General features: G+C 41.6%; 117 protein-coding genes and 2 riboswitches (2 of these 119 cut by a window edge). Of the genes, 37 read left to right on the forward strand and 80 right to left on the reverse strand.

What is annotated here, in order from left to right:
- The 4 genes in view from fliF to flgB are tightly spaced (at most 22 nt apart) and all read right to left on the reverse strand, a layout consistent with a single transcriptional unit that may run on beyond the window.
- A protein-coding gene (gene fliF / locus AC0VYV_RS21430; RefSeq protein ID WP_475374270.1) for a flagellar basal-body MS-ring/collar protein FliF crosses the window boundary here: on the reverse strand, positions 1-721 show its beginning. It extends 920 nt beyond the left edge of the window; only the first 721 of its 1,641 coding nucleotides appear in the window; the start codon lies at positions 719-721; its stop codon lies off the left edge, out of view.
- Positions 722-742: 21 nt separating this feature from the next.
- The gene (gene fliE, locus AC0VYV_RS21435) at positions 743-1,033 is read right to left on the reverse strand and encodes a flagellar hook-basal body complex protein FliE (RefSeq protein ID WP_303532558.1); all 291 of its coding nucleotides are present in this window, start codon (positions 1,031-1,033) and stop codon (positions 743-745) included.
- Between the two features lie 22 nt (positions 1,034-1,055).
- Entirely contained in the window at positions 1,056-1,499 is a 444-nt protein-coding gene (flgC, locus tag AC0VYV_RS21440; RefSeq protein ID WP_226615807.1) for a flagellar basal body rod protein FlgC, read from the reverse strand.
- Positions 1,500-1,504: 5 nt separating this feature from the next.
- Positions 1,505-1,894 carry a flagellar basal body rod protein FlgB gene (gene flgB, locus AC0VYV_RS21445; protein WP_430245157.1) on the reverse strand — a complete coding sequence of 130 codons (390 nt, stop codon included), beginning with the start codon at positions 1,892-1,894 and terminating at the stop codon, positions 1,505-1,507.
- Positions 1,895-2,137: 243 nt separating this feature from the next.
- Here flgB and AC0VYV_RS21450 point away from each other — a divergent pair, with 243 nt between their 5' ends.
- Together AC0VYV_RS21450 and AC0VYV_RS21455 are read left to right on the forward strand one after the other, a co-directional pair.
- Positions 2,138-2,959 carry a flagellar hook-basal body protein gene (locus AC0VYV_RS21450; protein ID WP_303532564.1) on the forward strand — a complete coding sequence of 274 codons (822 nt, stop codon included), beginning with the start codon at positions 2,138-2,140 and terminating at the stop codon, positions 2,957-2,959.
- A gap of 11 nt (positions 2,960-2,970) precedes the next feature.
- Complete coding sequence (locus tag AC0VYV_RS21455) at positions 2,971-3,768, forward strand: flagellar hook-basal body protein (RefSeq protein ID WP_475374271.1); 798 nt, start codon at positions 2,971-2,973, stop codon at positions 3,766-3,768.
- 49 nt (positions 3,769-3,817) lie between these two features.
- On the opposite strand, the gene flgL is transcribed toward AC0VYV_RS21455, so the two are convergent.
- The 15 genes from flgL to fliW all read right to left on the reverse strand — a co-directional run bounded on the left by flgL (position 3,818) and on the right by fliW (position 14,194).
- On the reverse strand, positions 3,818-4,696 hold the full coding sequence (gene flgL, locus AC0VYV_RS21460) for a flagellar hook-associated protein FlgL (RefSeq protein ID WP_475374272.1): 879 nt from the start codon (positions 4,694-4,696) through the stop codon (positions 3,818-3,820).
- A gap of 19 nt (positions 4,697-4,715) precedes the next feature.
- A complete protein-coding gene (flgK, locus tag AC0VYV_RS21465; RefSeq protein WP_475374273.1) occupies positions 4,716-6,095 on the reverse strand; it encodes a flagellar hook-associated protein FlgK in 1,380 nt (459 codons plus the stop codon).
- Positions 6,096-6,125: 30 nt separating this feature from the next.
- The gene (locus AC0VYV_RS21470; protein WP_226615813.1) at positions 6,126-6,599 is read right to left on the reverse strand and encodes a flagellar protein FlgN; all 474 of its coding nucleotides are present in this window, start codon (positions 6,597-6,599) and stop codon (positions 6,126-6,128) included.
- Positions 6,600-6,613: 14 nt separating this feature from the next.
- Complete coding sequence (gene flgM, locus AC0VYV_RS21475; protein WP_194218296.1) at positions 6,614-6,874, reverse strand: flagellar biosynthesis anti-sigma factor FlgM; 261 nt, start codon at positions 6,872-6,874, stop codon at positions 6,614-6,616.
- Positions 6,875-6,985: 111 nt separating this feature from the next.
- Positions 6,986-7,417, reverse strand: coding sequence for a flagellar basal body-associated FliL family protein (locus AC0VYV_RS21480; RefSeq protein WP_226615815.1), 432 nt, complete (start codon positions 7,415-7,417; stop codon positions 6,986-6,988).
- Positions 7,418-7,435: 18 nt separating this feature from the next.
- Positions 7,436-8,221: a flagellar motor protein MotB gene (motB, locus tag AC0VYV_RS21485; protein ID WP_475374910.1), complete on the reverse strand. Its 786-nt coding sequence runs from the start codon at positions 8,219-8,221 to the stop codon at positions 7,436-7,438.
- Positions 8,211-9,029, reverse strand: coding sequence for a flagellar motor stator protein MotA (gene motA, locus AC0VYV_RS21490; protein WP_475374274.1), 819 nt, complete (start codon positions 9,027-9,029; stop codon positions 8,211-8,213). The genes motB and motA overlap by 11 nt, the downstream gene beginning before the upstream one ends.
- 24 nt (positions 9,030-9,053) lie before the next feature.
- Entirely contained in the window at positions 9,054-9,425 is a 372-nt protein-coding gene (fliS, locus tag AC0VYV_RS21495; RefSeq protein ID WP_303532581.1) for a flagellar export chaperone FliS, read from the reverse strand.
- An 11-nt stretch (positions 9,426-9,436) separates the two neighbouring features.
- Positions 9,437-9,817, reverse strand: a complete 381-nt coding sequence (locus AC0VYV_RS21500) for a hypothetical protein (RefSeq protein ID WP_303532584.1) — start codon at positions 9,815-9,817, stop codon at positions 9,437-9,439.
- Positions 9,818-9,820: 3 nt separating this feature from the next.
- Positions 9,821-11,290, reverse strand: a complete 1,470-nt coding sequence (fliD, locus tag AC0VYV_RS21505; protein ID WP_475374275.1) for a flagellar filament capping protein FliD — start codon at positions 11,288-11,290, stop codon at positions 9,821-9,823.
- Positions 11,291-11,402: 112 nt separating this feature from the next.
- Positions 11,403-11,732, reverse strand: coding sequence for a flagellar protein FlaG (gene flaG / locus AC0VYV_RS21510; protein WP_475374276.1), 330 nt, complete (start codon positions 11,730-11,732; stop codon positions 11,403-11,405).
- A 32-nt stretch (positions 11,733-11,764) separates the two neighbouring features.
- A complete protein-coding gene (locus tag AC0VYV_RS21515) occupies positions 11,765-11,941 on the reverse strand; it encodes a YjfB family protein (protein WP_475374277.1) in 177 nt (58 codons plus the stop codon).
- 70 nt (positions 11,942-12,011) lie between these two features.
- The gene (locus tag AC0VYV_RS21520) at positions 12,012-13,268 is read right to left on the reverse strand and encodes a flagellin N-terminal helical domain-containing protein (protein ID WP_475374911.1); all 1,257 of its coding nucleotides are present in this window, start codon (positions 13,266-13,268) and stop codon (positions 12,012-12,014) included.
- Between the two features lie 227 nt (positions 13,269-13,495).
- Positions 13,496-13,744, reverse strand: a complete 249-nt coding sequence (csrA, locus tag AC0VYV_RS21525) for a carbon storage regulator CsrA (protein ID WP_194218289.1) — start codon at positions 13,742-13,744, stop codon at positions 13,496-13,498.
- Positions 13,745-14,194, reverse strand: coding sequence for a flagellar assembly protein FliW (fliW, locus tag AC0VYV_RS21530; RefSeq protein ID WP_226615821.1), 450 nt, complete (start codon positions 14,192-14,194; stop codon positions 13,745-13,747). It abuts the gene before it with no gap.
- Positions 14,195-14,391: 197 nt separating this feature from the next.
- Here fliW and pxpB point away from each other — a divergent pair, with 197 nt between their 5' ends.
- From pxpB to AC0VYV_RS21545, 3 genes are read left to right on the forward strand one after another with little or no spacing between them, the layout of a single operon-like run.
- Complete coding sequence (pxpB, locus tag AC0VYV_RS21535) at positions 14,392-15,117, forward strand: 5-oxoprolinase subunit PxpB (protein WP_475374278.1); 726 nt, start codon at positions 14,392-14,394, stop codon at positions 15,115-15,117.
- Positions 15,114-15,881 (forward strand): LamB/YcsF family protein, encoded by a 768-nt coding sequence (locus tag AC0VYV_RS21540; RefSeq protein WP_475374279.1) that lies wholly within the window; start codon positions 15,114-15,116, stop codon positions 15,879-15,881. Before pxpB ends, AC0VYV_RS21540 begins: the two co-directional genes overlap by 4 nt.
- A complete protein-coding gene (locus AC0VYV_RS21545; RefSeq protein WP_475374280.1) occupies positions 15,878-16,801 on the forward strand; it encodes a 5-oxoprolinase subunit C family protein in 924 nt (307 codons plus the stop codon). Before AC0VYV_RS21540 ends, AC0VYV_RS21545 begins: the two co-directional genes overlap by 4 nt.
- Here the strand turns inward: AC0VYV_RS21545 and AC0VYV_RS21550 are convergent.
- Positions 16,798-17,076: a hypothetical protein gene (locus AC0VYV_RS21550; RefSeq protein WP_475374281.1), complete on the reverse strand. Its 279-nt coding sequence runs from the start codon at positions 17,074-17,076 to the stop codon at positions 16,798-16,800. The genes AC0VYV_RS21545 and AC0VYV_RS21550 overlap by 4 nt on opposite strands.
- A 146-nt stretch (positions 17,077-17,222) precedes the next feature.
- Between AC0VYV_RS21550 and AC0VYV_RS21555 the strand changes: the two genes are divergently transcribed.
- On the forward strand, positions 17,223-18,680 hold the full coding sequence (locus AC0VYV_RS21555) for an aldehyde dehydrogenase family protein (RefSeq protein WP_475374282.1): 1,458 nt from the start codon (positions 17,223-17,225) through the stop codon (positions 18,678-18,680).
- A 167-nt stretch (positions 18,681-18,847) separates the two neighbouring features.
- Complete coding sequence (locus AC0VYV_RS21560) at positions 18,848-19,360, forward strand: GNAT family N-acetyltransferase (protein WP_371017875.1); 513 nt, start codon at positions 18,848-18,850, stop codon at positions 19,358-19,360.
- Between the two features lie 38 nt (positions 19,361-19,398).
- On the opposite strand, the gene AC0VYV_RS21565 is transcribed toward AC0VYV_RS21560, so the two are convergent.
- Complete coding sequence (locus AC0VYV_RS21565) at positions 19,399-19,695, reverse strand: DUF5327 family protein (protein WP_430245579.1); 297 nt, start codon at positions 19,693-19,695, stop codon at positions 19,399-19,401.
- 93 nt (positions 19,696-19,788) lie between these two features.
- Between AC0VYV_RS21565 and AC0VYV_RS21570 the strand changes: the two genes are divergently transcribed.
- Positions 19,789-20,337, forward strand: a complete 549-nt coding sequence (locus tag AC0VYV_RS21570; RefSeq protein WP_194218277.1) for a beta-class carbonic anhydrase — start codon at positions 19,789-19,791, stop codon at positions 20,335-20,337.
- A 44-nt stretch (positions 20,338-20,381) separates the two neighbouring features.
- On the opposite strand, the gene AC0VYV_RS21575 is transcribed toward AC0VYV_RS21570, so the two are convergent.
- Positions 20,382-20,903 (reverse strand): type 1 glutamine amidotransferase domain-containing protein, encoded by a 522-nt coding sequence (locus tag AC0VYV_RS21575; protein ID WP_194218276.1) that lies wholly within the window; start codon positions 20,901-20,903, stop codon positions 20,382-20,384.
- A 179-nt stretch (positions 20,904-21,082) separates the two neighbouring features.
- On the opposite strand from AC0VYV_RS21575, the gene AC0VYV_RS21580 reads away from it, so the two are divergent.
- Positions 21,083-21,907, forward strand: a complete 825-nt coding sequence (locus tag AC0VYV_RS21580; RefSeq protein WP_475374283.1) for a TerC family protein — start codon at positions 21,083-21,085, stop codon at positions 21,905-21,907.
- A gap of 37 nt (positions 21,908-21,944) precedes the next feature.
- Here AC0VYV_RS21580 and AC0VYV_RS21585 read toward each other — a convergent pair whose 3' ends face one another.
- Positions 21,945-22,325, reverse strand: coding sequence for a DUF1499 domain-containing protein (locus AC0VYV_RS21585; RefSeq protein WP_475374284.1), 381 nt, complete (start codon positions 22,323-22,325; stop codon positions 21,945-21,947).
- Between the two features lie 193 nt (positions 22,326-22,518).
- On the opposite strand from AC0VYV_RS21585, the gene AC0VYV_RS21590 reads away from it, so the two are divergent.
- Complete coding sequence (locus AC0VYV_RS21590) at positions 22,519-22,866, forward strand: YflT domain-containing protein (RefSeq protein ID WP_194218273.1); 348 nt, start codon at positions 22,519-22,521, stop codon at positions 22,864-22,866.
- 100 nt (positions 22,867-22,966) lie between these two features.
- On the opposite strand, the gene AC0VYV_RS21595 is transcribed toward AC0VYV_RS21590, so the two are convergent.
- Together AC0VYV_RS21595 and AC0VYV_RS21600 are read right to left on the reverse strand one after the other, a co-directional pair.
- Positions 22,967-23,953, reverse strand: coding sequence for a C45 family autoproteolytic acyltransferase/hydolase (locus tag AC0VYV_RS21595; RefSeq protein ID WP_475374285.1), 987 nt, complete (start codon positions 23,951-23,953; stop codon positions 22,967-22,969).
- Positions 23,946-24,941 (reverse strand): sigma-70 family RNA polymerase sigma factor, encoded by a 996-nt coding sequence (locus tag AC0VYV_RS21600; protein WP_475374286.1) that lies wholly within the window; start codon positions 24,939-24,941, stop codon positions 23,946-23,948. The genes AC0VYV_RS21595 and AC0VYV_RS21600 overlap by 8 nt, the downstream gene beginning before the upstream one ends.
- 220 nt (positions 24,942-25,161) lie before the next feature.
- Between AC0VYV_RS21600 and AC0VYV_RS21605 the strand changes: the two genes are divergently transcribed.
- Complete coding sequence (locus AC0VYV_RS21605) at positions 25,162-25,353, forward strand: hypothetical protein (RefSeq protein ID WP_098445502.1); 192 nt, start codon at positions 25,162-25,164, stop codon at positions 25,351-25,353.
- Between the two features lie 293 nt (positions 25,354-25,646).
- Here AC0VYV_RS21605 and fumC read toward each other — a convergent pair whose 3' ends face one another.
- The 6 genes from fumC to AC0VYV_RS21635 form a co-directional block, all read right to left on the reverse strand.
- Entirely contained in the window at positions 25,647-27,035 is a 1,389-nt protein-coding gene (gene fumC, locus AC0VYV_RS21610; protein WP_475368222.1) for a class II fumarate hydratase, read from the reverse strand.
- Between the two features lie 192 nt (positions 27,036-27,227).
- Positions 27,228-29,180 carry a TRAP transporter permease gene (locus tag AC0VYV_RS21615; RefSeq protein ID WP_475367538.1) on the reverse strand — a complete coding sequence of 651 codons (1,953 nt, stop codon included), beginning with the start codon at positions 29,178-29,180 and terminating at the stop codon, positions 27,228-27,230.
- Positions 29,181-29,220: 40 nt separating this feature from the next.
- Entirely contained in the window at positions 29,221-29,775 is a 555-nt protein-coding gene (locus tag AC0VYV_RS21620) for a DUF1850 domain-containing protein (RefSeq protein ID WP_475366205.1), read from the reverse strand.
- A 38-nt stretch (positions 29,776-29,813) separates the two neighbouring features.
- Complete coding sequence (locus AC0VYV_RS21625) at positions 29,814-30,788, reverse strand: TAXI family TRAP transporter solute-binding subunit (protein WP_226615837.1); 975 nt, start codon at positions 30,786-30,788, stop codon at positions 29,814-29,816.
- Between the two features lie 236 nt (positions 30,789-31,024).
- Positions 31,025-31,384, reverse strand: a complete 360-nt coding sequence (locus tag AC0VYV_RS21630) for an SLAP domain-containing protein (protein ID WP_475366206.1) — start codon at positions 31,382-31,384, stop codon at positions 31,025-31,027.
- Entirely contained in the window at positions 31,368-32,429 is a 1,062-nt protein-coding gene (locus AC0VYV_RS21635) for an FUSC family protein (RefSeq protein ID WP_283153281.1), read from the reverse strand. Before AC0VYV_RS21635 ends, AC0VYV_RS21630 begins: the two co-directional genes overlap by 17 nt.
- A 100-nt stretch (positions 32,430-32,529) precedes the next feature.
- On the opposite strand from AC0VYV_RS21635, the gene AC0VYV_RS21640 reads away from it, so the two are divergent.
- Entirely contained in the window at positions 32,530-33,156 is a 627-nt protein-coding gene (locus AC0VYV_RS21640; protein ID WP_475366207.1) for a DUF429 domain-containing protein, read from the forward strand.
- A gap of 24 nt (positions 33,157-33,180) precedes the next feature.
- On the opposite strand, the gene AC0VYV_RS21645 is transcribed toward AC0VYV_RS21640, so the two are convergent.
- The 3 genes from AC0VYV_RS21645 to AC0VYV_RS21655 form a co-directional block, all read right to left on the reverse strand.
- Entirely contained in the window at positions 33,181-33,375 is a 195-nt protein-coding gene (locus AC0VYV_RS21645) for a hypothetical protein (RefSeq protein WP_194218264.1), read from the reverse strand.
- Between the two features lie 55 nt (positions 33,376-33,430).
- Positions 33,431-33,904 carry a glutathione peroxidase gene (locus tag AC0VYV_RS21650; protein WP_371017887.1) on the reverse strand — a complete coding sequence of 158 codons (474 nt, stop codon included), beginning with the start codon at positions 33,902-33,904 and terminating at the stop codon, positions 33,431-33,433.
- A 63-nt stretch (positions 33,905-33,967) separates the two neighbouring features.
- The gene (locus tag AC0VYV_RS21655; RefSeq protein WP_475366208.1) at positions 33,968-35,014 is read right to left on the reverse strand and encodes a class I SAM-dependent methyltransferase; all 1,047 of its coding nucleotides are present in this window, start codon (positions 35,012-35,014) and stop codon (positions 33,968-33,970) included.
- Between the two features lie 157 nt (positions 35,015-35,171).
- Here AC0VYV_RS21655 and AC0VYV_RS21660 point away from each other — a divergent pair, with 157 nt between their 5' ends.
- From AC0VYV_RS21660 to AC0VYV_RS21670, 3 genes are all read left to right on the forward strand, one after another.
- Positions 35,172-36,917 (forward strand): B12-binding domain-containing radical SAM protein, encoded by a 1,746-nt coding sequence (locus tag AC0VYV_RS21660; protein WP_475374287.1) that lies wholly within the window; start codon positions 35,172-35,174, stop codon positions 36,915-36,917.
- 144 nt (positions 36,918-37,061) lie between these two features.
- The gene (locus AC0VYV_RS21665; RefSeq protein ID WP_475366210.1) at positions 37,062-38,510 is read left to right on the forward strand and encodes an amidase; all 1,449 of its coding nucleotides are present in this window, start codon (positions 37,062-37,064) and stop codon (positions 38,508-38,510) included.
- A gap of 24 nt (positions 38,511-38,534) precedes the next feature.
- Positions 38,535-39,428 carry a DMT family transporter gene (locus AC0VYV_RS21670; protein WP_475374288.1) on the forward strand — a complete coding sequence of 298 codons (894 nt, stop codon included), beginning with the start codon at positions 38,535-38,537 and terminating at the stop codon, positions 39,426-39,428.
- Between the two features lie 78 nt (positions 39,429-39,506).
- On the opposite strand, the gene AC0VYV_RS21675 is transcribed toward AC0VYV_RS21670, so the two are convergent.
- From AC0VYV_RS21675 to AC0VYV_RS21690, 4 genes are read right to left on the reverse strand one after another with little or no spacing between them, the layout of a single operon-like run.
- On the reverse strand, positions 39,507-40,253 hold the full coding sequence (locus AC0VYV_RS21675) for an IucA/IucC family C-terminal-domain containing protein (RefSeq protein WP_475368226.1): 747 nt from the start codon (positions 40,251-40,253) through the stop codon (positions 39,507-39,509).
- Positions 40,243-41,043: an ABC transporter ATP-binding protein gene (locus AC0VYV_RS21680; protein ID WP_475374289.1), complete on the reverse strand. Its 801-nt coding sequence runs from the start codon at positions 41,041-41,043 to the stop codon at positions 40,243-40,245. The genes AC0VYV_RS21675 and AC0VYV_RS21680 overlap by 11 nt, the downstream gene beginning before the upstream one ends.
- 15 nt (positions 41,044-41,058) lie before the next feature.
- Positions 41,059-42,108 carry a FecCD family ABC transporter permease gene (locus AC0VYV_RS21685; protein ID WP_371017893.1) on the reverse strand — a complete coding sequence of 350 codons (1,050 nt, stop codon included), beginning with the start codon at positions 42,106-42,108 and terminating at the stop codon, positions 41,059-41,061.
- Entirely contained in the window at positions 42,105-43,115 is a 1,011-nt protein-coding gene (locus tag AC0VYV_RS21690) for a FecCD family ABC transporter permease (RefSeq protein ID WP_475374290.1), read from the reverse strand. The genes AC0VYV_RS21685 and AC0VYV_RS21690 overlap by 4 nt, the downstream gene beginning before the upstream one ends.
- A 166-nt stretch (positions 43,116-43,281) precedes the next feature.
- On the opposite strand from AC0VYV_RS21690, the gene AC0VYV_RS21695 reads away from it, so the two are divergent.
- Both AC0VYV_RS21695 and AC0VYV_RS21700 read left to right on the forward strand, forming a co-directional pair.
- Complete coding sequence (locus tag AC0VYV_RS21695) at positions 43,282-44,238, forward strand: ABC transporter substrate-binding protein (RefSeq protein ID WP_475374291.1); 957 nt, start codon at positions 43,282-43,284, stop codon at positions 44,236-44,238.
- Between the two features lie 158 nt (positions 44,239-44,396).
- Positions 44,397-45,314, forward strand: coding sequence for a zinc dependent phospholipase C family protein (locus AC0VYV_RS21700; protein WP_475374292.1), 918 nt, complete (start codon positions 44,397-44,399; stop codon positions 45,312-45,314).
- 197 nt (positions 45,315-45,511) lie between these two features.
- Here the strand turns inward: AC0VYV_RS21700 and AC0VYV_RS21705 are convergent, their stop codons facing one another.
- Entirely contained in the window at positions 45,512-46,798 is a 1,287-nt protein-coding gene (locus tag AC0VYV_RS21705) for an MFS transporter (RefSeq protein WP_475374293.1), read from the reverse strand.
- Positions 46,799-46,960: 162 nt separating this feature from the next.
- On the opposite strand from AC0VYV_RS21705, the gene AC0VYV_RS21710 reads away from it, so the two are divergent.
- Positions 46,961-47,269 (forward strand): hypothetical protein, encoded by a 309-nt coding sequence (locus AC0VYV_RS21710; protein WP_475374294.1) that lies wholly within the window; start codon positions 46,961-46,963, stop codon positions 47,267-47,269.
- A 93-nt stretch (positions 47,270-47,362) separates the two neighbouring features.
- Here AC0VYV_RS21710 and AC0VYV_RS21715 read toward each other — a convergent pair whose 3' ends face one another.
- Entirely contained in the window at positions 47,363-48,238 is an 876-nt protein-coding gene (locus tag AC0VYV_RS21715; RefSeq protein ID WP_475374912.1) for an NAD(P)-dependent oxidoreductase, read from the reverse strand.
- Positions 48,239-48,315: 77 nt separating this feature from the next.
- On the opposite strand from AC0VYV_RS21715, the gene AC0VYV_RS21720 reads away from it, so the two are divergent.
- On the forward strand, positions 48,316-49,272 hold the full coding sequence (locus AC0VYV_RS21720; RefSeq protein WP_475374295.1) for a YndJ family protein: 957 nt from the start codon (positions 48,316-48,318) through the stop codon (positions 49,270-49,272).
- A gap of 46 nt (positions 49,273-49,318) precedes the next feature.
- Here AC0VYV_RS21720 and AC0VYV_RS21725 read toward each other — a convergent pair whose 3' ends face one another.
- Together AC0VYV_RS21725 and AC0VYV_RS21730 are read right to left on the reverse strand one after the other, a co-directional pair.
- A complete protein-coding gene (locus tag AC0VYV_RS21725) occupies positions 49,319-49,768 on the reverse strand; it encodes a MarR family winged helix-turn-helix transcriptional regulator (RefSeq protein ID WP_276511785.1) in 450 nt (149 codons plus the stop codon).
- 81 nt (positions 49,769-49,849) lie between these two features.
- Positions 49,850-50,296, reverse strand: a complete 447-nt coding sequence (locus tag AC0VYV_RS21730; RefSeq protein WP_194218251.1) for a MarR family winged helix-turn-helix transcriptional regulator — start codon at positions 50,294-50,296, stop codon at positions 49,850-49,852.
- 162 nt (positions 50,297-50,458) lie between these two features.
- On the opposite strand from AC0VYV_RS21730, the gene AC0VYV_RS21735 reads away from it, so the two are divergent.
- Both AC0VYV_RS21735 and AC0VYV_RS21740 read left to right on the forward strand, forming a co-directional pair.
- Positions 50,459-50,881 carry an organic hydroperoxide resistance protein gene (locus tag AC0VYV_RS21735; RefSeq protein WP_194218250.1) on the forward strand — a complete coding sequence of 141 codons (423 nt, stop codon included), beginning with the start codon at positions 50,459-50,461 and terminating at the stop codon, positions 50,879-50,881.
- A 305-nt stretch (positions 50,882-51,186) separates the two neighbouring features.
- Positions 51,187-51,915: an MBL fold metallo-hydrolase gene (locus AC0VYV_RS21740; protein ID WP_475374296.1), complete on the forward strand. Its 729-nt coding sequence runs from the start codon at positions 51,187-51,189 to the stop codon at positions 51,913-51,915.
- Here AC0VYV_RS21740 and AC0VYV_RS21745 read toward each other — a convergent pair.
- The 3 genes from AC0VYV_RS21745 to msrB all read right to left on the reverse strand — a co-directional run bounded on the left by AC0VYV_RS21745 (position 51,912) and on the right by msrB (position 55,044).
- Positions 51,912-52,961, reverse strand: coding sequence for a GGDEF domain-containing protein (locus AC0VYV_RS21745; RefSeq protein ID WP_475374297.1), 1,050 nt, complete (start codon positions 52,959-52,961; stop codon positions 51,912-51,914). The two genes, AC0VYV_RS21740 and AC0VYV_RS21745, sit on opposite strands and share 4 nt — an antisense overlap.
- Before the next feature lie 137 nt (positions 52,962-53,098).
- Positions 53,099-54,097 (reverse strand): NAD(P)/FAD-dependent oxidoreductase, encoded by a 999-nt coding sequence (locus AC0VYV_RS21750; RefSeq protein ID WP_475374298.1) that lies wholly within the window; start codon positions 54,095-54,097, stop codon positions 53,099-53,101.
- On the reverse strand, positions 54,094-55,044 hold the full coding sequence (gene msrB / locus AC0VYV_RS21755; RefSeq protein ID WP_475367540.1) for a peptide-methionine (R)-S-oxide reductase MsrB: 951 nt from the start codon (positions 55,042-55,044) through the stop codon (positions 54,094-54,096). The genes AC0VYV_RS21750 and msrB overlap by 4 nt, the downstream gene beginning before the upstream one ends.
- 265 nt (positions 55,045-55,309) lie before the next feature.
- On the opposite strand from msrB, the gene AC0VYV_RS21760 reads away from it, so the two are divergent.
- Complete coding sequence (locus tag AC0VYV_RS21760) at positions 55,310-56,542, forward strand: aminopeptidase (protein WP_475366220.1); 1,233 nt, start codon at positions 55,310-55,312, stop codon at positions 56,540-56,542.
- A gap of 139 nt (positions 56,543-56,681) precedes the next feature.
- A complete protein-coding gene (locus AC0VYV_RS21765) occupies positions 56,682-57,626 on the forward strand; it encodes an ATP-grasp domain-containing protein (RefSeq protein ID WP_475374299.1) in 945 nt (314 codons plus the stop codon).
- 31 nt (positions 57,627-57,657) lie between these two features.
- Here AC0VYV_RS21765 and AC0VYV_RS21770 read toward each other — a convergent pair whose 3' ends face one another.
- Positions 57,658-58,779, reverse strand: a complete 1,122-nt coding sequence (locus tag AC0VYV_RS21770; protein WP_475374300.1) for an HD domain-containing phosphohydrolase — start codon at positions 58,777-58,779, stop codon at positions 57,658-57,660.
- Between the two features lie 301 nt (positions 58,780-59,080).
- Here AC0VYV_RS21770 and AC0VYV_RS21775 point away from each other — a divergent pair, with 301 nt between their 5' ends.
- Entirely contained in the window at positions 59,081-60,190 is a 1,110-nt protein-coding gene (locus AC0VYV_RS21775) for a DUF2515 family protein (protein WP_475374301.1), read from the forward strand.
- Between the two features lie 52 nt (positions 60,191-60,242).
- Here AC0VYV_RS21775 and AC0VYV_RS21780 read toward each other — a convergent pair whose 3' ends face one another.
- The 3 genes from AC0VYV_RS21780 to AC0VYV_RS21790 form a co-directional block, all read right to left on the reverse strand.
- Entirely contained in the window at positions 60,243-60,698 is a 456-nt protein-coding gene (locus AC0VYV_RS21780) for a hypothetical protein (RefSeq protein WP_475374302.1), read from the reverse strand.
- Position 60,699: 1 nt separating this feature from the next.
- Positions 60,700-61,512, reverse strand: a complete 813-nt coding sequence (locus AC0VYV_RS21785) for a DUF3100 domain-containing protein (RefSeq protein WP_475374303.1) — start codon at positions 61,510-61,512, stop codon at positions 60,700-60,702.
- Between the two features lie 213 nt (positions 61,513-61,725).
- Positions 61,726-62,958 (reverse strand): dicarboxylate/amino acid:cation symporter, encoded by a 1,233-nt coding sequence (locus AC0VYV_RS21790; RefSeq protein WP_475366225.1) that lies wholly within the window; start codon positions 62,956-62,958, stop codon positions 61,726-61,728.
- 225 nt (positions 62,959-63,183) lie between these two features.
- On the opposite strand from AC0VYV_RS21790, the gene AC0VYV_RS21795 reads away from it, so the two are divergent.
- Positions 63,184-63,471, forward strand: a complete 288-nt coding sequence (locus AC0VYV_RS21795; protein ID WP_475374304.1) for a hypothetical protein — start codon at positions 63,184-63,186, stop codon at positions 63,469-63,471.
- A gap of 62 nt (positions 63,472-63,533) precedes the next feature.
- Here the strand turns inward: AC0VYV_RS21795 and AC0VYV_RS21800 are convergent, their stop codons facing one another.
- From AC0VYV_RS21800 to AC0VYV_RS21810, 3 genes are all read right to left on the reverse strand, one after another.
- On the reverse strand, positions 63,534-64,166 hold the full coding sequence (locus AC0VYV_RS21800) for a class D sortase (RefSeq protein ID WP_226615865.1): 633 nt from the start codon (positions 64,164-64,166) through the stop codon (positions 63,534-63,536).
- Positions 64,167-64,238: 72 nt separating this feature from the next.
- A complete protein-coding gene (locus AC0VYV_RS21805; RefSeq protein WP_475374305.1) occupies positions 64,239-65,147 on the reverse strand; it encodes a DUF6612 family protein in 909 nt (302 codons plus the stop codon).
- Between the two features lie 312 nt (positions 65,148-65,459).
- Entirely contained in the window at positions 65,460-66,497 is a 1,038-nt protein-coding gene (locus tag AC0VYV_RS21810) for an aldose epimerase family protein (RefSeq protein ID WP_475374306.1), read from the reverse strand.
- A 364-nt stretch (positions 66,498-66,861) separates the two neighbouring features.
- Between AC0VYV_RS21810 and AC0VYV_RS21815 the strand changes: the two genes are divergently transcribed.
- The 3 genes from AC0VYV_RS21815 to AC0VYV_RS21825 are packed head-to-tail and all read left to right on the forward strand — an operon-like array spanning position 66,862 to position 70,641.
- On the forward strand, positions 66,862-68,967 hold the full coding sequence (locus AC0VYV_RS21815) for a BglG family transcription antiterminator (RefSeq protein WP_475374307.1): 2,106 nt from the start codon (positions 66,862-66,864) through the stop codon (positions 68,965-68,967).
- A 14-nt stretch (positions 68,968-68,981) separates the two neighbouring features.
- A complete protein-coding gene (locus AC0VYV_RS21820; RefSeq protein WP_160918338.1) occupies positions 68,982-69,257 on the forward strand; it encodes a PTS sugar transporter subunit IIB in 276 nt (91 codons plus the stop codon).
- Positions 69,258-69,261: 4 nt separating this feature from the next.
- Positions 69,262-70,641 carry a PTS ascorbate transporter subunit IIC gene (locus AC0VYV_RS21825; protein WP_475374308.1) on the forward strand — a complete coding sequence of 460 codons (1,380 nt, stop codon included), beginning with the start codon at positions 69,262-69,264 and terminating at the stop codon, positions 70,639-70,641.
- A gap of 42 nt (positions 70,642-70,683) precedes the next feature.
- On the opposite strand, the gene AC0VYV_RS21830 is transcribed toward AC0VYV_RS21825, so the two are convergent.
- The 3 genes from AC0VYV_RS21830 to AC0VYV_RS21840 form a co-directional block, all read right to left on the reverse strand.
- A complete protein-coding gene (locus AC0VYV_RS21830) occupies positions 70,684-70,821 on the reverse strand; it encodes a hypothetical protein (protein ID WP_475374309.1) in 138 nt (45 codons plus the stop codon).
- A 73-nt stretch (positions 70,822-70,894) separates the two neighbouring features.
- Positions 70,895-71,062 (reverse strand): hypothetical protein, encoded by a 168-nt coding sequence (locus AC0VYV_RS21835; RefSeq protein ID WP_194218232.1) that lies wholly within the window; start codon positions 71,060-71,062, stop codon positions 70,895-70,897.
- Between the two features lie 198 nt (positions 71,063-71,260).
- Positions 71,261-72,685 (reverse strand): aldehyde dehydrogenase family protein, encoded by a 1,425-nt coding sequence (locus AC0VYV_RS21840; protein ID WP_283153259.1) that lies wholly within the window; start codon positions 72,683-72,685, stop codon positions 71,261-71,263.
- A 199-nt stretch (positions 72,686-72,884) separates the two neighbouring features.
- On the opposite strand from AC0VYV_RS21840, the gene AC0VYV_RS21845 reads away from it, so the two are divergent.
- Positions 72,885-73,607: a 3-ketoacyl-ACP reductase gene (locus tag AC0VYV_RS21845; RefSeq protein WP_475374310.1), complete on the forward strand. Its 723-nt coding sequence runs from the start codon at positions 72,885-72,887 to the stop codon at positions 73,605-73,607.
- Between the two features lie 71 nt (positions 73,608-73,678).
- Here AC0VYV_RS21845 and mmuM read toward each other — a convergent pair whose 3' ends face one another.
- The 5 genes from mmuM to AC0VYV_RS21870 form a co-directional block, all read right to left on the reverse strand.
- Positions 73,679-74,623 (reverse strand): homocysteine S-methyltransferase, encoded by a 945-nt coding sequence (mmuM, locus tag AC0VYV_RS21850; protein ID WP_475366233.1) that lies wholly within the window; start codon positions 74,621-74,623, stop codon positions 73,679-73,681.
- Entirely contained in the window at positions 74,598-76,001 is a 1,404-nt protein-coding gene (gene mmuP, locus AC0VYV_RS21855; protein ID WP_475374311.1) for an S-methylmethionine permease, read from the reverse strand. The genes mmuM and mmuP overlap by 26 nt, the downstream gene beginning before the upstream one ends.
- Before the next feature lie 82 nt (positions 76,002-76,083).
- Positions 76,084-76,186: riboswitch (SAM riboswitch) on the reverse strand.
- Positions 76,187-76,271: 85 nt separating this feature from the next.
- Positions 76,272-77,504, reverse strand: a complete 1,233-nt coding sequence (locus tag AC0VYV_RS21860; protein WP_475373134.1) for an SGNH/GDSL hydrolase family protein — start codon at positions 77,502-77,504, stop codon at positions 76,272-76,274.
- Positions 77,505-77,918: 414 nt separating this feature from the next.
- Positions 77,919-79,094, reverse strand: a complete 1,176-nt coding sequence (locus tag AC0VYV_RS21865) for a GNAT family N-acetyltransferase (protein ID WP_475374312.1) — start codon at positions 79,092-79,094, stop codon at positions 77,919-77,921.
- A gap of 15 nt (positions 79,095-79,109) precedes the next feature.
- The gene (locus AC0VYV_RS21870) at positions 79,110-79,691 is read right to left on the reverse strand and encodes a hypothetical protein (RefSeq protein WP_475373136.1); all 582 of its coding nucleotides are present in this window, start codon (positions 79,689-79,691) and stop codon (positions 79,110-79,112) included.
- Between the two features lie 180 nt (positions 79,692-79,871).
- On the opposite strand from AC0VYV_RS21870, the gene AC0VYV_RS21875 reads away from it, so the two are divergent.
- Entirely contained in the window at positions 79,872-80,156 is a 285-nt protein-coding gene (locus tag AC0VYV_RS21875) for a spore morphogenesis/germination protein YwcE (protein WP_194218224.1), read from the forward strand.
- A 93-nt stretch (positions 80,157-80,249) separates the two neighbouring features.
- On the opposite strand, the gene qoxD is transcribed toward AC0VYV_RS21875, so the two are convergent.
- The 4 genes from qoxD to qoxA are packed head-to-tail and all read right to left on the reverse strand — an operon-like array spanning position 80,250 to position 84,097.
- Positions 80,250-80,576 carry a cytochrome aa3 quinol oxidase subunit IV gene (gene qoxD / locus AC0VYV_RS21880; RefSeq protein WP_194218223.1) on the reverse strand — a complete coding sequence of 109 codons (327 nt, stop codon included), beginning with the start codon at positions 80,574-80,576 and terminating at the stop codon, positions 80,250-80,252.
- A 1-nt stretch (position 80,577) separates the two neighbouring features.
- Positions 80,578-81,186, reverse strand: coding sequence for a cytochrome aa3 quinol oxidase subunit III (gene qoxC / locus AC0VYV_RS21885; RefSeq protein ID WP_194218222.1), 609 nt, complete (start codon positions 81,184-81,186; stop codon positions 80,578-80,580).
- A 14-nt stretch (positions 81,187-81,200) separates the two neighbouring features.
- Positions 81,201-83,144, reverse strand: coding sequence for a cytochrome aa3 quinol oxidase subunit I (qoxB, locus tag AC0VYV_RS21890; protein ID WP_194218221.1), 1,944 nt, complete (start codon positions 83,142-83,144; stop codon positions 81,201-81,203).
- 17 nt (positions 83,145-83,161) lie between these two features.
- Positions 83,162-84,097 (reverse strand): cytochrome aa3 quinol oxidase subunit II, encoded by a 936-nt coding sequence (gene qoxA, locus AC0VYV_RS21895; RefSeq protein WP_194218220.1) that lies wholly within the window; start codon positions 84,095-84,097, stop codon positions 83,162-83,164.
- A 331-nt stretch (positions 84,098-84,428) separates the two neighbouring features.
- On the opposite strand from qoxA, the gene AC0VYV_RS21900 reads away from it, so the two are divergent.
- The gene (locus tag AC0VYV_RS21900; protein ID WP_475368243.1) at positions 84,429-85,220 is read left to right on the forward strand and encodes an SDR family NAD(P)-dependent oxidoreductase; all 792 of its coding nucleotides are present in this window, start codon (positions 84,429-84,431) and stop codon (positions 85,218-85,220) included.
- A 51-nt stretch (positions 85,221-85,271) separates the two neighbouring features.
- On the opposite strand, the gene AC0VYV_RS21905 is transcribed toward AC0VYV_RS21900, so the two are convergent.
- From AC0VYV_RS21905 to AC0VYV_RS21915, 3 genes are all read right to left on the reverse strand, one after another.
- Positions 85,272-86,717, reverse strand: coding sequence for a glycoside hydrolase family 32 protein (locus AC0VYV_RS21905; protein ID WP_475373137.1), 1,446 nt, complete (start codon positions 86,715-86,717; stop codon positions 85,272-85,274).
- Positions 86,718-86,783: 66 nt separating this feature from the next.
- Positions 86,784-88,178, reverse strand: coding sequence for a sucrose-specific PTS transporter subunit IIBC (locus AC0VYV_RS21910; RefSeq protein ID WP_475366239.1), 1,395 nt, complete (start codon positions 88,176-88,178; stop codon positions 86,784-86,786).
- A gap of 176 nt (positions 88,179-88,354) precedes the next feature.
- Positions 88,355-89,344 (reverse strand): LacI family DNA-binding transcriptional regulator, encoded by a 990-nt coding sequence (locus AC0VYV_RS21915; protein WP_475368245.1) that lies wholly within the window; start codon positions 89,342-89,344, stop codon positions 88,355-88,357.
- A gap of 229 nt (positions 89,345-89,573) precedes the next feature.
- Between AC0VYV_RS21915 and AC0VYV_RS21920 the strand changes: the two genes are divergently transcribed.
- Positions 89,574-90,971 carry an MFS transporter gene (locus AC0VYV_RS21920; protein WP_475368246.1) on the forward strand — a complete coding sequence of 466 codons (1,398 nt, stop codon included), beginning with the start codon at positions 89,574-89,576 and terminating at the stop codon, positions 90,969-90,971.
- A 39-nt stretch (positions 90,972-91,010) separates the two neighbouring features.
- Here AC0VYV_RS21920 and AC0VYV_RS21925 read toward each other — a convergent pair whose 3' ends face one another.
- Both AC0VYV_RS21925 and AC0VYV_RS21930 read right to left on the reverse strand, forming a co-directional pair.
- Complete coding sequence (locus AC0VYV_RS21925; RefSeq protein WP_475374313.1) at positions 91,011-92,342, reverse strand: NAD(P)/FAD-dependent oxidoreductase; 1,332 nt, start codon at positions 92,340-92,342, stop codon at positions 91,011-91,013.
- Positions 92,343-92,430: 88 nt separating this feature from the next.
- On the reverse strand, positions 92,431-92,787 hold the full coding sequence (locus AC0VYV_RS21930) for a hypothetical protein (RefSeq protein ID WP_475374314.1): 357 nt from the start codon (positions 92,785-92,787) through the stop codon (positions 92,431-92,433).
- 232 nt (positions 92,788-93,019) lie between these two features.
- Between AC0VYV_RS21930 and AC0VYV_RS21935 the strand changes: the two genes are divergently transcribed.
- A complete protein-coding gene (locus tag AC0VYV_RS21935; protein ID WP_475374315.1) occupies positions 93,020-94,096 on the forward strand; it encodes a CotH kinase family protein in 1,077 nt (358 codons plus the stop codon).
- Positions 94,097-94,178: 82 nt separating this feature from the next.
- Here the strand turns inward: AC0VYV_RS21935 and AC0VYV_RS21940 are convergent, their stop codons facing one another.
- From AC0VYV_RS21940 to AC0VYV_RS21960, 5 genes are all read right to left on the reverse strand, one after another.
- Entirely contained in the window at positions 94,179-96,071 is a 1,893-nt protein-coding gene (locus tag AC0VYV_RS21940; RefSeq protein ID WP_194218211.1) for a cation:proton antiporter, read from the reverse strand.
- A 350-nt stretch (positions 96,072-96,421) separates the two neighbouring features.
- Positions 96,422-98,584 (reverse strand): DNA topoisomerase III, encoded by a 2,163-nt coding sequence (locus AC0VYV_RS21945; RefSeq protein WP_475374316.1) that lies wholly within the window; start codon positions 98,582-98,584, stop codon positions 96,422-96,424.
- A gap of 164 nt (positions 98,585-98,748) precedes the next feature.
- Positions 98,749-99,657 (reverse strand): HD domain-containing phosphohydrolase, encoded by a 909-nt coding sequence (locus AC0VYV_RS21950; RefSeq protein ID WP_303532725.1) that lies wholly within the window; start codon positions 99,655-99,657, stop codon positions 98,749-98,751.
- A 105-nt stretch (positions 99,658-99,762) separates the two neighbouring features.
- On the reverse strand, positions 99,763-100,245 hold the full coding sequence (locus AC0VYV_RS21955) for a hypothetical protein (RefSeq protein WP_475374317.1): 483 nt from the start codon (positions 100,243-100,245) through the stop codon (positions 99,763-99,765).
- Positions 100,246-100,461: 216 nt separating this feature from the next.
- Complete coding sequence (locus AC0VYV_RS21960; protein ID WP_475373145.1) at positions 100,462-102,123, reverse strand: glycoside hydrolase family 13 protein; 1,662 nt, start codon at positions 102,121-102,123, stop codon at positions 100,462-100,464.
- 208 nt (positions 102,124-102,331) lie between these two features.
- A riboswitch (purine riboswitch) is annotated at positions 102,332-102,433 on the forward strand.
- 40 nt (positions 102,434-102,473) lie between these two features.
- Between AC0VYV_RS21960 and ade the strand changes: the two genes are divergently transcribed.
- On the forward strand, positions 102,474-104,189 hold the full coding sequence (gene ade, locus AC0VYV_RS21965; protein ID WP_194218206.1) for an adenine deaminase: 1,716 nt from the start codon (positions 102,474-102,476) through the stop codon (positions 104,187-104,189).
- A gap of 47 nt (positions 104,190-104,236) precedes the next feature.
- Here the strand turns inward: ade and AC0VYV_RS21970 are convergent, their stop codons facing one another.
- Together AC0VYV_RS21970 and AC0VYV_RS21975 are read right to left on the reverse strand one after the other, a co-directional pair.
- Positions 104,237-105,400: an iron-containing alcohol dehydrogenase gene (locus tag AC0VYV_RS21970; RefSeq protein WP_194218205.1), complete on the reverse strand. Its 1,164-nt coding sequence runs from the start codon at positions 105,398-105,400 to the stop codon at positions 104,237-104,239.
- Positions 105,401-105,466: 66 nt separating this feature from the next.
- Positions 105,467-106,438, reverse strand: coding sequence for a Gfo/Idh/MocA family protein (locus tag AC0VYV_RS21975; protein ID WP_475373146.1), 972 nt, complete (start codon positions 106,436-106,438; stop codon positions 105,467-105,469).
- A gap of 173 nt (positions 106,439-106,611) precedes the next feature.
- Between AC0VYV_RS21975 and AC0VYV_RS21980 the strand changes: the two genes are divergently transcribed.
- The gene (locus AC0VYV_RS21980; protein WP_194218204.1) at positions 106,612-107,097 is read left to right on the forward strand and encodes a CarD family transcriptional regulator; all 486 of its coding nucleotides are present in this window, start codon (positions 106,612-106,614) and stop codon (positions 107,095-107,097) included.
- Positions 107,098-107,441: 344 nt separating this feature from the next.
- Here the strand turns inward: AC0VYV_RS21980 and gntK are convergent, their stop codons facing one another.
- Together gntK and gnd are read right to left on the reverse strand one after the other, a co-directional pair.
- Complete coding sequence (gene gntK / locus AC0VYV_RS21985) at positions 107,442-108,974, reverse strand: gluconokinase (RefSeq protein ID WP_475373815.1); 1,533 nt, start codon at positions 108,972-108,974, stop codon at positions 107,442-107,444.
- 208 nt (positions 108,975-109,182) lie between these two features.
- The gene (gene gnd / locus AC0VYV_RS21990) at positions 109,183-110,082 is read right to left on the reverse strand and encodes a phosphogluconate dehydrogenase (NAD(+)-dependent, decarboxylating) (protein ID WP_194218203.1); all 900 of its coding nucleotides are present in this window, start codon (positions 110,080-110,082) and stop codon (positions 109,183-109,185) included.
- 153 nt (positions 110,083-110,235) lie between these two features.
- Between gnd and AC0VYV_RS21995 the strand changes: the two genes are divergently transcribed.
- Together AC0VYV_RS21995 and AC0VYV_RS22000 are read left to right on the forward strand one after the other, a co-directional pair.
- Positions 110,236-111,093, forward strand: a complete 858-nt coding sequence (locus AC0VYV_RS21995; RefSeq protein ID WP_194218202.1) for a MurR/RpiR family transcriptional regulator — start codon at positions 110,236-110,238, stop codon at positions 111,091-111,093.
- Positions 111,094-111,246: 153 nt separating this feature from the next.
- A complete protein-coding gene (locus tag AC0VYV_RS22000; protein ID WP_475373816.1) occupies positions 111,247-112,359 on the forward strand; it encodes an NADH-dependent flavin oxidoreductase in 1,113 nt (370 codons plus the stop codon).
- 42 nt (positions 112,360-112,401) lie between these two features.
- On the opposite strand, the gene AC0VYV_RS22005 is transcribed toward AC0VYV_RS22000, so the two are convergent.
- Positions 112,402-112,719 (reverse strand): DUF1330 domain-containing protein, encoded by a 318-nt coding sequence (locus AC0VYV_RS22005; protein ID WP_475373147.1) that lies wholly within the window; start codon positions 112,717-112,719, stop codon positions 112,402-112,404.
- On the reverse strand, positions 112,691-114,371 hold the 3' portion of the coding sequence (locus tag AC0VYV_RS22010) for a molybdopterin-dependent oxidoreductase (RefSeq protein WP_475373148.1). 590 nt of this gene lie beyond the right edge of the window; only the last 1,681 of its 2,271 coding nucleotides appear in the window; its start codon lies off the right edge, out of view; it ends in the stop codon at positions 112,691-112,693. Before AC0VYV_RS22010 ends, AC0VYV_RS22005 begins: the two co-directional genes overlap by 29 nt.

Below are 114,371 nucleotides of genomic sequence, written 5' to 3' on the forward strand. Positions count from 1 at the left end.
CCTCTTGCTGCTGGTAAGCGGATAAAGTTGTATCAACGCCGCCACTTTCGCCGTAATCAAAAGCAGTTCCGTTCTGGTCCATGATGACAATGTTTTCAACAGGGAGATTCGGAACACTTTTACTTATAAGATGATAAAGGCCTGTGATTTGGCCCTGGTCAAGCTGAGCACCAGGATCCCTCGTAAGGACGATCGAGGCAGAAGCTGTCTCACCTGTTTCATCAAGCCAAACACTTTCAGCCGGTAGGGTAATCATCACTTTTGATTCCTGAATACCGCCAATTTGTTCAATTAAATAACTCAGTTCATTTTGCATCGCATCTCGCTCTACAACATCGAATTGGCGATCTGTCATCCCCATGCCCATGTTTTCACTAAAGATGCTGTAGTTAACGTTACCACTTTTTGGAATACCCTCAGCCGCTAGACTTACTTTTAAATCAGACGCCTGATCCTTTGGCACGCTGATCGTTGTTCCATCCGCTGAAACTTCTACCGGAATTCCCTTCTGCTCAATGGCCCCTTTGATCTCACCAGCTTCTGTCGGCGTTAAATTAGAATAAATCGGCGTTAAATTAGGTTTAGACATCCAAAAAACAAGGAATAGAAGCAGAAGAAGAGTGACCAGAAAAGTCCCTCCGATGAGCCATTTGGTTTTCGTTGAATAGCTACCCCATGTTTCTTTCCAGCGACTTGTAAAATTTAGTAGTTGTTGGTTCATCTCTTATCCATCCCTGACATACTACATTTGCATACGCATGATTTCTTGGTATGACTCAATAACCTTATTTCTCACTTCTACCGTTAAATTTAGAGATAGTGAGGCTTTTTGTGCTGCAAGCATAACCTCGTGAACATCCTGAACTTCTCCAGTCACAAGCTTATTCGTCATCTGTTCAGATGCCACTTGATTGTTGTTCACCTGTTTGATCGCATCCTGAAGCATCTGACCAAAATCAGCCGTTGCTTCACCCGAAGTAACCTGAGACTTCGCTTGTGTTGGAAGCTGCTGAAGTGCACTAATTGTGTTCATAAGATCCTCCTATGCCCGACCGTTATTTACCAAGTTCGAGCGCTTTCATATACATACTTTTGGTTGCGTTTAACGCTGTTACGTTCGCTTCATAGGAACGAGATGCTGACATCATATCAACCATTTCTTTCACCATATCCACGTTTGGCATTTCCACATAACCTTCTTCATTCGCATCGGGATGAGCGGGATTATAAACTAGTTTATTAGGAGCATTATCTTCTTTAATGTTCGACACTTTCACTCCTGTTGGCGCTTCGCCATTTCCCATTGCGGCTTGAAGCTTACTCTCGAACGAATTTTCCTTAAGCTCTACCACTTTTCGCTTGTATGGCTGCCATTCCCCATCGACGAGCTCAGAGCGAGTCGTTTCAGCGTTTGCGATATTGGATGAAACAACATCCATTCTAAGACGGTTTGCAGTTAAAGCTGAAGCACTCGTATTGAACCCATTAAATAAATTCATATGATTTAGCTCCCTCTAATTGCTTTCTGTAAATCACGGAACTGGCTGTTGGTCTTTTCAATCATCGCATTGTACCAGAGTTGATTTTTGGCAAGTTCGGCCATTTCAACATCCGTGTCGACGTTATTGCCATTTGATTGATTAAGTGTATTTTGATCCGTTTTGACAACGGTCTTTGATGCATTATTTTCGTTACTAAAAGGGACGTGTTTGGGGTTGGATTTGTAGCTCTGCAGATTCTTTGTTGCATCCTGCAGGGTGTCTTGAAATGAAACGGTTTGACGTTTGTAATTAGGGGTGTCAACATTTGATATATTTGATGTGATAGTACGCTGCTGCACCATCGACGCATTCAATGCTTGTTCAAGCGGTCTAATCGATTGAAAAACGTTCACGAAGCTTTTCACACTCCTTGTATAAAACTGTTTTTAAAGTTAAAAAATGGATACAAAACCATAGTTATACTCATTCGACAATTTTTTCGTTAGTGATAGCATAGCATTGTCAAAAATAATAGTAAATGAGTGTTTTAACCTAAAAAACGACTTTTTTCACTTAATTTTCCCATATTTAAACGGTATAATAGAGTTACAAAATTCAATGTACGCGTTCGATAGTACTACGATGGGAGCGAAATAATGTTTAAAGGCATGTATACGGCAACATCCGGTATGATGGCAAGCGAGCGAAAGCAACAATTCTTAACGAATAATTTATCAAATGCCGAAACACCGGGCTTCAAACAGGATGAAGCAACCTTCCGTTCCTTCCCTGAATATCTACTAAAAGAAAGAAATACGAACACACCTACCCCTAACTCTTCCATTGGCACTCTTCAACAAGGCGTCTATACACAAGAAGGCATTCCTAATTTCTCAAACGGTTCCCTTAAAGAAACGAGCAAACAAACAGACATGGCTCTCAACGATGAGAACCTTCCAATTGATGCAGAAACCGGTAAAAAAGGCCTGCTTTTATTCGGTGTTCGCCTTGAAGATAATGACATTCGCTATACACGAAATGGAAATTTCTCAGTAAATGAAGATGGATTTCTAACAACGAGCGAAGGATACCAAGTTCTTGGGGAAGATCTTCAGCCAATTCAACTCAATGATGATTCTTTTACAATGACCGACGATGGAACAATTCGTGAAAGAAACGGAAATGAGCAACAAATATGGATTGGCTATACGGGCGATCCATCCAAGCTAGCACAGCAAGGAAATGGTGTCTTCGAATGGGAAGGTAATGAAAATGATGCACCGAGAAATATCCAGACGACAGACATCAACCAGTACGCCGTGAAGCAAGGATTTCTCGAAGGATCGAACGTTGATATGACGACCACGATGACCGATATGCTGAATACTTATCGTTTATATGAAGCAAACCAAAAAGTACTACAAACTTATGATCAAAGCATCGACAAGTCAGTCAATGATGTTGGTCGCGTTTACTAGGAGGGTTACGATTGAATATCCAGATGGCCACAGCCTCTTCTTCACTTAGTCAGACACAAAAGAAAATAGATACAATCGCAAATAATATTGCGAACGTGAATACAGCAGGGTACAAAAGCCGTGAAGCGACGTTTCAAAATCTATTAACTCAAACGTATGCGAACCAAACAGGTGAGGCGACGGAGCCTGGAAGAGAAACACCAGAAAATCTTCGCGTTGGTTTCGGCTCAAAAATCGGCTTAACAACCCTTCGTAATGAACAAGGATCCGCACAAGAAACTGGCAGAGATCTTGACGTCATGCTTGAAGGAGAGAACGTCTATTTCCGAACTCAAAATGGTGATAGTATTCACTACACAAGGGACGGATCATTCGAACTACAAAATCAGAATGGGACTTTGTCACTCGTGAATAGTAGCGGTAACCCGATTCTAGACACGAGCGGAAATGCGATTACATTTAACAGCGATCCGGCTAAACTTGCCATCTCTGATACTGGAGAAATTGTGGCGACGGATGCAACTGGAAATGAACAAACCTATCAACTTAGCATCGCCAAGATTAATCGGCCCGAGGCTCTCACCAATGTGGGAGGAAATGAATTCTCTCTTCAAGATAATGAGCAGCTTGAGCTTGTCGCTCCTGGGGAAGAATTTAAAACGAGACAGGGATTTCTCGAAATGTCGAACGTTGATCTAGCGAACGAAACGACCGAGATGATCTCAACCCAGCGGTTACTTCAATTCCAGAGCCAGGCGATAAAGATGGCCGATGAAATGATGGGACTGGCGAATACGATTAAGAGATAAATGAACTAGATAACCAAAACCCCTCTCACAAATGTGAGAGGGGTTTTGGTTATCTAAGAAAGTCTAATAGAGAAGGCTGAATGATCTTGGCACTTGCCGCAAGGGATGCCTGATAGACGCTTTCTTCCGTTTTAAGTTTCATGATGGATTCCGCAAGATCCACATCTTCATTTTTAGAAAGGAATGATTGAACGGCTAGATTCTCATCCTTCAGACGCTGGTTCATACTTTCCACTCGAGATTGACGAGCGCCCATACCGGTCCAGCTTGTCAGAACCTGTTCTGCGCCTTCTTCTATTTTTCCAAGGACGGTATTCATGCCTTCTTTATCTCCACTTGATAATGCCGTAGAAAATTCATCAAGTACTTTGAATAAATTTACCTGACCATCAAATACTTCCCCCGCATCAACGTTAATCTTCACATCGCTAAATGGAGAAATTCGCTGATTGATGGACTGGTTATCAAAAGATACATTCCCATCCTGGTCAATTCCGACGGGTTGCTCCGTTTTCTGTCCATTAAAGATGTATTTTCCATCAAGCTTCGTATTGGCTAAACCTTTGAGTTCTTCCCTTAACTGCTTAAATTCTTTTGCCATTGTTTCCAGCTCTTGAGCTGAATTTGTGCCATTCGAAGCCTGTACGCCAAGCTCACTAGCTCGCTGCATCAAGTTCGAAATACTACTAAGCGATTGTTCCGTCATCTCCATCCATGACATCGCATAATCGGTATTCCTCTCATACTGTTCATTATCAGCCAGCTGCGACGATAGCTTCAGTGATTTTTCCGTACCCATTGGGTCATCAGATGGCTTGTTGATACGGGTACCAGTCGAAACCTGCTGATTGGCTTTTTCGAGATTGGTAAGGTTTCGATTCATTTGTGTCACCATGTTACTTGATGACATTTGTTGAGTAATTCGCATTCGATAACTCCTTCTCCGGCTAGACGCCCATCCGGTTAATTATCACATCTAGAAGTTCATCAGTCGTACTAACATATCGTGCTGCAGCGTTATAAGCATGTTGGAACTGAACGAGGTTGGCCATTTCTTCATCAAGTGAAACACCGCTTATTGACATTCGGTTGTTATTGATGGACTGAAGAACGGACTCATGATTATTCACCGTACGCTCAGAAGACTGCGCATTTGAGCCAAGACGTGAAACAAGCGTGCTATAAAAATCGTTGACACTCGTTTGTACCTTATCGTTAGATCCAGAGATATCAAACGTAAAGCTCTGATCTTTCAAATTGCTGATCGCCATTGCAATGTCACCATTACTCGGAGCATCGTTTCTTGAAGAGGCGCCAAGCGTAGCAGGATTCGCTTTCACGTCTTTCGTGATGGTCGTTTGTTCAAGAAACGTGTTTCCAGTCCCATTCGTGTCAAAGAGGGGCTTACCTTGTTGCATTGTTCCATCTGCATTTCTAACCAACGAAAACCCTGAATTTAATAATTCATTCATTCCTGCTGTATGAACGGTGTTCCCACTTGCATCGACCGTATCCTGTCCTTTAACTAGCTGCTCAAACATTCCGTTCAGGTCATTTTTAAGCTGATTTGTTGTCGTAAGGGAATCTTGAATTCCCTTCAATTTCCCGCCAGTAGGATTAGTTTGATCAAACGTAACCGACATTTCTCCATTAGGTTGTTTTTGAACGTTAACGTCGATAAGACCGGATAATTCATCAATAAGCTGATCGCGATGATCCATTAAGTCGTTCGCGTTTCCGTTCTTCACGATCTCTTTATTTAAACTATCAATCTGAGAATTAATTGAGCTGATTTGGTCTTTTACAGCAGCTTGTTGTTTACTTAAACTATCTGCTACGTTTGTTAGTCCTGATTGAAATGATTTTGCTTGATCAAGAAGCTCTTCAGCTCGACTCACAACAACGGATCTGGCTGCGTTACTATCTGGATTCGAAGCGAGATCTTCCCACCCTGACCAAAATCGATCCAATGAAGCGCTTAGTCCATTTTCTCCTGGCTCACCCGATAACGCCTCGATCTGCTGCAGCGTATCTAGCTTCATAGATTCAGAACCTAGCATGGCGTTCCGCTCGCGGTATTGACCATCGAGGTACTCGGAACGAATTCTTTCAATCGATTGAACACTTACACCAGTACCAAGCTGAGAGGAAACACTTCCTGTTTGATAGGAATAAGGGAGGGCAGAAGTTGACTGCATATCAACACGCTGTCTTGAATACCCAGGTGTATTTGCATTCGATATGTTATGACCTGCCGTTGTTAAAGCAGCCTGCTGCGTATATAAACTTCTTTTCCCAATTTCTAAACCATGAAATGTTGATGTCATGCTTTCACGTCCCTTTCCTCACCTGATCTGTCAGGCCTTTGTATCAAAGTAACCTCTTGGTGCTGCTGTCTTCTTCTGGTTGGGCCTGCCGTAAGTGATCGATTGTTCTCTCGGAGTCGTTAAATGACCGATCATATAGTGAATAAAAGCCATTGCGTCTTTCAAAAGCTCCTCATTCTGTTCATTTAATCCTTTTAGCTTCTCCGCTTGCTGCTTTAACTCGTTTGCTCTACTTTCGACCATTCGTTTGACAGCTGGGCTAAGCTTACCCAATACTTCTTTGAGCGTTTGCTCCTGATCTCCTGCAAGTTCAGAGGTTAGCTGCTGGCGTTGTTCTTCTAATAAATTCAACTGGAGAAGAAGATCTTTTTCACTCTTCATAATATCTGTTAAGCTCTCCATGTCCCGTTCAATAATCGCTTCATGCTTCCGTTCAGATAGCGGTATTAATATCTCATGCAATTGAATCATTTCGCTCAAAACCGTAATTAACTTTTGCCCCATCGTGCCGCCTCCTGTTAGAACCACTGATCAAACAGCTTCTCTGCTGTTTTCTGACTATCGACACGATACGTACCTTCTTCAATCTGCTTCTTTATTGCGGTTACTTTGGCTTCACGCTCTTGTTCCGTTTTCATGTCGTATAGTTCTCTCGCTTTGTTTGAGATTTGAAGCTCATCTTCTCGAGGAGCCTTTTTGACCTGCTCCACTTTCGTAACAGGATTATGCTTCTGGTAAGGGTTTACAATAGGTGGTGCTGACGGTTTATTTACATTCATATCCGGTCACCTCTTTCCGACAATTTATAATACTACTCCTATTCTATTATTCGTACCCTAATTTGAGGATTATACCGTTATTATCGGAAAATTTCTTAAAAAGTTAACCGCTTACTGAATTTTAAAGTCCGTTACAAGAACACGCTCTACTTTTCCATCTTGTAGAACAGTATTAATCTCTGCTTGAACTGCTAAGGTAAACTGCTTCAGACCCTCTGAACCCTTGAGATCTTCTTTCGATAAACCAGCCAGTATCGAAATAACGATAGCTTTTAATTCAGGGTTACGTACTTCTAACTCCTTGTAACTTTTTTCGTTATCCGCAAGTAAATTTAATTGAACAACCGCATAGTTTTCTGAAGATAAATTTGTTGTTAATGGTTCCATACTGTAACTTCTTTCTGCCAGTTCTTCCGCAGTTGGTTCCTTCTCCTGCTGTGCAATCACTTCTTTTAAATTGATATCAAGAAAAAGCACGGCTGCTATCGCTCCTGCACCAACGATTCCTAGTGCCGCTAGGAGGATAATTACGACTCGTTTCACCCTATCCACCCCATTATGTTAATTCTGAACATTATATGGAAGAATCAAAACCTCAACACGACGGTTCTTCGCTCTTCCTTCTTGTGTTTGATTGGTCGTCACCGGCCGATACTCTCCATAACCTGTAAAACTAAATAGCTTTGGGTTTAACTTATTATTTTCTAATAGCTCTGTCATAAAATTCAGCGCTCGTTCAGAGCTCAAATGCCAGTTTGATTCATATTGAGACGTTTTAATGGGCCGATCATCCGTATGACCTGTAACAGTAATACGACGAGGTGGGTCTGTCACAAGAAGAGAAGAGATTTCCTTCGCAAGCTCCTTCGCATTTCCTGTTAAATCAGCTTTCCCACTTTTAAATAATGCAGCTTCTTTAATCGTAATCAATAGGCCCTCTTCGGTTAATTTCGTTTGAAGGAACGAGTCGAGTTCTTGATCTGCGATATACTCATCAATTCGCCCTTTAAGCGCTTCAAGCTTATTCAGATCTTTCTCTAGCTTTTCTTCCTCCCGCTCTTCTTCCTTCTCGTCATTCTCATCCGGGTCTTCGTCTTCTGTTAACCCGACGAACGATCCATCCTGAGGCTGCATTGTTGAAGGCTCGCTTTCCATAATTCCTGTTCCGCCATTCAACACTTCTTCAAAAGATTGAGTGATCGCTTCATATTTCTTCACATCAACCGTACTTGCCGCAAAAAGAACGATAAAGAGCGCGAGAAGAAGGGTGAGCATATCCGCGTAAGGAATGAGCCAGCTTTCGTCAACGTGTTCTTCATGCTCCTCATGCCGTTTCTTACGCATCAGCGCCTACCCCTTCTCCTACTCCGGCCTCGTTCCCTTTCTTCAGTTCTTCCAGGTTACGATCTTTACTTGGTAAATAGACAAGTAGTTTATCCTCAACCATTGTAGGGGAAGCGCCAGATTGAACAGCTAGCAATCCTTCTAACATAATCATCTTAATGTGCGCTTCTGCGCTTGATTTACGCTTCAGCTTATTCGCAAACGGATGCCAGAGCACATACCCTGTGAAAATCCCAAACAACGTTGCAATAAAAGCTGCCGCAATCGACTTACCAAGAAGCTCCATATCTCCAAGATGACTAAGTGCAGCAACAAGCCCAACAACAGCCCCGAGTACTCCGAGTGTAGGAGCGTATGTACCCGCTTGTGTAAAAATACCCGCTCCCATTTTGTGGCGGTCTTTCATCGCTTCAATGTCTTCTACTAGAATTTCCTCAATCGCTTCATGAGAATGCCCGTCGATCACCATTTGAAAGCCACGATTCAAAAAAGGATCCTCGATTTTCTCAAGACTATTTTCAAGTGAAAGCAATCCTTCACGTCGAGCAACCGTTGCCCATTCACGAAACATTGGAATCAGCTCTTTTTCGGTTACAAGCTTTTGATTTGAGAAAATAATTTTTAATAGCGTTGGAAACTTCTTAATTTCATAGAACGGAAAAGCGATTAATAAGGCCGCTGCTGTCCCAACAAAAATGATGACGAGGGCAGCGGGGTTTAATAGAGCTGCTGGATTCGCTCCTTTTAGAATAAGTCCTCCTATCAGAACGAAAAAGCCAAGCAGTACTCCAAACAGAGATGTTTTTTCCATTGCATTCACCCTCTTTGTTTCTCGTTATTTCATTTGTTCCATTGCTTCTTTCCACGTGTTGCGGAAATCTTCAGCTAATCCCTCTATCTCTTTTAACTTACCTAAATCATTTGCTATATTAGCTGAAACGAGCTCCGAAATCATATACTCATAGAGTGGATCGAGCGACGACGATAGTTCAATTTCCATGTTCAACGAACTCCGAAGCTCCTGAAGAATGTTTTGCGCTTTAATGATGTTCGTATTCTTCGCTTCGATGTTCTTCTTTTCCATCGCCATCGCTGCAAGACGAATAAACTTAATGCATCCGTTGTACAGCATTAATGTTAATTCCTGTGGAGATGACGTTGTCACTGCATTCTGCTGGTACGTTTGATAAGGATTTTTCATTGCCATATCCGTTCCTCCTATTTACGCTGATCGAAAAATGCGCCGTCGCTATAAGCCTGTCCGCTCTTATACTTACTCGTAGCTGATTTGCTCTGCTGAAATCGTCTCATCTGATCTGAAAAAGCAGCATAGAGCTCAGAAAGCTTTGGTTGAATGGTTTCTTCAAGACCACTTAGTTGCTCAAGTAAATGCTTCTCATCCTCTGACCACTGATCTCCTTCATTTTTCATAGCTAGATCAAGCAATTTAATCGTCTCTTCTCGACGGTTAATCATATGATTAATCCCCTCAAGTTGATTTAGTTCATTATCATCCATCGAAGGATTCAATTCTTCAAGCGATTTTGCAATTTGATTTGTCACAACGTGCATCTGATTTAGTGCATCAATTCTTCTCATCTTCTACATCCCACCAAATAAGTTTTGTTGTACCCACATACTTTGTTGATTCATTTTATCCATTGCCGTTTCCATTGCCGTAAACTGTTTCCAGTAACGACTTTCAATTGTCGCAAGCTTATCTTCCCATGTATTCATTTGCTCATCTAAGTTTTTCAATCTCGTTGTTAGAAAACTACTATCAATGAGTGTTCCCGGCGTTCCAGCCTTCTTCCCAAGCTGATCGATGCCTTTGTTGACGCTATCGTAAAGCCGGTCACCAATGCCATCAGTCCCACTCGTAAACAAATTCATTACTTCTTCAGGCTTCTGTTCAAGTGCGCTCTTTAGCTTAGCCTCATCAATAAATAGCTTTCCGCCATCTTGATAAGCGCCGGTGTTAATTCCGATTTGCGAAAGCATATTTAGCTCACCGGAAGGAACACCGCTTACAGGAGACATCCAGGCATTACGCAAATCACTTACAATGCCTCGAACGGTCGAATCGCTTTGAAGTAACCCGCTTTTCGCTTTTTCTTCCCAAAGCTCAATTTCTTTATCCGTTAAATCTTCTCGCTGCGCATCCGTTAGTGGTGGAAAATCTCGATACTTCTTTTCCGTTAATAGCGTCTGCGTTTTATCAACGAACTCGTTGTATTTCTCAACGAACGATTTAATCATATCGAACGGCGCCTGCGTGTCACTTTGAACGGATACAGTTGCTGTTCCTTTCTGAACGAGATCGAGCTTCAGGTTATTAATCGTTGTCGCATTTGTCTTCAGGTTATCGACAGTAATTCCATCAAACGTAACAGAACCGTACTTTCCCTGAGCTGTATTCGCTACACCACCGAGGATACGATTTTCTATATTGGTATCGCTAAACCCGCTTAGCGTAAACGATTCATCTCCACCCATTGCTTTAGAAGAAATGAAAAAGCGCGACGTTGTATTATCGAAGCTCGCTCTCATACCGAGCGATTCACCTGTGCCATCATCTACAGCACCAGCGATTTTTTCAGCAAGGCTTTTGAACGTATCAGAAGCGGTAATGTTGATCGATGCCGTTTGACCTTTGCTGTTCGTTATCTGAAACGATGCTGTCTCAGTTGATTTCAATACTTTATCTGTTCCTTTTGCTGATGTGCCTGCTTCATTCGTAATCGCCTGTCCAGAAGTTAGCTTCGCACTTTGCGCTAGCTCATTCACCGTTACGTCATAGGAACCTGCTAGCGAGGCCGATGTTGCCGTTGCTTTTACAGCTGTACTAGATGAAGTCGATTTATACGCATTGTAGCCAGACTGCAAACGCATCGATGAAGCTGCAGTTCGCATATCAGACATCATTGTATTTAGCTCACGGTACGAATCCTTTTGCCACTCGTACGTTTGTTTTTGTTGAGATAGCTTATCGAGCGGGACCCGTTCCGCCGTCATCAGATCTTTCACCATCTGATCGATATCCATTCCCGTCGCTAAGCCGGAAATCCTCATGAACATCTCCTCCGTTCATTCCTCTTATTCATACTATCGGCAGGGGAACCTAAGAGTTTAAGGTGTAATTAGACCTAAATAAAGAACTCTCAACTTGAGAGTTCCAGAGAAGTTATATTTTTTGATCGACTAGAAAACCGAGTAGTTCAGCAGTGGCTGCATAACGATCAAGAAATTTTTTAGAAGGTATTTCTTTTAACACCTCGTCCGTGTTCGTGTCGATGATTTGGACGTAGTATTCATTTAATTTATCGTGAAGCTGGAATTTGAGGTTTGTTTTTGCAGGTTCAATAAAGTCATTCAGTTCTTTTAATCGAGTAACCAAAGCTTCTTTTGTAAATAAAATTTCTTCACTATCAGTGTTTTGGGGCTCATTTGGAATTTCCGGTTTTTTTACGTTTAGTATCAACCCCGAAGTAGGTGGGATTTTGGATACTTCCATCGTGTTCTCTCCCTATCCTAGGAGGCGAGGTTCTACCCTTTGATGTTCACGTTGCTCCCGAGATGAGGCTGAACCGATTGCTCCAGCATTTTAATAAAATCATTTGATTGATTTTCAGCTTGATTCATAGCGGTTTTTGTCAGGGATGTTTGAACTTGCTGTTGGATTTTGGCTTGGTTTAAGACGATTGAGAGGGCGGCGATATCCATAGAGCGTCACTCCTTTTTATAGAAAAAGACCTTAGAAGAAGATCTAAGGTCTTTCGGTGAATTTAGTTAATTAACGAAGAAGTTGAAGTACTTGTTGTGGAGCTTGGTTGGCTTGTGCAAGCATAGCTTGAGCAGCCTGAGCTTTGATGTTTTCCTTCGTCATTGTCATCATTTCTTTTGCCATATCAACGTCACGGATACGGGATTCCGCAGCTGTAATGTTTTCGGATGAAGTATTTAAATTGTTGATTGTATGTTCTAGACGATTTTGTGAAGCCCCTAGTTTAGATCGCTCTTCTGACACAAGTTTCAGTGCCTTATCAATAGCAGTAATAGACCCCTCTGCCATATCACCATTTGATACATCTATACCATTAACAGAAAACGAATCGCCGTCTGCAGGAGCGATCATACCATAAGTAGCTCCCAAGTCTAATGTTGAAGTACCATCTGTAGCAGTGAATGTAGTACCAGCGACTGTTCCTACTTTAGTATCACCTTTAAAAACATCTAGATTACTACCATTATCCTTAACTTCATAGCTTCCAGCCCCTAATACTGTATTACTTTGACCAGCAACTTCGGCTTTTGATAGGGTAGCAGTATCTCCGTTATCAGAAATTTTGATCGTATCTCCCGAATCAAGTCCACTGGTTTTATCAAATTGAATTGTAGAATCATCTGCAAGTGTCACTGTATCTGTAGCCACAGTTCCTACCTTATTACCAGCTGAATCCTTTAAGTCAGTACCATCAACTGTATACGTTCCGTTTAAAAGATCAGTACCCGCACCAGTAACAGTTTGAAGCTCAACACCTGAGTTCAAACCAAGAGCTGAAGAACTCATTGCTCCGATGGACAAATCAATTTTTTGACCTTCATTTGCACCTATTTGGAAAGATCCTTTAAATGAACCATCTAATAGATTTTGAGTATTAAACTCACTATCTTTAGCAATTCTATCAATTTCTTTTCCTAGTTCATTAATTTCTTTTTGAATTTGATTACGATCATCAGCAGTATTTGTATCGTTGGAACCTTGAACAGATAGTTCACGCATTCTTTGAAGAATGTTTTGAGTTTCCGAAAGTGCACCTTCTGCAGTTTGAATTAATGATACACCATCTTGTGCATTACGACTTGCTTGGTCTAGCCCACGAATTTGACCACGCATTTTTTCAGAAATGGAAAGACCCGCAGCGTCATCTGATGCTTTATTAATACGAAGCCCTGAAGACAATTTTTCCATTGACCCTGTAGCTTCATTCTGGTTTACACCCATTTGTCGATACGTGTTCAAAGCTGAAATATTGTGATTAATAATCATCCCTAAATCTACCTCCATGTAATTGGTTTTATCAAGAAAATCCACATCCGTTTGGACTTCCTAACACCACTATTATCGGCAGGGGTTTTTAGATGTTTAATAGTTTTCTGAAAAATAATTAGAAAAACTTGGATTGGTGTCAAATTCTAGCGATAGCCATCGTTTTGCTAATCATTTAGTCCTAAAATGGAGAATCATTCTTAGGAAATAAAAAAAGAACCGCCGCCTTATGACTTCGGTCCCTTTGAACTGTTACTCTTCTGAAACTCCTTCAAATCCTCTAAGCTAAACTCCTGCATCGCCGCTAACTTATTCTCCGATTGAATCGCTTCATACACTTCTTTTCGGTGGATGGCGATATTCTTTGGCGCTTCCACCCCAAGTTTCACCGTATCTCCTTCAATACTAATAATCTTGAGTTCAATCTCATCGTTAATGACAATCGATTCGCCCTTTTTACGTCCGAGTACGAGCATTTACTCCCCCTCCTCTGTCGTTACTTGCTTTAAAAGAGGTTCTTTGATGCCATACTCCTGCTTCAGTACGAGCTGCTTTCCTGTGTGTTCCGCTGTATTAAAGATGAGCGGAGCTTTTAGATTCATCGTTGCGTCTTTTAATGATCCTTGAACAGTAAGGATCGAGAGTACGAGCGCATGGGATGGATCGGTGAGGTTGAGCTGAGCGAGCGTGCTGTCATCAAGGTTTACTTCATAATTTGGATAAAAGGAAAACGGATCTGCGAGAAAGAAGCAAAGACCGCTTTCTTCAGTTGATTGTAAAAAGTAAAAAGGAGACTCATCTTTGTCGTCGGCGGGTAAAAGACAGTAAGTTCTAAAGTGCTCAAGGCCGGGAATGCCACTTTCAAATGTGATCAGACGATCATCCGTGACGTCCATTTCTCCAAAGCGTGCAGTATGTAATTTCATAGCGATCTCCTTTGCTGATCAGTGTCTACCCTCATTATAAGGCTTATGGCGCTTTTTTCCATGGATAATTTGTTGTCTTTTTGAAATTTCGGTAAACTTAAAGGGACAGAAATCCGATCAACTGGTATAAAAAATGGAATCTCTTCGAAGTTCTATTCTTAACTTATAAAAAGATATTAACGAAAGGAGCACTAGTCATGGAGATCACCTTTCATCCACTCGGTGAAGCGGCTGTGAAATGCTGTTTTCAGGAGGATATATCGCCTGCTCTAACTGATCAAATTCAAGCGTTTTGTCGGAAGCTACGTTCATTAAAAGGTACTGGTCTTATAGAATGGGTTCCTGCTTATGATTCTGTCGCTGTTTACTACGATCCATGGGATACTTCTTATGAGAAGATCACTGCATTGCTTCAAAACATAGCGGTTGGAATGGACACAAAGAGCCATCAAGTAAAAAATGTGATCACCATTCCTACCTTTTATGGTGGCGACTATGGACCTGATCTCGAAAATCTCGCCAACACCAACAACCTAAGTCCTACCGACGTCATTAATCTACATACAGGTGCAAGCTACCTTATTAACATGATTGGTTTTTTACCAGGCTTCCCCTATTTAAGCGGGCTTGATGAACAAATCGCTTTGCCTCGTCTTGAGAGTCCAAGGGAATCTGTTCCAGCCGGATCTGTTGGCATCGCAGGGAGTCAAACGGGCATTTATCCGCTTGACTCCCCTGGAGGATGGAACTTAATTGGCCGCACACCGCTTCGATTGTTCGATCCTGAAGAAGACGAGCCATTTCTTTTTGAACAGGGAGATTATCTACGTTTTAAATCGATTAATGAAGAAGAGTACAAGCGGATTCAGCGGGAGGTTGAAGATGGCACTTACGAACTTGAACGCAGGGAGGGGTTCGAATGACGTTTCGCATTGATTTAAACAGTGATCTTGGAGAAAGCTTTGGCACCTATGTGGTCGGTCAGGATGAACAGGTTCTTGAGCTCGTATCGTCAGCGAATGTGGCTTGTGGCTATCATGCCGGCGACCCGCATATTATGAATAAAACAGTGGAGTGGGCGAAGGAGCACCACGTTGGGATTGGGGCGCATCCTGGATTTCCAGACTTAGTTGGGTTTGGACGCCGAAACATGAACATCACCCCAGAGGATGCTTATTCCCTTGTTCTTTACCAAATCGGGTCACTGCACGGGTTCTGCAGGGCGCATCAAGTGCCGCTTCAGCACGTGAAACCGCACGGGGCGCTTTACAATATGGCTTCGAAGGATCCTGAGCTTGCGAATGCGATCGCGCAAGCCGTAAAGGATTTTGATTCAGAGCTCATTCTATTCGGACTTGCAAATTCAGAATTGATTCGCGCTGCACAGGACGCTGCACTTCCTTATGCTTCTGAAGTTTTTGCGGATCGAACGTATCAGCCTGACGGGTCGCTTACCCCTCGCGTTGAAAAGAATGCGATAATTCGAGACGAGCAAGCAGCGATTGAACAAGTGATTCAAATGGTGAAAGAAGGAACGGTAACGGCTGTGGATGGTTCGATCATTCCGATCGAAGCTGATACTGTTTGTGTTCACGGTGATGAACCGTCGGCACTTGCGTTTATTAAAGCGCTACGGAAACGATTTAGTGAAGAAAACATCGTGATGGAAAGGATCGGAAACCGATGAAGTTATTTTCAGTCGAAAAGCCAGGATTGTATACGACATATCAGGATTTAGGAAGGGTTGGTTATTTGAAGTACGGAGTGCCAGCGTCAGGAGCTCTCGATCGCTTTGCCCTTCAGGTGGGGAATATTCTAGTCGGGAATAAGCGCGATGCGGCAGGACTTGAGGTTACGATGCAAGGACCTGAGCTGATTGCAGAAGAGTCTTTTGTGGTCGCTGTAACGGGAGGGGATTTGTCTCCCATGGTGAACGGAAAACGCATTCCGCTCTGGAAATCTGTGCATATAAAAAAAGGACAGGTGCTAGAATTTGGTCAGCCGCGTCAGGGGGTACGTGCTTATCTGACCGTTTCAGGTGGCTTCCATTCAGAAAAATATATGGGAAGTCGCTCTGTTTATGAGCCAGCTGGTCTCGGACGTCCCCTTCAAAAGGGAGATGAACTCGTTGGTAAACCTGTGAAACAAAAAGCAGGAATCGGGCTATTTTACACCGAGATTCCTGATTATGATCGTGATATTGAAGTCCGCGTCGTGAAAGGACCACACCATGAACAGATTTCAGCTCCCGTCGTGGAACAATTTTTCTCTTCCACTCATGAAGTTTCACCTCAATCCAATCGAATGGGTTATCGACTTCATTCTGATTTGGAAACAAATCATGAAGCGAACGTCATTTCTGATGGAGTTCCGGTTGGCGGCATCCAGCTGCCTGGGAACGGACAGCCGATAATCTTGCTTGCGGATCGGCAAACGACAGGTGGTTACACACGGATAGGAACGGTGATTGGTCCTGATTTGCCACTTATTGCTCAGCTGCCACCTGGTGGGAAAATCCGTTTTAAAGAAATAACGGTAGAAGAAGCACAGGAAGCGGCGAGACAAACTGAGCGAAAGCTTCGTATTTGGGAGCGAATCCATCGCTAGTGCACTCGGAGGTAGCTGTGGAGCTCATCCTTCACAAGCTCCCCCTGATCCTGCTCGTTCATTTGCAGGTGGTAATGATCTCCTTCAACCTCCGCTTGGAAATTATAGAAGCCTTTTTGATTCAAATACTCGCTAAGATCTTCAATTTTCTCACAGTGAGAGAACAAAATTTTATCGCCCACATAATCGTCGTTTACATATACGTTATAAGCATCATGTGCATTTTTTATAGCATCAGCCTCTGCTGGATAAAAAAACGGGATTGGTTCCGGCATTCTGTCTCCCTCCTTTCTTTAGGGATTACTATCAATTTGTCCCTTCACGCCTTTTTTATGTTGGAAAAACATTCTTGTACGCTAGTATGTTTAATCCTTTAAGCATTCGGGAACCTTTTCTAACGTACACTAAAGGAGGATGACTCATGGCTAACACATATACAAAGCAATATATTAACGGTGAATGGGTTAAAGGTTCTAGTGACAAAACTGTAACAAATTATAATCCATTTTCAGGCGAGGAAATTTTTACATTAAATTCAGCATCTGAAGAAGATCTAGATAAAGCTTATAAAACGGCAAAAGAAGCACAAAAATCATGGGCACAGACAACACCAGGCAAGCGCCAACAAATTCTTGATAAAGTAGCGGCGCTTATGACAGAACGAAAAGAAGAAATCGTTGACTGGCTAGTGAAAGAGTCTGGCAGTACAAAAATCAAAGCAAATGTTGAATGGGCAGCGGCCACTCGTGTTGTAAAAGAGTCTGCATCGTTCCCATATCGTATGAAGGGACAAATCGCACCTTCAGATACGCCAGGTAAAGAAAACCGCATATATAAAAGCGCAAAAGGCGTGATCGGTGTCATCGGACCGTGGAACTTCCCGCTTCACCTTTCCATGCGATCTGTTGCACCAGCGATCGCAACAGGTAACACGGTTGTTCTAAAACCAGCATCTGAAACGCCAGTAACCGCTGGGTTCTTAATTGCTGAACTATTTGAAGAAGCAGGACTGCCGAAAGGCGTACTAAACGTCGTAGCGGGACGCGGTTCTGAAATTGGCGATGCGTTCGTCACACACCCGATTCCGAAGTTGATTTCTTTCACAGGTTCAACCGAAGTTGGTCAACATATCGGTGAGCTTGCAGGTAAGAACATTAAAGAAACGGCGCTAGAGCTCGGCGGTAACAACGTGTTTATCGTTCTTGATGATGCCGATATTGATCAGGCCGCTGAATCAGCGGCGTTCGGTAAATTCTTGCATCAGGGTCAAATTTGTATGGCGATCAACCGCATTATCGTGCATGAAAGCATTCACGACAAATTCGTTGAAGCCTTCAAAGAAAAAGTAGCTTCACTTCAAGTAGGCGACCCTTCTGACGCGAAAACAGCTGTTGGCCCACTCATCAACAATGACGCAGTTGAACGCATTCAAGAGTCACTAAACGCTTCTCTTGAACAGGGCGCTGAGAAAATTCTTGGTGGCGAAGTGGAAGGTAACGTGATGCATCCGGTTATTTTAACAAACGTAACAAATGACATGCCGATCGCAAAAGATGAAATTTTCGGTGCTGTTGCGCCAATCCTTAAATTTAGCGCAGTAGACGAAGCGATCGAAATTGCAAATGGCTCTCCATACGGCCTTAGTGGCTCTGTTCACTCTCGCGACTTAAACCGCGGTGTTCAGGTTGCTCAGCAAATCGAAACGGGCATGGTCCACATTAACGACCAGCCGGTGAACGATGAAGCACATATGGCATTCGGTGGTGAAAAAGAGTCAGGCCTTGGCCGCTTCGGTGGTGAATGGGCACTCGATAAATTCACAACTGTTAAATGGATTTCCGTTCAACAAGAACGCCGTCAATATCCATTTTTCCAATAAGCACATGAAAGCCCTCGATTCTTTCGAGGGCTTTTTTTCGCTAGCGTAAATTTGTTTGAATTTGAATTGGTTCCCCGGGAAATAGTGGTAAGAAGATATGTACGGCAATATTGTTGCTTTTTATTTTCATTTTTGAAAAAATAAGATAGAGAAAAGGAGATGGAAACATGATTGAAGTTCGTGAAGAAAAGTTACAAGATCATGAGGACATCTCAACCATTTTACAAAAAGCATTTGGTGGAGAAGATGAGATTAAGCTAGTCAGTAGGATTCGGGAGTCTGCGCACTTTGTTCCTGAGCTTTCGCTTGTCGCGCTACATAATCGACGGAATCCGGTTGGTTACATCCTTTTTAGTGAAATCACCATCTCAACAGAAAAAGGAAATCTCACGTCCCTAGCCCTTGCTCCTGTCGCAGTCGTTCCCGAATTACAGGGGGAAGGAGTTGGGGGCATGTTGATCAAAGATGGCATAATGAGAGCTACTTCGCTTGGATATCGTCACGTAGTCGTGCTTGGTCACCAAGACTATTATCCACGATTCGGCTTTGTCCCTGCTTCTGAACAGAACATTTCTGGTCCCTTTAATGCAGGAGATGCGTTCATGGTAAAAGAACTTAAGAAAGACGCGCTAAAAGATGTTAGCGGAGAAGTTGTTTATCCGAAGGCGTTCGGCGTCTAAAAACGGCAAACAAAAAAGCCGCTCTTTGGCGGCTTCGCTTAAAAATCAAAAATCGAGTCCTCGTTCGCATCATCGTCCTTCATCGGCTTTGATGAAAGCGACTGTTGAACTGGTGCGGCAGCTTGCTGCTGAATCGGTTTAATTCCAGCGGTGGCGGCAGGCTTAGACCTATGACTTCCCGATGCTTGTAGCAGCATGTCACAATAAGTTTTAATGGCAATCAGCTCTTCTCGAATGCCATCGACATCTGCATCATTTTCTTCCACATTGTATGTGAGCTGTTTCATTCGTGCATTCATTTGTTGAACCAGCTGATCAATTGGTATATCTTTCATATCGATAAACTCCTTTAAGTGAAGGATCTTTATCACTAGTGTACCAAACTGCATGCCAAATGAAAAAAATTAAAAGGACAAGGAGATAATATTATGGATACCCTTCATGAAGTATTAAAATTTAATGAGGAATTTGTCGCTAATAAAGAGTATGTCCCTTATGAAACAACAGGTCTTCCCGATAAAAAAATCGTGATCCTCTCTTGCATGGACACGCGTCTTGTAGAGCTTCTTCCACGTGCGATGAATCTAAAAAACGGTGATGTGAAAATCGTTAAAAATGCCGGTGCTGTAGTGAGTCACCCATTTGGTAGTATTATGCGCAGTATTCTTGTAGCCGTATATGAACTTCAAGCGGAAGAAGTTTGGGTTATTGGGCATCATGACTGTGGAATGGGCAAAGTAGATCCTGATGCGTTGCTACACAAAATGGAAGACAGTGTAACAAAAGAAGTTGTTTCTTCTATGAAGCACGTAGGGATTGACCTTCACTCATGGCTACAAGGATTTACAACGGTTCAAGATGGCGTGCGCGGTAGCGTATCAATGATTGAGAATCATCCGCTTCTTCCAAAGGATCTTCCTGTTCACGGGCTTGTGATTGACCCTGCAACTGGAAAACTGGATCGCGTAACAGAATAATATAAAAAACTCACTCCTATTTTATGAGGAGTGAGCTTTTTATATTATTTCGCTAAAATATCAGCAAAGGCTTTTCCGTACTGTGGAAGATCTGGCGGGCGACGCGCAGATACAAGATGTCCGTCAACAACAACGGGCTCATCAATCCAAGTCGCACCGGCATTTTCCATATCATCACGAATGCCTGGCGTACTTGTCACTTTCTTTCCTTCTAGTACTTTTGCGGAAATTAATACCCAACCAGCATGACAAATCTGGCCGATTGGCTTCTTATTTTCTTCCATATGCTGAACCATTTTCAACACTTCAGGGAAACGGCGAATCTTATCAGGCGCCCATCCACCAGGAACAAGGATCGCGTCGTAATCGGCAGGATTAATATCTTCATAAGCATAATCGGCAACCACGGGAACACCATATTTACCAATATACTTCTCTCCTGCTTTCTCACCAACGTAATGTACCGTTGCCCCTTCTTCAATTAAACGATAGTACGGGTAAGTAAGCTCCAAATCTTCAAATTCATGATGAACAAGACTGATTACTTTTTTATTTTCTAAACGCATGTTTCCACCTCCACTCTTTACCTTATACCATTTTGGCATCATTTCAAAACGATAAAAGATTTCAAAGGATTTTCCGAGTGAAATCGTATATAGGATAGATCTACCTTTTAAAGCATGTATTTTCTAGTATGGGACTGTCCAACTGGGAATACTAATGAGAAGGTAAAGGAGAGATAACCATGGATGTTGGTCTTTTACTGGAATACGGGTGGGTGCTCATTGTTCTGATCGGTCTTGAAGGTGTGCTGGCAGCAGATAACGCCCTTGTCATGGCCATAATGGTGAAGCATCTTGACCCACAAAAACGTAAAAAAGCATTGTTTTATGGCCTTGGAGGAGCATTTGTTTTCCGCTTCGGTTCTCTCTTCATCATTTCCTTTCTCGTTGATATTTGGCAAGTTCAAGCCATTGGAGCGATTTATCTTTTGTTTCTCAGTTTAAATCACATCGTGAAAAAATTTTTACTCAGCGATCGAAAAGAGAAGAACAAGGAAAATCAAAAGTCCGAGGAGGGACCTGGTTTTTGGACGACGGTTTTAAAAGTGGAGCTTGCTGATATCGCATTTGCCGTGGACTCCATTCTAGCTGCTGTAGCGTTAGCTCTAACGCTACCTCATACAACGCTACCAAAAATTGGAGGTATGGATGGTGGACAATTTCTCGTTATTCTAACCGGTGGAATTGTCGGGCTAATCATTATGCGTTTCGCTGCTAATTACTTTGTGAAGCTTTTGCACCGTAAGCCAGGTTTAGAAACCGCTGCTTTCGTGATTGTTGGATGGGTAGGGGTAAAGCTTGCGATTTATACGCTCGCTCATCCAAACCTCGGCATTCTTGCTGAGGATTTCCCAAAAGAACCAGCATGGAAAATCACATTCTGGGGCGTTCTTGTTGCGATTGCACTAGGAGGCTGGTTCCTTTCTTCCGAACGAGAAGAAGATGACCGAGAAGATGAGAATGAAGATACACTAGTAGAAGAAAATGAGGAAGCGAATGACTTCTGATAAATCAACAACAGGTGCCGCATAGGCACCTGTTGTTTTATGCTTTCTGAAATTCTTCTTTAATTTCATTCATTCGCTTCTTATTAACTCCCATATCTGAATATCCAGTCCGTGAAGCAGAACGAAAGTGAATGCTCTCATTTGCTGTATCAATGTAAAACTCAATATCATCGACAAATTTAAACAGCTTTGATTTCTCCTCCGCTCTTATGTAGTCTGTCCCCTCTTCTACAATTTCTGTTCGCTTTCGATTGGTTAGGATTGTTTTTAATTTTGCAATTGCTTCCTCTGCCGTCCCATTGTATGGCATCGGCTTCATCCCATGCTTCTCATCCGTGCTTTGGCTTGACACACAATTTGGTTTATCTGGACACGGAGCAAGCTTCCCTTCTTTTACGCCTAATTGTTCTGAACTCATTTCGATCGCCTCCTGATTGGATTGTTCTATTCTTTCTATACCCTATCACAATACCTTTTGAACTTATTATGCCTTACATTGCTACAATCACGCAGCACATTGATGTGCAAATTTCCCGTTTAGAACTTTTTCTGAGCGTGTATAGTACATGTGAGATCAAAAAAGCAGAACAATCTTTGAAGGAGGCAATATTGTGAGTAGACCAGTAGTACGCGAATACCAGAATGATGAGAAATTAAAAAGCGACATTGAAGAGCTAGAAAATATCGGTGTAGCTAACGATGATATTTACGTGCTTTCCCATGACGATGACCGCACAGAGCGCGTGGCAGATAGCGTTGATGCGAACACAATCGGCAAAAAGGAAATGGGTCTCAGCAGCTTGAAAAATGTCTTTAGTAAAAAAGGCGACGAACTGCGCACCAAAATGCAGGAAATCGGCTTTTCCAAAGATGAATCTGAACGCTATGAAGAAGAAATGGACAAAGGTAAGATTTTCTTATTTGTAACAGACACTGATAAAGTGAAAGAGTGGAAGTAAGAAGTAATGATTGATATAGAAAGAGCCGTTGATCTCAGTTGAGATCAACGGCTCTTTTACGCAGTAAAGCAGCGGGTCGCTCGGGTCTGACCCCCGCTGCTTAAAGGTCTGCAATTAGCTCACGTTTGCTTACTGCACTTCCATTAACCCAATCCTTAAAGTGAATCGTCATTACTTCATCACTTCCCGCTATCACCGTTTTGAATAAGCATTCCTTCGGATTCATCATTACGGTGTGAAGCGTACCAAATAGATTTTCATATTCTCTAAAAAATAATGGAGATGCTGGATTTCTAAATTCATCAAACCATTCACTAACCTCTACGTTAGGATGTTTTTCTAAATACGCTAACCGTTGAAGGGAATTTTCAGTGGTCTGTGGTTTGTTAGACACTTGAAAATGATTTGTGCAATAAAGCGTTTCTCCACATCTTACCTCGCTACCAAACGGCCCAATTTCGACAATGGCTGATTTACCAGATGCATCTGTTAGAGAATAATTATACTCGTCCGCATGAGGCAAAACTTTTAATAACGAAATGGCATCTTCAATCGTTCGACAGGTATCCAACACCATTCTTACAACGATCCCCGCCATTAGTCCTTTTTGATGAAAACGAGTAGATACAAAATGGAGCCCAGCCGTAAGCCCATGTTCATTCATCCCATCATGCAGACCAATGCCGAATAAGCTGTGACCACATGTAGCATAGCTCTCTTCTGGCTGTCTTAAAATCAACCTTCCATCATAAAAAGCGGGACCAAAATCATAATTTCTTACATAACCGTGATTCGTCATCACAGCCGTACAGCCCAACCCTTCTAGTATAGGAAGATCATATCCACTAAAAAGAGAGAGCGCCTTATGAGGAGAGATCATTAATGCTTCACTTATCCCCATTATCTCATCTAGCAGCTGCGGAGCGAAGCGTTGATAAACCTGTTGGGTTTCTTCTAAATTTGTCGGTTGAACAAAATTCTCACACCGCTCCTGTACTACTTCCATTTGTTCATGTGATCCAAGCCTATATCCGATCTCAACTGAGGGTCCGCGATATTGCTCAATCGACACACTAAGCTCACTCACTCTTCTTCTCCTCATAAACCTTCAACAGCTCTTCCACCGAAATCCCATCAATTGTCATACCTTCTACCTCAGATTTCTCGATCTTCACATTTTTTAAGTTACAATCTGTTATCGTACTCCCATGCAGATCACAGTTTTCGAAAAGAATTGGCATGTGCTCCTCTCTTCTTCCTGCCGCAAAGTGATCTTCAGGGGGTAATCCGATATTACGAAAAACAGCCCCTCCCATTTGTGCATCTTCGATTTTAAGATCGCTAAGGTCAATATCTCGGAAAGAAATACCGCTCATATTCATATTTGTAAAGGTCGCTTCTACCATATAAGCGTCAGAAAAGATTGATTGTGCTAAGTTCGAATTCATGAAGTTTGCGTTCGTTAATTCAACTTGATCGAAAAGCGCCTTACGGAGACGTATTTCCTTAAACACTTTTCGCTCAAATTCTTCCCCAACGTTTTGCTCGCTCATATTCTTTTCAACCATTTCAAACAGCTCCTTTTTCATTTTTGATCTAGCTCTTCGAATACAACTTTCAATTGCAGAGATGGAGCGTTCTAACATCGAAGCAATTTCCCCCATCGAATAGCCACCCATATAGTAAAGAAGGACAGGGGTGCGAATATCTTCATTTAATTCATTCAGCGCATGCCAAACCAAATCGCTTGTCTCTGTCTCTTTCTTTTCAAGCATATTTGCAAGTGTCTTCTCATGAAATGAATGCTCCAGTAGTTGAACCATTCGTTTTCGTTTCCTCTTCATATCCAGACTCAAATTTCGAGCGATACTTGTTAGCCAGCTCCCCACCTTCTCAGGACTTTCCAACGTGTTTCGCTTCAAATAGGCCTTAATAAACGCTTCCTGCGCAACATCCTGTGCAAGATGATAGTCCCCAAGAACACTATAAGCGACCGCATAAAGTCCATTCGCATAGTTGCTTACCACATCACGAAATCCTTCTTCCGTCTGCCATTCTACAAGCTTTTGCTTCACTACTCTCACCTCGCTGCTTTCACTTATATAGACGTCTCGCACTCTTTCATTCCGTCAACAAAATGAAAAGAATTTTACTCCTTGTCTGTTGGAAGAGAATAAATGTACGTAAAGGGGGACAGAGAGGGGGCAGACCCCAAAATAAAATAGTTCTTCGCTCGTCTCACACTGCATATATTTGTAGGGCACTAAAAATATTTCTTTCAAAGGGAGTGCTGATATGTTGGATCGAACATTGCTTTTCGTAGCCGCTATGATTGCTGGGTTTGCATTACTTCGTTTGTCTGAGGCAGATTCATTCCTCGAGAGTCTTAATCCGGTCTTCGAAGTTGTTGGCTTTCTAGCAGCGCTGCTATTTGCACTTGTCTTGATCTACAAAGGCATCATGGCCATTTTACCTCGGAAAGTGTAAACGCTTTCCACTCCTGAAAGAAAAGCGAAAGTGGCCCGCTTAAAACCGTAGGATGTTGGAGGCTTTTAGAATGAGACGCTTTTTGTCTCAATCTAAAAGGTGAAACAGCCGGAGGTTTTGGGCCACTGTAGCTAGACATGAAAAGCGAAAGCAGCCCGCTTAAAACCGTAGGATGTTGGAAGCCTTTAGAATGAGACGCTTTTTGTCTCAATCTAAAGGGTGAAACAGCCGGAGGTTTTGGGCTGCTTTCGCCGTACAAAAAAGCGGGATCAAAGAGATCCCGCTTTTTCCTATTATTCTTTTGGTGCAATCATATCTTCAGGACGTACGATATCATCGAACTGCTCCGCTGTGAGCAAACCGCTCTCAAGGGCAGATTCACGTAGCGTTGTTCCATTTTCATGGGCTTTCTTCGCAATTTTCGCTGCGTTCTCATAACCGATATGTGGGTTCAAAGCAGTCACAAGCATAAGTGAATTCTTCAAGTAATCTTGGATCACTTCTTCATTTGGCTCAATGCCAACTGCACAGTTATCATTAAACGACTTCATGCCGTCCGCAAGGAGGCGAGAAGACTGTAGGAAGTTATAAATAATGACTGGCTTGAAGACATTCAGCTCAAAGTTCCCCTGACTTGCTGCAAAACCAATTGTCGCGTCATTCCCCATCACTTGGGACGCTACCATTGTGAGCGCCTCACTTTGTGTTGGGTTCACTTTGCCTGGCATGATCGAGCTTCCTGGCTCGTTAGCTGGAATTGTAATTTCTCCAATACCACAGCGCGGTCCACTTGCAAGCCAGCGCACATCGTTTGCGATTTTCATAAGATCAGCCGCTAGAGCTTTCAACGTGCCATGGACATGCACTACTTCATCATGACTTGTAAGCGCATGGAATTTATTCTCAGCAGATGCGAACGTCTTGTCCGTCATTTTGCTAATTTCCTCGGCCACCATATCACCGAACTTCGGATGTGCGTTCAATCCTGTTCCAACCGCCGTACCGCCGATCGCAAGCTCTTTCATATACTTAACGCTCTCAAGCAGCATGTTTTCACATTTTACAAGCATGCGATGCCAGCCGCTAATTTCCTGTCCAAGCGTTAGTGGCGTAGCATCTTGAAGATGAGTACGTCCGATTTTAATAATATGTTCATTATCCTTCATTTTTTGATAAAGCGTTTCTTTTAATTCAATAAGGGTTGGATAAAGATGATCCTCAACAGAAAGAACTGCCGCAACGTGCAGTGCTGTTGGAAATGTATCGTTGGAAGATTGGGACTTATTCACGTCATCATTTGGATGAACACGTGCTTCGCTTCCTTGTTCTTGTAAAAGTTCATTTGCACGGTATGCAAGTACTTCATTCATATTCATGTTGGACTGCGTGCCGCTTCCAGTCTGCCACACAACAAGTGGGAAATGTTCATTATGATCGCCGTTGATCACTTCGTCCGCTGCTTTCACAATGGCTTCAGCTTTCTCATCTTCAAGCTTGCCAAGACGCTGGTTTGCAAGTGCTGCGCTCTTCTTCAAAATCGCAAATGCCTTCACAACCTCAAGCGGCATTTGTTCGTTACCGATCTTAAAGTTCTGCTTGCTTCGTTGAGTTTGAGCACCCCACATTTTATCTGCTGGTACTTTGATTTCTCCAATTGTGTCTCGTTCAATTCGATAATCCATTGTGATCCTCCTTCAGAGTATAAGCTAACAGGTTCCACTTCGATAAAAAGAAGGGAACTCCTTTCTCTTCAAACGAATTTCTATTTATGACGACGCTTTCATCATATCACACTCTTCTTCTACCGGGAATCAGCAGATCTTAGCGTTTTTACATAGAAAAAGTCGCCCTCTTAGTAGGAGCGACTTTTCGATTTATGCATTCGCAACTTCTTTCTTTCCACCGTCCTGCTTAATCAAAAACTGAAGAGCTAACAGAGTGATAAATAGCCCGAGTCCAATGAGATCTGTAGAACCTTCTGGATAAATAAGCATTACGCCTGCCGCTACTGCAGCGATCCGTTCAACTAAAACAGTTCGACGGTACCAATAACCAATCATTCCTGCGCCGATGCTAATCATTCCCGTTAATGACGTGAAAAGTACCCAAAGAAGACTTTGCCACGTTGTATCAATCATCATGAGCTCGGGTGAGAGCACAAAAATGTATGGAATGATAAATGCCGCAATCGCGAGCTTAGCTGATTGAACCCCTGTCCGAAGCGGCTCACCTCCCGATACACCTGCTGCCGCAAATGCAGCGAGCGCAACCGGCGGTGTAATATCTGCGACAATACCGAAATAGAACACAAACATATGCGCCGATAGCTCGGGGACAGATAATACAATCAAAGCCGGAGCTGCAATTGTTGACGTGATAACGTAGTTTGCGGTCGTTGGAGACCCCATCCCAAGAATAAGGGAGGCAATCATCGTAAAGAAAAGGGTGAGCAACAAATTTTCACCAGAAAGCGAAACAAGACTATTCGCAAGCTTTAACCCAAGTCCTGTTAGAGTTACTACACCTACGATCATCCCCGCTGCAGCGGTTGCAGCCGCCACTCCAAGTGCGGTTCTTGCCCCATTCGCAAGGGCATCAATGAAATCACCGATTCCCATACGAGTTTCCTTATTAATTGCTCCAACGATAATCGCTGACAAAATCGCATAAAGAGCTGCACGCGTAACGGACGTGCCTGACATTAAGAAGAAGATAACAGCGACGATTGGAAAAAGAAGATAGATCCGCGCAAGTACAGCTTTTCGGTTTGGCATTTCATCTTCCGTCAAACCTCTTAATCCAATGCGCTTTGCTTCAAAGTGAGTCATGATCCAAATACCCGTAAAATATAGGAGTGCAGGAATCGCAGCCGCTTTGGCAATTTCCCAGTAGGTGATGCCACCACCAATAAATTCGACCATTAGGAACGCCGCTGCGCCCATAATTGGCGGCATAAGCTGACCACCTGTAGATGCTGCTGCCTCTACTCCACCAGCAAATTCCTTCCGATACCCAAGTCGCTTCATCATTGGAATCGTAAATGAACCTGAGGTCACAACATTCGCAACTGAGCTTCCGCTAATGGTTCCTTGAAGCGCACTTGAGAAAATGGCTACCTTTGCCGGTCCTCCAACCCGTTTTCCTGCGATAACGAGAGCAAGATCATTGAAGTACTGACCAACCCCTGTTTTGACGAGAAAAGCTCCGAAGAGGAGGAAAAGGAAAATAAATGTGGAAGAGACCCCAAGCGGCGTTCCAAGAATTCCTTCTGTCGTGTAGTACATCGAGCGAATAATGCGATCAATACTTAATCCACGATGCTGCAAAAACCCCGGCATATAAGGTCCGAAATAAGAGTAAAGCAAGAAAATAGACGTAATCACGGTAATCGGAAGCCCTACCACTCGTCGCGTTGCTTCAAGAACAAGCAGGATAGCTAAAAGCCCTACAATTAAATCAAGCGTTGTAAGGCGTCCAATCCGATACACAAGTTCATCGAAATTTAAAGGCCAATACATCCCAACGTAAACACCAATAATGGCTAGTAAACCATCATACCAGGCAACTTGAAACTTCCCTTTTGTCTTATTACGCAGCTTCTTTTTGGAAGCAGGAAATAATAGAAAAATTAATCCGAGCGCGAACGCTAAATGAATGGATCGCTGAAGCTGTGCTGTAAAAACGCCGAAAATAGCTGTGTATAATTGGAAAACGGAGAAGCCTACGAGACCAACAAGTGAGATCCATCCGATTATACCTGTCAGCCTACGATGACCTGCTTCGGGATCGAATTTCGCCATTAATTCCTGCGTTTGTTCATCTGTCATCTGCTCTTTGTCTTGCTTCGTTTTCGGAGGCTGATCTTTCTCACTCAAGCACGTTCACTCCTTTCATCCACTGCCATAAACTGATTGTATCTGATTCAAGGTGAAGCCATGAACCAGGCTCAATGATCCGACTTAATTCAATCTCTTTATCTTGGACAAGAAGGACGTGATTTGCGACGACCTGACCCGTTCTCATATCAATAAACGGAAATTTCCTGTTCATATCTTTAATCTTGTATCCATCCTTATCCTGGACAAATCGTTCCCCTGCATCCGCATTTGAAGGCATTCCGATGGCAAAATTCTCGTATGAGAGTTCGTATTGCACAATCTCACCAGATTCAGATACATAATAAGACTCCTGAACAGGTGTTTTGTGCACAGAATGCGTATAGCGAATGTCGAAGTTAGCCGCATCATCCTCAAAAGGAACATATGCCAGAACTTTGCCTGACTCTCCTTTTTCGAGCGCCATCACAGGAAAAAATGGGTAAAGAAATACGACTAAAATAAGGGCAACTGCAATTGTCGTTTGGTACATGAATTGTTTCGTTGAATCGGAAGGTTTCATAGTAAGAAGACGCAGGCTTTTCACCTGCGTCCATCACATCCTTTTTTTGTAGATTCGCTACTTTACTCGACACCTTTTTCATCAAAGTATTTCTTAGCACCAGGATGAAGGTCAATGCCAACACCCTCTAGCGCTGTATCAGCTGTAATAAACTCACCTTTAGCGTGAGTAATTTTATCAGAGTTATCAAAGATCGCTTTCGTTACTTGATACACATAATCTTCATCAAGGTCTGAACGAGCTACAAGCATCGCAAGAACTGCGACAGTTTTCACATCACTTTCAAGACCGTACGTTCCACTTTTGACTGTATCTTCTGCATAATACGGGTGCTCTTCAATCAGCTTATCAATTTTATCCTGCTCGATTGGAAGAATGTTCACTGGCTTCACTGCAGACAAACCTTCTACTGCACCAGTCGGTGTACCAGAAGTAATAAAAGCAGCGTCGATTGTGCCATCCTGGATGCCTTCAGTAGACTCATCAAATGCAAGATGCTGAGCATCGATGTCTTCCATCGTAATATCATGAGCAGCTAGCACTTGCTCCGCATTCGCATATGTTCCACTACCTGGTGCTCCAACGGAAACTTTCTTTCCTTTCAATTCATCCACAGAAGCAATTCCGCTCTCCTGAAGGGTTACGATTTGAATCGTTTCAGGATATAGTGTTCCAATCGCCTGGATGTTGTCCACTTTTCCATCTTCAAACATTAACTCACCATTTGTTGCATATGCCGCGATATCTGTTTGAGTAAATGCAATATCCGCATCTCCATCTTGGAGAATTTGCATATTTTCAACAGAAGCACCTGATGACTGAGCATTGGCGCTTTCAATATCAGTTCCATCTTGAATTATATTTGCTAGTTCACCGCCAAGTGGGAAATACGTTCCTCCCGTTCCTCCCGTTAATAAACTAAGCTCTGAAGGAGATCCGTTTGCTTCTCCGTCTGAATCAGAACCTCCACAAGCTCCAAGCACCATCGCTATAGATAGTACAATAACGAATAAACTAAGTCTTCTTTTCTTTCCCATGCAACTTCTCCCCCTTTAATAGTTAGAAAATTTCAAATTTACTATATCATATTGTTCCTTTAATTGGTACAGGTTATTAGAACACCCTCTAAAAAGGAAAACTGTTATAAAACAAAAAAAGCCACATTTCTACTCGTTTCGTTTGCATTCGACTTTACCGATTCAAATCAATAACGTCGAATGAAAACGAAATATAGTAAAATGTGGCCTAAAATTTGTTTTCGTTTGTAAAATAATCAGGAAATACTCCAGTTCTTGAGAGAAGCTTGTCGAATCATCGTCTCTGGCGGAAAAATAAACGTCCATGGTACAGCTGAATGAGATGGAACGGTTAACTTATGGGTAAACCGTTCTGTTGCCACTAAGCGGTTATTTTCAAAATAAGAGAGCAGGCGATCATCTAATTTCCAATCACCCATACCATTTAGAATACAAACAGAAGCCAGCAGTTCATTTCGATGATTAAAAGCCACTCGAATTGGAACAAACTGAAGCTTTCCTTCTTGGATCGGGTTCTCTTCATAAATTTCCTGGATTCGTTTACGATCTTTGTCAGCTATCGTACGGTCCCACTTTTCTTCAAAGATCAGCGTCACGTTTTTCACCTCTGTTCATGTACCTACTCTCTTTTTCTTCTAGAATCGACAAATCATCAATCACATCATTCAAGGAAAGCAACTCAAATATCACAATCATTTTTCCTGTAAAATGATGGCGGGGGTCTGTCGCTTCATCTCTTGAATCATCAAGATCATGAAATAGCTGATCGAGCTTTTCAATGCTATCGATATGCTCCTGTGTCAGCTGCGTAGAAGGGTTATGAAAAGCTTTGGAGATCGAACGACCGGCTTCAATAATGATGCGATGATCTTCGGGATCGATGCCATTTTTCGTATCGGTAAATAGCATATTTCCAAGATGGTAAAGGATCTTCTGCAAGTATTCCAGTTTTTTAAGAACAACAGAAAAGGTGCGAACTTCATGAATGCTATGCCTGCGGTATTTCCACTCTTCCCGCTGATAGGCAATTAATTTGTATGTTCGTTCAAGGTCACGACTTAAGCGCTGATATACGAGTGTTTGTCTTTTGGCATGCGGAAGATCTGCGATAATTTGATCTAGTAAATCACCAGCGTTGCGGTACAGTCGCTTTACACCTTGATTGATCATAGTATGGAATTTCGGTGGCATAACAAAGTAGTTTACTGCTGTTGAAACAACAATCCCAATGAGCGTCGTACTCAACCTTCCTACAAAAGATATCATATACTCTCCTGATGTATCGGGAATCATCGCAACTGCTGTTAGCGTTGCAACAAGCATACCGTCATCAAGTCCAAGCTTATGACAGGCAATAAGTGTGAAGGTTGCGGCTAGCGCATAAGTGAAGGGTGATTGATGGAGCATAGATTCAAATAGCATTGCAAATCCAGCCCCGATTGCAGCGGCTGGAAAACGCACGATACCCTTTTTAATGGAATCCGATGCGGTTGGTTCGACTGTTACAATTGCCGTGATCACAGCAAAGAGAACAGGAAGGCCGAGCGCATCACAAATCCACGCCGTCAGAAATGCAGCTAGTCCCGTCTTAAGAATTCGTCCACCAACAAATTTAAATACTTTGTGCTTGATATCTATCATACGAATCAGTCCGTTTCTATTCCTCCATTATAACGTACACTACTCGTTTACATGAACCCATTTTCCACTTATTGTTTAATTAAGCGAAAGGAGAGATGTTATGAAACGCTTTATCGGAATTGATTTATCAGGACCATCCAATACAAAGGATACCTCTATAGCGATCTTCCATGGAGATGATTCCGCGTTTTCCTTTCATCAGCTCATCGAAGGGGCAACAGATGAGGACATTTATCAGCAAGGAAAGCTTACACATAACACAATCATTGGAATCGACGCCCCGCTTTCTTACCAACCAGGTGGTGGCGATCGACCTGCAGACAGAGCACTCAGAAAAGCGATCGTTAAAATCGGGATGCGAAGCGGATCGATTATGACGCCAACGATGACGCGAATGGTTTATTTAACGCTTAGAGGAATCTCACTCTCGAGGACGCTTTCACCACATGCTACTATTGTGGAAGTGCATCCTGGAGCCGCGATCGGTTTGCGAGCAGCCAATATCGAATCTATTCTCGCTTATAAATCAGAAATGGAACATCGCTATCAGCTAAAGTACTTTCTCGAGCAAGAGGGGGTAACAGGAATTCCAGAAAAAGCACTCGAATCAACGCATTCTTTTGATGCGTGTCTTGCTGCTTATGCTACGTGGAGATGGGAGCATGGTCGATCGGAATTTCTATACGAAGCCAAACCACCTTTCCATCCATTCGACATGAGCTGTTAATAGGTAATTAAAAAACCCTGCGCACTAATTGCGTAGGGTCTCATCAAAGACTTTTGGAACGACGTCGCGAACGACAATATATAAAGTGCTTAAGAAAAATGCTGTAATTGCCATCGCAAATGAAGGAAACACATCCCATTCACGGTCCATGCTCCATCCACTGAGCATCGCTCCTGAAAACGTGCCAATCATATAGCAAAACGGAATCCACCATTTCATTTTGATTTATCACCTCAGAAATGATATACCCCGTTTCGACAAATTCCGAACCTTTTTAGAGCATTTCCTCAATATCTTTCTTAATAGCGGCTGGTTCTGTCTTTGGCTCATAGCGTTTCACGACATGACCATCTTGATTTACGAGGAACTTCGTAAAATTCCAGGGAATGTCGCCGTGTTCAACATCTGGCGCTTCGTGCGTTAAATAGCGATAAAGAGGATGAGCATCGCTACCGTTTACATCGATTTTCGCAAACATTGGGAAACTCACGCCATAATTAATGGAGCAAAATTCCTCAATATCATCCTTCGATCCAGGCTCTTGCTCTCCAAATTGGTTACAAGGAAAGCCTAGAATTTCAAACGGCTTGTCCTCAAGCGACGTATACAGCTCCTGAAGTCCTTCATACTGTGGTGTTAACCCGCATTTACTAGCCGTGTTGACGATTAAAAGAACCTTTCCGCTATATTCTGATAGCGGCATGTCTTTCCCTTGAAGCGTTTCTGCAGTGAATGAATGCACACTCATTTTATCCCTCCTATTCGTTGTCTCACCTCACTTTTATCATAGTTAAGCAAGAATCGCTAGTAATCAGCGCGCTCTTGCAATAATGCCGTTATGCACTTTAATATAGCCGTGCCTTACAATATCCATGCCGTTTTCATACGCATAGAGTCCCATTTGACGGATATCCATTAGCTCACGATACGTATGATTCATCATATCAGCCATCACATGATAATAAAGACGTGATTTCATCTGATTTCGAGGTGTTGTCATAATGACGTATCCATCATCTTTTACAAATTTGCGATGCCATTCTAAAATGGCTGGTTTATGTTCATCCGGCACATGTTCAAGCAAGCCTACACTTAGAACAATATCAAACTCTTTATGAAAATCGAGATCACGAATGTCTTTTACAAGATAGCTAATGTTCATTTGATCTTTGTACCAAACTTTTGGTCCGCCCGTTTGTGGATTTGTTCCAAGAAAGGGATACGTATTCGGAAAATGAGCAAAACGATCTGTTTTACAGAAGGCATCGTAATCTACCATGACAACTTCTCCACCCGGATACATCGCATGAAGCTGCATCGCTTCATACCCTTCGGCAGCACCAAGAAAGAGAATACGAGGATTTTTTACATCAAGTCCTTCAAAAAGCGCTCGCTTTCCACGCGGATCCCAAATCCCATCCTCGATGCGGTGCACATAATTCCAGAGAGATAAGCGTACCATCTCCCCCAGGCCATTCTTGACATCACGAAGATGAAAGCCTTTGAAGCTATCTTTTAGAGAAGACTTCAAGCGCTGCTGTTCGGCAGGTACATCTTGCATAAATAGATTGTGAAATGAGCGATTAAAAAACTCCCACGAGGTTTTCACAGGCATATCCTGCTTATGTTCAGACTCCCAATCTAGACGCTCTTTCGCGAGCTTCTTCACTTCAAACGGCCTTCCTACCTGTTTCCAAGACATTTGCGACCAGTCGCTTACCATATTTGCATTCACAAAGCGATCGAGCTGTTCATTCCTCGGATTCCTTAAATCGACACGATAACTCGGCAGTAATGCTGTGTATTCAAAGTCTTGTTCCGAAAAAGGGTGTTCAGGCGTTAATGAAGCAAGTTCCAATTAGCTCACTCCTTATTTTTTCACTTATTTTCTCACGGAAACGCTTTCATTACAAACATTTTACGAATATGCCGACAAATGATCACGATAACCTATCTAAATTATTTGTGATGAAGGTGATATAATAGAGAAATTAACGATCAGGAGTTGGAAAAGAATGAAGATTGTAGTAAGTACGTTAAATGCGAAGTTCATCCATACGTGTCTCGCATTACGGTATTTGAAAGCCTCTGCTGCCCCAGATTATGATGTACAAATGGCAGAATATACGATTAAAGATCCGATTATGAATATTGTAAGTGAGCTCCACAGTATGAAAGCTGATGTCATTGGATTTAGCTGCTATATCTGGAACATTGAAGAGACGATTCCTGTCATTGAAATGTTAAAGAAAGTAAATCCATCGCTCACGATCGTACTTGGCGGTCCTGAAGTCTCATATGATGTGTATGAGTGGCTCGATCGTATTCCTCAGGCTAATTATATTGTTATGGGAGAAGGAGAAGTGACGTTTAAAGAACTGCTTCAATCAATTGAAACAGGAGAATCAGTTGAAAACGTAAAAGGGATTGTTTACAGAAAAGATGGAAGTAATCATATTAATCCACCAGCACCAAAACTAAGCTTAAGTGAGATTCCATCGCCTTTTCGATTCGAAGAAGACCTTGCTGATCTCGGTCGCCGCGTCACTTACGTTGAAACGAGTCGGGGATGTCCTTATTCCTGTCAATTCTGTTTATCCTCTATTGAAGTTGGCGTAAGGTATTTTCCTGTAGATCGAATGAAGGAAGAGCTGCGTTTCTTAATGGATAATGGGGCAAAAACGATTAAGTTCGTTGATCGAACATTTAACATTAGACGAAACTACGCGATTGATATGTTTCAATTCCTTATTGATGAACACCGCCCTGGCTGTGTGTTTCAGTTCGAGATCACGGCTGATATTATGCGACCTGAAGTACTAGAATTTCTCAATCGCGAAGCTCCGCCCGGACTCTTCCGATTCGAGATCGGTATTCAATCAACCAACGATGCAACAAATGAACTCGTGATGCGAAAGCAAAACTTCGAGAAGTTGGCACGAACGGTGACAATGGTGAAAGACGGCGGCAAAATTGATCAGCACCTTGATTTAATCGCTGGACTTCCTGAAGAAGACTACGCTTCTTTCCGAAAAACGTTTAACGACGTTTTCTCCTTCCGTCCGGAAGAGCTGCAGCTTGGCTTTTTGAAAATGCTACGCGGCACAGGTGTCCGTCTAAGCGCTGAGAAACATGGCTATCTTTACATGGATCATGCACCTTATGAAATTCTTGGAAATAACGTTCTTTCCTTTGATGACGTTATTCGCATTAAGCAGGTAGAAGACGTGCTAGAAAAATACTGGAATGATCATCGTATGGACGCAACAATTGAGTATCTTGTTACGGAAGTTTTCCAATCTCCATTTGATTTCTTCCAAGGTTTCGGCAGCCATTGGGAAGGAAAAGGCTGGTCACGAATTGGTCATCAGCTAGAAGATTTATTCCGACGCCTGGCTGACTTTATTGAGAAGCATGCTCCAGCTCATCATGACCGCGTCACATCACTTATGAAAATCGATTACTTATCAAAGTCCAAAAAGAAGCCTCGTACGGTGTGGTGGCGTGATCGCCTTGAGAAAGAAGAAGAAAACGCCCTATTGAAGCTTGTAAATGAACAACCAGCTTTGCTTGGAGAAGACTATCAAGTGTTAAACCTATCAGAACGAGAACTGTATAAGCATACAGTAATCGATCTGTTACCGAGCTCAGAAGACGGGCAAATACAGAAAACCATTTTACTCGTTTACTATCATCCGAAAACAAATGAGCGTAACGTGTTTTATGGTGTTCTTCCTTCAGAATCTTCCGTTGCGTTGTAAGACTGAAGGGAAAAGGCATTTCGACATAGATGAAATGCCTTTTCTATTGAGTGACGTCTCGATTTAAAGGATTTTGTACGTTCAAGACGAATACAGTAATGTACTGATGCCGGAGGGTAGGCCGGTAAAATATGGAGGGATAGCATGAAACTATTAGAAATGGATGCCTTGTCCCTATCGAAGAAGATTTCCAACAGAGAAATTTCATCGTACCATGCCGTTAGAACGTATATTGAACACCTGAATGCCATTAACCCAGCCTTAAATTGCCTTGTAGAAGATCGCTTTGATCAAGCTATAGAAGAAGCTAGAAAAGCAGATTATACCCTCACTACAGGAGATGCTAAAGGGCGACTGTTTGGCGTTCCAATTAGTGTAAAAGAGTGCTTTCATGTAGCGAACATGACGACAACAGGTGGCCTCGGGTATCGTGCAGGATCTCGCGAGAAGAAAGATGCTGAGGTTGTCAGACGCCTTCGCGAAGAAGGTGCCATCATACTCGGAAAAACGAATACACCTTCCCTTTGTTTTTGTCAGGAAACGGATAATAAGCATTACGGCAGAACGAATAACCCGTGGGACACCTCAAGAACAGCAGGTGGATCCAGCGGTGGGGAAGGTGCTTTGATCGCTGCAGGCGGTGCCGCAGTTGGTCTCGGTGCTGACATCGGCGGCTCGATTCGATTCCCCTCACATTTTAATGGCATTATTGGCTTTAAATCCGGCAATCGTCAGGTATCTCAAGAAGGAAATTTTCCTTTTGTTGACAAGCCAGAGCAAGAACGCATGCTAGGAATTGGTGCGATGAGCAAGTCTGTTCAAGATGCGAGATTAATTAACCAGATTATCGCTCATGAACAACCACCTGAACGTAACCTTGCAGATTTTAAACTCGTCTACCCAGTTCCTCACCATCGCTATCCGATTAATCGTGAAACGTTTCAATTGATCACAACCATAAAGGATGCGTTTGATGGCGAGCTTTCTGAAGAGCAGGCAAATCCCCCATTTTTTGAAGAAGCCGCTCTTATGTGGCAACAAATGATGTCGATCGACGGGGGAGCCGATATGGCTAAGCTTATGTTAGAAAACGATAAAGCAAGTCCAATCGGTGAATACATGAAGGAAAAGCTTTTCCGTAGTTCAGATGTACATCCCTACTTATCGTGGGCGCTTATTGGAACGAAGCTTTTCAAGCCTAACCAAAAACAAATTAAACAAATCCATGCTTCGCTAAAGCGTGGAGATGAGATTTTAGAAGATTATTTGGACGACCGAATCTTAATTATGCCAGTCTATCATTCACCGGCACCGCTTCACGGAGAATTGTATCAAGAACTTTTCTCCATTCGTAAAACCTTCTTGAACTATATGCCTTACATTGCGTATGCGAATGTGTGGGGGCTCCCTTCTCTTACAATTCCAATCGGAACTAGTAAAGAAGGCCTTCCAATCGGTGTACAGCTAGTAAGCCGCGTTGGTCATGAAGAAGCGCTTTTTCAGCTAGGGGAGCAAATTGAACAGCGCATCGGCGGGTATAACCGCTGTGTGCAGCATGATCAAAAAGCCGAGGCTGAAGCAGAACTCGTTTAAGTCGTAATGGAGGATTGAATCCCATTGTTTAAAAACCAACATACGAAGCCATACATCGCCATTATAATCGCGATCCTATTTATCTCCACTTCCGCCGTCATCGTCAAGCTAGCAACTGCTCAAGCTTCGATTATTGCGATGTACCGTCTCGTTTTTGCCATACTTATTATGCTACCGATTATCCTACGAAGCTATCGAAACGCCTTTCGTCATATTAAAGCTTCTGATTGGGGATTCGGAAGTCTTGCAGGCGTTAGTCTCGCCTTTCACTTTATTCTCTGGTTTGAGTCGCTCAACTACACGTCCGTTGCAAGCTCTGTTGTTCTTGTCACATTACAGCCGCTGTTTGCCTTTATCGGTACGTATCTTTTCTTCAAAGAAAAACTCACCCTTCTAGCTATTGCTGGAGGGGTGACCGCTGTGACCGGCTCTATTCTGATCAGCTGGGGGGATTTCAAGATTAGTGGAATGGCTCTGTGGGGAGATCTTTTAGCCCTGACGGCATGTGCCATGGTAACTGGATACCTCTTGTTCGGTCAGAACATTCGAAAGCGTCTGGATCTGATGCCATACACCTTTATCGTGTATGGCATCGCTGCTCTTACGCTTATCATTTATAACGTTGTATTACGCTACCCGTTCTTTTCTTATCCAGCTACAGACTGGGGATATTTCATCTTGCTAGCGATATTCCCAACGCTTCTCGGTCATTCTCTATTAAATTGGGCTGTGAAGTGGGTGAGCGTGAATGTCATTTCAATGAGCATCCTATTTGAACCGATCGGAGCTAGTATTCTCGCCTATTTTATCCTTGGCGAAACATTGCATACGATGCAATGGATTGGTGGCGGAATAATCATTGCCGGTCTTTATCTCTTCATAAGAAGCTACACCTCCAAAAGAAAACTGAAAAAATAGCTTGGCGTCCCCCGAACGGGGGACGCCAAGCTATTTCGACAGTATTCGAGCTAAACCGGGTGGTGCCTGTCACCACTCCTAGCGCGCTTTAGGACACGTCTTACAGCACGCGCCACCTTCCGATACTTGATCGTACAAACAGCAAGTACGGCGGAAGCGGATCTCTCCTTCTTCACGCTTCACTTTCTCTGAATAATACGGCATGAACGGGTTTGCGCCGCAGGTGAAACTTGTGCAGTTAAACTCCGTGAGAAGGAAATGAAAGTCTTCTTTAGCTCGACGCACTTGTTCCTCATTTCCTTCAGATGGCATCAGAGTTTCATAGAGCCAGAACAAGTAAATGGACACATTCTCCCATAGAATCGCCGCTGATAATTTCGTCGCTTTCACCATTGCTTCAACAAACGGAGCAAGGTTCTCGTTAATCAGTTTATTGGCAAGTGCTACTCTTATTTCAACACGATCTTTCTGATTAGTGGTGACGTCTACGTCGTTATCAATCATAAGCTTCATCATCCAGGGCTCCGCATCTGTATTAACTTCATAGCAAAGCTCATCAGTTCCAGCCAGAATCGCTTTATCCCACATCGTAAAAGCATACAGTATCGGCACAACCGTCATAAAACCATATCTTTTCATAAACTGTGATCCCGCCACAATTATAGATGGAAAATGGCCTTCCTCCACGAGCTGTTCAAGAAGACCTTTTAAGTGATGCTCATCGTGTAGCTGCACTAAACTTGCACTGCTTTCACCCACAGTCAGGCGAAACTGTTTCAGCCTTTCTTTCTCGTCTCTCGTAAACACCGGGTGCTCAGCGACCATTTACCTTCCTCCCTTTGCCATGTGGTACACAAAGCGGTGTACCGAATAGCGGATCCTCGATAATGTCACATTGAAGCCCAAACACTTGCTTCACAAGCTCTTCATTCACGATCTCTTCAGGTTTCCCCTGATCATAAATGCCCTTATCCTTCACAGCAATAATATGGTCGGCATAGCGACAAGCGAGGTTTAAGTCGTGAAGAACCATTAGAATGGTCCGGTTATCCTCTTTATTCAATTCAAATAGTAAATCGAGTACCTCCACTTGGTGAGCGAGGTCCAAGTACGTTGTTGGTTCATCAAGTAATATTATATCCGTATCCTGAGCAAGGGTAAGCGCAATCCAGGCACGTTGCCGCTGTCCTCCAGAAAGGGAATCAACATTACGCTCAGCAAACTCTTCCATGTGCGTTGCTTTTAGCGCGTTTTGAACGGCATCTTCGTCCGCTTCAGACCATTGACTAAACCACGTTTGATAAGGATACCGTCCTTGCTTAACGAGCTGCAGAACTGTGAGGCCTTCAGGTGCGACTGGTGACTGTGGAAGGATAGCCATTTTCCGAGCGATTTCCTTTGTTGGCTTATTCGCAATAGCCTCTCCATCAAGAACAATTCCTCCAGAATGCGGCTTTAGAAGTCGAGCTAGACTTCGTAATAGCGTTGATTTGCCACATCCATTTCCACCAATGAGAACGCTCATCTCTCCTTTAGGAATCAATAAGTTCAGCTGATCGATAACGGTTTGTTCTCCATATCCAAGCGTTAAATCTTTCGTTTGCAGTGCGTACACGTCGCCACCTCCTCATCATTTGTTTCTCGATCGAATCAATAAATAGATAAAATACGGTGCTCCAATCGCCGCTGTGAATACACCAGCCGGAACCTCCAAAGGTGAAAAAAGCGTGCGGCCAATTAAGTCAGCAATCATCACAAGTATACTACCAACAAGCGCAGCCACCGGCACAACTACACCGAAAGACGATCCGACGAGCTTTCTCGCAATATGCGGTGCCATTAAACCTACGAATCCGACTCCACCAGCAAATGCAACAGCCCCTCCTGCAAGCGCCGTGCTAATTAACAGTAACGCAATGCGGTCTTTTAAAAGCATCGCTCCTGCACTTCTTGCTACATCATCCCCAAGCTCTTGCAAATTCACCCGTCTTGAGTAAACCATTAAAATAATCATCAGAACGACTACCCACGGCAGCAGCGTCAGAACATCCTGGCCGTTCGTTCCGTGGACACTGCCCGTAATCCAGATGTTTGCATCAGACGCTCTGTAAATAGGACCGATAATCATCAATAATGTCGTTAGCGCCTGCAACAATGCCGTTAACCCTATCCCAATCAGCACTAATCGAATCGGTGAAATACCATTTTTCCATGATAATCCAAACACAAGAAATCCTGCTAAAATAGCGCCGATAAAGGAAGCGAGCGGCAACCATTGAATGCTTACCGTAAGGGCATTCGCTTTATCACTAAAGATCGTAAGAAAACCAATCGTCGCAAGTGCACCGCCCCAAGTGATGCCAAGAATATCAGGTGACGCAAGTGGGTTCCGAATCATTCCTTGAAGAATAGCGCCAGATACAGCAAGGGCCGCTCCAGCCAATATGGACATGGCGATCCTAGGAAAGCGGAACTGCTTCACAACAAGCTCATTCATCTCATTCCCATAACCAAATAGCGCCTTTACCACTTCATCCGGGGTCATAAATATCTCCCCAAGGCCAATACTAAGTAATGCGATGATGATAACAGCGCCAGTCAGTCCCGCTATTACCCAAAGCGAGCGGCGATCTAGTAGAAAAGAAACAGCTTTCATTCGAAAGGAAGTGTATTTCATCATAGCTGTTTAAACTCCCTTCGAGCAATATAAATGAAAAATGGCGTTCCGATGACAGCCGTTAGTACACCAACCGGCGCTTCAAGCGGCATAATTACGTACCGAGCGGCAATATCAGCTGATAACAAAAGAATCGCCCCAATGATTGCGCTGTACGGAATGACCCAACGATAATCCGGTCCTGTAAAAAAACGAGCAACGTGTGGTACGACGATGCCAATAAAACCAATCGGTCCGGCTACGGCTACTGATCCTCCGGCAAGAAAAACGATAAAAAGTGCTGCGAAAGCTTTGACAAGCAGGGTACGTTGTCCAAGTCCTTTTGCGACATCTTCTCCAATCACCAGAGTGTTAATTTTCGGACTGATCAAAAGCGCACCGACTAAGCCAAGTCCAATATAAGGAATAACAGAGTAAAGCATATTTAGACTGCGCCCTTCAATCGAGCCAGCCAGCCAGAAGAGAACATCTTCAAGCGCTTTCTCATTCAACACAAGCATTCCTTGCGTTAATGAGGAAAACATCGCCGCAATGGCCGCACCGGCAAGGGTCAGCTTCATAGGTGTAAGCCCTTCTCTACCAAATGAGCCAAGCACGTACACGATGATGGAAGCGAACGCAGCTCCAAGAAACGCTAACCAGCTAAATGCTGCAAGTGACGTAACAGAGAAAAAGGTGACCGCAATCACTATCACAAAACTCGCCCCCGCATTTACGCCTAATATGGACGGTGAAGCAAGAGGGTTTCGAGTAATCGCCTGCATCAAAGCACCAGCGACAGCAAGACTTGCGCCTACGGCAGCCCCGATCAGTGCTCTCGGAACGCGATTTTCGATAATGATAATATGTTCATTGCTTCCATTAAACTGCGTAAAGGCTTGCCAGGCCGTTGTCCATGTAATACTTGTTAAGCCATAGACGACGCTCGCAAGCATCAGTATTATGACAAGCAACGAGCCAACTGCTAATCCGAACCATTTTTTATTCATCGAGTGTAATTTATGCGTCATAAAGGTTAATCCCTTTCTTTATCATCCTTTTTAAGTTTAAGAAAAGAATGAAAACGTGTCAATGAATATGAGAATCACTCTCATTTACCTGTTGACTAATTTGTGACAATTCAGTATGATTACATCGTAAATGAAAACGATTATCAATGACAAGGAGGATATACATATGTTAAAAAAAGGATGGCTCATCGTTAGTCTAAGTGTACTTATGATCCTTGCTGCATGCGGCACAGGTGGTAATAATGAGAACGCTACTAACTCTGGTGGGGAGGAAGAAGCGTCTACTCGAACGGTTTCACATGCTATGGGGGAAACAGAAGTGCCAGAGAAGCCAGAAAAAGTTGTCATTTTAACTAATGAAGGAACAGAAGCACTACTTGCTATGGGAGTAACACCAATTGGGGCAGTACAATCATGGCTCGGCGACCCGTGGTATGAGCATATTTCGGACGATATGAAAGATGTTGAAGTCGTTGGAACAGAAAGTGAAGTGAATCTTGAAGCTGTCGCTGCACTTAAACCTGATCTCATTATCGGAAATAAACTACGTCAAGAAGACATCTACGATCAGCTTAGCGCGATCGCTCCAACCGTCTACTCAGAAACGTTGAAAGGCGACTGGCAGGAGAATTTCAAGTTCTACGCTAAAGCACTAAATATGGAAGACAAAGGCGAAGAAGTGATGAGTGCTTACACCGACCGCATTGACTCCATGAGTGAAGAACTTGGCGATGAGCTTGATCAAAAAGTGTCGGTTGTTCGTTTTCTAGCTGGCCAAACAAGAATTTATTACAAAGACTCGTTCTCTGGCGTTATCCTTGAGCAGCTAGGCTTTGATCGTCCAAAATCACAGCAGAAAGAAGATTTTGCTGAAGAAGTAACGAAAGAACGTATTCCAGAAATGGATGGCGACGTGCTCTTCTACTTCACGTATGAAGCGGGAGACGGCGAAGCGAATTCCACTGCGGAAGAATGGACAAATGATCCATTATGGAATAACCTTCAAGTTGTCAAAGACGGTAACGTTCATGAGGTGAGTGATGCGATCTGGAATACGTCTGGTGGCGTCATTTCGGCTAACTTGATGCTTGATGATATTGAAGACGTTTTTTTAAGTAAATAAAGTAAGAAGTGTAGCCCGGCCTGCGCCGGGCTTTTAATATGCTTGAATTTATGAATTTAAGGGAAAAAGAAAGAGAAATGTTTTCTGAAGATTATGTCAAGAAGACAGGTTCTCTTCAGGTATACTAATAGAAAGCCATATAAGGAGGGGATAAATCGATGCCAAATGTCTGGACACATATTTTATTCGGAGAAGAAGCTGCGATGGAAGCCGGCATATGGAATACGATCAAAGGTGACCTGCCTTTCTTTCGACTTGGTGCACAGGGACCTGACCCTTTCTTTTATCATAATTTCTGGCCCTGGAAAAAGAATAAGCCTGTTCAAGAAGCGGGATCAGTTCTTCATCAAGATCATTGTGGTTCATTCCTCATGGAGATGATTGAATACGGAAAGCAGGACGATCCGATGCTTCGCGCATATATCCTTGGCTTTGTGACACATCATATTCTTGATCGAAACACGCATCCTTATATCCACTATCGTGCCGGTCTTGAAGGCAACCGACATCAACAGCTTGAAATTATTATAGATACCATTTTGATGAAAGAATACAAAGATGTAGAAACGTGGAAAACACCCGTTTACCAAGAGATTCACATTGGCAAATCACTCTATCCTCCTATTGAACTCATGCTGTATGAATTGATCCAAACCTTTTATCCAGAAACGGCTGAACGTATGCCAGACGACTATATTCCTCAATCTTATCGGGATATGGTCCTTGCGCTAAAAATATTATTCGATCCACACGGATGGAAAAATCAACTTTTAAAGAAACAAGTCTCTTCCTTTTCCTATCGAAAACAAATTGGCAATGAAGATTATTTAAATCGTGAAGGCACCACTTGGATCCATCCAGCTATTAAAGACGAGGAATCCACCGCGACCTTTGAAGAGCTGCTTGAGCAAGCGGAAGAAGAAGCAACAAGTATCCTGCCTCTTATTCATGATTACTGGCACAACGAAGAAAACTGCCTAACTGAATTAAAAACACAAATCGGCAACCGCTCATATGACACAGGAAAAGATTGCACGCTTTCACTTGAGTTAAAGCACTTCGACCCCATTTTGTAAGGGGTTTCATGTCATAGGAAGGCTCTGAGCAGTGTTATACTGCTCAGAGCCTTATTTGTGGTCTGTTACCTAGTGCGAACTGTAGAGAAAACCACTTAATTCCGCGATTTTCTCGATAATTCCGCGATATCTCACTTTTTTCCGCGAAAACCATCATTAATTCCGAGAATATAAGTTTAATTCCGCGATTCTGCTAATTACATATCCACCCCTTCATTCACCATCACAATCTTCGCCTGCTCTTTCCCTTTTTCGATATTCACTTTACTAAGTAAATAGATGCCTGCTAGAAAAAAGACAACTAGCGATACGATCCCAAGTCGACTTGAGCCTGTTACCTGACCAACGAAGGCAAAGAGAAACGGACCGAATATCGCTGAAAATTTAGCTGAAATCCCATAGAAACCGTAAAATTCTGCATGACGATGATCCGGAACCATACTTCCAAAAATCGAACGACTTAATGCTTGGGCACCCCCCTGAACGAAGCCGACCATGATCGCAAGTAGATAGAAATGCGTAGCAGTTGTCATAAAGTATCCTAGTAAAACGATGCCCACATATATCCATAGTGCTAGCATAAGCGCTCGTTTCGGGCGAATTTTCTTCGCTAAGTAGCCAAACAAGAAGGCGAACGGTATGCCTACAAACTGCGTAATGAGGAGCGCTGCAATCAAATCATTCGCTCCTATTCCGATATCTCTTCCATAGATCGTCGCCATTTTAATAATAGTGGAAATGCCATCATTAAATAACCAGAAAGCGACTAGAAAAAGAAGCAGCTGTTTATAGTGGTTCAATTCCCTAAAGGTTGTGCGAAGTCTTTTAAAACCGATTGTCACGTAGGAGCCGCTTAATTTCGGCTGACTATGCTCAACTTCATGCACGTTTTTGAACATTGGGATCGAGAAAACAAACCACCAGACTCCAACACTTGCGAATGAAAGCTGCGTCGCGACAAGCGTATTCGGAAGGAAAAACCACGATGGATTTAGGATCATCATCAAGTTAACGAGAAGCAGAAGCCCGCCGCCAATATAGCCAAAAGCGTAGCCTCTTGCTGAGATGCGGTCCATCTCCTCCCCTTTTGCGATCTCGGGTAAGAATGCATCGTAAAAGACGTTGCTACCTGAGAAACCGATTGTTCCAAAGATTAGTAGAATAGAAGCAAATAAATATCCGCCTTCACCCACGAAAGCCATTAAAACACTCGCAATCATTCCCATATAAGCAAAAAAGCGCAAAAATGTTTTCTTTGAATTAGAATAGTCAGCAATAGCACCAAGGATCGGGGCAAGAAAAGCTACGATTAGAACGGCAATGGATTGCGAATAGCCCCAATATGATGTGGCAAGGCTTTGGTCAATATTCTTGGCAACGACATCGTAATAAAAGACAGGGAGTACTGCTGCCATCATCGTCGTTGCAAAAGCAGAATTAGCGAAATCATACATCATCCAGCTACGAATCTCTTTTTTTCTCATCTTTTTGCCTCCATGATGTTCAATTCCTTTCAGCATAGCAGGTCGTGACACCTCTTTCTTCAGGCTGGAACATTCTTCATGATCATTTTACAAATGACAGACTTGCCACATATTCTAGCTGCGAGTACACTAGCGGTAGAGTATTGAAACGGAGGTCGTCCTATGGACCAAAAAGAAATTCAAGACAGAGTTATTGAAAACTATCAGCGTGATGAAAACATGATGATTCTTGTTTTTGCTCAGTGGTGTGTAAACAATGACTTAAATCCAGAAACGCTTTACGCAAAAGCTTATCCAGATCAGGTGAATAACCCTGCTCTTAAACAAAGCATTGAACTCGTTGTACCAAAAGAAGAATCAGAGCATATCCCAGATCAAACGGTGATTGGCGTCCTATCCCTTTTCGGAAATGATGATCTTGCGTTTGTTGTAACAGAAGAAATCGACAAACCCCAAAAAAAAGATAAATAAGCCTTTACCACAGTTTATTCGATAACAGAGGGAAACTTCCCTTTATAATCAACGAAAGACCCGGAGCATATGCTCTGGGTCTTTCGTTTTCAATTAGGCATCGCGAAATAGTTTTACAAGCGCCTGTGTACCACTATCTTCTTCTCCACGCTCAGCAAGATCTTCGTAGAGCTTTTTCGAAAGCTCAAGACCAGGTGTCAGCATGCCCATTTGCTTGGCAGATTCAAGAGCAATCGTCATGTCTTTAATAAGATGCTTCACGTAAAAGCCAGGCTCAAATCGATTTGAAACCATTCTTGGCGCAAGGTTGCTTAGCGACCAGCTGCCAGCTGCGCCAGATTCTATGCTTTCAAGAACTGTTGTCGGATTCAATCCCGCCTTTTCCGCATAAACAATCGCTTCAGAAACGCCAATCATGTTACTTGCGATGGCAATTTGATTACACATTTTTGTGTGCTGTCCCGCGCCTGCTGGGCCTTGAAGAACAATATTTTGTCCCATCACTTCGAAAATCGGTTGAGCTTTTTCGTACACTTCTAACTCTCCACCAACCATAATGGAGAGTCGCCCTTCCTTCGCCCCAACGTCTCCTCCTGATACAGGAGCATCAAGCGCGTAGAGCTGTTTTGATAGGGCATGCTGATAGATTTCTTCAGCAAGAGCCGGGCTAGAAGTTGTCATATCAATTAGAATCGAATGCGGCTTAGCATGTTCTAGTATCCCTTTCTCACCTATGTAGACCTCTTCTACATCTTTAGGATAGCCGACCATAGTGATGATTACGTCAGCATTCGCTGCCACGTCCTTCACTTCATCTTGCCATTCTGCCCCTTCTTGAATAAGCGCTTCTGCCTTGCTTTTTGTTCGCGTTGAGATAAGCGTGCGATATCCCGCTTTGATTAAGTTCCGAACCATGCTTTCTCCCATTACACCAATCCCAACAAAACCTAGTACTGGCTTTCGATCCATTTCAATCGCCTCTCTTCCCAGAATTTCCTTTTCTATCACTTCTCTTCATCGTACACTAAAAGAGAGGTGAAATCATAATGAAAACAAGCAGTTTTGCCGGTCTATTTCTTTGGGTAGCCTTCGTTGTCACGAAATTACTCACAACTCCAATCGATACACTTCAATATGTCATGATGTTATTAATGTTCGCTTATCTTGTACTTGTGCCGTTAACCTTAAATCTCGTCCCACAGAGAAAGAACTCCTTTTATCGTTATGCCACCTGGATTCAGCTTCCATCAGCTGTTCTTGCTGGTGTTTCCTTCTTTATTGAACAGGGAACGCTCGCTGTACTTCTAGCCGTTCCGTGGTTTCTTACGACGATTTTAATTGCGCTATACGGATTTTCTCGTCTCCTCCAAACATGGAAGAGAAGCACAATTTTTGAAGTTCTCATTCAACTGGGGTTGATGTACATAAGCATTGGGGGACTCTGGCTCATTCTACATCGGTCAGGCATCCAGATTCTCCATTTTAGTGATGTAATCGTACTGCTCACATCTATTCATTTCCACTATGCCGCTTTCATTACACCCATTACGATGGCGTTCATCGGGAAAATGCTTCTAAAAAAAGCACCTTCCATTCAGCCGTGGTTTAAAACGATTGCGATCTTTGTTCTATTCGGACCACCTTTCATTGCGGTTGGTATTACACTATCGGATTCGTTGCCCGTTCTTGAGTTTATTTCAGTCGTTGAATTCGTAACACCGCTCATCGTTTTTTCGATTCTTTGTCTCGTCTATTTAGTGCCAACATTGGATTATTCCGTTCAAATGTTGCTCTCAATTTCATTCGCTTCTCTGCTATTCTCGATGAGTTCCGCTATGATTTATGGATTTGCTCATGTGAATGAAACCGTTATTCTCGGTATTCCTTTAATGGTCTTTTTCCATGGATTCGTGAACACATTTGGCTTCTCTTTATTTGGCCTGCTTGGCGTGACCGCGATGCAGGAAACAAAAGTACTCAAAAAAACCAGCCTCTCTACATAATGTGAGAAGCTGGTTTTTTGGATCATATTAAGAAATAAAGAGGAATTTATAGCTCCTCTGCATAGTGACCGAGTTTTTTCAGTAGTGTAATGGCCGTTTCTTTCTCAGACTCATCCAAACCGGCAAAGATTGACTGGACTTGTTTCTCATGGTTAGGAAAAATTCGATCCATTAACTTTTTACCTTCATCCGTGATAACAGCATGTGTGATCCGTCGATCATTCGGACATGGATTGCGCTTCAAATACCCTTTTCCTTCAAGCTTGTCGACAACGTAGGTGATGCTTCCACTCGCAAGTAGAATTTTCTCACCGATTTGCTGTAGCGGCTGATTTCCTTTGTGATAAAGCAACTCAAGCACGGCAAATTCCGTTGGATTTAATCCATAGCTTTGAATATCCGTTTTAATATGATCTGTAACAGAGCGATTCGATCTAGCCAGGACAATGAATAGCTTTAGTGAAAGCTCACGATCTTTATCATTCATAACGTTCACCCTTAACTCGTAATATCTTGAATTCGAGATAATTATACTTAATTCCAATAACTTATGTCAACTTAATCTGGAAAATTGCTACTATTTTTCATTCACGGAATGAATATGGTCCAACAGCTGTTGAAAGCCAGATAATGCCTTCGTGAATTCCTCTTTTGATAAACCACTGTTTGCCGCCATAGCGTCTGGAATGATCGAAGCTTCCTCTCTCAACCCTTCCCCTTTTGATGTTAAACGAACCATCACTCTGCGCTCATCTTCTTTCGAACGCTCTCTCATCACAAGACCCGCTTCTTCCATTCTTTTTAGCAGGGGAGTTAACGTACCTGAGTCCAAATAAAGCTCCGCGCCAAGCGCCTTAACGGTTGTTTCATGTTTTTCCCAAAGAACAAGGAGAACGAGATATTGAGGATACGTAATATCAAGCTGGTTCAAATAAGGACGATACATCTTCGTAATTTCCCTTGAACAAGCATATACAGAAAAACAGAGCTGATTCTCTAGTTTTAATTGTTCGTTATGGTTCATGATAACCCCTTCTTTACAATAAGTTGTGCACAATCAACTTATCCCGATTTGGCTGTTATGTCAACATGATCGCTTTCTGTTGACAGATAAATAACGATGAGATATATTTAATCTTGTAAAATTAAATTGTGCACAACTTAAATTATTAGGAGGAATTTTATTATGGAATCGTTATATACTGCAAAAGCATCAGCACACGGCGGCAGACAGGGTAAAGTAGAATCATCGGACGGCGTCATCAACATGGACCTTCGTATGCCAAAAGAACTTGGCGGTCAGGGAGGAGAAGCAACAAATCCTGAACAATTGTTTGCAGCAGGTTATGCAGCTTGTTTCGATAGCGCCTTAAATATGGTCGCACGCATGAAGCGAATTAAAATCAAAGATACGGTAGTAGAAGCGCACGTATCAATCGGAAAAGAAGAAGACGGCGCATTCGGACTTAGTGCGAAGCTACACGTTACAATTCCAGGTGTCGATCAAGAAACAGCAAACGAACTTGTTGAAGCGGCACACCAAACTTGCCCTTATTCAAGAGCAACGCGCGGAAATATGGAAGTGGAGCTAGAAGCAATCGCGAAGTAAGCTTCAATCACTGGAAAGAGCTGCCGAGTGTCGGCAGCTCTTTTTACTGTTTGAGCGTTTTGGCCAATAAAAATGGAATTTGGCTAATAAAATCTATATTTGGCCAATAAATTTCGATTTCGGACAATAAAATCAAATTTTAGCCAATATCCACACCACTCCAACTAGGAGAGAAGGTTTTTTTCTCCTCAAAAATCGCTATACTAGAAGTAGATTAGCGGAAGGTGTGATGGATTGTGCTCACCGTTTCAGAATTCGAGGGGGTTAAGGCTGTAAAAGGGACTTTTCAGCTTGGGGGCGTTCGGATGAACGTATATATGTACCTTGTAGATGAGCTCTTGATCGACTGCGGACCTAGCCGCCTTCAAAAAGAAATAATGGATTTTCTCTCTAAGGAGAACTATACCCAAATAATCTTAACGCATCACCATGAGGACCATACAGGCAATGCTTCGATGCTTTCTTCAGGAATACCGATGTATATTCATCCTGAAGGCATTCCTTTGTGTCGTGCGAGACCTCACCTCCCACTCTATAGGCGCGTTTTTTGGGGCTCCCGAAAACCATTCGAAGCTAGGGGAATCGAGCACCGAGTCGTAACAAAGCATCATACATTTGATTTACTTCACACGCCTGGTCACGCGCCAGATCACTTGGCTCTTCTTGAGAAGGAACGAGGCTGGCTGTTTACAGGTGATCTCTACGTCATGAGTCAACCAAAAAGTATTTTCGCGTTTGAATCAATTCCAGACGTCATTCAATCACTCCAAAAAGTACTATCACAAGACTTTAAGACTGTTTTTTGTTCGCATGCTGGTATATTACCAAACGGGCGCAGACGATTAGAGGAAAAGCTTTACTATCTTCTTTCCATTCAAGACCAGGTTCTTGCAAAACATAACGATGGCAAGCCGGCATCCGTCATTCAGAAAGAATTGTTTCCAAGTCGGCATGTGCTGAACTACTTCTCACTTTTCGAAAATTCATCTAAACATATCGTTACCTCGATCATAAATAAAGAAGGATCACGCTAGTAGACGTGATCCTTTTCAGTATATTGATCATACCAATAAATTCGATTTCTCCCCTGTTTTTTTGCGAGATATAACCGCTCATCTGCGAGTTTCATGCATGGAATAATGCCATTTTCTAAAGGATAAAGTGCTGTTCCAAAGCTCATTGTCACACTGAAATATTCGCCCTTTGCAGTGAAGGTCATGTTTCTGATGAGTACCTGAATATGTAGCAAACATTCTCTCGCTTCTTCTACATCCTCAGCATCCAACAAAAGCGCTAATTCCTCTCCGCCATATCGATATGCTCTGCCTTTTGTTCCAATTTGTTTCTTTAATACATCGCCTATTTTACGGAGTACATTATCGCCAACTAGATGCCCAAATTGATCATTCACCGATTTAAAATAGTCTAAATCGGCAAGAACAACAAGAATTGGCTTCTCCTGCTCAGCACAGTAACGTAAATCTTCTTGAAAGGAGCGATGATTGTATAGATCTGTTAAAAAATCTTTCCGCGCAATGTCTTCTAATTGAGTATTCTTGGAGCGCATCTTCCGTTCTCTTGAAACGATAATCCCGCCAAGAATCCCCATAAATATAAGGAACATAAAATCTAGAAGATATGAAATCAGGTCCTCACCCGTAAACGAATAACCGCTAAAAATAAGAACTCCTGTATAACCAACACCTAGAAAAAGCGCTGCAATCATACCTCCGCTAAATTTCCAATACACTGCAACATGGAGGATAATTAAATATCCGATGGGAAAGAGTGGACTCCCTCCGCCTCCAGTCAACACAATAAGCCATAGAAAAGCGATGTAATCAAAAGCGACACTCACTTTCGTCATATAGTGGTATCGTTTTGAATTTAAAGGCGTTCGATGAAGCGCATATTCAGCGACTGCCATATAAACAAAACCAAATATAAGCAAACTCAAAAAAGCGATGCTATTGCCCTGTAATAAAATATAATAATATGCCCCTGCAATGAGAAGAAAAACCCATCGGAAAAGCGATAAGATTTTTTCAATTATATGGTCGTTTTTTGTTATCACATTCATTATTTCACCCTTTTCACCTTGATTTATTTCAAGTATGAAAATTTTTCCACTACATTTATTATAACGCAAAAGTTACGAAACAATAGGCTGTTTTCAAAACTTTCGAACAAGATGAATACAGAAAAAAAAGGAAGACTTCACGTGGAAGTCTTCCTTTTCATCAACTGCTTTATTTCTTCTGCTACTGCTAACCCTGATATAACAGCACTTTCGATTCGCGTTCGTCCGGTTTGATCATTTTCATGTAAGAATGCATCCCCTGCTACAAAGATAGCCTCTTTATCAGAAACGTTTAGAAACGGATGATCATGAACGTACACTGCTTGAGCATATCGCCATCTTTTTAATTGTTGAGACACCAACGACTCAAGGGGAAGCAAGTGCTCTATCTTTTTCAGGATATCAGCTAAAACAGCTTCATCCTCATAATGATAAAAACTCTTTGAGAAATCAGGAGTTGCATAGACCGTTATAATACGTTCATCCGAAATACCTTTTACACGATTATCAACCATACGCTCGATGCCATCAGGCAAATCTGAATCCTTATGCCCTTCAGGAGGTAGCCTGGTTTCGTCTTCTTTTTTAAAAGTCAGAAGGCCAACTACCGCAGGATCGAATGTTATTTGGTTGAGCGACTGAAGCGATTGATCCGATACTTGAACGTCACTCACTTCAAGAAGCTGAAGCGTCTGGGGAGCTGGTGGAGTAAGAAGTACAAGGCTTGCCTGGACTCGCTCACCTTTCTCCGAAATAACGACGTACTCTTCTTCAGCCCGCTCAATTTGCTCAACTTTACTATTTAATTGATGCGGTACTCCACTAGCAAGATTCTTTACTAATTGATTCATACCGTTTGTTGCTTTGTATCTTGCATGTTTGTCTCCAAACCACCTTGATATCCATTGGTTCTGTTCCCATTCATCGACAAATTGCTGGAACTGATCTGTTCGAACGGTGAAAAATTGTGCCCCATGATCAGCTCGACCATCTCCTATTCTTCTCGTTGCGAGCCGGCCACCGACACTTTTGCTTTTATCAAGTACTAAGACATTAATCCCGTCTTCGGTTAATTTCCTTGCTGCAAGAATTCCAGCAACACCGCCGCCTACAATCGCAACATCAACTTTTCTCATTCAAATAGAACTCGGTATTCGCCGTATCCTTCTTCTTCAAGACTTTCTTTTGGAACGAATTTCATTGCTGCTGAATTAATGCAATAGCGAAGACCATTCTCTAAAGGACCATCATTAAATACGTGACCGAGATGAGAATCGGCTTCCTTGCTTCGCACCTCTGTTCGAATCATAAAGTGACTGAAATCCTTCTTTTCTTTCACAAAATGATTGTTGATCGGCTGCGTAAAACTCGGCCAGCCACAGCCAGCATCATATTGATCCGTTGAGCTAAACAGTGGTTCACCAGAAACAACGTCAACATAGATACCTGGTTTGGCATTATCGTAATACTCATTCTGGAACGGACGCTCTGTTCCATTTTTTTGTGTCACTTCGTATTGAATATCTGTTAAACGACTGCGAAGTTCGTCATCGTTTTTCTCATACGCCCAGTTTTTCTCTATGAAATCAGCGCGACCTGATCCTTTTTTGTAGCGATTGTAGTGGGCAGGATTTTTCTTATGGTAATCCTGATGATAATCTTCAGCCGGGTAAAATGGCTTGGCTGGGAGGATTTTTGTCACGATCGGTTTTGAGAAGCGTCCACTTTCTTCTAGCTCTTTTCGAGACTCTTCAGCCAGTTTCTCTTGCTCTTCGTTATGATAATAAATCGCTGTGATGTACGTGTCACCGCGGTCAAAGAACTGCCCGCCTGAATCTGTTGGATCAATTTGACGCCAAAATAGATCAAGTAGTTTAGTGTATGGAAAGACGTTAGGATCAAATGTAATTTGAACGGCCTCAACATGACCGGTAGTTTTCGAAATGACTTCTTCGTATGTTGGATAAGGCTTCTCTCCGCCTGTATAGCCAGATACGATGCTTTGAATGCCTGGCATTTCTTCAAATGGCTCAACCATACACCAGAAACATCCTCCAGCAAATGTTGCAAGCTCATAATTCATACTCATTCTCTACCACTCCAATATAGAAGATTTATTCTACCCTTAAGTGCTACTAAAGGTTCGATTGGTTCGTCTAACCATCAGAAGGAAATGAACCACCTCCTCCTGATGGAAGTATTCACTTTACATATAACATATCCGAAATGGACGGTTTATTGCCAGAAACTTGCTTTATGAGTAGGTAATCAGGGAATAATTTACTAAAAATCAAGAAATCTGCTACAATTTAGAAGTATAACTACGTGAAAAAAGGAGATCTTCGACTATGGCTACGTTTCAAGAGAATCTACAGAAATACGCAGATCTAGCGGTTAAAGTAGGAGTAAATATTCAACAAGGACAAACTCTTGTTGTAAACGCTCCTCTGACATCAGCCGAATTTGTTCGAAACATTGCTGAAAGCGCTTATGAAGCTGGAGCTAAAAATGTCCACGTTGAATGGAACGATGAAACCTTAACTCGTATTAAGTTTGACAAAGCACCTGACGAAGCATTCAAAGAATTTCCGACCTGGAAAGCGAAGGGCTTTGAAGAGATGGCAGAAAACGGAGCGGCTTTTCTCTCAATCACCTCTTCTAATCCAGATCTTTTAAAAGGTGTAGATCCTGAACGCATTTCGAATGCAAGCAAAACAGCAGGCAAGGCGATGGAAGGGTACCGCAACTATATGATGTCTGATCATAATAGCTGGTCAGTTGTTGCCGTTCCTTCTAAAGGATGGGCTCAGAAAGTGTTCCCTGACGCACCAGAGGAAGAACAGGAAGCCAAGTTATGGGAAGCTATTTTCCAGGCCACTCGTGTTTCAACTGGCGATCCGGTTCAGGCATGGAAAGAGCACAGTGCTAACCTTGAACAAAAGGTAGATTACCTAAACAATAAGCATTACAGCAAACTTCACTATCGTGCGCCGGGAACAGACCTCTCTATTGAACTTCCAAAGGCTCACCAGTGGGTTGGCGGAATCAGTGAGAATGTGAAAGGCGATCATTTTGTTGCGAACATGCCAACAGAAGAAGTGTTTACAATTCCGAATAAAACTGGTGTGAACGGTGTTGTGTCCTCAACAAAGCCCCTTAGCTACGGCGGAACAGTCATTGAGGACTTCACGCTTACATTTGAAAAAGGACGCATTGTAAAAGCAGAAGCGAAGAACGGCAATGAAACACTACAGCATCTAATCGAAACGGATGAAGGCGCTCACTATCTCGGTGAAGTAGCGCTCGTTCCTCATGATTCACCGATCTCGAATGCAGAAATCATTTTCTTCAACACGCTTTTCGATGAAAATGCTTCGAATCACCTTGCGATTGGGAATGCTTATTCCTTCTGTCTTGAAGGTGGAAAAAACATGTCTAAAGAAGAGCTTAAAGCGGCAGGAGCTAACGAAAGTGTAACGCATGTCGACTTTATGATCGGTTCAGAAGAAATGGATATTGATGGAATTAAAGAAGACGGGACAAGTGAACCAGTGTTCCGCAAAGGAAACTGGGCAATTTAGTTTTTAAAGCAGAGCAAACGAGCTCTGCTTTTTATTTTGGGACAGGTGATAGAACGTTTTCACTGGGATTATGATGAAAACTCCTTTATACTTGAGTAAAATGATAGGTTTTAACGGTTATAAAAAAGGAGGTTATTACATGAGCGCAAAAATATATATCATTCATGAGAACGAGGAATGGACAAAGCCCCTTAAGCATGAACTTGAACAGCTTAACGTCCCATATGAAGATTGGTTTCTGAGCGAAGGAAATTTCGACTTAAGTGACGTACCACCAGATGGTGTTTTCTATAATCGGATGAGTGCATCCTCCCACACTCGTGATCATCGCTATGCACCCGAATATACTGCAGCAGTACTATCATGGCTTGAGAGTCATGGGCGAAGAGTATTAAACGATAGCCGCGCACTAGCCCTTGAAGTCAGTAAAGTTGCCCAATACGCAGCCCTTAGAAAACATGGGGTCGTTACACCAAAAACGATTGCAGCTGTCGGAAAGGATCATCTTGTGAACGCAGCTGATGCATTTTCTGAGCCATTTATTACGAAGCATAACCGAGCTGGAAAAGGACTCGGCGTTCAGCTATTTAACAATCCAGAGACGTTGAAGGGCTATGTGATGAGTGATGCGTTTGAAGATTCGATTGATGGGATCACATTGCTTCAGCAGTACATTCAGGCTCCTGACGCTTCGATTACTCGCTGTGAGTTTGTAGGCGGAAAATTCCTCTATGCCGTTCGTGTCGATACGTCTGGAGGTTTTGAGTTATGTCCAGCTGATGCTTGTCAGGTTGGTGATTCTTTTTGTCCGACAACAGAAGAACCTGCTCCTAAATTTGAAATCATTGAAAACTTCGATCATCCTGTTTTAGCCAATTATGAAGCTTTCTTAAAAGCCAACGGAATCGCCTTTGCAGGAATTGAATGCATTCAAAATGAGCGTGACGATTTGTTTACTTATGATGTGAACACAAATACGAACTACAATGCCGATGCAGAGAAAAAAGCAGGTATTTCTGGGATGAAAGCCATCGCTGAAACGCTCGCACAGGAACTTTCTAACCTTCATTCTCTACAAAAATAAAGAAGGGCGCCGCCGGCGCTCTTCTTGCTTCTTAATCTTTGTATTGCTCTTTTATCTGGAGAAAACCGTCTATATTTGCTAAAAAAACGTCAATAAGATTGGGATCAAACTGGCCTCCTCGCTCCTTTTTAAAATGAGCGAGAATTTTTTCTGCGTTCCACGCTATTTTGTAAGGACGATCCGTAGCAAGCGCATCAAAAACATCAGCAACAGAAACAATCCGGCCATAGATGTGGATGTCGTCGCCACTTAGTCCCTCTGGATAACCTTTGCCGTCCCAACGCTCATGGTGCTCCTTGGCAATAACGGCCGCTGCCTTTAGTATACTGCGATTAGAATTTTTCAAAAGGTTATAGCCGATATTAGCATGTTCCCTTACCGCATTGAACTCCTCTTCCGATAGTTTACCAGGCTTATTTAAAATCGCATCAGCAATGGCTACCTTCCCGATGTCATGCATCGGTGAAGCTACTTTAATGAGATCTGCTTCTTCTTCACTCAATCCGGATTTCATCGCCAGAAACTTTGCATACTCCGCTACTCGTTTAACATGAGCTCCTGTTTCCTGTGAACGAACTTCCCCAATTTCGCCCATTTTGAAAATGATCTCTCGTTGAGCCTCTTCCATCTCAATGTTCATTAACACAGCTTCGAGCGCTTGAGCTGTATAAGAAGCTGCAAGGCTCAAATACTTTACGTCCTGAGCTGTAAATACTTCATCAGCGGTTAATTTGTTGATGACCTGATAGACTCCAAGTCTTTGATTCTTCTTATTCGTAAGAGGAATGATCATGACTGACTTCGTTCGGTAGCCTGTCTTCACATCCAACTCTGCACAAAACCGCTTGTCCTCATAAGCATCATCGATTACGAGTGACTTTGTTGTTTGATAGACGTAGCCTACAAGTCCGCTCGTAGCAGGAACACGAATTTTTTCCATACCATGAGGAACTCTTGCCAACAATTCATCTGTTTTCTCATCATATAGCCAGAGCGTACATCTGTCAGCAACCGTCAGATCCCTCCCCATATCAGCCATAAGCATCAGAAGTCGGTCCAGATTGTTCTCAATCGTGATACGAGATGCATAATCAAAGATAATTTCGAGAAGCTCTTCAGAATGAAGCTCTCTTTTTAATCGGCCATGAGACATGTAGCAATTAGGCCTCCTTCAACGTGCTCATTTCTACTCGTGTGAATGAGCCAAATAGTAAAATATGAACGTGCAATTGTTATGAATACTTCTATCATACACTTATCCAAAGTTTAGTGGTAGATAAAGGAAGATAGAAAACCCACAATCACAACCAGTTTTTGTGTTGCAAATAGGTACAATTTGATCTCACTCACCCAAGTAGGCATCCCTTGTTAACAAAACCATTCGAAAGACTTTCTTCTTTCCTGATTCTACATTCATACGTATATAGAAAGGCAAACAAGGGAGTGGAAAAGTTGTGAAGTCCTTAATATCATTCTTTCTACCACAAAAGAAAAAGAGTCTATCTGCTCCTCTCATATACGAGTTAAAAAACGCGATCAACACTCATTCAACTCCCACCTCATTTTCGGCGGAGGAGCAGCAGCTCGTTCAAGCCATTCGTGAAAAAACAGAGCGTGCAAATGTAAATAACGTCACTCGAACCAAAGCTTATCTGAATTTCTTTTTCCAACATCCAGAAATTCATTGGGCTTTCCTTGCCCATCTCGTATCTCGGAACGCAGGATGGACAATGACTGATCTACAAGGTGAATATCTCCCCCACCTATTATCAGTAGATCAGCAGATATCCTTCTTCTCTTTTTTGGAACGAGGAAACTGGCTTATTTTTCAGGATGCCTATCCTCAGCTTCTTGTTTATCAAGAAAGTATTAAAAGAAGGAAACCACTTTTTCACCTACTATCTGCTTTTCACGTCTCTTCTTTTATGAGTGTTGTATGGAGAAGGTTCTGGATTGAAAAGGACTGTGATATCCTTTCAACAGCTCTGATTATCAATGAACAACACTACATCGATTCACGCATAATAAAGAATGACGACTTCCATCAGTCAGTATTTAAAACATTGCCTTTTCAGCTACAGAATGTTTTCAATATGAACGTGATATTATTTCCGAGGAATGATAATACCTCTATTCAGCTAATTGGTGAAACTGCCAATCATTTTCTTTATGTTAAGGAACGGATCCATCTTGGAAAGCGTCTCTACCAGATTCTCTTTTCTAAGCAAGAAATCCTCAACGACATTTTAGATTGGGCATCACATCATCCGCATACTGGTTCACGTAAAGACTTTTGGCCACATTTTTTCCATCCGGTAAAGGAAGGAATACCAGGAGAAAAGCGCACCATCGAAAAGTGCAAGGTAACAGAAGGCCCGCGTATTTATAGCCCTCTTTTATCTGTTTGGAAGGAAGTCAGTCACGAGCCCCCCAATCGAGAGGATTGGTTTACAAATGATTCAGCCCTGTCCCTATTTTCGTTACCCGCTCCCGATTTGACAGGAAACGTCGCGAAAACCTACTGTCACTCAATTGAATGCCTCGAAAAACTCTGTCGCATATAAAAGACCCGTTCTTTTCCAATAAAAAAACTTCCGCACGGGAAGTTTTTTCTGATTAGATAATGTTTTGGATTCTCAAAACTACTTCAGCAATGAGGGCAGAACCTAGAAACGTTCCTACCATGACAAACATAGCGACCACTACGCTTCGCCAGCCTAGCTTAACAAAATCTGTCCAGGAGCGTCCGATTGCTATACCAGCATAAGCTAATATAGGAGTCGCAAGGGCAAGGATATTAATATTTTCCGTCCACTTTACGACATATTCAGAACCTGGCATGATTGGCATCGAAAGAAGAATTCCAATAATACCAATGTAAGCAACACTTGGAATATTCACAGGAAGAACGTGCTGAAGAATAAGCCCAGCTAAACAAATGACAATTAAAACGAGCATACCAGGTAATGCTGAAACCGGAAACACACTATACCCAATCCAGTTTCCCACAGCTGCAATCAAGCCGAAAATCACTAATAATAACGTCCACTCTTGTACATTTTTTAATAGCATCTTATGCTCCTTTCCTCATGCTCGCCTGAGGTGACTTTTCTTTTGTTAGCAGCTGATACATTTTTTCTGTTAAAGGAAGACCGATGAAAATGCTCATGTATAAGCCTGTTGAGAGCGACAGCAAATTGCTCGCACCTGCAAATGCAATAATGTCGTCTGAAAATGCAGGAAAAGCAGCAACGAGCGAACCACTTGCAGCGGCCATCATACTTCCACTTCCAATCCCAGAAGCCATTGCGAACGATAATGGATGGAGCGGTGTAATTGTCGCAAGGAACCCAGATATCACTCCCATAAATACAGCTCCAAAGACTGTACCAAATATATAAATGGCCATAACCCCTCGTCCTTCAGGTGAATTAAAGCCATATTTATCAACAATCAGCCCAACGTTTGGCTCCCTTGCTACAGAATGCGCCATGCCAATGCTTTCTCTCTTCAGTCCAAGAAAAACAGCAATTGGCAGAGCAATGAATATCGTACCTAAATTTCCGAATTCCTGCAGAAGCAAAGCGGGACCTGCTTCGATTAATTTCGGTAAGGACGGTCCAATAATCACGCCGATTTTTGCGATAAGTAACGTTACCCCAAGCACAATTAACGGTTCAGCATGAAGCGCCTGCGTTTTTTTAACAACTGGTGTAAAAAACAGACCGAGTCCAATAAGCATGGCGTACAGCATTGGCAATAATAGAATAACGCCTGACCCTACTGTAAATTGAAAAACGCCAATCCATTCTGTTAACGCAACAATTCCAAACACAAGTAAATGCAATCTCCAATCTTTCCAAATCCCCTTAAGTTGATCTGACACCCATATCCCCCATTTCCTTTTCTGCATGAAAGCTCTAAAGTTATTGTTATCTTAATATTTAGATTCTTAAAAGTAAATGGATTATTCTTACACACGGGGTGAGATTTAGCCTGAATTTTTTTAGGAAGCGGATACAAATACATGCACTATCGTCTTTATCCTTTTTAAGATAAAATTTAGCAGAAAAAAAGCCAGGCATCGCCCGACTTTTTATTACTCAGCTGTCTTCCCTTTTGCCAATCTTTCTTTTCGATTAATAATCGAAGCACCAACAAGATCTCCCGTTACATTAAGACCAGTGGCACCCATTCCAACTAAGGCATCCACGGCTGTTAATAAAGCAACGGTTTCCATCGGTAACCCAACCTGAGCAAACACGGTGGCGATCATGACGATTCCTGCACCAGGGACACCTGCTGTACCAATTGAGGCAAGTGTTCCAACGATGACGACCATCAACATGTCTGTAAAGCTTAGCGGTGAGCCAACGACATTTGCAGCGAACACCGCAGATATCGCAATTCGGATTGCCGCTCCATCCATATTAATCGTGGCACCTAGTGGCAAACTAAAACTATATAAACTTTTCGAAACTCCTAGCCCTTTCGCCGCGTTCATCGTAAGTGGCAATGTGCCAGAGCTACTTTGCGTAACAAAAGCGGTGATCATCGGCTTACTTGCATTACTAAAAAATTCTTTCGGACTTACTTTGAAGAATAGCAAGAACAGTACATATATTCCGATCTGTACAATTAAAGCAATATAAAGGACAGCGATCATGTTTCCGAGCGAGAGAATCGTATCCAACCCCTGATTTCCAATTGTTTTCGCAATGATTGCAAAAATTCCGATTGGAACGTACTGCAGAATCACATTCATAATTTTAAAAGTCGCTTCATTCAAGCCTTCAACTACTTTATATAGGTGCTCACCGAGCTGACCGTGTTCTTCTGAGTTTCGCAGCGCAGAAATCGCGATACCAAAAGCAAAAGCAGTAAAAATAATTCCAAGTAGGTTCATCTCGTTAAACGCTGTAACGATGTTTGATGGTACGATATTTAAAAGAACACTTACAATCCCAGGATTATCCGGAACGTCAAATGATTGGTTAGGATCGATTGATAATCCTGCACCTGGATTAAATAATGTCGCTACTGTTAGTCCAACGATGATAGCTAAAGCAGATGTTAAAACATAGTATAGAAACACCTTACCTCCCATACGGCCGAGATTATTCAATTTCGTTTGATTGACACCAACAATCAATGTAAATAGAATTAATGGGATAATAAGAAACGATAGCAATTTAATTAATAAATCTCCAAGCGGAGCGAGAATGGCCGCATCCTTGCCAAAAACAAGACCAACTATAATACCGAGAACTAGCGCAACGGTGATTTTTACTATTAACGAAGCATTCAAATAGCCTCTCATTACATTCTTCATAATTTCCCTCCTAATAAAGGAATGTTAATTATTCATATATAATTACTAGGGAATAAGATACAGCACTATAAGCTATAAGTCAAAATCTTAGCTTTAACCTCCAAATATCTGAGCATAACCCACTCTACAAAACTTTCATTCTTTAAATCTCTTTTTTCATGTATAGAGAAGGATAAACTCGGATAGACTGCTTATTAAAATCTATTAAATAGCTGGAGGATGAACATGAGTAAATTAGAAGTATTCCCCGTCACCCCTTTCGAAACGTATCTTGAGATGACCCAATACGGAACAGAGGTCCATTTTGAATACGATAAGTATGAGCTCTTATCCGGAACAGTTGAAGATGGAAAGGTGTATTTTCTAATTGATTACAACACAGGGCTAACGTATGAAGTAGAAGAAAACATTGCGCATACTTTATTACAATTAAATGAATTAGGAAAAGGCGATCATCTTGTCCAAGAGATCAGACCGCGTTTACGACCATCTACATCCCTTTCCCGCATATAAAAAAGTCCTGCTAGACGGCAGGACTTTTTTATATGCTTCATTCGTTTATCTGGCGGGGTTACCTACATATCCATCACGTTCACTAGTTCAGATTGAATCACATATCGTTCAGGGGCGTGCCCAATGAATTCAAAAGGATAGCACGTCGTTAACGTTAATGTCGCCTCTTCTTTGTCGACAATAACCGTCCTGTCGTCCTCATCAACAACCTTTATTCCGACAACGATGTACTCATATCGTTTTCCATCGAATTCAAAAAAGATTGGATCATCTTTCTGAACATTATTCAAACCAGTGAAAACGGTGTCCCGATGTCCACTTAATACGGTATGGCGGCCCTGATCAGGTGTCGTTGTATACTGACTTACGTACATCCCAACACCTTGACTTAACGTTTCTTCATCTGTTCCCCAATAAGTAGTAAATCCTTTTTCAATTGCAGGGATAATTAGTCGACCAACTTCCTCGCCCTTCTCATTAGCATTTATTTCATTAGTCATTATCACGTCTTGCTCTTTTGATTGGCTACTAGTCGTTTCTATTTCCTGAACTGTGCTTGCTTCTTCGGTATTCCACTGCTCCGTCTCTTCAGCAGCTACTTGCTCAACTGCTTGCGTGGACTGCCACCACTCATAGCCATAGAAGGCTGCTATAAATAGACCTGCACACATCAAAACAACATAAACTTTGTTCATTTCTCCACCTCAATTGCTCGTCCTATAGAAAGGGAAAAAACCGCATCATGCTTTGCGGTTCTTCACAACAGATTATTGAGTACGTGTTTTCCTTCTGAAAACCAATAGGCCGCCTGCTATTACAACTAGAGACGCTCCACCTAAGGCAAGCATAGGATTGGCAGTAGCCGTTTCAGGCATTTGTCCGCCCTCCAATGGCTTCGCCGAATCAATCACATTAGCTGGAACGGTAATTTCATCAACACCGTTATAGTTGTCTACCGACATTTCCATCGATTGAGTCATATTCATGCTTTCTCCCTCGATTTCCATATCCATATCAATGTCCATTGTTAATTGCTTCATGTAATAAGTCTCTTTATCGATCGTCACTTCATAGTTAAAATCATTAATCGTCATCTGCTCCATAAGTCCTTTCATTGACCCGGAGTCTTCACCTGACATACTCTCTTCAAACATCTTCATAGATGCTTCCATTAACGTCTTGCCATCGCCCTCATATGTTAAAACGAATCCTTCGCCAGTTTCTTCAACGCTCATCTCTTCACCAAGTTCTTCGGCTTGCGACATCTGACCTTCCACCATCGTCATGCTTTGAAGCTCTTCTAAACCTTGCGTCAGTTCTTCAGGCATCTTAATCCAGCCCTTTTCAGGATCTTCCTGATAGAAACCTTCCTCTGTCCAATAAGACTCTAGTGAGACTTCACCTTCCTCAGGCGATTGTGTTGTCACAACCTGATGCATTGCGAAAGGCTTCAGCGTTATGTCCGCTTCAGATTCGCTAGAAATGGACATCGTTTCACCTTTAAGAGGAATCGACTGTTCCATATTTGTTTTTGTAGAATAGCTCTCGATTTCAGTCATTGCTTCATTCGACTGCTTTAGAATGTCCGTCGCACTCATTTCCTTTGCAGAGGTGTGAAACGGGGCACCTACAAAAACAACTGCCGCTAACGATAGTGGGGCTAACTTCTTTAACATCCAAACACTCCAATTCATTTTTTTGGCAAGAGAAGGCTAGGGATCTGACGTTGCATTATGTATGGAACTACCTGATGGTCTTTTGAATCACCAGTTTCTTTCACCTATACCTTAATTTCCCAGTTCAAATGAATCGAAACATTTTTTTATGAAAAAAACCAAGGAGCCTCCGAATAAAAGACTTCTTGGTTTTGAGAGACAAACTATAACGAATCAGAAAAGATTCCAATAACATCAAGATAGATCCTATACGAGATACAAATAGTACTTGTAACACCATTGTATATAAAAGGACTTGATGAGGATTTATGGTTACCTCGTTTGAAATTTATAGCGTGTTTTTGATTCATATGGTGTGTTTTCACTTAGCACAACAGACGGAAATTCTGGTTGATTAATAGCGTTGGGATGTTTTTGCGTCTCAAGACATACCCCTAAATATTTTTTTGAAGGAACCTCTCTTATCTTGAAACCTTCCCTTATGCTGTTGCCTGTATATAGCACAACACAAGGCTCGCTCGTTTCAACGGTCAGCTTCCGTCCTGCAGAACTTAATACAATTTCTTGATGATCTTCAAGAATAAAAGGATGGTCATACCCTTCACCTACTAATAAATTCTGCTCATGAGGATTATTCACACCCTCACTCAATTTTTTCCCGTCTCGAAAATCAAAAGACGTTCCCTGCACATTTAATAGCTTTCCAGTCGGTATCATGTCACGGTTTAACTCTAGGTAGTAATTGCTTTTCAACTTTAAAGAATGATTCAACACATCTTCCTTCAAATCCCCACTTAAATTAAAATAAGTATGGTTTGTTAAATTCATGATCGTATCTTTGTCAGAAGTAGCACTGTAATGAATCGTTAATTCATCTTGATTGTTTAATGTATAACGTACAACAACTTCTACATTGCCCGGATAACCTTCTTCTCCATCAGCACTATGATATTTAAATTCAATAGTCCCCTCATCATGATCATTTTCAATCACTTTGGATTTCCAAATTGCGCTATTAAACCCTCTACTGCCTCCATGAAGATGGTTGTTAGCATCGTTTTTATGTAATTGAAATTCTTTTCCACCCAATTCAAAGGAACCGCCTTCAATTCTTCCAGCTACTCTCCCAATAACGGCCCCAAAATAATTGGAACAAGTTAGATACTCTTCCAAAGTGTCATAACCAAGTACTATATTTTCAAGTTGTCCATTCTTATTTGGGCTGAGAATGCGAGTAATAATGCAACCATAATCAATACAAGAAATTTCAAAACCACTTTTCGTTTGCAACTTAAATAATGTTACATCCTGACCATTTAACGTTCCAAAGTTTTCTTGGGATATGTTCATAAGTATTCCATCTCCTTATAAAGCGAAGTTATAAGACTATTATCTAAAAAGGTTCTAGAAAATTGGGGGTGGAAAAACCAAAGAATGAATCGATTCTTTTAATTCTTTGGTTAGTATATCACCTACCTATTTGTTAATCTACTGACTCCATACATATACGGTTCTTTCTAGAATTTGATTCGAATTTCTCTCTTCAAACACATTCCAATTTCACATCTGTTCACTTTTGCAAATTGACAAAATACAAAAACAACACATTGCAAACCCTTTCATATTAACCCTATCGCCTATATACTTAGCAATATCAAATCATGATTTGTTTCATCCGTATCATTTTGCAATTGTAAGGGAGTTGGAGATCTCCATGTCACTTGATGAAAGAAGCACATTTTTACTAACAAAGCTCGTGAATGCAACAGAGTTAGTTACGGTAGATCATGTCATTGACCAATTAGGAATATCAAAACGAACGGTCCATTATGACCTACAAAAAATTAACGATTGGCTAGATGAGAACAAGCTACCCATTATCCAAACTAAACAAGGAATGGGATACTATCTCTCTGAAGAGACCAAACAGACCGTTCCTAAATTGATGAAGGAACTAAAAGAATGGCAGTACCACTATTCTCAACCGGAACGCATCACCTTAATTGGCGTTGAACTCTTAACAAACGATAAACCAGTCTTTATGCAGAACTTTATGGAACGTACTCAAGTAAGTCGCGGCACAGTCGCTAAGGACTTAAAGCTTGTGAAAAAAGTTCTGGCCGAGGAAACATTAACTTTACAATTTGAAAGAACAACCGGCTATGTTGTGGAAGGTAAAGAGGAAAACAAGCGGAGAATATTGAGTCGTTTTCTGTCCGAGGTTCTCACCAACGGACAATTAACCGAAATGACGAATTTTCTTTATCCGCTCTTAAAGAACGGTGATGAACACACCTATTCGCACCTCATACCGATGAAGCAAATCATTATGAATGCTGAGCCGATTCTAAAAGTAGAGCTAACGGACGATACGATCCATGTTCTAGCCATTCAGCTTGTCGTTCTTCTTCAACGTTTGAAAGGCGAGCATCGCATCCAGCTCGATCCAGATGAAAAACACGCTGTTTGTTCAACGAGAGAATTTGAAGCAGCAAAGAGCATTGCAAAAGAATTAAAAGTTCAATTCAAACTCTCACTATCAATGGATGAGATAGGTTTTATCACGATGCACCTTCTTGGCTCAAGGGTCAATTATTCTGAAGTAGGCACTGTTGGTAGCCTTGAAAGTAACAAGCTTAGAAAAGTTGTTAGAGAGATCGTTAATGAATTTCAAGTTTACGCTTGTGTCTTATTCGAACAGCGCAATGAACTAGAGGAAGCTCTTTTTCTTCACCTTAAACCAACGTACTATCGATTGAAATATCATGTTCCAATTACAAACGAACTAACAGAGTCGGTACAACAGGAATATCCAGATGTCTTTTCCATTACGAAACGTGCCGTTTGGCCGATCGAATTGATGATGTCTCAAAAGCTACCAGATGATGAGCTCGCTTATCTAGCGATGCACTTTGGAGCATGGATGCAGAAGGAAGAGCTTCCGGAAGTGACGTTCGGAAAAGCGATTATCGTTTGTGAAAAAGGAATTGGTACATCAAATATTTTAAGAGGACAGCTTGAAAAGCTTCTCACAAATGTGGAAGTCATCGGGACAGTATCAAGAAGACAATTCATACAAAACCACTACGACGTGGATTATGTCTTCTCAACATCATCATTGGAACATGACACGTTACCTGTCTTAACGGTGAATCCCATTTTGACACAGCAGGGAAAAGAGAAAATCCTTCATTGGATGGAGGAAGTACAAACAACTTCTCATGAAGAAACTGACTTGAACCCAGATGTGATCGTTGAAATCATGAAAAAACATGGCACGATTACGAATGAGAAAGAACTAAGAAATGAATTACATCAGTTATTTGCTCCATCACCAACCAGCTTATCAATAGAAAGGTTTGAACGACCTATGTTAAATGACTTACTACATGAAGAAACCATTCAATTTGCTACGCAGACAGCAGATTGGAAAGAAGCGATCAAAACAGCAGCTCTGCCGCTCCTTGCGACAGAGCAAATCACCTCTTCTTATATCGATGCCATGATCAAAAATGTAGAAGATTTGGGGCCTTATGTAGTCATCGCTCCAGGAATCGCTATTCCTCATGCCCGTCCAGAAGAAGGTGTGAATACGGTTGGTATGAGCTTGCTTCGATTAGATCAAGAGGTTCCCTTTTCATCTAAAGAAAAGCATCAGGTAAAGTTGTTAATCGTACTCGCTGCAGTAGATAACGAAACGCACCTAAAAGCTCTTGCTCAACTTTCGGAGCTGCTGTCAGAAGAAGAAAACCTAGAAATGATTTATGGTGCAGAGGAAAAAGAAGAAATTATTAAACTCGTATCAAAATACTCAAACTAAGGGAGAGAATAAAAATGAAAAAAATTCTTGTTGTATGTGGTAATGGACTAGGAAGCAGCTTTATCGTAGAAATGAACGTGAAAAGTATTCTAAACGAGCTTGGAATTGAAGCTGAGGTTGATCATACAGATCTCACAACTAGTAAATCTGAAAACGCCGATTACTTCTTAGGCTCAACAGAGATTGTTGAAAATCTAGAAGACGGCAAGCGAAATGTCATTAAGCTAAATAATTTGATGGATAAAAAGGAACTAAGAACGGCGATTGAAGCAAATTTGAAAGGGGCATAACATCATGGTCGATCTTATAATGAAAGATATTCTAGGAACACCGGCGATTCTTGTAGGGTTATTTGCCCTTATTGGTCTCCTTCTTCAAAAGAAAGACGTCGCAAATGTTATATCAGGAACATTAAAAACGATCATGGGATTTGTCATTCTGGGGGCAGGCGCTGGCGTGCTTGTCGCCTCCCTTGATAACTTTAGTAGTATGTTTGATCACGCTTTTGAAATTCAAGGAATCATTCCGAATAATGAAGCGATTGTTGCATTAGCACAGGATGCGTTCGGCGCAGAAACAGCGATGATTATGCTTTTCGGAATGGTAGCAAACATTCTTCTAGCACGCATTACCCCTTTTAAGTATATCTTCTTAACTGGTCATCACACCATGTTCATGGCATGTCTGATTGCTGTTATTCTTTCAACTGGTGGCTTTAGCGGCGTAACAATGATCGTCACTGGTTCAATTATTCTTGGTTCTCTGATGGTCCTCTTACCTGCCTTACTGCAACCTTACACAAGAAAAATTACAGGTAGCGATGATTTCGCAATCGGCCACTTTGGCTCATTCGGTTATCTAATCGCAGCTGCTGTCGGAAAAGCAGTTGGTAAAAACTCTAAATCTACTGAGGAAATTAAAGTACCTAAGTCTTTTAATTTCTTGCGAGACACATCTGTATCCGTTTCTCTTACGATGGCGATTCTCTTCTTCGTAGTCGCTCTTTTCACAGGGCCTGCGTTCATCGAATCCGAGCTAAGCGGTGGAACAAACTTCTTAGTCTTCTCATTTATGCAAGCGTTAACGTTTGCAGCTGGAGTGTACATCATTTTAGCGGGTGTAAGAATGCTCCTATCTGAGATCGTGCCGGCCTTTAAAGGAATTGCAGATAAAGTCGTACCTAATGCGATTCCAGCACTTGATGCCCCATCTGTGTTCCCATTCGCAAACAATGCGGTCATCATCGGTTTCTTCTTTAGCTTTGTCGCAGGACTTCTCAGCATGTTCCTTCTACCGATCTTAGGTCTAAAAGTGATTGTCCCAGGTCTTGTGCCTCACTTCTTTACCGGTGCCGCAGCTGGCGTATTCGGTAATGCGACTGGCGGGCGTAAAGGAGCAGTATTTGGCTCGATGGCAAATGGTGTAATCATCAGTTTCTTACCAGCACTACTTCTGCCAGTGCTTGGTTCACTTGGTTTTCAAGGAACGACGTTCGGAGATTCAGATTTCGGTGTAGTTGGACTCCTTCTCGGAGGCTTGATTGAACTGCTATCTTCTAACGTTCTATTCCTTGTGATCGTTGCTGCGATACTAATTGCTGTATTTGTAGGGACTAGCTTAATTAAACGTTCTTCAACGAAGAATAATTTAGAAGAAAAACATGAAGCTATGTAGATGATTGAAAGAGACCATCCCTAGTTAAAGGGATGGTCTCTTTTATACTACGCCAAATACTTTTCCGCAGTTACCATATAAACTAGCTGATCCTAGCCATTGGAAATACTTTCTCTCTAACGTTGAAAAATCAGCCACTCCAATTTGCGTGCCAAAGATTAAACTCTTTCTAATGGACATCTCTAACTCTTGGATTAATAAAAACTTAGCACCTTTATAGTCGATTCCATTTAAAAGAACAGTTTACAGACTATCACATCTTTTCCCGATCAAGCTTACGATTAATTTCATGAAGCAAATAAAGCCCTCGAAGCAAGCAACCTACGATAATACCAAATCCAATAATGAGTCCGATCTCATTCAATGGCAACAATATAAGTCCAACTACGCTGCTCGCTACGATAAGAAAAAAGAGAAACATCTCGCACCTCCTAAATTCATACAAAACTAATTTATCATTTCTTACGTCTAACATGGAGTTGTGAGCAAAATTAAAAGGTTTTGTTGTTTCTTTACAGACCTTAATAAGTGATTTCTGCGACTTTTATCTACAACCCAACCAAAAAAAGAGCAGCTGCCATTATGGCAACTGCTCTCTTTCATAATTTATCAAATTCACTTAAGAAGGGAATCCTAGTACGGCTTTCGTTTCAAGGTACTCTTCAATTCCGAAGTCTCCCCACTCGCGTCCGATACCGGATTGCTTGTAACCACCAAATGGTGCTGCAAAGTCCATATCTGCATTGTTCACTTTAATTCGTCCAGCACGGATGCTTGTTGCAACTTTGCGAAGCGTTTCTTTATCTTCACCAAAGACATAACCTGCCAGGCCATATACAACGTCATTTGCAATTTCGATCGCTTCATCAATTGTTTCATATGTGATGATCGACATAACTGGTCCAAAGATCTCTTCTTGCGCAATGACCATGTCATTCTTCACGTCTGTAAAGATAGTTGGTTGTGCGTAATAGCCCTTTTCAAGACCTTCTGGCTTACCAGTTCCACCTGCGATGAGTGTCGCGCCTTCGTCAATTCCTTTTTGAATATAAGACTGCACGGTATTCCACTGCTTTTCAGAAACAAGTGGTCCTACATAGTTGTTTCCATTCGGATCGCCAACTGGGAATTCAGGAAGAACATTTTTTACCGCTTCTTCAAATTCTTCTTTTCTAGAAGCAGGAACAATCATTCTAGTACCAGCGGAACATACTTGACCAGAGTTTGTTGCAATGTGGCTTACAGCAGCTTTAGCAGCTTTTGTAATGTCCGCATCTTCAAGCATGACAAATGGAGATTTACCTCCAAGTTCAAGTGCCACTGTCTTGATTGTTTCTGCCGCGTTTTTCATTACTTTTTCACCAACGCCTGCTGATCCTGTAAACGAAACAAAATCGATATCAGGGTGTGAGCTAATGCCGTCACCGATCGTTTCGCCTGTACCGTTCACAAGGTTAAATACGCCTTTAGGTACGCCAACTTTATCAAAGATCTCTGTTAAAATAATTGCAGCAAATGGTGTGATTTCAGCTGGTTTTAAGACAACTGGACTACCTGCTGCAAATGCACTCGCAATCTTAGTAGACGATTGGTTTGTCGGGAAGTTCCAAGGTGTAATAAGGCCACTTACACCAACTGCTTCTTTAAAGATTGTATGATCGCCACGATCTTCTGAGAAAGAATACTCTTTCAGTGCTTTCGCTGCTTCAGAGAAATGTTGATAGCCCATATTGTAATGAACTTTCTCTGAAATGGATCGAGGAGAACCTAGTTCTTGTGTAATCACGTCAATAATTTCTTCTTTACGGTTCGCGTATTCTGCCGCGATATCTTCAAGCATTTTCACACGTTCTTCTCGACTTGTTTGAGAAAAAGAAGGGAATGCCGCACGAGCTGCTTTAACTGCTTTATCCAAATCTTCTTTCGTTCCCAAACTAATCTTGCCGATGACTTCTTCTGTTGCTGGATTGATTACGTCATGTGTTTCTGAACCTGTAGATTCAACCCATTCGCCGTTAATGTAATGTTTTAATTGGTTACGCATGATGTAAAACTCCTTTTTATGTTTAATCGATTTATATCATTTAGCTTATCTCTGCTTCCACAGTAACTGTAACCGTTAAGGACTATAGTTAAACATACGGATGCTTTTATGAATTTTAGTAAGCGATTGCTTATTTTTGAATTCTGGGTATGCTAGCTTTAGACTATTAGATAGAGACGTGAAGAAAGGATGATCAATTATGGGACAATCCATTAAGGGTAAAATCGCTTATATTACTGGGGCAAGTAGCGGTATCGGACGTGCGACGGCTCTTCAGCTTGCAAGTGAAGGGGTTCATGTTGGCTTGATTGCCAGAACAGAAAGCAAGCTAAAAGAAGTCGCTGCGGAAGCAGAATCTTACGGTATTAAAGCCGTTGTTGCTCCTGCTAACATTGCAGAGATTGATGAAGTTAATAAAGCCGTTGATCACTTAAAAAACGACCTCGGCTCGGCAGATATTCTGATCAATAATGCTGGTATGGGGCGATATGGCTCATTCTTAGAAATGGAGCCCGATGACTGGAAGGAAACTCTCGAAGTGAATGTTTACGGGACGTATCATGTAACGCGGGCTGTTCTTCCACAAATGATCGATAATGATAGCGGTGATATTATCACAATCTCGTCAAGTAGCGGCCTAAAAGGAACAGCTGGCTCAACATCTTATAGTGCTTCTAAGTTTGCCATCCAGGGCATGACCGAAGCCCTCATGCAAGAAGTTCGCCGAAATAATATTCGCGTCTTCACACTAAATCCAAGCCTTGTTGCTACTGAACTCGTCTTCGGCGACAAGCTCGACGAACAGGATAAGGAAAAGTATATGCAACCTGAAGATCTCGCTGAATATATGGTTGGCCAGTTGAAATTGCACCCTCGCATTTTCATCAAGCAGTCATTGCAGTGGGCGACGAATCCGTTTTAAGCTAAATTTATTAAGTAAAAGTCGGTCATTAAGCCACTCTGACCGACTTTTATTTCATTATGAAAAAAAGTTCAACCTCTCCACTTTCCATAAAGTCGTTCGATCTCTTCCGGACTTGTACGACAGCATCCTCCAATTAACCGCGCTCCTGCTTGAAACCATTCTTTTGATCCATCTACGATCTCATCACACGTTTCATTCCCCTGCCACGTTTTTGAATTCGATTCATAGACTTCTCCAGAGTTTGGATAGACAATAATTGGCTTATCCGTTTGACCAGCTATCTCCTTTACCACTCTTGTCACAAACGATGGAGAAGCACAGTTGATACCAATCGCAGCTATTTGTTCGTTCTCCTCAAAATATCTGGAACATTCTTTTAAAGCAGTACCATCGCTAATTTTTTCTTCATTTTGAATGGTGAATGACAGCCAGGCATGAGTATCAGGAAACTCTTGTATCAATGATCCTAAAACTTTCGCTTCTTGAAAAGATGGAATTGTTTCAAAAGCTACTATATCAGCTCCTGCACTGATCAATGCTTCTATTCTTGGTCGATGAAATGCGATAAGCATCTCATCGCTAACGTGATAATCGCCTCGATACTCAGATCCATCAGCCAGGTATGCGCCATATGGGCCTACGGAAGCGGCAATAAAAGGTTTGGGACGATTCAAATGAGCCTCTCGTTCCCAGAAATCGTCGCGTGCTTTACGGGCAAGAAGGACGGTTTTCTTAATTAGTTCTACTGCTTCCTCTTCATTCAGACCTCGAGATTTCAGCCCCTCGATCGTAGCCTGATAACTTGATGTTATCCCACAGTCAGCCCCTGCTCGAAAATAATCTAAATGAACCTGATAGATGAGCTCTGGATTTTCAAGCAAGACGCGAGCAGACCATAGCGGATCATTTAAGTCGCACCCATATTTTTCAAGCTCTGTCGCAAGAGCCCCGTCCAATATCACAATATTAAAATCTTCTAAAATAGCATTAATAGGATTGTGTTTTTGTAGCATCAATTATCCCCCTTTTCTTTACTCGTTTTGTTAAATAATAACTTCCATAGCACAGCGCAATGAACGGTATTCCACAATAAAGCGCTACTCGCTGGGTAGGATCAAAAGCAATGCCTAACAGTGAAGCAAGACATAGTAAGAAAGCTAGAGCTGGAACAACAGGATAAAAAGGTGTGCGATAACCGAGCTCTTTCAATGAATTTCCTTCTTTTAAGTACCTCTTTCTAAAAAGAAACTGTGAGGCGCTAATACTCATCCATACGACAACAACGGCAAGTCCAGAAATAGAGACTAGAACAACATAAACAGTATCTGGTGCAATAATGCTTGAAAATAACGCAAGTGCTCCACCCACCATACTAAAAATCACAGCGTTAAGAGGGACACCATTTTTGTTGAGCTTAGCAAAAACAGGCGATATCGTTTGCTTGTTCGAAAGTGACCAGAGCATTCTTGATGAAGCATATAACCCTGAGTTTGCAGCCGATAGAATGGCCGTTAGGATAACAAAATTCATAATATCAGCTGCAAATGGAACACCAATTCGTTCGAGCACAGCTACAAATGGACTTTCTAACACTCCTGCTTCCGAAGCGGGTAGAAGAGCTGATAAGATAAAAATTGAACCGACAAAGAATAGAATTAACCGAATTAATGTTGTGCGAATAGCCCTTGGGATGGTTTGTTCAGGATCTGATGTTTCTCCCGCTGCAATACCAATAAGTTCTGTACCAGAAAAAGCAAAATTCACTGCCAGCATCGTCATTAAAATGGCGAATGCCCCATTTGGAAAAATTCCTTCATCTGTAAAGTTCGAGAATAATGAAGCGTTTGTTCCAGAGTCCATTGGAATAAACCCTACGATGGACGCTGCACCTATGATAATAAACAGCACGATCGCCAACACTTTTACTAAAGCAAACCAAAATTCCGTTTCTGCAAAAAATTTAACTGTTAAGACGTTAACAACAAAGATCACCCCTGCAAACAACGCGCTCCATACCCATACGCTGATGAACGGAAACCATCGCTGCATTAACATTCCAGCCGCTGTAAACTCAGACCCTAGCGCTACTGTCCAGGTTAGCCAATACAACCACGCAACCGTATAACCGGTTCCTCCTCCAATATATTTAGCGGCATAGCTATGAAAAGCACCTGTTTCAGGCATATGTACCGAAAGCTCTCCCAAACATAGCATTACAAGGTAAACCACCAATGCTCCAACCAAGTAAGAGAGTATCGTTCCAATAGGACCAGCTTGCTGGATCGTATAACCAGAGCTTAGAAACAACCCTGTACCTATGACCCCTCCTAGTGAGAGCATCACCACATGTCTTGACTTCATTTCCCTTTGAAAACCATGCTTGCTTTCCATCTTATTTCTCCTTACTTTTCCATCCAGAAAACAAAAAAACGCACCCAAAATGAGTGCGTTGCTGACAAAATAAAACCGAGGGCTCTCATCTATCAGGTTTATCACCCGCTGGAGTTAGCACAGTATCCGATGGACCTGTTGCTGAGGTTTCAAAGGGCCAGTCCCTCCACCTCTCTGGATAAGAAAATATATTTTAATAAAAATATCAATTATTCAAGTTATTGTCAATGGCGTTAACTATTTATGTTAACTTAGATAAAAAGTCCTAATTCATTCAAGCATCGATAAATCAACCGTATCTGCCATCTTCTCGTACCCTTCATCATTTGGGTGCAAATGATCTCCAGAATCGTACTTCGAGAGATATTTCGCAGGATCGTTAGGATCTCTCAATGCTTTATCAAAATCAATTACATCATCGAAGGCTCCGCTTGTCCGGATCCATTCGTTAACTTCCTGACGTGTTTTCTCCCCTTCTTCTGTATACATATCGGAATCTTTATATGGTGTTAACGTCCCTCCATAAATATCAAGACCCTTTTCATGAGTTGCTTTAATAATTGCTTTCATTCGATCAATGATTTTCTCTGAATCATATTCAGGATAGTGTCTTAAATCATTTATACCTTCGTGCAATAGAACCGCTTTTATCCCTTCCTGGCTTAAAACATCTCGATCTAATCTAGCTAATGCGTTCTCGCCTTTTCCTTCTTCGCTATTAATTAAATGATTCGCAGATACCCCTGCATTCAAGACAGACATGTTCACTTGAGCTTCTTCTTCATTCATTCGATTGGCAAGATAGTCTGGCCATCTGTTATTCGCATTCATAGTTGAATAATTGCCATTCGCTATTGAACTCCCCATTATGACGAGTGCACCATCTACTGAATTATTTGAAACCACCTCTAATCGATCTAGCCAGAACCAGGCTTCTTCTTTTGAAGTGTATGATGTACCTTCCGCATCCCCAGCATGATTCCCTTCCTCCGACATGTACACCGTTTGGTTTGAACGCTGATGCCATGTTGTAGGTCCAGTCTCACCATCTACTGATAAACTGACAGCAAGATTCTGATCCGCACCAACAGGGAATTCAATCGAATCGCTATACTGCTTTTCACCTGGAGGAATTGTAACGGATTTCTCTCCGTTAAACGTGATAACTTGATCTGTCTCGCCGTCTACGCTCGCACCTTCTTTTGAGACAGCAACCCTTACTTCTTTCATAGATAAAGGTAATGAACCAAATTCATTAGACAGTCGAATACGCATTTGATCTCCATCCATATGGGGACGAAGTATTAAGCGGATTGTTTGATCCTTAAAACCTTCATGCGAGTTTCCATCCTGAGCAGGCGCCTGCATGCTTGCTGTCCAAGATCCGATCCATTCACTCTCTTCTGATGCACCATTATTTGATGAAGGCCATCCTTTAGCACTTACCAAACTGATTGATCCAATGAGTGCAATGATGATAAAGCCAATTCCTATTCGCGTCATTGTTTTCTCGCCTCTCATGTTGTTTTCTATTGAACTTGTGACTTCCAAAGCGCTTCCGTTAAAAAAGCCTTCGCATATTTCCAATAATCTCAGTTGGTCGACCACTCTTTGTTTCCTATTCTTAATTAAGAAGCATACCCTTATTCCTATAGAATGAAGCCGCTTGAGCTTTAACGTAAAAAACATGCAAACAAACTGATATATAGATTACGAACAGTTAAAACGGAAAGAAGATGATAAGATTCGCACATTATAAATTTAAAAATCCGGTCCATAGGAAGATCAACAAAAAAATCCCCTCTTTCATTATTTGAAAGAGGGGATTTTTTAATGAAAAACGGTTCAATTAAACAAAAGCGATTATTAATTCATTTACCTCAACAATTGAGAAAGCAGCAGGCCAAGGTGGACTTATTAGAAGAAATCCATAAAATTCGTTTCTCTATTCGGTATTGTTTTTTGCAGAATGGCTACTTCCTTCTCTGGTCCTTGCAGTAAACCTGCTTCATAAAGCAATTCCGGCATCTGATAGCCAGTTAGAAGGGCTGTCAACGTATTAATATTACATCGTAGTCCACGTTTAGGTGGATGCGTACAAGCGGCATTTTCTTTATCTCCCTTGTACACATTAACTCCCTCCGCGCTAATATGATAGCTCCCATTATTCCATTGTGCATGTTCATCTGTAATATGTAGAAAGAATGATTCATTCTTATCTAACTTGAATGGATACTGTTTTAGAAAGTTCTCTACGTCTACGATTCGTGCCATGAAATAGGCTTCAACTATTGTTTTCACTTTAGGATTATTTAGCAAGAAAGGAAGTTGATCGGCTACATTCGTCAGAAGTGTTCCATCATCAATCATGGAATCATGCTGACAGATATAATTCCAAAGCCCTCGTCTCGCCTCACCATCCAAATAAACCAATTCCTCTATCTCAATCGAACGATCTTTTACTTGATAGTACACATATCCTGTTAATCTGCCTTCTTCGTTTCGATATCCCGCAAACTGAAATCCTTCTGAATATACCCGTTCCCGCCACCAGCTTTCCGTTCGAACAAGCATGCCATTAAATCGATTAGCAAATTCTTCATATACTGGATTAAGCGTTTCGTAAACGTGTTCTAGTGCAATTCGTCGAACTTTACCATTTACACGTGGTAACAGTTTGAAATCTTCCTTCTTAAAATTTAACTTTTTCCAGTCATTCAGAACTTCAAAACCAAACTTACGGTAAAAGGAAATTTGGAAAGGATGGAGAAAAGAGATTGTTTGTCCTCTATTCTTCATTTCCAATAGGGCGTTTTGTAGTAAACGTGCTACTCTCCCACCTCTTCTATGCTCAGGGTATGTTGCAACCGACGCAATACCGCCCATAGCGAACTTTTTCCCAGCAATCCATGTTTCAAAATCAATTAAATGAAGCTTAGCGGCAAGCTCGTCGCCTTCAAAATCTCCCCATATTTCATGTTGACTATAGCCCCTAATTTTTTCTTCTAAATCTTTATCAGGAACTTTATATTGAAAAGCATATTCTGAAAGTCGTACGGCATCAATTACTTCGCTTTTTTCTAATCTTCGCATGTTAAGCCTCCTATTTTAATGTTTTCCTTTTATTACAATCATGAGTGGACCAATAATCGGTAGAACACCATGTATTCCTGACACATGGTCGCGTTCACGTAAAGCCAGAATAGAGAGTCCTGTTAAAACTAGAAAATCGATCGTCATCACATGAACAAAATTCGATTCTAGAAAAGCTTTTTGATAAATAGAAGCATCTCCAGCAACTAGTCCGTAAATCATTAAACCAAGAGCTATCATAATAAGGACAAGGGAAAGACCACGAGATTGAAGTAATATCCTCAACTTATCTGGCGTTCGATTCGGGGCATCCTTCTTCTTATTTAAAATAAAATATAGCATTAAGCTAAATGCCCCAGCTACAAATGAACCAAGTACAAATGGCCATGCTGGTATTGAACCACGGTCGCTCCGTAACAGCAATACAGCAAAAACAGCAGGAAATACTCCGAGTAGTGAAAACATGGCAAGTAAACTGGGATCGGGTTGATTCATCGTTAATAATTCAGAAAGATAAGGACCATTTCCTTCTGGCGCTAGAAAAACTGAATACAGTATAAACCCAAGCCATATGATAAGTAAGATGAATCTCTTCATCATGCACCTTCTTTCCTCTTTATCTTTCTAAATCATAAAGTTATCCTGAAAAAATCTCAAATATGTGTAGAATTTTCGAACAATTGTGGTATACTAATTGTAACAAAACATTCACAAATTATTCTTTATTTCGACATAAGCTTAGTTTGTAAGCGGTATCATAAAAAGGAGTTGTTAACTATGGATGTCTATATGGTCTATCTTTTCGTTATCACGGCTACACCGTTGTTTCTGTGGCAGGATTATAAGAAGCTTGCTTTCTTACACACACCGTTTATTGTGGCAATCTGGGCGCTACTTATTTTCTACATTGGTGGCGGTATGACTCCAGTAGCACATACACTCTTTATTACTCTTTTCGCGATTAATGTTCTTTTCGCTCATTTAGCGGCTTATCTCATCTTTGCTCGCCCATTCCTTAAGGAACGTTCACTTGCAAAGAAAATGTCACAAATAGAAGACTAAATTTTCAACAGTACTGTGGAGATTCATAAATCTCTACAAAATTTCAATTCAAAAAAAGCTGTTCACCTCAAGAGGTGAACAGCTTTTTTTGAATCACATATTCATATTGTGCATGCCGAATGACATAACCCAGATTGTACCGGCAACGACTGCAACCGCAATGAAAACTGCGTAAAGAATCGTTCCGACCTGAATTCGGCTACTATCACTCTCAGTAATATGCATAAACATTAAGAGCTGAATCGCTGCCTGAATCAATGCCAGGATGACAACAATAATCATAATCGTTCTAAAACTAAAGTCTGAAGCGAATCCGACCCATAAAGCAAGTAGTGTTAAAACGATCGATAGACCGAAACCAACTAAGTGGCTCCATGGGAAGTGGCTATGACTATTTGTCTGCTCGTTGTTTGAGGCCATCTTACATCACCATCCCATACAAGTAGACTGCTGTGAAGATAAAGATCCACACAACGTCAAGGAAGTGCCAGTATAAACTTGAAATAAAGACCTTCCTTGTTGTGTCAGGTGTTAATCCGCGTTGCTTCAATTGAATCAAAATAAGTGAAATCCATGCAATACCCATTGTTACGTGGGCACCGTGCGTTCCGACTAATACAAAGAAGCCAGACCAATAGGCACTAGTTGTTAGTGCAGCACCTTCATGAATGTAATGAACAAATTCATAAATTTCAAACCCTAGGAATCCTAAACCTAATGCGAGTGTAATACCTAACCAGAGAAACAATCCTTTAAGAGAATGATTTCTCATATAGTGAATAGCAAGTCCACATGTGAAACTACTTGTTAGTAGCAAAAATGTTTCAATTAACACACCACTAATTTCAAAAAGCTCTTCTGGTCCTGGACCGCCAGCTGTACGACCAACTAATACTAGATAAGTGGCAAACAGCGTTGAGAACAAAGCGATTTCGGCACCGAGGAAAATCCAGAAGCCTAGAATATTCAGTCGGCCAGTTTCCGACTGATATTCTAAAGGCGTGTTAGGAGAATATTCGACTGATTCCATGCTTCACGCCTCCTTTATAAAGTAGTTTTTTTCTCATCTTCTTCTATTTCTTCTACGCTAACGTAGAAACCTTTATCATAATCAAATGAACGGATCACCATTGTTGCAAGGACACCAATTAGCCCAAGAATAGACATCCAAGTCCAAGAGAATACCATACCAAATCCTGCAATAAAGAAGAATACACTCATCACAATCGGCACGCCAGAGTAACTAGGCATATGAATTGGTTTATAAGGTTTCTTCTCAGGTGTTTTCCCTTGTTTCTTCTCTTCTTTCATAATCCAGAATGCATCATGTCCTTTCGCTTCAGGAAGATGAGCGAAGTTATAATGCGGTACTGGAGCTGGTGTTGACCATTCAAGTGTTCTAGCATCCCAAGGGTCACCAGTTGTTTCACGTGGAGAGTAACGGAAGCTATAGTAGATGTTATAAACAAGAATCAAGAATCCGATTCCCATTAGCATACCACCGAACGTAGCAAGTACGTTCAAGCTCATCCATCCGTCTCCAATTCCATAAGTGTAAATACGACGAGGCATTCCTGCAAGACCTAGGAAATACATCGGGAAGAAACATAAGTTAAATCCTGCAACGAAAATCCAGAAACTCCATTTACCAAGACGCTCGTTCAAACGGTGATTGAACATTTTTGGATACCAGAAGTATAGACCTGCGAAACAAGCATACACAGTACCCGAGATGAGCACGTAGTGGAAGTGAGCAACTAGGAAGTACGTATTGTGGTACTGATAGTCAGCGGCTGCCATCGCTAGCATAACACCTGTTACCCCACCGATAACGAAGTTCGGGATAAAGGCAAGCGACCAAAGCATCGCTGTCGTAAATCGTATTCGCCCTTTGTACAGAGTGAATAGCCAGTTAAAGATCTTCACACCTGTCGGAACGGCGATTAACATCGTAGTGATGGAGAAGAATGAGTTAACTGCTCCACCTGCTCCCATCGTAAAGAAGTGGTGAACCCATACTAGGAAGCTTAGTCCGGCAATAACGACCATGGAATAAACCATTGCTTTATAACCGAAAAGTGTCTTACGTGCAAATGTACTAATAATTTCTGAGAACATACCAAACGCCGGAAGAATAACAATGTACACTTCAGGGTGGCCCCAAATCCAGAAGAGGTTTGCCCAAAGCATTGGCATACCGCCATCCATCATTGTAAAGAAGTGACTTCCAAACAGACGATCAAACGTCATAAGTGCAAGTGCCACGGTAAGAACCGGGAATGCAAAGATGATGATAACCATCGTAATTAATGAAGACCATGTAAACATAGGCATTTGCATAAGCTTCATAGATGGTACTCTCATTTTCAAAATCGTAACGAGGAAGTTAATACCCGTTAATAATGTACCGATACCTGCAATTTGTAAGCCGAGTAAGTAATAGTTCTGCCCTACTCCTGGGCTTAGTTCAAGACCAGCTAATGGAACATAACTTGTCCAACCAGCAGATGGAGATCCACCAATAACAAATGAAATGTTAAAGAGCATAGCCCCCATGAAGAAAGTCCAGAAACTTACTGCGTTTAAAAACGGATAAGCAACGTCTCGTGCACCAATTTGTAATGGTACAACAACGTTTATTAAACCAATTAAGAACGGCATAGCCATGAAAATAATCATGATTGTTCCGTGCGTTGTAAATATTTCATTATAGTGGTTCGCATCCAAAAAGCTTGAATCTGGAACCGTTAATTGCGCCCTCATGAGCATGGCATCTACACCACCGCGGAAAAGCATAAGAACTGCTGCGATGATATACATGATACCGAGTTTTTTATGGTCAACAGTGGTTAGCCATTCCGTCCATAACCATTTCCACTTTTTGAAATACGTTAAGGCGAAGATTGCGCCAATCAATGTTAGTGCAATTGATACATCCGCCCCATAGATCAGCGGATCCCCGGTGACAAAAAATTCATCCAATTTCATGGTGTCTTCCTCCTCTCTTAATGCGAGTGTTCCTCGGAATCTTTTTCAGAGTCTTCATGGTTCATTTCTGAATGATCCATTTCTGAGGACTCATCTTCATCAGTTGATTCGCCATTACGGACCTTTGTTGCGTATTCAGCGTCCATTCCATGATCAACCCACTGAAGGTGAGTTTCTGAGAATGTCTGCTCTTCTGTATGACCTTTAAGCATCAACTCATTGTATTTCTCTTGAGTAAGTTCAGGTGCGTCTTGCGCCTCTTCTACCCACTCATCGTAATCTTCTTGAGATTCAGCTGTTACAGTAAATACCTGCTCAGTAAATCCTTCACCAGTGAAGTTGGCATTACGTCCGCGATACTCACCAATTTCATCAGCTTGCAAATAAAGTTCTGTCATCATGCCAGACATTGTGTATTCCTGCCCACCAAGTGACGGAATCCAAAATGATCCCATTGAATCTGCCGATGCTAATTTAAATAGAATTGGGTGATCTTCAGGGATATGAAGATAGTTCACCGTTTCAATATTTTCTTCTGGATAGCTAAACACCCATTTCCAATCGACTGATGTCGCATGAATCACGATTGGATCTTTATGAGACGTCGCTTCCGGTGCCTCTTCTAGTGCAAAAATCGTTTGTACAGTCGGCACTGCAAGGACAATAAGAATAATTACCGGAATTACAGTCCAAACAATTTCAAGGAACACATTCCCCTCGATATGTGGAGGTTCGTATTCAGGACCACTCTTACGCTCACGATATTTAACAAGGATGAGTGTAAATAGCACGAACACGACCAAAACAATAAACAGCATAAAGCCAATAGAGAAAAGAATTAAATTCGCTTGTTGTTCTGCTACAGGTCCTTTTGGATCAAGAACGGTTAAGTTACTACAGCCACTCAATACCATCACTGCAAGAAACATACTGAGCGCAAAAAATGATTTCATTCGCTTCACCGCCAGGCCACCTTCCTTTCTTCCTATATATTAGTTAAGTAGATTTTAAACAAAAAATGACAGAAACAACTGTTACCATTGGCTATTGTAGCAGGTTCCTTTCATAAATGTGACAGGTGTCACAAGATGTCAAAAGTTGCTCATGTATTTATCACTTTTTTGTCACATTTCATACATATTTTGTTCAAATTTGTGGAATGATTTAACTTTAATGGATATAACAGCGCTTGCTTCATTTGTCTCTGCTTTTCTTCAAGCACGATCGTTGTCTGTTCAATAGACTAATTGATAAAGTATGACTGTATTTTGAAAGGAGCTTATCATGAACTTACAATTAACTGACAAACTAGCACTTGTTACAGGGTCAACATCCGGAATAGGTAAAGGAATTGCGGAAGTACTATTAAAAGAAGGTGCAGAAGTTATTATCAACGGACGTACGTATGAGCGTGTACAGGATGTGGTGAAGGAACTATCATCACTCGGGAATGTACACGGCGTTGTTGGAGATCTTTCAAAGCAAGGCGAAAGCAAACAACTCATTGAAGAAGTAAACAAGATTGGTCAGCTCGACATCTTAATTAATAATATGGGGGCATTTGAAGTTAAGCCGTTCACAGACGTATCAGATGAAGAGTGGATGAGTTATTTCCAAACAAACGTCATTAGTGCCGTGAGACTGAGTCGCGAATTTCTCCCTGCTATGCTATCAAGGGATACAGGACGAATCCTGAATATCGCGAGTGAAGCAGGCGTTAAACCACTATCCCAAATGCTTCCATACTCGGTAACGAAAAGTTCTTTAATTAGCTTATCACGCGGACTTGCTGAAATAACAAAAGGCTCAAATGTTACTGTTAACTCTGTACTACCGGGTCCAACATGGACAGATGGCGTAGCAAGCTTCATGGAAGGCGCAGCTGCCGAAGAAAAGAAAGATCTTGATAACTTTACACGAGACTACTTTAAAGACAACGAACCAACATCGTTAATTCAACGTTTTGCACGAGTCGAAGAAGTGGCAAACACAGTAGCCTTTCTCGCGTCACCATTATCATCAGCGATAAATGGATCAGCTCAGCGTGTAGAGGGCGGAATTATTCGCTCCGTTTAATAGCACCACCCAATATGAAAACCCCTCTGACTTGGTCAGAGGGGTTTTCTGCTATTTTGCTTCAAGTAGCCACTTTGTCGCTTGCACATCTACATAGCCGTTACTTTTAAAGGTAAGACTTACATCATGTTCTTCAGGGAAAAACCTTGATGTGAACACTTCCTCACCATCATTTACAAACACTTCAATCGAGGATGAATCGACATAGAATCGAAGGTTATAAACTTCATCGATGGAGCAGCTTCGCGACTCATCCTTTCCATCAACAAAACTCTTTCGTTTAAACGTTAATATTCCTTTATCAGCATCATAAATCATTTCGGCATTGTTTCGGAAGTTAACAGCAAACGAGTTTTCCACTTTCTGCACATGAAGAAGTAATTCATATGTGGTTCCGTGAAACTCCTCCCATTCCTTTTCTTCATTAGAAAGCGTGATTTCTTTTTTCACTTCATTCTGTCGCATCGCTTCTAATTCCTTCACAGGACGTTGGATAAGTTTATCCCCTTCGTAATAAAGCTCTCGTGGAATGGTTAGCATGTGTATCCATTTGTGTTCGATTGTTGGATGATGCTCTTCTCCCTGCTCAGGCACACCCATCCAACCAATCATCAGCCTTCTTCCGTTCTCATCAAGTGTCGTTTGTGGTGCATAAAATTCAAAACCTCGATCAAGCTCTGTAAACGATCCGTGATTCATCTTTCCACTCACATAATTCATTTCTCCAGAAAGGTACCCTGTTTGATAGACATTTTGGTACAAGTATCCTGTAGGCTTTAGCCCTTGTGGGGAAAAGAGAAGAATATCCTTCCCATCTAACTCAAATAAGTCAGGGCATTCCCACATGAATCCTAAATCACCAATCGGTTCTTCCCCAGAAGCTGTGACGTCCCCTTTCAACATCCAGTCCTTTAAATTGGTTGATTCAAATAAGGCGACTCGACCTTCTTCATTTAGGTTCTGCGTACCAACCACCATGTACCATTTCTCTAAATGCTGCCACACTTTTGGATCTCGAAAATGAGGGGTATATCCCTCAGGCAAGTTTAATACTACGCCCTTTTTATCAAAGTGAATCCCATCTTCAGATTCAGCCAGACACTGATAGGTTTCACGATTTCCCTGCTCATCTTTTACATTCCCAGTATAGAAAAGCATCAATTTATCTTCAGAGACGACCGCACTTCCCGAATAGCAGCCATTCTTGTCGTACCAGTCCCCAGGGGCTAAGGCAATTGGGGCAAGCTCCCAGTTAATGAGGTCTGTCGACGTATAATGTCCCCAGAATTTAGCGCCATGATCCGTTTTAAAAGGCATCCATTGAAAGAAAACGTGATAAACGCCCTTCCATTGTATAAAACCATTTGGATCATTTAATAACCCTGCAGGTGGCATTAAGTGAAATGCTGAGCGGCGGTAGTCACTTTCAACTGTTTCACGTTGTGCCTCTATTTCTTTCATTGCAAGATCCTTTAGCTGCTCGTTTCGATCCGTCATAAAAATCACCTAGTTCATTAAAATTTTGAAAAAGGGGATCCGCTTTATTGAGGATCCCCTTCGCTATTATTTATCTAGCATACCGTCTTTGTAGCCAAATGCCCATGTAAGACCAAAGGCAATCCCAATCGAAATAATGTTAACAAGTAGATACAATACAATCTGACTATTCAAGAATAGTAATGTACCTGGGATAACAGTAACTGCAAGGCCCGTCGCTTTTAACTTAAAGAGTGATGCGAGGAATCCCCCGACTGCACCACCGATTAATCCCATGATAAATGGCTTCATATACCGGAGATTGACACCAAAGATAGCCGGCTCTGTAATTCCAAGAAAAGCAGATAAAGAAGATGGAAGGGCTAATGCTTTCAATTTCTTAGACTTTGTTTTCAGGCCAACAGCAAGTGCTGCCCCACCCTGAGCTGCGATTGCCGCAGAAATAATTGGGTTAAATGGATTGTAGCCAAGGTTTTCAAACAACTGAATTTCAAGGAAGTTGAAAATGTGATGAACACCTGTAATAACAATAATTTGATGGAAGAATCCAATGATTAAACCACTTAGACCAAATGGAAGATCAAGAATATAAATCGTACCATCCATGATGTACTCTTCTACCGTATGGAAAATAGGTCCGATCGCAAATAGCGACAAAGTAATCATAATTAACAATACTAGGAACGGAGTTAAAATAAGATCTAGTGCTTCTGGTACTATTTTACGAATTCGTTTTTCTAACTTTGCTCCGAGTAAACCTGCAACAAAAGCGGGAATAACCGAACCTTGATAGCCTACTACTGGAATAAACCCTAGAAACTTAAGTGGCTCTGCATTTCCTGCCGCTACTTCCCATGCGTTCGGAAGAGCAGGCGTAACAAGCATCAATCCGAGTACGAGACCGATCGTCGGATTTCCTCCAAACACTCGGAAGGTTGACCATGCTACAAGCGCTGGTAGGAAGATAAATGCTGTATCCGTTAGAACTTGTGTAAATAGAATAAAGTTATCTGAGATATCCCCTGGTGTTAAGCCGAATAGAGCAAGTATCTCTTCTTGAAGCACAAGACCGCGTAGTCCCATAAATAACCCTGTTGCTACAAGCGCTGGAATGATTGGAACGAACACATCACCAAATGAGCGGATCGCACGTTGAAACGCATTTCCTTGCTTCGATGATTCTTCTTTAATTTCGGACTTAGTAGAACCAGTTGCTCCTAGCGCTGTCACCTCATCATAAATTCGGTTAACAGTCCCTGTTCCAAAAATAACCTGATATTGTCCAGAATTATAGAAGGCACCCTTTACTTTCTCTACCCCTTCTACTCTTTCTTGATCAATTTTTTCTTTGTCGTGTACCATAATTCTTAGTCTTGTTGCACAATGGGCAACAGATTGAATATTCTCCTGTCCACCAATAGCATCAATGACTTCCTGAGCAATCTCACGGTTTGTAGCCATATCATTAACTCCCTTCACATTATATCTTGCGCATGGTATCGATTCCATATTTGGCGAAATAAGAGCGTTTTCATTTCCTCGCTCTTTTTAGTCTATCGTTAAGTAATTAAATAATGAGTGATATGTGAACGATTCCACATTGGTTAAAAAGAAATTGACATCGCTTTCACTAGTTACTATACACTATCCCTTTCAATAAGTCTATAGTTAAGTTTAAGTTTTTTCTTTTCCAAAACTTTCCCTGATAGCTGCTCTAAAATAAGCTGAGCCGTTTTCTGTCCAGCATCTTCATTAAAATAGTCCACAGTTGATAATGCCGGCGTCACGTGGCGGGATAAGTCAGAAGCACCGATACCGAATAATGCCATATCTTCTGGAATGCGAATCCCCTGCTCTTTCAACAAGCCAAGCGCTCCAATCGCCATGCGATCCGTTACGGCAAAAATAGCGGTTGGTTTTAATTTAGATTGCTCCACTAATTGTTTGGCAGCTTCATATCCGGACTCAAATGTAAAGTTCCCATATTGAATCCAACCTTTTTCCACTGTTAAACCGTGCTTTTTCATTGCATCAAGGTAACCCTGTTTCCTCACGATCCCAACAGCATGGTCTGTTTCTGGTACACCTATAAAACCAATGTGGCGGTGACCTTTTTCTATAAGTGACTCTGTCACACTATATGAAGAATGATAGTCATCGTATACGACAGACATGACGCCATTTAATTCCTGTCCAATTGCAACAAAAGGAATAGAAGCATCTGAAATGGTATCAAGTAATTCTTGGTTCCGATTTGTGGCAAGCAAAATAATACCGTCCACCTGACGACTTTTTAATAGCTTTATATTTTGTATTTCTTTCTCAGGCTGTAATTGGGTATTGGTTAGAAGAATCTGATAACCGTTGGCCGCAAGCTCATTCTCGATCCCATTAACAACACGACTGGCTGTTTCAGTACTGATTCTTGGCAGAATAACGCCTATAACGCCCGAACGCTTCGTACGCATTGTTTTCGCATGTGCACTCGGAATATATCCCATCTCTTCCACTGCTTCAACGACGCGCTGCCTTGCTTCATGACTAACATAACCATTGTCATTCAGCACTCGCGAGACTGTTGTTCTTGAAACACCTGCTCGTTTTGCTACATCCTTAATTGTTGGCATAACCGTTCCTCCATCATGACAGTCTTTCCTTAATTCATCATAATCGATCTCACTGCTGTTGTCTATAACTGGAAATATGTGTAGGGAGGACCGATTTTGTAAGTCTCCTCAGTTTACTTCTAATGTAATGCCCTCTATGATGTAGAAGAGTGTGTGTTATTTCGTGATACTAAATAAATAGCGTTAATAGATACTCCAAAAAAATAACTTTATTTAAAGGAGGGCTGCTATGACAGACCACTATGAACATGAAAATTTAGATGCATCAGCGCGGAAAAAGCTAATTATTCTTGTCTGTACGATTCTAGCTTTTGCCGTTATGAATGGAACGATGTTCAACGTTGCCATTCCTGATATTGCTGCATCTTTTAATCTCAGTCCATCAGAAGTAAGCTGGGTGTTAACTGGATATATTCTTGTATTTGCCATTGGCTCTCTTATGTACGGTAAGCTAGCGGATATCTATCCAATCAAAACTCTTTTTACTATAGGGATTAGTATTTTTGCTACAGGGGCCTTTATTGGTTTTCTTTCTCCCAACTATACTACTCTTCTAGCAGCACGAATACTTCAAGCAATTGGTGGCGCAACAATTCCAGCGCTTGCCTTTATTGTTCCAATTCGGTTTCTCCCTAAAGAAAAAGGAAGAGTGTTTGGATTGATCTCTTCCACCGTTGCCTTTGCTTCAGGTGTCGGTCCTATAATCGGTGGTGTTGTAGGAGGTACGCTGAATTGGCGCTTCCTTTTCCTTTTCTCTGTTGCGACTGTATTTGCCATTCCGCTCTTTAGAAAATGGCTACCAAATGAAGAAAAGCGTTCAGGATCCATTGATTTACCAGGTGCTGCGCTTATGGCCGTATCGGTAGCATCATTGTTGTTCTATATTACAACGTTCCTTTGGTATTTACTCGTCCTCTTTACCGTCTTTTTCATTCTATTCTTATGGCGAACGTTTACGATTACACACCCATTTATCGATCCCGTTATATTGAAAAATACCAAATACACGATCACCGTGTTAACTAGTTTCCTTGGAACTTCCGCGCTCTTTGGATTGATCTTCGTCATCCCGATTATGTTGCGAGAGCTTAACGGGCTATCAACCTTAAATATCGGTCTTGTCTTATTTCCCGGGGCAATGGCTGCTGGGTTAATCGGCCAAATCGGTGGTAGAATCATCGAACAGCGTGGCGCAATACTTGTTGTAAAAATAGCGCTTCTTCTGATCGCAAGTGGAACATTTTTCATCTCAACGTTTTCAGGTTACAACGCATGGGTTATTGCACCGTGTCTATTAATAGCTTACCTTGGGTTTCCACTCATCCAGAGTTCAACAGCTGATCTCCTGTCTTCCATTCTACCTGATAACCAAAATGGTGTAGGTATGGGGGTTTTCAATTTATTGAACTTCCTTGCTGGCGCTTTTAGTTCAGCTATTTTCGGAAGGCTTCTTGAAATGAAAAACGTTACTTTTTCGATGAATCCACTTTCACGATCAGGAAGTAATCTCATTTTTAGTAACTTGTACCTTGGGTTAACCTGTATTGCTCTGCTCGCATTTGCCATCTTCACGTTGAAATTTCTATCAAAACGTGAAAAAGCACTATCCGAATCATCTGCGTCTTAATAAGCAATCAAAAGATCGGCCATAGAGCCGATCTTTTTCTTACATCAAATTTGCAACATATAAACCGCTTGCTGCTGCCTGTGATAGAGAATGCGTTTCACCAGAGCAATCTCCGATCAAAAAGAGACCTTCTACTTCTGTTTCAAAATGATCATTTGTCTGGATCTTTGCTTCGTAAAACTTTCCATCCATACCATATAGTAACGTCTCTCCATCAATTGGCTCACCGATCAGCTTTTCGAGGCAATAAAGAAACTCCTGAAGCGCACGAAGATAGATGTTCGGCACTTCGTCTATCAAGTTCCCAGCTTCTCCATCAAGGGAAGGAACAATTGAATTCGAACTTAGAATTGTCGAAGTTGTAGCCTCTTGTTTTTTTAATTCCCGCAGACGCTGGACCACAATTCGCTCCCCACCTCTATTAATCCCTCCAATAATTTGCTGTGCAGTGTTATCCGCTTCCTCTTTCGAAGAATAAAAAGAAGGAACAAATAAGGTGAAGTTCAAATTGTTTCCTGGCGCATTCTTTTCTCTTTTATTCTGTCCATCCGGCATAACAAGCCCGTGTTGATATTTCCTTATAATTCGCCCATTTGGGTTCATACAGTACGTCGTTCCTTCAAATGCCTCTCGTTGAATATGAAGCTTCGTTTCGAACGTATCCTTCAAGATGGATGTGAGCTGATCACCTCGCATTTCTACTCGAATACCCAAATCAAGGCGAGCAGGACCAGGCACTAGACCTAACTGTTCACATTGGGCATACATCCACTCACTTCCGCTATTACCTGTCGAGATAACAACATTTTTTGTTTTCACGTTTCCTGTTGAGGTAGTTACCTCAAAGCATTCCGCTTTTTCAATCGAGTAAACATCCGTTTCAAATCTTAAATCAATTCTTTCTAACAAATACTCATACAAATTTTGAAACACTTCAAAAGAAAGGTTTGTCCCAAGGTGTCTAACTGAAGTCGTGAACACATCTAACCCTACGTTTTTGGCTTTCTCCTCTAACTCCGAACTGTATGTATGATAGAGCTCAGCCTTGTCCCCGCCAAAAGAACAAAGAATGCGGTCGACTTCCCACATCAATTTTTCCGACTGAGCAGTACCTATTTTTCTACCGAGACTACCACCAAAATCATTCGTATAATTAAATTTACCTTCTGATTTACCTAGCCCAGCAAACCCTATGTATTGGTCACAAACGTCACAAGAACATTCTTGTTGTGAACCAAGCCTACAATTTCGGTCGGAAAGCTTCTTTCCTTTATCGATTAACATGATTTTATATTCTGGATGTAGCTCCGTTAACTGATATGCCATAAAAATACCACTAACTCCAGCTCCAATGATCGTGACATCGTACATGGCACTACCTCCAATCGTTTTATTTAAAAGCATATCACATCAAAAGGACTGATCTCTAAAAAATCAGTCCTTTAAATGAAAGCGAATATTATCTAACGACGTCCTCTTGAACGTCTGCCACTTGAACGTCTTCCTGAGCTACGTCTGCCGCTTGAACGCCTACCTGAGCGTCGGCTGCGACGGTTACTACGTCTCCCTGTCGAGAAAAGTCCAGAGCGCACGCCGCACGAGCGTTTGCCTGAGCTACGTCTGCCGCTTGAGCGCCTACCTGAACGTCTTCCTGAGCTACGACGTCCTGAACGTGAACGCTTCCCTGAGCTACGTTTTCCACTTGAGCGACGACTACGACAACCGCTCGAACCTTTACCTGAACGACGACCAGATTTCTTCCCTGACTTACGCTTGCCACCTCTAGCTTCGATCGGGTTTTGAATAAGAAACTCATCAAGTCCTGCTTCCTGAGCTTGTTGTAATAGCACCTCTACATTCATTGAAACATTCTTCAACACTGTTTGCTCCCTTCCCTTATCTTCTGCTTTAGCATTACTATATGATATGAAGAAATGAAGAGCTTGTTCAGTTCCTACGGAAAATTCCACTCTCTCCCATTTAAGTGGCATGATCTCATATGACCTCATATCTTGTTATGAGTAGGAAAAGGATAAAGGAAGTGACGTATGAGCATTCCACACTATCATTTATCGATCGATAAAAAAGGTATGAAAAAGCTAAAGAAAGATAAATGGAGCGATCAACTTGTACCAGCTGTTTTACAAGTAGACCAAACGAATTATGAGGTGAAAACAACTTATCGTGGCGCACACACGCGAAAATTCAAAAAAAAATCGTATATGGTTGAGTTTAATGACACGAACTTATTTCATCATCAAAAAACACTGCACTTAAATGCCGAATTCAATGATTATTCATTATTAAGAAGTAAGCTTTCTTTCAATTTATTTCATAAATTGAATGTACTAACTCCTAAAGCTGAGCACATTATGCTCACACACAATAACCTCTTCTCAAGCATCTATTTAAAACTGGATTCGATAGATGAATTTTATCTTAACAATCATAACCTACCAGATGGGCCCATTTACTATGCTCAAAATGATGACGCCAATTTTTCACTCCTTCGACCTGATGATTACAAACCGAAGAAATCATTGCTTGATGGATATATGAGAAAATACGGATTGGAATCAGACGATCATTCAGTTGAAATTCTTCTATATAAAATCAACACATTATCACAAGAAAAGTTTAAAACTGAAATAAACAATTTAATAGACGTTGAAAAATATTTGAGCTGGCTATGTGGCGTCGTTTGCACACAAAACTTTGACGCCTTTATTCAAAACTACGCCCTTTATCAAAACAGGGAAACCAATCGGTTTGAAGTTATTCCATGGGATTATGACGCTACGTGGGGGCGAGATATTAACGGAAGAATGATGGAACATGACTATATCCCCATCAGTGGCTACAATACGCTTACAGCGAGACTACTAGCCTGTCCTACTTTTAGGACTCGATATCGATTAAAGCTTGAGCAAACAATAGAAACATTCTTTACCACCAAAGAACTTGAAAAAGAGATCAATGAACTTCACCAAATTTTGAGACCTTATGCCCTTAACGATACTTTTCTAAAAAATAAACTAAGCTACTTTGATTCAGAACCTGACTTTATACTTCAATACATCCGAGACCGCGTGAATTTTATAAAGAAAGAATTGACCGATTTTTAAAAGAATTTTTGGCCGGTGCCTGTCACTCTAATGAGCCTAAACACTAAATGAAAATAACCAAAAAGCCCCCAAACGGGGGCTTTTACTCATTTTCTTCCTTCTGTTTCTTCTGTTCTTTATCTTTTTCTAGTTTCTCATCGGATCGCTGCTTCTCAAGCTTTTCTCTAATCCGATTAAATTCTTTACTAGGTGGCATCAAACTAACAATAACATCACCTGCTTCAGCTCTAGTTTGAGAGTCATGGGCGAAGAACTCCAAACTTCCAGAGGGCTTTTTCACAAAGAGCATGATCGTTTCATCGTCTCTTTCTTCCAGGTATTGATCATAAGCATATTGCTGAGTGATGTTTGTTTTACGGAAAACATAACCACTTTCTACCTTACGATTCAGGCTTTCCCATGTAGCTCCTTCTTTAAAGGCTACACGTCCACCGATCGTGTGAACAAGCTCCTCAAGATCATCTCCTCGATCGTTACGTAAGCTTAACTGGAAGAGGTTATTACGACCAATCTCCGGAACGAAAGTCGTACAAACGAGCGCATTATAAGAATCAAGCTCCGTAGCTGCAAGCATATACTCGTAAGGGGTGAGATCAAGGCGATACTCTGTTTGCTCAGAGAGTATTTCTCCTCTATAAAAAGGTACTCCTGCTTTTCTCGTTGTAAGCAGCCTTTGCCATGATGAGTCTGTTATTAATACAGGGATTTTAAGTTCTTTCAGCGTTTTGGATAACGCCGTAGAGAACGTACTACCCCCAACAATCAGAACACCGGGCTGGCCATCACTCGCTAGTCCAAGCTTCTCAGCAGTCCAACGAATAGAAAAGCCGTGAACTACAACAGTAGCGAATACTAATGCAAACGTAAGTGACATTAATATTTTTGCATCCTCAAATCCTGCATCAAGTAAAACACTAGCAAAATAGCTCGCTACAGTTAATGCCACAATACCTCGTGGCGCGATCCAGCCAACAAGCGTTTTTTCTTGCCATGATAAATCCGTTCCAATGGTTGATAACCAAATGGATAGTGGTCTTACTACAAATAACATCAGAATTACGAAGACCAGAATTTGCCAATGGAAAATTTCAAGCAAAGTGTCAACTGATAAAGAAGCTGTTAGCATGATGAAAATCGTAGAGATCAATAGCACTGATATATTTTCTTTAAAATGCCTCATATCATCAATCGAAGAGATATGCATATTGGCAAGAGTAATACCCATTGCCGTAACAGCAAGCAGTCCAGTTTCATGCGTGATTTCATCAGCCACTGCGAAACAAAGAATCACCACTGCGAACACGACTGGAGATTTCAAGAATTCAGGTACATAACCTTTCTCGAACATCCAACCTACTCCGCGACCACATAAGAAGCCAAATAATGTGGCAAAAAGGGATCCTAAGAAAAAGACAAGTAGGACAGTTGCCGTTGCTTCTTCTACTTTTAAGAATTTAATAATTTCAAATGCAAATACAGCGAGAAGAGCTCCAAGTGGATCAACGATAATCCCTTCCCACTTTAATATTTTCGCGGGTCTTGGTTTTAGTTTGGCTTGCCTCAATAACGGCAAAATGACCGTAGGGCCAGTGACAATAAATAATCCACCAATAACAAATGCTACGCCCCATGATAGACCTGCAACGTAATGGGCTGATAACGAACCAAGGAGCCACGCTAGAAAAGCTCCTATCGTTACAATTCTTCCGACCGGTCTCCCAAGCCCTTTAATCTCACGAAAATCAAGATTTAGACTTCCTTCAAATAAAATAATGGCAACTGCGATAGATACAAACGGGTCAAATAAGTCACCAAATACATCTTCTGGATGAAGTAATCCAAAAAGCGGACCGACAAGCAATCCAATGATGGACATAACGACAATGGCAGGGAAGTGAAAACGCCAGGCAATCCACTGTGAAAAGATGCCAAGGGCACCTACAAGCATAATATTAAATAAAATCGAATCGACCATGGATAGCCTCCTTATGTTTAACAACTGCTAGTTCTTCATTTCTATTCTGTCCTTTGTACATAACTTCACTATAATCGAAGTGAACAGAAATGTTTGAAAATATGCTCAAATTTGTAGATATTAGTAAAAAAGAAGGAAACATCTATTACCTGCCGTCATTTTATACGTAATCACTGCTTCAGGCAACTATCTACTCTTTTCTATCTAATCAATCCCGAATGACAAGGTATGTGTTGTGAATGAAGTATTACCCTTCAATCTACAAAACGAACCCATTTCCATACTTTATTATTTTCTCATTACAAGAATAACATCGGTATGAAAAAAGAAGCAGGTCCCCCTGCTTCCTGTTATCTATCTTGATCAAGTTTTAATTTCGCTAAAGCATCAGCAAGAGCAGTATTAACCGGTTCATCCTGGCCTTGATTTTTCATATATTTTGATACGTCTTTCTTTGTTGCTTTGGTATTCTTTTCCTTTTTTCGTCGTTCATTAAACGTCGATAGCTTTTCACGATGACCGCACTTACATATAAATGTCTGTGCGTCTCCCTGGCCATGAAGCTCGAGCTTTTTCTTACACTTAGGGCATCTAGCATTCGTTACTTTACTTTTACCTTTACGGTACCCACATTCTCGGTCCTGACAAACGAGCATTTTCCCCTTCTTACTTTTCACTTCGAGCATTAAATTCCCACAGTCGGGGCATTTGGTTCCCGTCACGTTATCGTGCTTATATTTCTTCGTACTTGATTTGATCTTCTGAACAGTTTCATTTGCGTAAGCCTTCATCTCTTCAATAAATGCCCGCTTCGATAGTTCGCCTTTTCCAATCGCTTCAAGCTTTTGTTCCCATTCTGCCGTTAGAGCCGGGGATTGTAATTCGTCTGGAACGATGTCTAACAATTGCTTTCCTTTAGACGTGATTGTTAAGTCTTTGCCATTCTTTTCAATCAAAAAGCTATTAAATAATTTCTCAATTATATCTGCACGCGTTGCAACGGTTCCTAGCCCGCCTGTCTCACCAAGTGTTTGGGCTAGCTTCTTATCCTGATTACCAAGAAATTGAGCCGGCTTCTCCATTGCAGTTAAAAGAGTTCCTTCGTTAAAACGAGACGGCGGGTTTGTTTTCCCTTCTGTTCTTGTAAGAGATAGAACGCGAAGTTCCTGTTTTTCTTTTAGCTCTGGAAGAATGACATCCTCTTCTTCAGTATCGTAAACTTCTTTCCAACCGGCTGAAAGAACACGTTTGCCTTTCGCATCAAAATGCTCTTGGCCAATCTTCGCAACAACCGTGACTTGTTCGTATTCAAATGGAGAGTATAGTGCTGCAACAAATCGCTTTACTATGAGATCATAAACCTTACGATCCTTATCGCTAAGCTCGCGAATAATGGGTGTTTGCTCCGTAGGAATAATGGCATGATGATCAGAAACTTTTCGATCGTCAACAATGTGCTTTCCAGTTTGAATTGGGTTCCCAAGTACTTTTCGAGCCGTTTTCTCATAAGGTGCCACTGCTTCTAGTCGTTCTTTTAACGTATCCTTCATATCAGAAGACAAAAAGCGAGAATCTGTTCGAGGATATGTGACGAGCTTATGCTGCTCGTACAGTCGTTGTGTAGCTGAAAGAGTTTCCTTTGCAGAAAACCCATAGCGTTTATGAGCGTCTCTCTGTAATTCCGTTAAATCATATAAACCTGGAGCGAACGTCTTTTTCTTTGCTTTTTTCACTTCTTCAATCTGAACTGGTTTGCCCGATAAATTCTTTAGGTAAGTATCTATTCTGTCTCGATCAAATACGCGCGAATCATTCGATTTCGCATCGCGATAAGTTAATGTAAAACCATCTACAACAGCAGAAATCCCATAATAGCGTTCAGGTACAAAGGCTTTTATTTCTTCCTCTCGTTTTGCAATAATCGAAAGCGTTGGTGTTTGTACTCTGCCACTAGAAAGCTGTGCGTTGTATTTTGTCGTAAGCGCTCGAGTTGCATTAAGGCCTACATACCAATCCGCTTCAGACCTAGCTGCAGCTGCCTGGTATAGGTTCTTGTACTGATTTGCCTCTTTCAAATTCTTAAAACCATCACGAATCGCTTTATCCGTTACAGAAGAAATCCAAAGTCTTTTTAATGGTTTTTGGACACGTGCTTTTTCAATAATCCATCGTGCCACAAGCTCCCCTTCTCGTCCCGCATCAGTGGCAATGACAATTTCGCTAACATCTTTCCGATTCATTTGCGTTTTTACAACGCTAAATTGCTTCCCACTTCTTTTAATAACAACTAGCTTCAGTGGGGCAGGAAGCATCGGTAAGTCCTCTAGCTTCCACGTCTTGTATGCTTCATCATAAACTTCTGGATCAGCTAGTGTCACAAGATGACCAAGCGCCCATGTGACGATATAACGGTCTCCTTCAAGAAAACCATTTCCACCTTTTGTACAATTCAATACCCTCGCAATATCACGTCCAACAGAGGGTTTTTCTGCAAGAATAAGCTGTTTACCCACAATACCAATCTCCTCAAATATCGATTCTTTTCTATTTACTATCATACCAGCTTCGATGTTACACGTGAAACAATGGAAATAAGATACTGTTTCTTTCGCTATAAAGTTTGTAGAAGATATATGAACATACAAAAAAAGAAGATGTTATCCCATCTCCTCTTTTGTTAAACCTTATTAAGTATGCCATCTTCAATTAAAACCTCTTCAAGAGCATCAACGACTTCAGCGTCATATAAGACACCCGAAAGACGCTTTAATTCATTCATGGCATATTCTGGCGTATACGCTTTTCGATAAGAACGATCGTCTGTCATCGCGTCATAAGAATCGCTGACACCAATGATCTTCGCGCCAATCGTAATTTCTTCATCCTTTAAACCATCTGGATAACCAGAACCATTAAGTCTCTCATGATGTTGGTGAATAATGTTGCTGACATCAGCATAATACGTGTCCTTTATCATCTCTGCTCCATCGGCTGGATGCTTTTTGATAATGTCATATTCTTCATCGGTTAGCCCACCGGGTTTGTTGAGAATTTCTTCAGGAACATTAATTTTGCCTACGTCGTGGAGGATCGACGCAACAATTAAATTATCAACATTTTCTGGGGATAGATTCATCTTTTTACTAATTTTCATACTCATACTTTGTACACGTTCACTGTGTTCTTTTGTATATTTATCTTTTTCCCCTACGCTCTTTACATTTTGTATCAATTTAATTATGTCTTCACTAATTAATCTAAATGTAGGTTCATTAATAACCCAAAGAAGGTGCGCTTCAGCTATAACCTCAAAGAATATTAATTCTGTTATAGCTTTAACTGAAAAATAATCTCCTTCATTTAAAACGAGATCCTGATCCTCACACTTTATTTGCCCTTTAAGAATATAGAAAAACTCATATGCATCAGGGTTCTTACCAGGATAAATATAAAAAGCCGTGTTTTCATTTATTGTATGGATCATAAATTCAAGGCCTGCTCCCTTAGCTAGTAAACTTAGGGAGGCTGATTCTTGTTCTACACTTTCAAGATATGAATTCTTTCTTCCAACAACAAGACCATTCACCATTTACCCTCCTCGAGTGCGGAACAATAGATTTGTATGTATTCATTATATAGTGCTTTTAAGATACAAAAAAGGTACATCATGAAATTGATGCACCTTTTTTGGTCATGGCCCGATAACTTTAATCGGATCAACCCATACCCAGCGGTCTCCAATTTGTACGTATACCCATGAACATTCAGCCTGAATGCCCTCTTTAGCAGCTTCTGCAATCATGTCTGCAGTCATTTTGTTTGTTTTATCAATTAAATTGTCAATTAGTTTATCAAGTTCTTGATTGTATTTAGAAGTAAGTTCAGCTTTCTTAGTCTTTACTTCTTTTTCAATCTTAGCAATTTCAGCGTCTGATTTCCCATCCTGACGAGCGGAGGCGAGTGTTGCATCAAGCTTAGTTGTTTCAAGAGAAAGCGTTGACAATAGTTTGTTACCTTTAGCCTGTGCTGTTTGAATCTCTTCTTCAATCTTAACATTTGTTTCTTCAATTTTCTGTAAAATATCACTATGATCATTTTCTGCTGCAAAAGTTCCAGTGCCCATGAACATAAATAGTGCAACTACTGAGAATAAAGCTACGATTAACTTTTTCATTTTAATCCTCCCCTAGTAAACTCGTATTCTGTGAAAAGATAGAATTGGGTCATACTTCCCACTAATCAACACTATACGGTAAATTTTTCAAGAAATCTATTCTTTTTTACCCTCTTTATTCGACGTTTTTGGAAATTATTAGATTACATTTATCGTTTATAAATGTAAATAATTTCTACAAAATAAATAAACAGCCGATTGAATCGGCTGTCTGTATTAGCGATTTATTCGATAAACTCTCGCTTCATAAGGCTTTAAATTGATCGAATCATTTACTTCTTGCACAACAGGATAGTTATTCAGAAGCAATTGATCTTGCTTTAGAACCAGTCTTGTTTCAAATACAGCTGGCTCTATTGATAGGTTCGTCACAACAAGAACTTGATCTTCTTCTGTTGTTCTCGTATAGGCATAAAGCTGCGGATGCTTTTCAAGAAGCAAATCATAGGTCCCGTAAGTGAAAACTAGGTTTTCTTTCTTCAGCTGAATCATTTTTTTGTAGAAAGTTAGAATAGAGTTGGCATCATTCTCTTGCTTTTGTACATTAATATCTACAAAATTCGGATTGACTTTTAGCCAAGGGGTCCCTGAAGAAAACCCAGCATTATAGTCGCTGTTCCACTGCATTGGTGTGCGACTATTATCACGAGAAGAAGCCCAAATTACTTTCATGATCGATTCGTGTGATACACCAGCTTCACGTTGGATGCGATAGCGATTTTTATCTGCAACATCGTCATAATCTTCAATAGAAGGGTATTGAACATTTGTCATGCCGATTTCCTGTCCCTGATAAATGAAAGGCGTTCCTTGCATGAGGAAGTACATCGCTCCCATTGAAGTCGCACTTTCTCGCCAGTATTCCTTGTCGTTCCCCCATGTTGATACTACACGTGGCTTATCATGGTTCTCAACAAACAATGCATTCCATCCTTTGTTTTCAAGCCCTTTCTGCCAGCGTGTCAGCACTGACTTGAGAGATACGATATCAAGTTCAGGTTTATCTACTGCATCCCATAATCCAAGATGCTCAAATTGAAAAATCATATTCATTTTCCCATTTTTTTCGTCGACCCATTGATCAGCTTCATCAATGCTTACGCCGTTGGCTTCTCCAACCGTCATCACGTCATAATTAGAATACGTTTCATCCTTAAATTCTTGAAGAAATTCTTGAATACCCTTCTGATTCATATGCATATCAAAGGAAGAGACGTATTTTTCATTTGCAGGATTGGGCATATCCGGGAATCCTGGGCGTTTTTTAATGTGACTAATGGCATCAATACGGAAACCATCAATCCCCTTATCAAGCCACCAATTCACCGCATCATAAAGCGCTCCACGAACAGCGGGATTTTCCCAATTTACATCCGGCTGCTTTGTTGAGAAAACATGGAGATAGTACTGATCTGTTTTCCTATCGTATTCCCATGCTGAGCCGCCAAAGATACTTTCCCAGTTATTCGGTTCTTTGCCATTCTTACCGTCACGCCAAATATACCAATCACGCTTCGGATCTTCCTTCGAGGACCGTGACTCGATAAACCATTGATGCTCATCACTTGTGTGATTCAATACGAGATCAATAATCAGCTTCATATCTCGCTTATGCACTTCCTCTAGAAGCGCATCAAAATCTTTCATTGTACCGAAATCTTCCATTATATCCTGATAATCAGAAATGTCGTATCCATTGTCATCGTTTGGAGATTTGTACATGGGACAAATCCAAATCACATCAATGCCAAGATTTTTTATATAATCGAGTCTTTGAATAACCCCTTGTAAATCACCTATACCATCACCATTTGAATCCTGGAAGCTACGAGGATAAATTTGATAGCCTACTGCTTCTTTCCACCAGATTCTATTCATGTCTCTACACCCTCATCTTTTAGTTAAAGTTAGTAAAGTGCAAACGTTTGCCTAATTTTCGATAAAAAAACGCTTTCTTTTGTCTATTTAGATGTTCTTACTTGTAGTTTACTTGTATTCCACCCATTTATCAATATGAATATGAAAGTATTTTTTCGAGATGATGACAGATGCTATTGACGAGAGTTCAAGAGATCTATAGAATACGCTAATAATGCGTACCAGGTTTCGTATAAATTTGGAGATAAGGTCCAAAGGTTTCTACCAAACTACCGTAAATGGTTTGACTACGATGACAATTCTGGCAATGTGAATATGTCATCCTCTGTCTAAATGAGAGGAGAATAATAATGGAGAAGTTAACCAGAAGAGTTCAAGCAGCTGCGGGGAAACGCCCTGCAGATCTTGTGATTAAAAATGGAATTGTATTAGATAGTTACAACCTAGAGCTGATTAAGACAGATGTAGCTATTGTTGATGGTGTGATTGCTGGACTTGGAGATTTCGAAGGTCATCATATTATTGATGCGGATGGGAAATACATCGTACCATCACTAATCGATGCTCATGTTCATATCGAATCCGCAATGGTCACCCCTTCCGAATTCGCCAATGCTGTTCTTCCTTGTGGAGTGACGACAATTGTCACTGACCCCCATGAGATAGCGAATGTCTGCGGATCCGAAGGTATCTCTTATATGCTTCAGGATTCTGAAAACGTTCCGATGGATATATTCTTTATGCTTCCCTCAAGTGTGCCTTCTACCTCCTTTGAGAATTCAGGCGCCACCCTTTCTGCCGAAGATCTCAAACCTTTCTATGAGCACAGCCGCGTCCTTGGCCTAGCTGAAGTGATGGATTATCCTTCAGTCGCTCATACTTCACCTTCTATGATGCAAAAGTTATTCGATGCACAAAACAAGAAAATAGACGGACATGCCGCTGGGCTCCATTCCAATGCTCTAAACATTTATAAATCGGCAGGAATTACGACGGATCATGAATGCATCACGGCTGAAGAAGCGCTCGAGCGGATAAAACGTGGGATGTATGTATTCATTCGCGAAGGGTCCGTAGCCAAAAACTTAAAACAACTCATTCCCGCTGTAACTGAACGAAATGCTAGAAGATTCATGTTTTGTACAGACGATAAACATATCGATGACCTGATCAATGAAGGAAGCGTCGATCATAATATTCGACTTGCTATTCAAGAAGGGGTAGATCCACTTCTAGCCATTCAAATGGCATCATTAAATGTGGCTGAATGTTTTGGGTTATCAACGAAAGGGGCTATTGCGCCTGGCCTTGATGCTGATTTTCTTATGCTCGATGACATTGAGTCCTTTTCTATCTCTCATGTTTATCGTGCTGGAGAACTTGTTGCAGAGTCTGGAAAGACAAAAATGGGAGCAAAGGTTACTCCTTCGAATCGGATTACAAGCTCTGTTCATCTCCCCACACTAAGAAAAGATCACCTGAAACTAGCCGTTTCGAAGGAAGAAGCGAATGTTATTGAACTCATTCCTAATCAAATAGTTACAAAGGCCAGAAAATTAACGGTTGATCATGATGAAAATGGTGGGTTTGTTTCTTGTTCTAGAAAAGACCTTATGAAGCTGGCTGTGATTGAGCGCCATCATCATACAGGCAACATTGGCCTTGGGGTTGTGAAAGGTTTTCAATTTCATGATGGGGCAATAGCAACAACCGTCGGTCATGATTCGCACAACTTAATTATGGCAGGAACGAACGATGAAGACATGATTAAGGCTGCAGAAGTCATTCAGGAAATGCAAGGTGGGTTGGCTGTTATTCGAGGAAAGAAAGTGATTGGTAAGCTACCGCTGCCAATAGCTGGACTACTTTCGGATAAAGACTATCCTACTGTCATAGAGGAACTTGAAGAAATCGAAAAAGCATTAAAGGAAATTGGTGCTCCAGATCACTTCAATCCTTTTCTTACCCTTTCGTTTTTAAGCCTCCCTGTTATTCCGGAGCTAAAATTAACGGACCTCGGACTTTTTCATGTAGGAGAGTTTCGCCATATTAATATAGATGAATAGACGATATGAAGAAAGCAGCATGGCAAAATCGCCATGCTGCTTTTGAATTATAGAGAACGTTGTAAAATATCTCGAACGCTCTCACGATCCAGTTCTTTATAAGTGCCAACGCCTGGCTTAATAAATGTTTTCTCAACCATACCATCAAATTCAGCATCGTCAATTTCGTAATCAGCAAGACGTGATGGAGCGCCAAGTGAATTCCAGAACTCACGAAGCGCTTTCGCCCCTTCAACTGCTACTTCTTGATCACTTTTCCCTTCTGATGAAACGCCAAGAACGTTTACCGCTAGCTGTTTCACGCGGGAAGGATCTTCTTTAAGAACATGTTCTAACCAGTTCGGGAATAGAATCGCCAATCCGCCTCCGTGAGGAATATCGTAAACAGCAGATACCGCATGCTCGATTCGATGTGTTGCCCAGTCCCCACCATCTGTACCATTACTTAATGTTCCGTTAAAGGCTGTTGTACTAATGTACATCATCGTTTCACGATGTTCATATGATTCAAGATCATTTAGTAGCTTAGGACCAGTTTGAATTGCCGTGCGAAGAAGTGATTCAATAAATCCATCGATCATTGGTGTATTGTTTGTACGATGGAAGTAATGCTCTAGCGCATGTGACATACTGTCAACAATGCCATACACCGTTTGATTCTCCGGAACCGAGAATGTATAAGTAGGGTCTAGTACCGAAAACGTCGGAAATACATGAGGAGAACCCCAACCGAGCTTCTCTTTTGTTTCCCAATTTGTAATAACTGAAACTGAATTCATCTCAGATCCAGTTGCAGCAAGGGTTAATACCGTACCAAATGGGAGAGCTGATTCAATCGGCTCCTTCTGCGTGATTAAATCCCATGCAGAACCTTCGTAATGGGCACCTGCCGCGATCGCTTTCGTACAGTCAATTACACTGCCACCACCAACGGCTAGAAGGAAGTCGATTCCTTCTTTCTTACAAATGGCAGAACCTTTCTCAACTGTTGTTAAACGTGGGTTTGGTTCAACACCAGAAAGCTCATGCACCTCTGCATTTACTTTTTTAAGTTCTGACATGACAGCATCATATACGCCGTTTCGTTTAATACTTCCTCCACCATATACAACAAGAACTTTCGCACCATATTTAAGTTCACCTTGCAATTGAGTGATCTGATCTTTCCCGAAATAAAGACGAGTTGGATTGTATTGTAAAAATGTATTCATAAGACACCTCATTATCGTTAGTCGAAGTTAGTGTAACACATTCACTTCCTAAAAACGTACGTTAAACTATCGGTTAGTGACGACGACTTCACGTCTTTGCTCCTCCGCACGATAAGCAGCCTCCATCAGCACTGTTAATTCAAGGGCAAGTCCTAGGTTTTCATCAGTTTTGATATCCTTTTGAATGTGGTCGATCCACTGAAAGAATGGGGATGGGCGGTCATCTGGAACCGCTACCTCTTCCCACTGATCAGATACTTTCTTTAGTAAAACCTTCTCTGGCATGCCATATACCGCTGATCCTTTAGTGCCATTTATTTCAATGGTAAATGGGGAGTGATCATTTACAAACCCTGTTTCTGCAATACCGTAGGAACCGCTTTGATATCCAAATGTCACGACAGCCTGGTCCTCTACTTCTTTCTCTGTTACATAACCGAACTGAGCTGTGACACGTTGCGGCATTCCTTGGAATAGCCTCGTTAAGTACACTGGATGACAGCCAAGGTCGATTAATGCTCCGCCCTGACACTCTTCTTTCTGATAGAAATGCTGTGGAAGCCAATCAGCAGTCGCTCCATTATGAGCAAGGCGTACACGTGTCTGTGTGATGTCGCCAAGATCACCTGATTCAATCAACTGCTGAATAGCTTCCGTATAACCATCATAAACGCGGGGCAAAGAAACAAATAACTTTACCCCAGTCTCATTCACCGCTTCTAGAATCTCCAGCGCCTCATTTTCTTTAGCCGCTAGGACTTTTTCAGTAAAGATATGCTTTCCTGCCCTCGCTGCTCGAATGATGATCTCCTTATGCATGTTTGTAGGTGAGCTCACTACAACAGCATCGATATCTTCTCGATTAAGAAGGACGTCTAGATCACTTATGTACTCCACCGCTCTTTCCTGCGCTTCTTTTCTTCCACGTTCTTCGTTCTCATCCCAGATCGCTTTTATATCTGTATCAGGGTGAATCTGCGACTCTTTGGCATAATCTTTTGCATGAACGTGCCAGAAACTAATCATTCCAATCCTCATTTTGTAAACGCCTCCATTATTAGTTAAACCCATATATGTCTATTATTGTAATGGAGTTTACACTGATCAATCAAACATACCGCTACAACGAAAAAAATATTACATTCGTACAAATTAATTGTTTATGTTATAATAGTAGATGTGCTATAATTTATAAATTTGGGGGTGGGCGCTTGTTTGAGGTAGGCGATAAGATTTTTTATCCCATGTACGGTGCAGGTATAGTCGAAGCAATTGAGGAAAAAGAAATACTGGGCGAAACTCAGATCTATTATATTCTTAATATGCCTTTTCGTGATATTCAGGTGATGATTCCAAAAGGTAAGACGGAAAACCTGAAGATTCGTGAAGTGTCTGATGTCAGTACGATGGACGAAGTGCTAACTTCTTTTAATGAAGAAGTTGACGTAGAAGAGCCCAGTGCTAATAGGAACCAGCGTTACCGGGATAATATGAACAAGCTTAAAACGGGAGACATCCACAATCACGTGGAAGTGATCCGTGAGCTCGTTGCCCTTAACAAGAAAAGACCGCTCGGAACTGACGATAAAAAACTACTGGAGAATGCCCAGCAGTTTCTCATAAGCGAGATCGTTTTGACGAAAGACGTCGAGTTAGATCAAGCAACGGTAATATTGAAGGAAGCCATTAAGCATTAATGCTCGATGGATAACAAAAGACAGCCCAATCGGGCTGTCTTTTTGTGTGGCGTTGAAAGGCTCCAGTGTCTGACGGGTCTAAACGGGGTTTTGCCGCTTTAGTTTCATCCAGCTACAACACACCAGACCCTCGGCCACTTCACCTTTCAACCTGAACACAAAGGACGTGTTCATTTTGAAAGGCTCCAGTGTCTGCCGGGTCTAAACGGGGTTTTGCCGCTTTAGTTTCATCCAGCTACAACACACCAGAACCTCGGTCGCTTCACCATTCAACCTGAACACAAAAAACGTGTTCATATTGAAAGGCTCCAGCGCCTGCCGGTCCTAAACGGTGTGTTTCCGCTTTAGTTTTTCCCCAATTTTTTATTTTGGTAGTTGGCTATGGCTGTGTATTCTTCGGTTAGTTTTCTTGAGATTCTGATGTAGATTGGTAGTAGTTCGGCGTAGGTTTCTACGTTTTCTTTTTTGGGTTGATGGCTGAATGTGTCTCCGACGAGGTCGGATACGATGCTTAGTGAATCGATTTCGCCGAGTGCTTTTTTACCGAGAACGATTGCACCGAGGCAGGAGCTTTCGTAGCTTTCTGGAACGGTTACTTCTTGGTTAAAGATATCAGCCATCATCTGACGCCATAGTGCGGATCGTGCAAAGCCGCCTGTTGCTTTAATTTGTTTAGGCTCTCCGATTAGTTCTTCTAATGCAAGAAGAACGCTATATAAGTTATAAATTACGCCTTCTAGTACTGCTCGAATCATATGTTCTTTTTTATGGTGCATGGCAAGACCAAAGAAGCTTCCGCGTGCATCGGAATTCCATAGTGGTGCACGTTCACCCGCAAGATAAGGATGGAAGAGAAGTCCATCGGCACCTGGGTTAACCTGCTCTGCAATTCTTGTTAGGATTTCATACGTATCAATCCCAAGTCGTTTCGCCGTTTCTGTTTCGGATGCGGCGAATTGATCACGAACCCAGCGGAATGTGATTCCTCCATTATTCACAGGGCCGCCAACTACCCATTTATCTTCTGTTAATGCATAGCAGAAAATTCGTCCTTTAGGGTCTGTTACAGGGCGATCTGTTACCGCTCGAATCGCTCCGCTTGTTCCAATTGTTACAGCAACGACACCTGGTTCAATTGCGTTAACGCCAAGGTTTGAAAGCACACCATCACTTGCACCAACTATAAAGTTCGTTGAAGAAGTTAATCCTGTCTCTTCAATATACGGCGCTTTTAAACCACTCATCATATGAGTAGTTGAAACGGGTTTTGATAGCTGATCTGCTGTCACTCCAGCGATTTTTAACGCATCATCGTCCCAGTCGAGCTGCTCCAAATTAAATAATCCTGTTGCTGAAGCAATGGAATAATCAATGACATACTCCTGGAAAAAGCGGTAGAAAACATATTCTTTAATGGAAATAAACTTTGATATTGACTGAAACAATTCTGTTTCATCATTTTTTAGCCAAACAAGCTTGGACAGGGGAGACATTGGATGAATAGGCGTTCCTGTGCGGCGGTAAATTTCATGACCGTCCATCTCATTTTTTATTTTCTCTGCCCACTTCGCACTTCGATTATCTGCCCAAGTAATGCAGTTTGTAAGTGGTTTTCCTTTTTCATCTACCCCAATTAAACTGTGCATCGCTGAGCTAAATGAAACAAATTTTACTTGTTCCCCTTTTAATGAGTTATCTTGAATCACTTTTCGAATCGACTCTACTACAGCTAACAAAATTTCTTCAGGATCTTGCTCAGCTGTTGCTGGTGTTGGTGTATACAATGGATATTCCACATTATGTTTTGAAACGGGTTGCCCATTTTCTTTATATAGAACGGCTTTTGTACTCGTCGTACCGATATCTACACCGATCATGTATTGCTTGTTCATCGTCATGAGCCATTCCTCCTACATCGTAATTGTAATTGACCTATTCACTGACTAGTATAGCTTTTCGTAGTCCTTATTACGAACTTGCCTATGATGAAGATCTGTAAGCGCGTTCAATTAACGCAAGATGTTTTGGTAAGAAAAGATCAGGAAGCATGTTTATACAAACATGCTTCCTCCTTTATCTTCCAAATTAATTGCTTTTTTCAGTTGCGTGACCGCCGAACTCATTGCGAAGCGCAGCTACAACTTTACCTGTAAATGTATCGTCTTCTAAAGAACGATAGCGCATCATTAATGCAAGAGCAATAACAGGCGTTGCTGTCTGAAGATCAAGAGCTGTTTCTACTGTCCATTTCCCTTCACCTGAAGAGTTCATAACACCACGAATCTCATCTAGGTTAGCATCTTTAGAGAATGCCTGCTCTGTTAATTCCATTAACCATGAGCGAATAACAGAACCGTTGTTCCATACGCGCGCCACTTTCTCGTAGTCGAAATCATATTCGCTTTTGCTTAATAGATCAAAGCCTTCTGCAATGGACTGCATCATACCGTATTCCACGCCGTTATGAACCATTTTTAGGAAGTGTCCACTACCTGATTCTCCGGCATAAAGGTAACCATCTTCAACACAAATATCTTTAAACAGTGGTTCGATCGTTTTGAAAACTTCGCTATCTCCACCAATCATTGTACAAGCGCCATTACGAGCTCCTGACTTACCACCGCTTGTCCCAACATCAAAGAAAGAAATTCCCTTTTCTAGGAGCATCTCACCTCGGCTTTTTGAATCTTTGTAGTGAGAGTTTCCTCCATCAATGACAATGTCACCACGATCAAGAAGTGTCGACAATTCTGTTGTCACAGCTTGAGTAATCTCACCTGCAGGAACCATCATCCAAAGAATACGAGGCGTTTCTAGCGATTCTACAACGTCCTTAAGAGAAGACTTACCATTAAAACCTTCTTCGTTCATTTTTTGTACTTGCTCATCATTGGCATCATGTACAACAACGTTATGTCCATGATCACGTAAGTTTAAAGCAAGGTTGTATCCCATTTTACCTAAACCAATTAATCCGACGTTCATATTAAAACTCCTTAAGTGAATGAAATATTTTTTCCTATAATTTAATTATACATTAAATATTTTTTGTTTCAATTGGTTGAGTGGAATCTATTTTCATCTTAATTGTAATCGGTTACAATTATACAATCAGGAGTGATAGAGAGGAGAATGTAAATGTCCGATACGGAAACCCGTCACTGCCTTCCAAGAATTCGCTCTTCCTATTCGCAATTTAGCGAAAAAGAACGACAGGTGGCGGATTATATTTTGAACCATTCTAATAAAATTATCCATAGTACCATTAATCAGGTGGCAGAAGATTTAAACGTTGCAGATGCAACCGTTTTCCGCTTTTGTAAGCGAATTGGCTTTAAAGGCTTTCAAGCGATGAAAATTGCCCTTGCTGCGGAAATCGTGAATCCCATTCAGGATATCCATGAGACCATCACAGAAACGGATTCAACGAAAGAGGTAGCAGAAAAGGTCCTCCGTTCCAACATACGAACGCTTGAAGATACGTATCACATACTCGATAATGCAACCATTGATCAAGCTGTGCAGATTTTATTAAATGCAACTCATATTGAATTCTACGGAAATGGTGGTTCTGGGATTATTGCGATGGACGCCCAGCATAAGTTTATTCGAACAGGATTACGCTCAACCTCATACAGTGATGCACATTTACAAATCATGTCCGCTTCTCAGCTATCAAGTAGCGATGTGGCTGTCTTAATTTCTCATTCTGGAACGAACAAAGATATGCTTCGTGTAGCTGACATCGCAAAAGAAACAGGTGCAACGACGATCGCCATCACAAACCTGGCGACATCTCCACTAAGTAAAAAAGTTGATATTCCTCTTTATACTGTTTCACAAGAAACCGATTTCCGCTCTGAAGCGCTCGCATCAAGAATTGCACAGCTAAGTCTCGTTGATGCGCTTTATGTGAACGTCATGATCGCTCGAAAAGAAAAATCTAAGCACTCTCTTCAGCTTATGCGAGAGGCAATCTCTTCTAAACGAATATAGCCTCATACTAAAATCCGCCATCATTGGCGGGTTTTTTTATAGGTTTTACTGACACATCATAAAAGCACTTTGAAAGACAAGAAATAAGCTGTCATGCTAAACTGTAAGAGTTGGAATTACAGTACGTGTATTAAAAGGAGGACAACAATGACTATGAATCGAAAAATGCTTCAATCTTATACTCTACCTTCTGGCGTAGAATTAAAAAACCGTGTCATGCTTGCTCCAATGACAAACTTCTTATCAAATGATGATGGTACAGTATCCGCACAAGAGCTTGCTTATTATGAAAAGCGTTCTGGTGGAGTTGGCGCAGTTATTACGGCATGTGCTTATGTGCTCCCACACGGGAAAGGCTTTGCTGGTGAAATTGGCGCTAACCGTGATGAACAGATTCCTGGTTTGAAGAAATTAGCTGACACCATTCATGCAGAAGGTGCAAAGGCGATTCTACAAATATTCCACGGAGGTAGAATGTGCCCTCCTGAGCTCGTTCCGAATGAAGAAATTCTTAGCGCAAGTGCTGTACCCGCTGAGCGAGAAGGTTCGAAAACTCCTCGTGCAATGACAGAAGACGAAATTCAAGAAACAATTCGTGCTTTCGGCGAAGCAACGCGAAGAGCTATCGAAGCTGGGTTTGTTGGTGTTGAGCTTCATGGTGCCAATACGTACCTTCTTCAACAGTTCTTTTCTCCGCATTCTAACCGCAGAGAAGACACATGGGGTGGTAGCCTTGAAAATCGTATGAAATTCCCATTAGCTGTTCTAGAATCTGTTCAGGAAGCAATCAAAAAACATGCTAATGGCGCTTTCGTTCTTGGCTATCGGATCTCACCTGAAGAACGCGAAAATCCTGGAATCTCAATGGATGATACGCTTCAGTTTGTTGATGAACTTGCTTCACGGAACTTGGACTATGTTCACGTTTCACTATCCGACTTCTATCAAGGTTCAATGCGCGAAGAAGATGCTACACCACGCATGGAGATGATTAAAGAACGAATTGGTCACAACGTTCCTGTCATTGGTGTCGGCTCACTTCATACCCCTGTTGAAGTGGAAGAAGCGCTTGAGACTGGTGTACCTCTTATCGCTCTTGGCCGTGAAATGATTATGGAACCGAACTGGGTTGAGAAAGTTCAAAACGGTGACGAAGATAGCATTCGAGTGACGTTACGAAAAGACGCTCAGCAAGAACTTGTATTACCTGATCCACTTTGGAATGCCATTTTTAGCGTACCAGGCTGGTTCCCAATCGAAGAATAGAAAAAAGCAAAGCCCCCGCGTTTTAAAGTGCGGGGGCTTTGCTCATTTTAGAACGGGGCTCAAATTCTCTAACTTCTCAAATAAATGCCAGACAAAATCATCGACTCCAAGCTCACGATGTGGATGCAAATCCTCAAGATCTGGATCACTTACATATTTGTATATACCTTCTTTGGATTCCCATTCAACAAGCATCATCACTTGTCTCGGCTCGATATCCCCTTCTGGTGATGAATGTAGCTTCCCAATCGCAACAACCTTCCCTCCGTACTTACGTACTGGCTCCTCTGCCCTTTTTGCGTATTCAGCATATTCTTCTCCATCTTTTACGTTAAATAGATTCAGAGCGTACAAAGCCATGTTCATTCCTCCCACTTTTTGCTTTTCTAACGACAATCGGTATACCATTTAATACAGCTGTTCCTGAAACAGCATCAAGTCTTTTTTCATTACTTAATATATTCGTATTGACGCCTTTATTTTCCTTAGCCACCGTCATTTTCGTCCCATCTAGGTTATGACCATATCCATGTGGGATGCTGCCTACTCCAGGCATAATGTCTTCTGTTAATGCTACATTTACTTCAAGACTACCTGTATCTGATAGAACTTGTGCGAGGTCACCATCTTGAAGGTCAAGTCGCTTGCCATCTTCTGGGTGAAGCAATAACGTACAGCGATCCTTCCCCTTCATAAGAACAGGCAAATTATGCATCCAGGAATTGTTTGATCGTAAATTTCTTCGACCGATCAATACCATATCTACTTGTTCAGACGATTCTTCTTTAAGCCTTGCCACGTCTTTTACAATGACTTCAGGGGCTAACTCAACCTTACCTGTGTGAGTCAGTAATACTTCAGGAATTCTTGGCTTTAACGCTCCTAAATCAATTCCGTGCGGGTTTTGTTCAAGTTTATTTAGGCTTAAACCACCTTGCTTTTTGAAATGGTCTCCATAAGGACCTGACCTAAGCATATAATCAAGCATTCTCTCTGGACCAATTCTGCCCTCAAGGACGCTAATAATCTCTTTCGGATCCTGGTCGAAAAGGGGCGATTGTTCATTTTGCACGTCTTTTTTAATGAGGTAATGAATCGATTTCTCATCTAATTTCGCTGCTGCATTGTCATCAGGCTCTTCTTCTCCAACTAATGTCGCAAGCTTTAGGAGGATTTCCCACTCATCCAGCTGGGATTCTTTCTTTTCGAAAACAGGAGGCGAGTAGTGAGAAATGTTTCGAACAGACAGTTGATAAAATGAAAGATCATAGTGTGAGCGTTCAAGTGGTGTAGGAGCTGGAAGAATCACGTTAGCATTTCTTGTTGTTTCATTCAGGTAACAGTCAATGCTTACCATAAAGTCGAGATTTTCAATGCCGTTTTGTAAGCGCTTACTATTTGGTGTTGACAAGATAGGATTACCAGCTACAGTTACAAATGCACGGATCTGTCCTTCCCCTGGCGTATCCATTTCTTCTGCTAAACACGCAACTGGAAGCTCACCGAGTACTTCTGGCAGTTCGCTCACTCTGCTTCTAAAGCGATCAAATCGGTAGCCTTTTTTCTTAGATGTCTTGCCACCGGCTGCAGGAGTTGTGAACATAACACCACCTTCGCGATCAAGATTACCTGTCACAACATTGATCACATCAATCAACCAGCTATTTACTGTGCCAAATGTTTGTGTACATGTCCCCATTCTTCCATACACAGCAGCACACGTTGCGGAAGAAATATCCCTTGCAATGGTGCGAATCGTTTCTGAATCGAGACCACATATCGAAGCAACCTTATCAGGTGGAAAATCTTTCGCGAGCTCTTTCACTGTTTCAAGTCCATTCACATGACCCGATAGGTGAGTTTCCTTCGCTAACTTTTCATCAAACAACGTATGGAGGATACTAAACAAAAAATAACCATCTGTTCCTGGTTTAATAAAATGATGATCATCTGCTACTTTAGCTGTGGCTGTACGAATGGGATCAACAACAACAAGACGCCCACCGCGATCT

The sequence above is a fragment of the Anaerobacillus sp. QJM3NY_17 genome (assembly GCF_056173665.1).

What these genes read in the sequence shown, in the direction of transcription:
- AC0VYV_RS21800 (WP_226615865.1), bottom strand. Translation starts at nt 64,166, where the DNA reads ATGAACAAAGTTTATGTTGTTTTGATGTGTGCAGGTCTATTTATAGCA.
- flaG (WP_475374276.1), bottom strand. Translation starts at nt 11,732, where the DNA reads ATGGAAGTATCCAAAATCCCACCTACTTCGGGGTTGATACTAAACGTA.
- AC0VYV_RS21690 (WP_475374290.1), bottom strand. Translation starts at nt 43,115, where the DNA reads ATGACGCATAAATTACACTCGATGAATAAAAAATGGTTCGGATTAGCA.
- AC0VYV_RS21935 (WP_475374315.1), top strand. Translation starts at nt 93,020, where the DNA reads ATGAGCATTCCACACTATCATTTATCGATCGATAAAAAAGGTATGAAA.
- fliS (WP_303532581.1), bottom strand. Translation starts at nt 9,425, where the DNA reads ATGGCAATGAAAAATCCTTATCAAACGTACCAGCAGAATGCAGTGACA.
- AC0VYV_RS21910 (WP_475366239.1), bottom strand. Translation starts at nt 88,178, where the DNA reads ATGGCTACAAACCGTGAGATTGCTCAGGAAGTCATTGATGCTATTGGT.
- gnd (WP_194218203.1), bottom strand. Translation starts at nt 110,082, where the DNA reads ATGAACGTCGGATTAATTGGTTTAGGTAAAATGGGATACAACCTTGCT.
- AC0VYV_RS21920 (WP_475368246.1), top strand. Translation starts at nt 89,574, where the DNA reads ATGACAGACCACTATGAACATGAAAATTTAGATGCATCAGCGCGGAAA.
- ade (WP_194218206.1), top strand. Translation starts at nt 102,474, where the DNA reads ATGGAGAAGTTAACCAGAAGAGTTCAAGCAGCTGCGGGGAAACGCCCT.
- AC0VYV_RS21995 (WP_194218202.1), top strand. Translation starts at nt 110,236, where the DNA reads ATGTCCGATACGGAAACCCGTCACTGCCTTCCAAGAATTCGCTCTTCC.
- AC0VYV_RS21860 (WP_475373134.1), bottom strand. Translation starts at nt 77,504, where the DNA reads ATGACGCGAATAGGAATTGGCTTTATCATCATTGCACTCATTGGATCA.
- AC0VYV_RS21555 (WP_475374282.1), top strand. Translation starts at nt 17,223, where the DNA reads ATGGCTAACACATATACAAAGCAATATATTAACGGTGAATGGGTTAAA.
- AC0VYV_RS21970 (WP_194218205.1), bottom strand. Translation starts at nt 105,400, where the DNA reads ATGAATACATTTTTACAATACAATCCAACTCGTCTTTATTTCGGGAAA.
- mmuP (WP_475374311.1), bottom strand. Translation starts at nt 76,001, where the DNA reads ATGGAAAGCAAGCATGGTTTTCAAAGGGAAATGAAGTCAAGACATGTG.
- flgL (WP_475374272.1), bottom strand. Translation starts at nt 4,696, where the DNA reads ATGCGAATTACTCAACAAATGTCATCAAGTAACATGGTGACACAAATG.
- qoxB (WP_194218221.1), bottom strand. Translation starts at nt 83,144, where the DNA reads ATGAAATTGGATGAATTTTTTGTCACCGGGGATCCGCTGATCTATGGG.
- flgK (WP_475374273.1), bottom strand. Translation starts at nt 6,095, where the DNA reads ATGACATCAACATTTCATGGTTTAGAAATTGGGAAAAGAAGTTTATAT.
- AC0VYV_RS21815 (WP_475374307.1), top strand. Translation starts at nt 66,862, where the DNA reads ATGTCACTTGATGAAAGAAGCACATTTTTACTAACAAAGCTCGTGAAT.
- AC0VYV_RS21605 (WP_098445502.1), top strand. Translation starts at nt 25,162, where the DNA reads ATGTTGGATCGAACATTGCTTTTCGTAGCCGCTATGATTGCTGGGTTT.
- mmuM (WP_475366233.1), bottom strand. Translation starts at nt 74,623, where the DNA reads ATGCTACAAAAACACAATCCTATTAATGCTATTTTAGAAGATTTTAAT.
- AC0VYV_RS21790 (WP_475366225.1), bottom strand. Translation starts at nt 62,958, where the DNA reads ATGAAGAATGTAATGAGAGGCTATTTGAATGCTTCGTTAATAGTAAAA.
- qoxA (WP_194218220.1), bottom strand. Translation starts at nt 84,097, where the DNA reads ATGAAATCATTTTTTGCGCTCAGTATGTTTCTTGCAGTGATGGTATTG.
- AC0VYV_RS21750 (WP_475374298.1), bottom strand. Translation starts at nt 54,097, where the DNA reads ATGAGAAAAGTTGATGTTGCGATTGTAGGCGGCGGTGTTGCTGGAATT.
- AC0VYV_RS21930 (WP_475374314.1), bottom strand. Translation starts at nt 92,787, where the DNA reads ATGAGTTTCTTATTCAAAACCCGATCGAAGCTAGAGGTGGCAAGCGTA.
- qoxC (WP_194218222.1), bottom strand. Translation starts at nt 81,186, where the DNA reads ATGGAATCAGTCGAATATTCTCCTAACACGCCTTTAGAATATCAGTCG.
- AC0VYV_RS21905 (WP_475373137.1), bottom strand. Translation starts at nt 86,717, where the DNA reads ATGACGGATCGAAACGAGCAGCTAAAGGATCTTGCAATGAAAGAAATA.
- AC0VYV_RS21975 (WP_475373146.1), bottom strand. Translation starts at nt 106,438, where the DNA reads ATGAGGATTGGAATGATTAGTTTCTGGCACGTTCATGCAAAAGATTAT.
- csrA (WP_194218289.1), bottom strand. Translation starts at nt 13,744, where the DNA reads ATGCTCGTACTCGGACGTAAAAAGGGCGAATCGATTGTCATTAACGAT.
- fliE (WP_303532558.1), bottom strand. Translation starts at nt 1,033, where the DNA reads ATGAACACAATTAGTGCACTTCAGCAGCTTCCAACACAAGCGAAGTCT.
- gntK (WP_475373815.1), bottom strand. Translation starts at nt 108,974, where the DNA reads ATGATCGGTGTAGATATCGGTACGACGAGTACAAAAGCCGTTCTATAT.
- AC0VYV_RS21940 (WP_194218211.1), bottom strand. Translation starts at nt 96,071, where the DNA reads ATGGTCGATTCGATTTTATTTAATATTATGCTTGTAGGTGCCCTTGGC.
- AC0VYV_RS21835 (WP_194218232.1), bottom strand. Translation starts at nt 71,062, where the DNA reads ATGTTTCTCTTTTTTCTTATCGTAGCGAGCAGCGTAGTTGGACTTATA.
- AC0VYV_RS21760 (WP_475366220.1), top strand. Translation starts at nt 55,310, where the DNA reads ATGGCTACGTTTCAAGAGAATCTACAGAAATACGCAGATCTAGCGGTT.
- AC0VYV_RS21575 (WP_194218276.1), bottom strand. Translation starts at nt 20,903, where the DNA reads ATGCGTTTAGAAAATAAAAAAGTAATCAGTCTTGTTCATCATGAATTT.
- flgC (WP_226615807.1), bottom strand. Translation starts at nt 1,499, where the DNA reads ATGAATTTATTTAATGGGTTCAATACGAGTGCTTCAGCTTTAACTGCA.
- AC0VYV_RS21675 (WP_475368226.1), bottom strand. Translation starts at nt 40,253, where the DNA reads ATGGTCGCTGAGCACCCGGTGTTTACGAGAGACGAGAAAGAAAGGCTG.
- AC0VYV_RS21820 (WP_160918338.1), top strand. Translation starts at nt 68,982, where the DNA reads ATGAAAAAAATTCTTGTTGTATGTGGTAATGGACTAGGAAGCAGCTTT.
- AC0VYV_RS21780 (WP_475374302.1), bottom strand. Translation starts at nt 60,698, where the DNA reads ATGCTATTAAAAAATGTACAAGAGTGGACGTTATTATTAGTGATTTTC.
- AC0VYV_RS21845 (WP_475374310.1), top strand. Translation starts at nt 72,885, where the DNA reads ATGGGACAATCCATTAAGGGTAAAATCGCTTATATTACTGGGGCAAGT.
- AC0VYV_RS21585 (WP_475374284.1), bottom strand. Translation starts at nt 22,325, where the DNA reads ATGAGTTCAGAACAATTAGGCGTAAAAGAAGGGAAGCTTGCTCCGTGT.
- AC0VYV_RS21875 (WP_194218224.1), top strand. Translation starts at nt 79,872, where the DNA reads ATGGATGTCTATATGGTCTATCTTTTCGTTATCACGGCTACACCGTTG.
- AC0VYV_RS21795 (WP_475374304.1), top strand. Translation starts at nt 63,184, where the DNA reads ATGAGTAAATTAGAAGTATTCCCCGTCACCCCTTTCGAAACGTATCTT.
- AC0VYV_RS22005 (WP_475373147.1), bottom strand. Translation starts at nt 112,719, where the DNA reads ATGGCTTTGTACGCTCTGAATCTATTTAACGTAAAAGATGGAGAAGAA.
- AC0VYV_RS21565 (WP_430245579.1), bottom strand. Translation starts at nt 19,695, where the DNA reads ATGAAAGATATACCAATTGATCAGCTGGTTCAACAAATGAATGCACGA.
- AC0VYV_RS21700 (WP_475374292.1), top strand. Translation starts at nt 44,397, where the DNA reads ATGCCAAATGTCTGGACACATATTTTATTCGGAGAAGAAGCTGCGATG.
- AC0VYV_RS21915 (WP_475368245.1), bottom strand. Translation starts at nt 89,344, where the DNA reads ATGCCAACAATTAAGGATGTAGCAAAACGAGCAGGTGTTTCAAGAACA.
- flgM (WP_194218296.1), bottom strand. Translation starts at nt 6,874, where the DNA reads ATGAATGTAAATAAACCGTCAGCACCACCTATTGTAAACCCTTACCAG.
- AC0VYV_RS21730 (WP_194218251.1), bottom strand. Translation starts at nt 50,296, where the DNA reads ATGAACCATAACGAACAATTAAAACTAGAGAATCAGCTCTGTTTTTCT.
- AC0VYV_RS21520 (WP_475374911.1), bottom strand. Translation starts at nt 13,268, where the DNA reads ATGATTATTAATCACAATATTTCAGCTTTGAACACGTATCGACAAATG.
- AC0VYV_RS21870 (WP_475373136.1), bottom strand. Translation starts at nt 79,691, where the DNA reads ATGAAGAGATTCATCTTACTTATCATATGGCTTGGGTTTATACTGTAT.
- AC0VYV_RS21640 (WP_475366207.1), top strand. Translation starts at nt 32,530, where the DNA reads ATGAAACGCTTTATCGGAATTGATTTATCAGGACCATCCAATACAAAG.
- AC0VYV_RS21570 (WP_194218277.1), top strand. Translation starts at nt 19,789, where the DNA reads ATGGATACCCTTCATGAAGTATTAAAATTTAATGAGGAATTTGTCGCT.
- AC0VYV_RS21615 (WP_475367538.1), bottom strand. Translation starts at nt 29,180, where the DNA reads ATGACAGATGAACAAACGCAGGAATTAATGGCGAAATTCGATCCCGAA.
- AC0VYV_RS21580 (WP_475374283.1), top strand. Translation starts at nt 21,083, where the DNA reads ATGGATGTTGGTCTTTTACTGGAATACGGGTGGGTGCTCATTGTTCTG.
- AC0VYV_RS21500 (WP_303532584.1), bottom strand. Translation starts at nt 9,817, where the DNA reads ATGAGAAGAATTGATGCACTAAATCAGATGCACGTTGTGACAAATCAA.
- AC0VYV_RS21830 (WP_475374309.1), bottom strand. Translation starts at nt 70,821, where the DNA reads ATGTCCATTAGAAAGAGTTTAATCTTTGGCACGCAAATTGGAGTGGCT.
- fumC (WP_475368222.1), bottom strand. Translation starts at nt 27,035, where the DNA reads ATGGATTATCGAATTGAACGAGACACAATTGGAGAAATCAAAGTACCA.
- fliD (WP_475374275.1), bottom strand. Translation starts at nt 11,290, where the DNA reads ATGAGGATTTCCGGCTTAGCGACGGGAATGGATATCGATCAGATGGTG.
- AC0VYV_RS21695 (WP_475374291.1), top strand. Translation starts at nt 43,282, where the DNA reads ATGTTAAAAAAAGGATGGCTCATCGTTAGTCTAAGTGTACTTATGATC.
- AC0VYV_RS21745 (WP_475374297.1), bottom strand. Translation starts at nt 52,961, where the DNA reads ATGAATGTGATAACAAAAAACGACCATATAATTGAAAAAATCTTATCG.
- qoxD (WP_194218223.1), bottom strand. Translation starts at nt 80,576, where the DNA reads ATGGCCTCAAACAACGAGCAGACAAATAGTCATAGCCACTTCCCATGG.
- AC0VYV_RS21825 (WP_475374308.1), top strand. Translation starts at nt 69,262, where the DNA reads ATGGTCGATCTTATAATGAAAGATATTCTAGGAACACCGGCGATTCTT.
- AC0VYV_RS21715 (WP_475374912.1), bottom strand. Translation starts at nt 48,238, where the DNA reads ATGGATCGAAAGCCAGTACTAGGTTTTGTTGGGATTGGTGTAATGGGA.
- msrB (WP_475367540.1), bottom strand. Translation starts at nt 55,044, where the DNA reads ATGAATTATGAGCTTGCAACATTTGCTGGAGGATGTTTCTGGTGTATG.
- AC0VYV_RS21470 (WP_226615813.1), bottom strand. Translation starts at nt 6,599, where the DNA reads ATGGGGCAAAAGTTAATTACGGTTTTGAGCGAAATGATTCAATTGCAT.
- AC0VYV_RS21900 (WP_475368243.1), top strand. Translation starts at nt 84,429, where the DNA reads ATGAACTTACAATTAACTGACAAACTAGCACTTGTTACAGGGTCAACA.
- AC0VYV_RS21685 (WP_371017893.1), bottom strand. Translation starts at nt 42,108, where the DNA reads ATGATGAAATACACTTCCTTTCGAATGAAAGCTGTTTCTTTTCTACTA.
- AC0VYV_RS21925 (WP_475374313.1), bottom strand. Translation starts at nt 92,342, where the DNA reads ATGTACGATGTCACGATCATTGGAGCTGGAGTTAGTGGTATTTTTATG.
- AC0VYV_RS21770 (WP_475374300.1), bottom strand. Translation starts at nt 58,779, where the DNA reads ATGTCTCATGGCCGATTAAAAAGAGAGCTTCATTCTGAAGAGCTTCTC.
- AC0VYV_RS21960 (WP_475373145.1), bottom strand. Translation starts at nt 102,123, where the DNA reads ATGAATAGAATCTGGTGGAAAGAAGCAGTAGGCTATCAAATTTATCCT.
- AC0VYV_RS21545 (WP_475374280.1), top strand. Translation starts at nt 15,878, where the DNA reads ATGAAGTTATTTTCAGTCGAAAAGCCAGGATTGTATACGACATATCAG.
- AC0VYV_RS21740 (WP_475374296.1), top strand. Translation starts at nt 51,187, where the DNA reads ATGAACGTATATATGTACCTTGTAGATGAGCTCTTGATCGACTGCGGA.
- AC0VYV_RS21635 (WP_283153281.1), bottom strand. Translation starts at nt 32,429, where the DNA reads ATGATAGATATCAAGCACAAAGTATTTAAATTTGTTGGTGGACGAATT.
- AC0VYV_RS22000 (WP_475373816.1), top strand. Translation starts at nt 111,247, where the DNA reads ATGAATCGAAAAATGCTTCAATCTTATACTCTACCTTCTGGCGTAGAA.
- motA (WP_475374274.1), bottom strand. Translation starts at nt 9,029, where the DNA reads ATGGAAAAAACATCTCTGTTTGGAGTACTGCTTGGCTTTTTCGTTCTG.
- AC0VYV_RS21710 (WP_475374294.1), top strand. Translation starts at nt 46,961, where the DNA reads ATGGACCAAAAAGAAATTCAAGACAGAGTTATTGAAAACTATCAGCGT.
- AC0VYV_RS21665 (WP_475366210.1), top strand. Translation starts at nt 37,062, where the DNA reads ATGAAACTATTAGAAATGGATGCCTTGTCCCTATCGAAGAAGATTTCC.
- AC0VYV_RS21550 (WP_475374281.1), bottom strand. Translation starts at nt 17,076, where the DNA reads ATGCCGGAACCAATCCCGTTTTTTTATCCAGCAGAGGCTGATGCTATA.
- AC0VYV_RS21865 (WP_475374312.1), bottom strand. Translation starts at nt 79,094, where the DNA reads ATGCGAAGATTAGAAAAAAGCGAAGTAATTGATGCCGTACGACTTTCA.
- AC0VYV_RS21705 (WP_475374293.1), bottom strand. Translation starts at nt 46,798, where the DNA reads ATGAGAAAAAAAGAGATTCGTAGCTGGATGATGTATGATTTCGCTAAT.
- AC0VYV_RS21660 (WP_475374287.1), top strand. Translation starts at nt 35,172, where the DNA reads ATGAAGATTGTAGTAAGTACGTTAAATGCGAAGTTCATCCATACGTGT.
- fliW (WP_226615821.1), bottom strand. Translation starts at nt 14,194, where the DNA reads ATGAAATTACATACTGCACGCTTTGGAGAAATGGACGTCACGGATGAT.
- AC0VYV_RS21650 (WP_371017887.1), bottom strand. Translation starts at nt 33,904, where the DNA reads ATGAGTGTGCATTCATTCACTGCAGAAACGCTTCAAGGGAAAGACATG.
- AC0VYV_RS21540 (WP_475374279.1), top strand. Translation starts at nt 15,114, where the DNA reads ATGACGTTTCGCATTGATTTAAACAGTGATCTTGGAGAAAGCTTTGGC.
- AC0VYV_RS21955 (WP_475374317.1), bottom strand. Translation starts at nt 100,245, where the DNA reads ATGAAAAAGTTAATCGTAGCTTTATTCTCAGTAGTTGCACTATTTATG.
- AC0VYV_RS21720 (WP_475374295.1), top strand. Translation starts at nt 48,316, where the DNA reads ATGAAAACAAGCAGTTTTGCCGGTCTATTTCTTTGGGTAGCCTTCGTT.
- AC0VYV_RS21765 (WP_475374299.1), top strand. Translation starts at nt 56,682, where the DNA reads ATGAGCGCAAAAATATATATCATTCATGAGAACGAGGAATGGACAAAG.
- AC0VYV_RS21645 (WP_194218264.1), bottom strand. Translation starts at nt 33,375, where the DNA reads ATGAAATGGTGGATTCCGTTTTGCTATATGATTGGCACGTTTTCAGGA.
- pxpB (WP_475374278.1), top strand. Translation starts at nt 14,392, where the DNA reads ATGGAGATCACCTTTCATCCACTCGGTGAAGCGGCTGTGAAATGCTGT.
- AC0VYV_RS21560 (WP_371017875.1), top strand. Translation starts at nt 18,848, where the DNA reads ATGATTGAAGTTCGTGAAGAAAAGTTACAAGATCATGAGGACATCTCA.
- AC0VYV_RS21735 (WP_194218250.1), top strand. Translation starts at nt 50,459, where the DNA reads ATGGAATCGTTATATACTGCAAAAGCATCAGCACACGGCGGCAGACAG.
- AC0VYV_RS21810 (WP_475374306.1), bottom strand. Translation starts at nt 66,497, where the DNA reads ATGAACATATCCCAAGAAAACTTTGGAACGTTAAATGGTCAGGATGTA.
- AC0VYV_RS21840 (WP_283153259.1), bottom strand. Translation starts at nt 72,685, where the DNA reads ATGCGTAACCAATTAAAACATTACATTAACGGCGAATGGGTTGAATCT.
- AC0VYV_RS21450 (WP_303532564.1), top strand. Translation starts at nt 2,138, where the DNA reads ATGTTTAAAGGCATGTATACGGCAACATCCGGTATGATGGCAAGCGAG.
- AC0VYV_RS21515 (WP_475374277.1), bottom strand. Translation starts at nt 11,941, where the DNA reads ATGGATATCGCCGCCCTCTCAATCGTCTTAAACCAAGCCAAAATCCAA.
- AC0VYV_RS21625 (WP_226615837.1), bottom strand. Translation starts at nt 30,788, where the DNA reads ATGGGAAAGAAAAGAAGACTTAGTTTATTCGTTATTGTACTATCTATA.
- AC0VYV_RS21805 (WP_475374305.1), bottom strand. Translation starts at nt 65,147, where the DNA reads ATGTTAAAGAAGTTAGCCCCACTATCGTTAGCGGCAGTTGTTTTTGTA.